The sequence below is a fragment of the Streptomyces roseofulvus genome, from assembly GCF_039534915.1.
Taxonomy (GTDB): Bacteria; Actinomycetota; Actinomycetes; order Streptomycetales; family Streptomycetaceae; genus Streptomyces; species Streptomyces roseofulvus.
In genome coordinates this window covers 3,223,374-3,338,716 of record NZ_BAAAWE010000001.1, presented here as the reverse complement: position 1 = coordinate 3,338,716, position 115,343 = coordinate 3,223,374, and the positions used below count along the sequence as shown (strand labels likewise).

The window sequence follows — 115,343 nt, the reverse complement described above, 5'->3', positions numbered from 1 at the left end:
CCGTGATCCAAAGGGCGAGTATGCCTGCCGGGGAGGGGTTCGGGCCGGTACCGTCCTGTCCTGGCAGTACTCAGGGGGATGACCGGGGGGTCGGCTAGGTGAGTGCTTGGCGTGTGCGGAGCGTGCGGCCGGGGGAGCTGGGCGAGCGCGAGATCGAGGCGTGGCGGGAACTGAGGGCCAAGTCGGGCGCCCCCGCCAACCCCTTCATGGAACCGGAGTTCACCCTCGCCGTCGGCGCCGTACGGCCCCGCGCGCGGGTCGCGGTGTGGTGGGAGGACGGCGAACCCGTCGGGTTCTTCCCGTACGAGAAGGGCCCGCTGGGCCGCGGCACCGCCATCGGGTTCGGCGTCTCCGACAGCCAGGGCGGCGTCTTCCGCCCCGGACTCCGGCCCGCCGCCCGGGCCGTGCTCCGCGCCTGCGGCCTCGTCGTCTGGGAGTACGACAACCTGGAGGCCGGCCAGCCCGTCTTCGAGGGCGCCGCCCACGAGTCCTTCGCCTCGCCGGTCATCGACGTCGGCGAGGGGTACGCGGCGTACGAGGCGCTGCTGCGCGCCCAGTCGCCGAAGTTCCTCAGGACCACCCTCGCCAAGGAGCGGAAGCTGGGCCGGCAGGCCGACGGCGAGGTCCGGTTCGTCTTCGACGAGCGCGACCCGGCCGCCCTGCGCACCCTCATGGCGTGGAAGTCCGCCCAGTACCGCAGGACCGGCCGCGGCGACCGCTTCGCCCAGGAGTGGATCAGCACCCTGGTCCGCCGCCTCCACGAGCAGCGCACGCCCGGCTGCTCCGGCGTCCTGTCCGTGCTGTACGCCGGCGACCGCCCGATCGCCGCCCACTTCGGCCTCCGGTCGGCGACCGTCCTGTCCTGCTGGTTCCCCGCCTACGACCCCGCGTACGCCAAGTACTCGCCGGGCCTCGTCCTGCACCTCCGGATGGCCGAGGGCGCGGCGGCGGCCGGCATCGGGACGCTCGACCTCGGGCGGGGCGCCGCCGAGTACAAGGACTCCCTGAAGACCGGGGACGTCACCGTGTACGAGGGCGCCGTCGCCCGCCCCGACCCGCGCACCGCCCTGCACTGGCTGCGCCGCGAGCCCGTCCGCGCGGCCCACGCCTACGTCCGCGACCGCCCGGCCCTGGCCGCCCGCGCCCGCGAAGCCCTGAACACCGTCGCCCGCCTGCGCGGAGACCGCTAGCGCGTGGTGGTCGTGGGCAGGTCCCGCAAGGCGGGACGGGCGGGCGCAACCGCCCGCCGGCCCGCACCCGGACACGAACCGTACGTCCCTGGGGGACCCCGTTGAACCAGAAGCAACCCGCGATCTCGGTGGCCGAGCTGGACCTCGGCGGGCCCGCCCCGACGCTCCGTCCCGCGCCCGGCGCGGAGCAGCCCGTCCCCGGCGACGTCTACGCCCTCGTCCGCGTGGACGGCCGCCCCGCGGCCACGGTCCTCGGCCGCTACGAGCCGGGCGAGGACCCGGCCGAGGTCCTGGCCGCCCTCGCGGCGAAGCGGCTGACGGACACCGGCCCTGGCACCGCCGCGGAGCGACTCGCGGCGGCGGAACGGACACCCGCACCCTCCCGGACGCCCCCCGCCTCCGTCGTCGTCGCCACCCGCGAGCGGCCCGCCTCCCTCGCCCGCGCGCTCGACTCGCTGCTCGCCCAGGACCACCCGGACCACGAGCTGATCGTCGTCGACAACGCGCCCCGCACCTCCGCCACCCACGACCTGGTCACGGAGCGGTACGCGGGCCGCGTCCGGTACGTGCGCGAGGACCGGCCCGGGCTCGCCACCGCGCACAACGCCGGGGTCGCCGCCGCCCGCGGCGAGATCCTGGCCTTCACCGACGACGACGTGATCGCCGACCCGCGCTGGCTGAGCGCGCTCGCGGCGCCCTTCGCCGCCGACCCGGGCCTCGGCTGCGTCACCGGCCTCATCCTGCCCGCCCGGCTCACCACCCCCGCCCAGATCCTCCTGGAGTCCCACGGCGGCTTCGCCAAGGGCTTCGCGCCCCGCCTGTACGACCCGGCGCGGCCGCCCGCCGACGAGCCGCTGTTCCCGTTCACGGCGGGCAGCTTCGGCTCCGGCGCCAACATGGCCTTCCGGGCCTCCGCGCTCCGCCGCGCGGGCGGCTTCGACCCGGCCACCGGCACCGGGACCCCGGCGAAGGGCGGCGACGACCTGTACGCCTTCGTCGCCGTCCTCGCCGCCGGACACCGGCTCCGCTACACGCCGGACGCCCTCGTCTGGCACCACCACCGCGAGACCTGGCAGGACCTGCGGAACCAGGCGTACGGCTACGGCGCCGGCCTCACCGCGTACCTCACCGCCACCCTGGTCCGCCGCCCCGCCCTGCTGCCCGCCCTCCTCGCCCGGGTGCCGCGCGGCCTCGCGCACGCCCGGGCCATGACCGCCGAGCGCGGCGGGGGAGACCAGCAGGGGCACGCCCCCGGTCAGCACGGCACCCACAGCCACCCCTGGCCGGCCTCCCTCTCCCGCCTGGAGCGGCGCGGCATGCTCTACGGCCCGCTGGGCTACCTCAAGGCGCGGATGAACGGAGCCTTCCGATGAGCGGCGCGCCCCCCGCCACCCGCATCCCGGTCCTCCTCTACCACCCGGTGATGGACGACCCGCCCGGCTGGATCGCGGAATTCACCGTCACCCCCCGCCAGTTCGCCGCGCACCTCGACGCGATCACCGGCAGCGGCCGCACCCCGCTGACCGTCGGCGCGCTCGTCGGGCACCTCGCCGCCGGCACCCCGTTGCCGCCCCGGCCCGTCGTCCTCACCTTCGACGACGGCTTCGCCGACCTCGCCGGCCCGACCGCCGAGGCACTCGCCCGCCGGTCGCTGCCCGCCACCGCGTACCTGACCACGGGCGCGCTCGCCCCCGGCCGGCCCTGCCTGCTGCCGCCCGCGCCGATGATGACCCTGGCGCAGGCCCCCCGCCTGGAGGAGTACGGGATGGAGGTCGGCGGCCACACGGTCAGCCACCCCCAGCTCGACACCCTCCGCCCGGCCGCGCTCCGGAGCGAACTGCGCGACTCCAAGGCGGAGCTGGAGGACGTCCTCGGCCACGAGGTGCGCCACCTCGCCTATCCGCACGGCTACAACAGCCCCGCCGTCCGCCGGGCCGCGCAGGCCGCCGGATACGCCTCGGCCGTCGCCGTCCGGCACGCGCTCAGCTCCGAGACCGACGAGCTGTTCCGGATCGCCCGGCTCATCGTCCGCCGGGACCACACCGCCGCCGACGTGGAGGCGTGGATGGAGGGCACGGGCGCCCGGTCCGCCCCCTACCCCGACTCGCTGCCCACCGTCGGCTGGCGGCTCTACCGCAGGGCCAGAGCCCTGGTGAAGGGGCCGGAGTTCGCCGGCTGAACGAACCCGACAAGATCGACAAAGCCCGTACACGAGACGGGAGTTGTGTACCAGGACAGAACCGCAGTACGTTCCCTTGCTTCGTCCGAGGGACCGTGGGGGGAGAACGCGACGTGCGACAGCACCACCAGGAGCCGGCACCGGTGGGCGAGGGGGCCGTGCCCGGCCGACCCGCCGCCCCCGACCGGGAGACCGGACCCCGGGCCGAAAGGGCCGACGGGACCGGCGGGGCGCCCGTGCCCCGCCCCCGCCGTGCCCCCGCCGCCTCCGCCCTCACCTGGCTGACCCCGGCCCTGCTGGTCGTCGGCCTCGGCCTGTGGGGGGTGTCGCTGCCCCTGGTCGACTTCCGCTCCATGGACGACTTCGGGCTCCTCGACCGGCTGCCCGTGCCCTTCTACGCCTCGCTCGTCGTCCTCACCGCCGGGTTCCTGGTGGCGCTGCGCCGCGCCGGCACCTCGCCGGGCTGGCCGCTCGTCTACTGCGTCGCCCTCCTCGTCGCCCTCAAGGCGGCGCCCGCCGTCCTCTACGACTCGGTGCGCTACCCGTGGGCGTCCAAGCACGACGCCGTCGTCAACACGATCCTCGGCGCGGGCGAACTCCGCCCGGGCGCCGCCCTGTCCGGCAACATGTCGGCCTACGACCAGTGGCCCGGCTTCTTCACCCTCAACGCGGCGCTCGTCCGCGCCTTCGGCGTCGAGTCCACCGCCGTCTACCTCAACTGGGCGCCCATCGTCCTCGGCCTGATCCTCCTCCCGGTGCTGGTGCTGCTCTACCGCACCTTCACCGAGGACTGGCGGCTCGTCTGGACCGCCGTCTGGATCTTCCAGCTCGCCAACTGGGTCGGCCAGGACTACCTCGCCCCGCAGGGCCTCGCCTACGTCCTCCACCTGACCGTGCTCACCGTCGTCCTGCGCCACTTCGTCCGGCCCGGCAGCGCCGGACGGCTGCGCGACCGGACGGCGCTCGACCCGGCCGCGGCCTCCGTGCCGCCGGCCACGACCACCCGGCAGCGGGCCGTCGGCGTGCTGATCCTGTCCCCGCTGATCCTGGCGGTGAACGCGGTCCACCAGCTCACGCCGGTGATGCTCTGCGTGGTCCTGGCCGCCCTCTGCCTCACCCGCCGCTACCGCAACCTCGGCCTGCTCGCCGTCGCCGGCCTGATCATGCTCGCCTGGGACCTCACCATGGGCCGCCCGCTCTTCATGGAGACCCTGGGCACCCTCAAGGAGTCCCTCGGCCGGCTCACCCAGAACTCCCGCGCCGGATACACCGGACAGCTCACCGGACCCGGGCCCGAGCTCGCCGGCAAGGCCGGCATCGCCATGGCCCTCGCCGTCGTCCTGTGCGCCGGGATCGCCGTCCTCGCCCGCCGCCGGCTCACCCGCGGCGCGCTCCCGCTGCTGCTCGCCTCGGCCGCCCCCGTTCCGCTCTTCGCGGTCAACGACTACGGCGGCGAGATGCTCTTCCGGGTCTACCTCTTCGGACTGCCCGGGGCCGCGTTCTTCGCCGCCGCCGCGCTGGTGCCCGCCGCCGGCGGCGCCCGCCGCAGCAGAGGGGCGGTCGTCCGCCGCCGGGCCGCCGCCGTCGCCCTGCCGGCCGTCCTGCTCGCCCTGACCGCCGGCTTCCTGCCCGCGTACTACGGCAAGGACGCCATGTACTACACCCCGCCCGCCGAGTCCGCGCTGGTCACCCGTGCCATCGACCGGCTGCCCGAGGGCGGGCTGCTCCTCGCCACCTCCGGCTCCTTCCCGCAGGCGCTGCACCGGTACGACGAGGTCGAGCACTGGTTCTTCGCCGAGCAGGAACTCCCGGAGAACGAACGGATGCTCGCCGACCCGGCCCGCTACCTCGCCGACCGCATCCCGCCCGGAACCACCGCGCACGTCGTCCTCACCCGCACCCAGGACATCTACACCGCCGGCGAGGGGCTGCTGCCGCCCGGCGGCTTCACCGCACTCCGCGACCGGCTCAAGGAGTCCCCGCTGTTCAGGACCGTCGAGGAGCACCCGTACGGGATCGTCCTCGCCTACACCCCGTCGACCACCACCCCGGGCGGTGCCTCATGACCACGCCCTCGCACCGGGCCCGGGCCGCCGTCGCCTCCTCCGGCTGGGTCGCCCTCGCGGCGACCCTGCTCCCCGACGGCTCCGTGCTCCGCTGGCCGCCCGTCCTCCTCTTCGTCTGCCTCGGGCCCGGCCTGGCCCTGCTCCACCCCCAGCCGCGCGGACTGCGGCCCGGCGCCCGCCTGGAGGCGTTCGCCCTCGCGGCCCCGCTCAGCCTCGCGCTCGCCGCGCTCACCGCCACCGTCCTCTTCCTGATCGGAGGTTTCTCCGTGCCCGCCTTCCTCGTCCCGCTCGCCGTCCTCACCACGGCCGCCGCCCTCCTCCCCGGCCTGCCGCTGCCCGCCGCCACCAGAGGCGCCGTCGAACCCGACGGCGCCGAATCCTTCCTGTCCCGTGAGCGAGGGCCCGGTGGGGGCCGGTGACCGGCCGGCACGCCCGCGGCTCGGCCGCCGGACGGCTCGCCGTCGCCCTCGCCGCCGTCGGCGCGCTGACCGCCGGGATAGGGGTGTGGGCCACGGTCGCCGAGGGCGGCGACCGCTGCGCCGCCGACTCCCGGCTCGTCTCCCCCTGCGGGGCCTGGTGGGGCGCGTACCTCCCCTACGACCAGGACGGTTCGCTCACCCGGCCGGTGTACGCCTTCGAGCGCAAGATCGGCCGCAGGCTCGACCTCGTGTACACGTACCACGACATGTCGGGCAACGAACTCGACGGCACCCTCCTCACCGACGACGAACGCGAACTCGGCCGCGACCGGCTGCTGATGCTCGCCTGGGAGTCCACCGTCTGGAAGGAACCCCACCACGCCGGCTGGACCGAGACCCAGCTCGGCTGGAAGAACATCGCCTCCGGCCGCTACGACGCCGAGATCGTCGACCCGCAGATCCGCCGCATCAAGGCGTACGGCAAACGGGTCTTCCTCTCCTTCGACCAGGAGGTCGACGCCCGGATCAAGGAGGGCGCCGGCACCCCCGCCGAGTACGTCGCCGCCTACCGGCACCTCCACGACCGCTTCCGGCTGCTGGGCGCCGACAACGTCGTCTGGGTGTGGACCGTCTCCGGCTACCTCGGCATGGCCGACGAGATGAAGCGGCTCTACCCCGGCGACCGGTACGTCGACTGGATCGGCATGGACCAGTACAACTACTACCGCTGCCACGGCACCGACACCTGGCGCGACTTCGACGCCAGCCAGCGCCCCACCTACGACTGGCTCCGTGCGAACATCTCCGGCCGGAAGCCCGTCATGCTGGCCGAGTTCGCCACCGCGCCCGACCCGGAGCGCCCCGACCGCCAGCGCGACTGGTACGCGCGGATCCCCGAGGTCGCCCCCACGCTCCCGGAGGCGAAGGCGTACGTCCACTGGAACCGGGCCGTGCCCGGCCCCGGCTGCGACCTGACCGTCGACGCGGGCCCGGGACTCCAGGGGTACCGGACCGCCGGCCAGGACCCGTACTTCCGGCAGCCCCTGCCGCGACGGTGACCGCCGTCAGGAGCGCAGACCCCGGATCGCGTACGCCGCCATCGTGATCCCGGCCAGGCCGAGCAGCAGCGGCAGCGGGGCGGCGGCGACGGACTGCTGCCCCGCCCAGCCCGCCCAGACCAGCACCCACACCACCCCGGCGGTGGTCCGCCCGCCGGCCCCCAGCACCCGCAGCAGCGCCGCCGCCAGCAGCAGGCACAGGACCTGTGCCGCCACCGGCGCCACCCAGCCGGCCGCGCCCGGGCCCAGCAGCTCGGCGCCCGGCCCCGCGGCCACCGGCGGCAGCAGGCCGAGCAGCGGCGGCGCGGTGTGCAGGGCGAGGAAGGTGGCCGCGACGACGGCGCCGGCGAAGCCGGCACGGAACGCGCGCAGGCCGACCGCCGTGCCCTGGAGCGCGACCAGCGCGCCGGCCGCCGCCAGGGTCGGCGCCGGCAGCGCGGACAGCAGCCCGGTGCCGGACAGCCGGGCCACGTCCAGCGGCTCGGCGACGGCCAGCGGCAGCCAGAACGCCACCGCCGCCGCCCCGAGCAGCGCCCACAGGACCGGCCGCCACCGGTCCCGGCCCGGAGCCGGCGGCGGTTCCCGGCGTACCGGGGCGGGCTCGGGCGCGCGCGGCCGGGGCACGTACACCGGGATGCCGAACGCGGGCGTCACCGTGTCGTGCGCGGCCGTGGTGCGCAGATAGGCGTTCTGCCGCGCCCAGCTGGTGCCTCCTCCGAGGTCTTCGACCAGGGGGGACCCCCAGTCCTCCGGCGCGGGGGAGCTCTCCGGCGCGGCCGGCTCCGGCTCGCGCTCCGGCGCCCGGCCCCGGAGGACCGCCCGCAGCCCCGGGGCGCAGGCGACGGCCATCACGGTCATCCCGCCGAGCACCGCCATCCCGGCCCCGCTGATGCCGTACGGGCCGAGGAGGACGGCCGCGCTGCCCAGGACGAGCACGCACATGCCGCCCTGGACGGCGGCGAGCATCCCGGTGCGGCCCTGGACGCGGAGCACCCCGATGTACAGCTCGACCGCGACGCGGGGGAGCGCCCCGGCGGCGAGCAGCCGCAGCACCGTCGAGCCGTTGTCGGTGTAGCCCTGGCCGAAGGGGGCGAGGATCAGCGGGGCGAAGAGGACCAGGACGAGGACGACCGGGACGAGCAGCAGCACCATCCGGCGCAGCGCGCCGCGGACGCCCTCGGCGAGGGACTCGGGGCTGTGGGAGGCGTGCGCGGTGAGCGAGGAGGCCATGTTGATGGCCATGAACTCCATGGTGCCGCCGACGGTGTAGGCCGTGTAGAAGAAGGCGTTGTGGGCGGCGTCGAAGCGGACGGCGACCATCACCGGCAGCAGGCTGATCATGAGCAGGCTGAAGAAGGCGCCGACGGCGTCCCCGGCGACGAAGCGGCCGATCTCGCGGTACGTGGGCGGCTCGCGGTCCCGGTCGGCGCGGGCCTGCTCCGGGATGAGCCGGCGGAAGACCAGCCAGGCCAGCGGGATCGTGGAGAGCGCGATCGCCGCCGCCCAGGAGACGAAGACGCCGAGGACGGGCAGGGCGGCGGCGAGGGCGACCAGCAGGACGAGCTTGCCGGCGGAGAAGACGGTGTTGCCGACCGGCACCCAGAAGGCCTTGCGCAGTCCGGTGAGGACGCCGTCCTGGAGGGTGAGCAGCGCCCAGCCGACGGAGGACAGGGTGAAGAAGATCCCGGCGGAGAGGGTGCCGAGCGGGGCGTACGAGGGTCCCCACCAGTCCAGGGTGAGCAGGAAGATCCCGGAGGCGGCGGCCACCACCACCGTGCTGAGCAGGTAGAGGCGGGCGACGAGCGGGCCGGTGGCGCGGCCGGCCCGGGGGACGTAGCGGACGACGGCACCGGAGAGGGTGGTGGCGGTGATGGAGGCGAGCATCCGCTGGGCGGCGATGGCGGCCGAGCCCTGGCCGACCGCGTCCTCCGTGTAGTAGCGGGCGGCGACCAGCCAGAAGCCGAGACCGAGGGCGGCGGAGACGCCGGTGGAGAGCATGAGGGCGTAGGCGTTGCGGAAGAGCGAGTCGTCGCCGGAGTCCTTGCCGCCCTTGGCCTCGGAGGCCCCGGCGCCGGACGTCCCGGGGGCGTCCGGGTCGGCGCCCCGCGCCCGTACGGTCTCGGTCACCGGGCGCCGCCGAGGGCGGGTGAGGGCACGGCGGGCCGGGCGCCGGAGGCACGCAGCGCGGCGAGCGCCTCGTCGGCGCGGCGGGGGTCGACGGGCAGGGCGTGCCGGGCGAACCAGGCGGCGGCGGCCGGGGCGGGGGAGGGGTCGGTGAAGGCGTCCCCGGCGTAGGTGTCGAGGGGCGGGTCGTACAGGTAGCCGACGGTGATGCGGCGGCGGGCGAGGGCGGCGACGGCGGCGTCGCGGTCCTCGACCAGGAGCGGTACCCGGAAGAGCGGCGGGACGGCGCCGTCGGCGGGGAGGCCCTGGCCGGAGTACTCGCTGGCGAGGAGGCGGGCGGTGCCGGCGCGGTGGGCGTCGAGGACGGTGTCGAGTGCGGCGAACCTGCGGCGGGTGCGGTGCAGGCGGCCGGCGCCGGGGCGGAGCCGGTAGTCGTGCATGTCGACCCGGACCCAGGAGTGGAAGGGGTCGAGGGCGGGGGCGGCGTCGAGGGCGCGGGCCAGTTCGGCGGGGCGCAACGGCATCCGGATCCCGGGCCGCTCGTGCAGGCCGAGGGCGCGGAGGGCGGCGTGCGCGGGGCGGGCGAGGCGCAGCCCGCGGGCGGTGGCCTCGGCGTACGGGCGGGCCAGGTAGGCGAGTTCCTTGCCGAGCCGGGCCGGCCGGAGCAGGGCGTCGCGGGCGGCGGCGAGTCCGTCGCGGAGCGCGGGGTCGGCGACGCTGAGGAAACCGCCGGTCTTGGCCCCGGTGTGCTTGGAGAGGCTGAAGACGGAGGCGTCGCCCCAGGCGCCGGCCGGGCGGCCGCCGACGGCGGAGCCGATGGCGTGGGCGGCGTCCTCCAGGAGCGGGATGCCGAGCCGGTCGCAGCGGGCGCGCAGCTCGGGTGCCGGGTCGGGGTTGCCGTACAGGTTGGTGGTGAGGACGGCGGAGAGCCCGGACCAGACGGAGTCGGGGACGGCCGCCGGGTCGAGGGAGCCGTCGCGCGGGTCGAGCGGTGCCTGGACGGGCCGGAGTCCTGCGGCGAGCACCACGAAGAAGATGACGTCGTCGTTGACGGGCGACATGAGCACCCGGCCGCCGGGGGCGCACCAGTGGCGCAGCGCGAGGTAGAGGCCGAGGCGGCACGACGGCACGTAGAGGCACTCCCGGCCCCCCAGCCGTGCGCGCATGCCCTCTTCCAGTTCCGCGTACGCAGAAACCATGACAGATTCCCCCCTGAATCCCCGGGCTCAATGTGGCCCATTCCGGACGGGTCGTCAACAACGCCCCGCCCGGGACCCGCTGTGGTCGCGCGGAAGGGCCCGTCCGGGTCGGTCGACCGTGAACGGGCCCTTTCCGTCGCCATCTTGGCGGTTCGCGGGGGTCTTCGGAGGTGATTCCGCCGGAGAGGTGTCATTCCTCCAGGGTCAGCCCGCGGCGCAGCCGCGCGAGGGTGCGGGAGAGCAGCCGGGAGACGTGCATCTGGGAGATGCCGAGTTCGGCGCCGATCTCCGACTGGGTGAGTCCGGTGACGAACCGGAGGGAGAGGATCAGCCGTTCGCGTTCGGGGAGCGAGGCGATCATCGGCTTGAGGGAGGCCACGTACTCGATGCCGGTGAGGCCGTGGTCCTCGTAGCCGAGCCGGTCGGCGAGGGTGGTCTCGTTCTGGCCGTGGTCGTCGTCCTCGGTCTGGGCGTCGAGGGAGGCGGCCGTGTAGGCGTTGCTGGCGGCCATGCCCTCGACGACCTCGTCCTCGGTGAGGTGGAGTTCGGCGGCGAGTTCGGCGACGGTCGGGGCCCGGTCGAGGCGCTGGGAGAGGGCGTCGCCGGCCCGCGCCAGGTCGAGGCGGAGTTCCTGGAGCCGGCGGGGGACGTGCACGGACCAGGAGGTGTCGCGGAAGAAGCGCTTGATCTCGCCGATGATGGTCGGCATCGCGAAGGTGGGGAATTCGACGCCGCGGGCGAGTTCGAAGCGGTCGATGGCCTTGATGAGGCCGATCGTGCCGACCTGGACGATGTCCTCCATGGGTTCGCTGCGGGTGCCGAAGCGGGCGGCGGCGAAGCGGACCAGGGCCAGGTTGAGTTCGACGAGGGTGTTGCGGACGTACGCGTGCTCGTGGGTGCCCTCCTCCAGCTCGGCGAGCCGGGCGAAGAGGTCCTTCGAGAGGGCGCGGGCGTCGGCGGGGGCGACCCGGTCGAGCGGGCCGTCGAGCGCCGGGTGCGGCGCGGGTGTGGGGTGGTGGGGGTGGGGAAGGGCTGGTGTCGACGGCGCGGTGGGGGTGCGCGGGGCGTCGAGCCGGGGTGACATGGGTCTCCTCCTGGATGGGTGTCCGGGTGCGGTGTGCGGCGCCTCCAAAGCCGGCTGGATCGGGTGTTGCTTACTAGCCCTACCTGCTCCGCGGCGATCGTTGCAAGTGGCGAATGTCTGGTTTGGGTGGTATGTGGGGGGCTCGTGTGCACCGGAAGGCGCCCCGCTAGTAGGGTTTCCCGGAGTCGATCGAGGAGGGGGACGGCCATGGACCACCAGCACATCGGCAGCGCGCGGCTGCGGGTCGAGGCCAGGGCCGTGGACGGCGGCGCCGAGCTCCTCGTACCGGTGGGTGAGCTCGATCACCACACCGCCGAGCTGCTCCGCGCCCCGCTCGACGCGGCCCTCGACGCCGGCCGCGTCCGGCTCGTCGTGGACTGCGCGGGGCTCGGCTTCTGCGACTCGACCGGGCTCAACGTGCTCCTCGGGGCGCGACTGCGGGCCGAGGCGGGCGGCGGCGGGGTCCATCTGGTGGCCATGCGGCCCGCGGTGGCCCGGGTCTTCCGGATCACCGGCGCGGAGGCGGTCTTCACCGTGCACGACACCCTCGCCACCGCACTGCCCGGCTCCGGCTGACCCCGGAGGCCCCTCGCACCGCCCCTCTTGCTCGTCCCTGCCCCTGCTGTCTCGTCGACCGGTGAGGTGAAGCGCTGATGGACCAGGCTTCCGACGTCCGTACGCTCGCGCTCGCCGAGACCAGCGGCACCGTCCCGCTCGCCCGCGACTTCACCCGTACGGCGCTGACCGAGTGGGGCTGGCTGCCCGCCGCCACCGCCGACCGCCGGGCCGCCGCCGACGACGTCCTGCTCGTCGTCTCCGAACTCGTCACCAACGCCTGTCTGCACGCCGAGGGCCCCGAACGGCTCCGGGTGGTCCGCCTCAGCCGCACCGTCCGGCTGGAGGTCACCGACCGGGGCGCCGGGCAGCCCGCGCCGCGCACCCCGCACCGGGCCGGACGGCCGGGCGGGCACGGCATGTTCATCGTGCAGCGGCTCTGCCTGGACTGGGGCATCCAGCGCGTCCCGGGCGCCCCCGGCAAGACGGTCTGGGCCGAACTGGCCTCGCCCGCCTGACGGTTGCGGGCCGGCCCCGCGACCGCCGCAGGACTTTCACCGTCACCCTTCTTCCCTCCGTACGGCCCCAGGCGTACCTTGACGCCCAATCTGATGGCACGTCAGGAAAATGCGGTGAGGGGTCGCGGGTGGACAGGAAGCCGAACCGGAGGAGGGCGGCCGCCGTGCTCACGGCCGCCGTCGCGGTCTGGACGCCGGCCGGTCTGGCCGCCGCGCCCGCCGCCCACGCCGAGGTCGTCGACGTGAAGTACGCCTGCGAGACCAAGATCGGCGACCGCACCGCCGTCTCGCCCGTGGACATCACGGCCGAGCGGAAGGGCGACGCCTACGCGATCACCATGACCTTCGACAAGGGCGTCTCCGACAGCCCCGTCGAACTCCCCAAGGGCGTCATGACCCCCCGCGCCGACCTCGTCCTCGGCGGTGACGACCAGGGCACCGTCACGGTCCGGGGCACCCCCAACGCCGCCGCGATCCCCGCCTTCACCCCCATCCGGATCGGCACCCTCACCGGCACCTACACGCCGAAGGCCGACGGCACCGTCACCTTCACCGCCGGAGTGCTCACCGTCCACGCCCTCGGCATGGACGCCGCCGTCTGCACGCCCGCGAACAAGCCCGGCCCGTCCCTCACCCTCACCGTCGCCGGCCTCCCCGGGGACGAGCCCGCGCCGGCGCCCGAAGCCGCCCTGCCCGGCGGCGAACTGCCCAGGACCGGCGGCCTCTCCACCACCACCGCCCTCGCCACCCTCGGCGGCACCGTCGTCCTCGGCGGCGTCGGCGCGCTCCTCTGGCTCACCCGCCGCCCCCGCCCGGCCCGCCCATGACCAGGACCCGGTACGCGCTCCTCGCCGCCGGCGCCGTCCTCGCCACCCTCGCCGCCGCGCCCCCCGCCACCCCCGCCTGGACCGCCGCGCCCGCCGCCGGACGCCCCTACGCCTACCTCGAAGGCCCCGCCGGCAGTGTCCTGGAGGACACCCTCTCCGTCACCAACCCCGGCCCCCGCCCGCTCACCGTCACCCTCACGGGCGACGGCCCGGCCGCCGTCGCCTTCGCCGCCCGCACCGTCACCGTGCCCGCCCGCACCCGCGCCGACGTGCCCTTCGCCGTCACCGTCTCCGCCGCCACCCCGCCCGGCGAACACCGCGGCACCGTACGGGCCTCGGCCGGCGGCCGGCGGACCGCCGTCGACCTGCGGCTGAAGGTCAGCGGCCCCCGGCTCGCCGCCCTCACCGTCGAGGACGCCCGCGTCGACCGGGCCACCGGCACCCTCCACTACACCCTCGTCAACCGCGGCAGCACCGTCCTCGACCGGCCCCGCCTCGCCGTCCGCGCCGACGGCCTCCTCGGCACCGTCCTCGACCGCCCGGCACGCGCCCTGCCGCTCACCCTCCGCCCCGGCGAACGCGCCGCCCGCACCGAACCCTGGCCCGACCCGCCCGCCCTCGACTCCGTCACCGTCCGGCTCACCGCCACCGCCCCCGGAGCCACCCCCGCCACCGCCGCCACCGACACCGTCTTCGCCACCGGACCCGCCCTCGCCGGCACCGCGGCCCTGCTGCTCACGGCCGCCGGCGGAGCCGCGTACACGGTCCGCCGCCGCGGCCCGGCCCGTACGAAGGGAGCCACCGCATGAGACCGGCCGCCCGCGCCCGTACGGCCCTGGCCGCGCTGCTCATCGCCGTCGTCCTCGCCCTGCTCCCGGCCCTCCCCGCGTCCGCCGCGCCCGCCGCCGACCCCGCCGCCCCGGCCGTCGTCGTCTCGCGGGACCAGGCCGCCAAGGGCGGCGAGATCACCGTCAGCGGCACCGGCTGGAAGGCGGGCGCGCTGCTGATGGTGCTGCTCTGCGGCCAGGGCACCCCCGAGAAGGGCGTCGTCGGCGGCACCAACTCCTGCGCCAACACCGACGGCCGGGCCGCCACCGTCGACGGACGCGGCGCCTTCAGCGTCAAACTGCCGGTCGCCGCCCCGCCGCGGCCCTGCCCCTGCGTCGTCCACGTCTCCGGCGTCACCGGCACCCAGGACGTCGTCGACGCCGCCTTCACCGTCGCCGGACACCCCACCGCGCCTCTCCCCGACGCCGCCGGCGCCGGCCGCCTCGCCGTCCTCACCGCCGCCCGCCTCGACGGCTCCGGCGGGATCCTGACCTGGTTCGGCGCGCCGCCGTCCCGCACCCTCGTCCTCACCGTCGGCAACCTCGGCACCGCGTCCGTCCGCGACCCCGTCTTCCTCGTCGGCACCGCCCGCGGCGTCCTCGCCCCGCGCGACGAGGAGCACCAGTGGCGGGGCACCATCAAGCCCGGGCAGAAGGCCCAGATCGAGCTGGACGTCGAGCTCTCCGCCGGCGCCCACGGCGACTACCGGGTCTCCGTCTCCTACGGCGGGAAGCTGCTGGCCGAACAGCCCTGGACCGTGGGCCGCCCCTGGGGCGTGGTCCTCTTCTGGGCCCTGCTCGCCGTGGTCGTGCCCGCCGCCCTCTTCCGGATCGGCATGGTCCTCGTCGACCGGGCCGGAGGCCGGAACCGCCACTCCGTCCCCGTCCCCGTACCGGCGGACGCGGACGGCCCCGGGACGGCCGCGGTCCTGCCGTGGTTCCTCCCCGACTCCGCACCGTCCGAGAACAGTCCGACGACGAAGGGACATTCGTGAGCACGCAACGGAGGACGATCGCGGCCGGGATCGCGCTGATCCTCGGCGGCGCGGGGATCCTGCTGTCCGCCGGCCCCGCCCAGGCCGCCCAGATCTCGTTCAAGACGGAGTGCGTCCCGCCGTCGATCTCCGGCCTCCCGCCGGTCCAGGGCACCACCACGGTGCTGGTCACCGCGCCCGCCGCCGCCAAGGTCGGCGACACCGTCGAGGTCGTCTGGAAGACCGTGAAGCCGGCGTCCAAGAACCCCGACGTGATGGACCTGGAGGCGAACACCGTCAAGCCGACCGGCACCATGAAGGTCGGCGGGGCGCAGAGCGGCACCCTCGCCATGGAGGGCCCCCGGCAGAACCCGCCGATCCCCAAGAACACCGACATGGTCCTGCCCGAGATGAAGGGCAGCCTGAAGCTGACGAAGGCGGGCGACGTCACCCTGACGCCCGACGCGTACACGATCAACGTGTCGAAGCCGCTGTCCACGGACACCAGGTGCAAGCCGAAGGAGCAGGTCCCCGTCGGCGCCACGATCAAGGTGACCGACGGCGGAGGCTCCGGCGGCGGATCGGACAGCGGGGGAGGCTCGGACACCGGCGGCACCGCGAGCGGCGGCACCGACAGCGGGGGCGGTTCGGACGGCGGCGGCTCGGGCGGCGGCCAGACCGACTTCCCGGGCAAGGAGGTCTCCGTGGCCTTCACCTGTACGTCCCCCGGACCCCCCGCGATCAACTCCAAGGTCACCATCGACGCGAAGAAGAACGGCGGCGCGTACGACCTCACGGTCAAGACGGCCAAGGGCGTCATGAACAGCCCGGCGCCGCTGCCCGCGAAGGCCCTCACGCCCACCATGGACATCAAGATCGGCGGGGACGACAGCGGCACCGTCAAGGTCACCGGCGCGCCCAACCCCACCGCGCTCAAGATGAACGACCCGGTGAGCCTCACCGACATGAAGGGCACCTACAAGCCCGGCGCCACCGGCAAGGCCACCCTCTCGCCGGGCGCGCTCACCATCAGCGTGGTCCTCGCCCCGGGCGCCGACCCGATCAAGATCCCCTGCCAGGTGAAGGGCGCCGTCCAGGCCTCCCTCACCCTGGACACCGCCAAGCAGTCCGGCGGGGCCTCCGGCTCCGGGGACAACGGCGGCGCGGGCAACGGCGGCTCCGACGGCGGCGGCTCGGACGGCAACGGCAACGGCAACGGCTCCGGCGGCGGCTCCGGCGGCGGGAACCTCGCCGAGACCGGCGCCGCGCAGGACGGCGCCCTGCGCGCCCTCGGCCTGGTCGCCGGCACCGTGATCCTCCTCGGCGGCGCGGTCTTCACCTTCACCCCGTGGCGGCGGCTGGCCCGCCGCACCCGCTGACGCCCCGTAGCTCAGATGTCCCTCAAGACACACCGTCACGCCTTGTGTCGCCCCCGGTGCACATGGTTGTGTGTTGATCGTTCGCTTCGGCGAATGACCAACATGCACTGCCTGTCTGACCCACAGGTGAACGACGTGTCGACCCCTGCCATGGGTGTCGGCACATGGAAAGGAACGCATATGAGCTGGGGGAAGAGGCTCGCCTCGGGAGCACTCACCGTGACGCTGGGCGTGGCGGGGACGGGACTGCTGGCCGCGACGCCGGCCCAGGCGGCGGGGAAGTACACCTGCAAGGCGTACGCGAGCATGGACAAGCTGGGCCGCCCCACGGCGTACTCGACCTGCAAGGCGGGCAGCGGCAAGGCGGTCAAGCAGCACAGGGTCGTCATCAAGTGCGACCAGGTGCAGGGAGCCCGTGAGCACGTGATGACGTGGACGCTCTACGGCCCTTGGGTCGGACCGGGCAAGAAGTCCGATGTCCGGTGCGGCACGAAGAACTTCCTCCGCGGCTTCAGCGTGCAGACGAAGTAGCGAAGCGGTACCGCGTCGACGTGACGCGTGTACGACGGAAGGGGTCTGCCCCGGCACACGGTCCGTGTGCCGGGGCAGACCCCTTGTCCGCTAGGGAGAGGCGTCAGCGCACGTTGCCCATGAGGGCGCGGATCTTCTTGCCCGCCACCATGAAGACGAGGCCCGCCGCGACGGCGATGATCGCCCACATCGTGTAGTAGAAGGCGTCACCCATCGGGGCGTTGAGCTTGACGACCCATCCGTTCAGGGCGTTGCCGGTGGCGGTGGCGAGGAACCACAGACCCATGATCTGGCCGACGAACAGCTTCGGGGCCAGCTTGGTCGACAGCGACAGGCCCACCGGCGACAGGCACATCTCGCCCAGGGTCTGGACCAGGTAGACGCTCAGCAGCCAGAAGACGGTGACCTTGCCGGTCTCGCTGTTCGCGGCGGCGGCGCCCGCCAGCCCCATGATGGCGAAGGAGCCACCGATGAGCAGCATCGCCAGGGCGAACTTCATCGGGGTGCTGGGCTCGCGGTTGCGCTGGGCGAGCTTGACCCAGAGGGCGGCAAAGACCGGAGCCAGGACGATGACCATCATCGGGTTGACCGACTGGTACCAGGAGGCCGGGAACTCCCAGCCGCCGATCACGCGGTCCGTCTTGTTGTCGGCGAAGATCGTCAGCAGCGAGCCCGACTGGTCGTAGATCATCCAGAAGAGCACCGCGGTGGCGAAGAACCAGATGAACGCCTTGATCTTCGGGCGGTCCTCGCTCTTGAGCGCCGGGTTCCGGAAGATCGCGAGGAAGTACACGATCGGGACGACGATGCCGAGGATGGCCAGCACGTTGACGATGTGCTCCATGTCGAACGTGCCGAGCGCGACGTCCGCGAGGAGTGCAGCGACGGCGACACCGGCCCACAGACCGGCCTTGCGGAGCACCGAGCGCTTCTCCTCCGGCGTGGCCGGGGTGCTGGGCTCCTTGCCGACCTCACCGAGGTAGCGGCCGCCGAGGACGTACTGGACGACGGCGAGGGTCATACCGACACCGGCGACACCGAAGCCGAGGTGCCAGTTGACGTTCTCACCGAGGTAGCCGACGACGAGCGGGGCGATCATGGCGCCCACGTTGATCGCCATGTAGAAGAGCGTGAAGCCGGCGTCACGGCGGGCGCCGGACTTCCCCTCGTACAGACCGCCGACCATCGCGGAGATGTTCGGCTTCAGCAGGCCGGTGCCGACCGCGATCAGACCGAGACCGCAGAAGAAGGCGATGTCGCTCGGGACCGCCAGCGTGAAGTGGCCCAGCGCGATGATGATGCCGCCGACGAGGACGGCCTTGCGCGCGCCCCAGAGACGGTCGGCGACCCAGCCGCCGGGCATGGCGGCCATGTAGACGACCGCGTTGTAGACGCCGTAGATCGAGGCGGCGAGGGCCTCACGGTCCTCCAGCGGGCCGTCGAGCACTGCGGCCACCAGGTAGAGCACGAGAATGGCGCGCATTCCGTACCAGGAGAAGCGTTCCCACAGCTCCGTCATGAAAAGCGTGGCCATACCGCGGGGGTGGCCGAAGAAGGTCTTCTCGGCATCAGGAGTGCTGGCCGAATCCTTCGTCAGGCTGGACGCCATGTCGATCCTTGCTCTGTCGGGACGCGGCGCCTCGTGAGCGAGTCGCGCCCGGTGGGGGGTGGCCGGCACCGGCCGGGACGTCTGCGCCCCGTCCGGGATCCACGCCCCGCCGCGCGTCTCAGCGCCGCGGGACCCGGCCCACAGGTCGTTCACCGTCTCAGGGCCGGCCGGGCCGACCCTGCGCAGAAAAGAGGACCCTGGCTGACGAAGCAGGCCAAAGGTCCCCGATTACCGCTACTGACGTCTCGCCACCATACGACACGACAGTGCCGGATATGGAAGGACTTGAGAGATGGATCACAGGTGACGAAGGAACCAACGGGCCCTTTTCCAAGGTGATTGCAAGGTTACGCGCCCTGCTTCGGAGGCGGTCGCGGGCGCCTGGTGATCCCGCCCCGGCCCGGCACCCGTGCGGACTACCATCACCCCATGACCCGTGTACTGCTCGCCGAGGACGACGCATCCATCTCGGAGCCGCTGGCCCGCGCCCTGCGGAGAGAGGGGTACGAGGTCGAGGTCCGCGAGGACGGGCCGACCGCGCTCGACACCGGACTCCAGGGCGGCGTCGACCTCGTCGTGCTCGACCTGGGCCTGCCCGGCATGGACGGCCTGGAGGTCGCCCGGCGGCTGCGCGCCGACGGCCACACGGTCCCGATCCTGGTCCTCACCGCCCGCGCGGACGAGGTCGACACCGTCGTCGGGCTCGACGCGGGCGCCGACGACTACGTCACCAAGCCGTTCCGCCTCGCCGAGCTCCTCGCCCGGGTCCGGGCCCTCCTCCGGCGCGGCGCCACCGAGCCCGCCCCCGCGCCCGCCACCCACGGCGTCCGCATCGACGTCGAGTCGCACCGTGCCTGGATGGGCGACGAGGAGCTCCAGCTCACGGCGAAGGAGTTCGACCTCCTCCGCGTCCTGGTCCGCGACGCGGGCCGGGTCGTCACCCGCGACCAGCTGATGCGCGAGGTCTGGGACACCACCTGGTGGTCCTCCACGAAGACCCTCGACATGCACATCTCCTGGCTCCGCAAGAAGCTCGGCGACGACGCGGCCAACCCCCGCTACATCGCCACGGTCAGGGGCGTCGGCTTCCGCTTCGAGAAGAGCTGACGGCTTCGCGGGCCCGCGCGCCCCCGCCGGGGAGGCTCAGGTCGTGTCGCCGCCGCCGGGCCGTCGGGGGTCGCTCGCGCAGTTCCCCGCGCCCCTTTCCGGTGCGCCACCCCTGGTCATTGTCGAGCCGCTCCGGGAGAGCACGTGCGCCGCCGCCTCATCACCAGCACCCTCGCCGTCGTCCTCGTCGTCATCGCCGTCTTCGGCGTCTCGCTCGTCCTCGTCGAGACGAGGACGATCACCAGCAGCGCCCAGGAGAGCGTCGACGCCGAGGCCCTCCGCATCGTCTCGATCGTCGACAGCCGCCTGATCGGCGGCGAGCCGGTCAACCCGGACATCCTCGCGGAGCAGAGCGGCGCCAAGCGGTACGCCCTGGTCACCATCCCCGGCCGGCCCCCCATCGAGATCGGCGCCCGCCCCACCGGCAGCGTCATCCGCGGCTACGCGGAGGGCGAGCGCGGCGAGACGGCGGTCGTCGAGGAGTCCCGCTCCGCCGTCACCTCCGAGGTCGGCAGCACGGCCCTGATCATCGGCGCCGTCGCCGGGCTCGCCGTGATCGCCGCGGTCCTCCTCGCCGTACGCCAGGCGAACCGGCTCGCGTCCCCGCTCACCGACCTCGCCGAGACCGCCGAACGGCTCGGCTCCGGCGACCCACGGCCCCGGCACAAGCGGTACGGGGTCCCCGAGCTGGACCGGGTCGCGGACGTGCTCGACGCCTCCGCCGAGCGGATCGCCCGGATGCTCACCGCCGAGCGCCGGCTCGCCGCCGACGCCTCCCACCAGCTCCGCACCCCGCTGACCGCGCTCTCCATGCGTCTGGAGGAGGTCGCCCTCGCCGACGACCTGGACACGGTCAAGGAGGAGGCGACGATCGCGCTCACCCAGGTCGAGCGGCTCACCGACGTCGTCGAACGGCTGCTCACCAACTCCCGCGACCCCCGCTCCGGCTCCGCCGTCGCCTTCGACATCGACGAGGTCGTCAAGCAGCAGATCGAGGAGTGGCGTCCCGCCTACCGCAGCGCCGGCCGCGCGATCGTCCGCTCCGGCAAACAGGGCATGCGGGCCATCGGCACCCCCGGCGCGGTCGCCCAGGTCCTCGCCGCGCTCATCGAGAACTCGCTCATGCACGGCGGCGGCACCGTCGCCCTGCGCACCCGGGTCATCGGCAACCAGTCGGTGATCGAGGTCACCGACGAGGGCCCCGGCGTCCCCGCCGACCTCGGCGCGCGGATCTTCGAGCGGGCGGTCAGCGGCCGCAGCTCCACCGGGATCGGCCTGGCCGTCGCCCGGGACCTCGCCGAGGCCGACGGCGGCCGCCTGGAGCTGCTCCAGCAGCAGCCGCCGGTCTTCGCGCTCTTCCTCAGCCGGGAGGCCCGCAGCGTCACCAGGGACGCCGGGGAGCGCCCCGTACGGTGAGGAGCGGCCCGCGGCCGCCGTGTCGTCAGACCCGGTCGGGCTGGCGGCGGCGGGCCTGCCGCGGCGCCACCGGCTCGGCCTGCTCCAGCAGGTCCGCCTCGAGGAAGGACTCCGCCGTCTGCACGGCCTCCTTCGCCGGCAGCGCCCGGAACACCCACGTGCGGTACGACCAGAAGCGGAACAGGGTCGCCACGCCGATGCCGAAGAACTTGAAGAAGTTGCTGGCCAGCGGCGAGTTCCAGCCCAGGCCGTAGGTCGCCGCGTAGAGGATCCCGTTCTCGATGACCAGCCCGACCAGGCTGAACAGCAGGAAGAGGGTCATCTCCTTGGTGCGGCCCGACTTGTCGCGGTCGCGGTACGTGAAGTAACGGAACCCCACGTAGTTGAAGGCGATGGCCACCACGGTGGCGATCAGGCTGGCCCGCACCACCGGAAGCTCCGTGGTGTGCCGCACCAGGTTGAAGACGGCCAGGTTGACCAGGACACCGAGTCCGCCGACCACGCCGAACTTGGCGACTTCGCGGCCGAGCAGGGCGAGTCGCATGCGCAGTGCGCCGGGTTCGCTCATGGTGGGGTCGGTCCGTCCGTCGGGTGACGTCCGGGTGACGTCAACCCACTCATGCTAACCAGCCTCCCCTGTCACCCGCCCGGGTAGCCGGGAAACCTGTGGAAAACCGGGCGGCGCGCCCTCACGCCTTGTGTCAATCCACAGCCGGAAACGTGTTCACGGATGGTGCGGATACCCTAAGAGGGTGACGTTCCCGGTAGTAGGCATGGTCGGCGGCGGGCAGCTCGCCCGTATGACCCACGAGGAGGGCATCCCCCTCGGCATCAAGTTCAAGCTCCTCAGTGACACCCCGCAGGACTCGGCGGCGCAGGTGGCCGGCGAGGTCGTCATCGGCGACTACCGGGACCTGGAGACGCTCCGCGCCTTCGCGCGCGGCTGCGATGTGATCACCTTCGATCACGAGCACGTCCCCACCGAGCACCTGCGCGCCCTGGAGGCCGACGGCATCCCCGTCCGCCCCGGTCCCGACGCGCTCGTGCACGCGCAGGACAAGGGGGTGATGCGGGCGAAGCTGGACGAGATCGGCGCGCCCAGCCCCCGCCACCGGATCGTGGCCGACCCCGCGGACGCGGTCGCGTTCGCCGAGGAGGTCGGCGGCTTCCCGGTGATCCTCAAGACCGTGCGCGGCGGCTACGACGGCAAGGGCGTCTGGTTCGTCCGCACCGCCGAGGACGCCCGTGACGCGTTCCTCGCCGGCGTGCCCGTGCTCGCCGAGGAGAAGGTCGACTTCGTCCGCGAGCTGGCGGCGAACATCGTCCGCTCCCCGCACGGCCAGGCCGTCGCCTACCCGGTGGTCGAGTCCCGCCAGGTCGACGGCGTCTGCGACACGGTGATCGCGCCCGCCCCCGACCTGGACGACGAGCTGGCCGGGCAGGCCCAGGAGCTCGCCCTGCGGATCGCGAAGGAGCTCGGTGTCGTCGGCCACCTGGCCGTCGAGCTCTTCCAGACCACCGACGGGCGGATCCTCGTCAACGAGCTGGCGATGCGCCCGCACAACTCCGGCCACTGGACCCAGGACGGGGCGATCACCAGCCAGTTCGCCAACCACGTCCGGGCCGTCCTCGACCTGCCGCTCGGCGACCCCCGCCCGCGCGCCCCGTGGACCGTGATGTGCAACGTCCTCGGCGGCGACTACCCCGACATGTACCAGGGCTACCTGCACTGCATGGCCCGGGACCCGCAGCTCAAGATCCACATGTACGGCAAGGACGTGAAGCCCGGGCGTAAGGTCGGTCACGTCAACACCTACGGCGACGACCTGGACGAGGTGCTGGAGCGCGCCCGCCACGCCGCCGACTACCTGCGAGGGACGATCGTTGAGTAACCAGGCGAGCAACCCGCTCATCGGCATCGTGATGGGGTCCGACTCCGACTGGCCCGTCATGGAGGCCGCCGCCCAGGCGCTCGACGAGTTCGAGATCCCGTACGAGGTCGACGTCGTCTCCGCGCACCGGATGCCGCGCGAGATGATCGCGTACGGCGAGGAGGCCGCCGGCCGCGGCCTCAAGGCGATCATCGCGGGCGCCGGCGGCGCCGCCCACCTGCCGGGCATGCTCGCCTCCGTCACCCCGCTCCCGGTCATCGGCGTCCCCGTGCCGCTGAAGTACCTCGACGGCATGGACTCGCTGCTCTCGATCGTCCAGATGCCCGCCGGCATCCCGGTCGCCACCGTCTCCGTCGCCGGCGCGCGCAACGCGGGCCTGCTCGCCGTCCGCATGCTCGCCTCGGCCGACCCCGACCTCCAGACCCGGATGGGCGACTTCCTCCAGGACCTCAACGGCCAGGCCACCGAGAAGGGCAAGCGGCTGCGCGCCAAGGTCGCCGGCGCCGACTCCTTCGGGTTCGGCAAGTGAGCGCGGCCGAGCGGCTCGCCGAGGCCCGGGCCCTCCTCGCGGAGGCCCCCGTCGTCGACGGGCACAACGACCTCCCGTGGGCGCTGCGCGAGCAGTGCGGCTACGACCTCGACAAGCTCGACATCGCGGGCGACCGCTCGGCCACCCTCCACACCGACCTCGCCCGGCTCCGCGCCGGCGGGGTCGGCGCCCAGTTCTGGTCCGTCTACGTGCCGGGCCGGCTCGCCGGCGACCACGCGGTGAGCGCCACCCTGGAGCAGATCGACGCCGTCGACCGGCTCGTCGAGCGGTACGCCGCCGACCTGGCGCCCGCCCGGACCGCCGACGACATCGCCAAGGCCCGCGCCGAGGGGCGGATCGCCTCCCTCAAGGGCGCCGAGGGCGGCCACTCGATCGACAACTCCCTTGCCACCCTGCGTGCCCTGTACGCCCTCGGCGTGCGGTATATGACGCTCACGCACAACGAGAACAACGACTGGGCCGACTCCGCCACCGACGAGCCCCGGCACGGCGGCCTCACCGCCTTCGGCCGCGCCGTCGTCCGCGAGATGAACCGCTGCGGCATGCTCGTCGACCTCTCGCACGTGGCCGCCACCACCATGCGGGACGCCCTCGACGAGAGCGCCGCGCCGGTGATCTTCTCCCACTCCTCCGCGCGCGCGGTCTGCGACCACCCGCGCAACATCCCGGACGACGTCCTGGAGCGGCTGCCCGCCAACGGCGGCGTGGCGATGGCGACCTTCGTCCCGAAGTTCATCCTCCCCGCGGCCGTCGAGTGGACCCTGCGCGCCGACGCGAACCTGCGCGCCCACGGCCTGCACCACCTCGACACCACCCCCCGGGCCAAGGAGCTGCACGCCGCCTTCGAGGCGGAGCACCCGCGCCCGATCGCCACCGCCGCCACCGTCGCCGACCACCTCGACCACATGCGCGAGGCCGCCGGCATCGACCACATCGGCATCGGCGGCGACTACGACGGCACCGCCTTCACCCCGGCCGGCCTCGACGACGTCGCCGGCTACCCCAACCTGATCGCGGAGCTCCTGGACCGCGGCTGGTCCCGCGCCGACCTCACCAAGCTGACCTGGTCGAACGCGCTCCGCGTGCTGGGCGACGCCGAGTCCGTCGCCCGCGACCTGTCGGCCCGCACCCCCGCCTCGCACGCCACGATCGCGCAGCTCGACGGCGCCTGACCGGGCCTCACCCGAACGGCGCAGCCCGACGGGCCCCCACAGGGCCCCGGTGGCACGGTGGACCGTACTGCCCCGCCCCTTCGGCGGGGTAGTACTGCATCACCGAGTTTCGGAGTAGTGAGTAGTGCCATGGCAGACCTAGACGACCATCCCCCCTTCTCTGCCGCCTCCGGCGCCGTCGGCGCGCTGGAACCCCCGGAGTCGCCACCCCCGCTCGACGAGACCGCCCGGGCCCGGGCGATCCTCGCCGCCCAGCCCGTCCTCGAAGGCCACACCGAACTGCCCGCGCTCCTCGACCCCGAGGACCTGCCGCCCGTCCGGGCCCGGGAGGCCGGCGCGCAGTTCTGGTCGCTGCACGGCGACTCCGACGACGGCGCCCTCGGCACCCTGCGCCGCATCGACACCATCCGCGCGCTCGTCGCCGCCTGCCCCGAGGACCTGCGGCTGGCCCACACCACCTCGGAGATGGTCCACGCACGCAACTGCGGGCGGGTCGCCGCGCTCCTCGGGCCGGTGGACTGGACGGCCCTCGGCGGCTCCGCCGCCACCCTGCGGGCCTACCACGCCCTCGGGGTCCGGGCCGTGAACCTCACCCGCTTCGACCGCTTCGCCCGCGAGGCGGTCCGCGAGATGAACCGCATCGGCCTCGCCGTGGACCTCAGCGGCGCGGACCAGGACACCGTCCGCAAGGTCCTCGCCGTCACCCGGGCCCCGGCCCTGCTCACCCGGGCCGAGCCGGACGCCCTCCCGGACGACGTGCTGCGGCTCCTCGGCGAGAACGGCGCGGTCTGCATGGTCGCCGTCGGGGACGACCCCGCCGCCACCGCCGACCTCCTCGACCGGGTGCGCGACGGGGCCGGCCCCGCGTCCACGGGCCTCTCCCGGCTCGCGGACCCGGCGGTCGGCTACGTCCCGCTCTTCGCGGAGCTGCTGCGGCGCGGCTGGCCGGCCGGGGACCTGGTGGGCCTGGCCCACGGCAACGCCACCCGGGCCCTGCGCGACACCGAGTTCCTGTCCCGTACGAACCGGATCAGGCCCGTCGCCGCCTGACCCGTACCCGTACGCCCATGAGGAAGGGCCGCACCGGATCCGTCCGGTGCGGCCCTTCCTCCGTGTCGCTAGGCGCGCGGGCGGCCCATCGCCCGGTACGTCCAGCCGGCCGCCCGCCACCGCTCGCCGTCCAGGGCGTTGCGCCCGTCGAGGACGACCGGCGAGGAGACGACGGCGGCCAGCTCGGCCGGGTCGAGCTCGCGGAACTCGCGCCACTCGGTCAGGTGCAGGACCACGTCCGCGCCGCGGACGGCCTCCAGGGCCGAGTCCGCGTAGCCGAGGGTCGGGAAGACCTTGCGGGCGTTGTCCATGCCCTTGGGGTCGTAGACGGTCACCTGGCCGCCCTGGAGGTGTATCTGGCCGGCCACGTTGAGCGCGGGGGAGTCGCGGACGTCGTCCGAGTCGGGCTTGAAGGTGGCGCCGAGGACCGCGACCCGGCGGCCCAGGAAGGAGTTCCCGCCGAGCGTCTCGCGGGCCATCTCGACCATCTGGCCGCGCCGCCGCATGTTGATGGAGTCGATCTCGCGGAGGAAGGTCAGCGCCTGGTCGGCGCCGAGCTCGCCCGCCCGGGCCATGAAGGCCCGGATGTCCTTGGGCAGGCAGCCGCCGCCGAAGCCGATGCCGGCCCGCAGGAACTTGCTGCCGATCCGCTCGTCGTGGCCGATGGCCTCGGCGAGCCTGGCGACGTCGCCGCCGGCCGCCTCGCAGACCTCGGCCATCGCGTTGATGAAGGAGATCTTGGTGGCGAGGAAGGAGTTCGCGGCCGTCTTCACCAGCTCGGCGGTGGGGAAGTCGGTGACGACGAAGGGCGAGCCCTCGGCGACCGGGACGGCGTACACCTCGCGGAGCGTCTTCTCGGCCCGCGCGGCGCCGTCGCCGGAGACGCCGACGACGATCCGGTCCGGGCGCAGGGTGTCCTGGACGGCGAAGCCCTCGCGGAGGAACTCGGGGTTCCAGGCCAGCTCGACGCCCTGCGGCAGCACCGCGGCCAGCCGCTCGGCCGAGCCGACCGGCACGGTCGACTTGCCGACGACCAGGGAGCCCTCGCGGGCGACGGCGGCGAGGGAGCCGAAGGCGGCGTCGACGTAGCTCATGTCGCAGCCGTACTCGCCGTGCTTCTGCGGGGTGTTCACACAGACGAAGTGGACGTCGCCGAAGGCGCCGACCTCCTCCCAGGAGGTGGTGAAGCGCAGCCGGCCGGTGGAGCCCTCGATGCCGGCGACGTGCCGGGCGAGCAGTTCCTCCAGGCCGGGCTCGTACATCGGGACGCGGCCGGAGGCCAGCAGCTCGACCTTCTCCGGCACGACGTCGAGCCCGAGGACCTCGAAGCCCATCTCCGCCATGGCCGCGGCATGGGTGGCGCCGAGGTATCCGGTGCCGATCACAGTGATCTTCAGGGCCATGCGGGACTCCAGGGACGTCGGGCGAAACTGCCTGCCCGAGCATAGTCGGGCGCTGACAAGGTCCCCGCTCACGGCCTACCCTTTGGGTTACTTAACGGTAGTTAGCAAGCCAGGGAGCTCAAGACCATGGGCAAGGACTTCGACCTGTACCGGACCTCCGAGGAGCACGAGATGCTCCGGGAGTCGGTGCGCGCGCTGGCGGACGCGAAGATCGCCCCGTTCGCGGCGGCGGTGGACGAGGAGGGGCGTTTCCCGCAGGAGGCCCTGGACGCGCTGGTCGCCAACGACCTGCACGCGGTGCACGTGCCGGAGACCTACGGCGGCGCGGGCGCGGACGCGCTGGCGACGGTGATCGTGATCGAGGAGGTCGCCCGCGCCTGCGGTTCGTCCTCGCTGATCCCGGCGGTGAACAAGCTCGGCTCGCTCCCGGTGATCCTGTCCGGCTCGGAGGAGCTGAAGCACAAGTACCTCGCGCCGCTCGCGGCGGGCGAGGCGATGTTCTCCTACTGCCTGTCGGAGCCGGACGCCGGCTCCGACGCGGCCGGCATGAAGACCCGCGCGGTGCGCGACGGCGACTTCTGGGTCCTGAACGGCGTGAAGCGGTGGATCACCAACGCCGGCGTCTCGGAGTACTACACCGTGATGGCCGTCACCGACCCGGAGAAGCGGTCGAAGGGCATCTCGGCGTTCGTGGTGGAGAAGGGCGACGAGGGCGTGTCCTTCGGCGCGCCGGAGAAGAAGCTCGGCATCAAGGGCTCCCCGACCCGCGAGGTCTACTTCGACAACGTCCGCATCCCCGCCGACCGCATGATCGGCGACGAGGGCACCGGCTTCGCCACCGCGATGAAGACCCTCGACCACACCCGCATCACCATCGCCGCCCAGGCCCTCGGCATCGCCCAGGGCGCCCTCGACTACGCCAAGGGCTACGTCAAGGAGCGCAAGCAGTTCGGCAAGCCGATCGCCGACTTCCAGGGCGTGCAGTTCATGCTCGCCGACATGGCCATGAAGCTCGAGGCCGCCCGCCAGCTCACCTACGCCGCCGCGGCGAAGTCCGAGCGCGTCGACGGCGACCTCACCTTCTTCGGCGCCGCCGCCAAGTGCTTCGCCTCCGACGTCGCCATGGAGGTCACCACCGACGCCGTCCAGCTCCTCGGCGGCTACGGCTACACCCGCGACTACCCCGTCGAGCGCATGATGCGCGACGCCAAGATCACCCAGATCTACGAAGGCACCAACCAGGTCCAGCGCATCGTCATGGCCCGCAACCTCCCCTAGGGAGCGGCCGGACACGACCGCGGCCCCCGGCGGGAAGCCGGGGGCCGCGGTGCCGTGCGGGCGAGTCGGCGTCCGACCGCGCGGCACGGACGTCACCGGTTCGATTCGACGGTGACCTTCTGGTCGTTCTTGATCTGCTCGACGAGCTGCTTCACCTTCGGCATGTCCCACTTCAGCGAGCCCTGCGGCGCGCTGCCGGCGATCGGCATGTTCATGGACTTGCCGTCGCCGCCGCTGATGCCCTTCATCGCGAAGAACATCTGGCCCAGGTCCCACAGGGACATGTCCTTGTCGACGATCAGGGTGTCCAGGCCGGCGCCGAGCGTCGGGTACAGCTCGAACGGGTTGAGGATCGTGCCCGGCGTCGCCGCCTGGTTGGCCAGCGCGGACAGGAACTTCTGCTGGTTCTTGGTCCGCGCCAGGTCCGACTCGGCGAAGGCGTACCGGGTCCGCACGAAGGCGAGGGCCTGCTCGCCGTTGAGGGTCTGCTCGCCGGCCTGGAAGTCGGCGCCCGACTTCTTGTCCTTGAAGCCCTTCTCGATGTTCAGCTCGACGCCGCCGAGCGCGTCCACGATGTTCGCGAAGCCGGCGAAGCCGATCTCCGCGTAGTGGTCGATCCGCAGCCCGGTGTTGAACTCGACCGTACGGACCAGCAGCTCGGGGCCGTCCATCGCGTAGGCCGCGTTCAGCTTGGAGCCGCCGCGCGCCGGGTACGCCTTGCCGGACTCGGAGCCGACGAAGTTCGGGATCGTCACCCAGGAGTCACGGGGCAGCGAGATCATCGTGTTCCCGCTGGAGCAGGCCGCGAGGATCATCATCGAGTCGGTCCGCTTGCCCTCCGCGGAACCGGTGTGCAGCTTCTTCTTGTCCTCGGCCGTCATGCCCTCGCGGCTGTCCGAGCCGACGATCAGGTACGTCGTGCAGTCGCCCTCGGCCGGCCGCTCGATGACCTTGGAGAGGTCCACCTCGTTGCGCATCTGCGAGCTGGCCCAGGCGTAGGTGCCGACACCCCACGCGAGGACGCCGACGACCAGCACGATCGACCCGATCTTGATCCGCTTGCGCCAGTCCGGCGCGGGACCGGTGGCCCGGCCGCCCGGACCGCCGGGGCCGGCGGGTCCCCCCGGACCGCCGTGCCCGGGGCCCTGCGGAGAGCCGTAGACCTGCCCGGTGCTGTACCCGGAGTCGTACCCCGTGGCCTGCGCCTGAGTGAAGTTCGGGTTGTACGCCTGCCCCTGGTCGTACCCCTGCTGGTACTGCGGGGACTGCTGTCCCTGCGGGCGTCTCTGCACGTGCCGCATGGGGCGGGCGCCCTCGGGCTGCTCGGGCCACTCATTCATGCGGACCAGTGTGCCGGGCTCCGCGTTCGGGGCGACAGGCCGGGTGGAATATAGGACCGGTGCTGTTGCCAAGCTGATGCAAAGCGGACAACGCCGATACCCGGCATAAGGTGGAGGACATGACAGAACAGGGTCACCTCCCGGGCAAGCCCACCTCGGCCTCCCGCACCACCCTCAGCCACATCATGACCAGCCACGACACCAACCTCCTCGGGACGGTGCACGGTGGAGTGATCATGAAGCTGGTGGACGACGCGGCGGGCGCCGTCGCGGGCCGCCACTCCGGCGGCCCGGCCGTGACCGCCTCCATGGACGAGATGGCCTTCCTGGAGCCCGTCCGCGTCGGCGACCTCCTCCACGTGAAGGCCCAGGTGAACTGGACCGGACGCTCCTCCATGGAGGTCGGCGTCCGCGTCATGGCCGAGCGCTGGAACGACACCACCCCCGCGACCCAGGTCGGCTCCGCGTACCTCGTCTTCGCCGCGGTCGACGGCGACGGCAGGCCCCGCACGGTCCCGCCGGTCATCCCCGAGACCGAGCAGGACAAGCGCCGCTACCAGGAGGCCCAGATCCGCCGCACCCACCGCCTGGCCCGCCGCCAGGCGATCAGGGAGCTCCGCGAACGCCGGGCGGCCGAGGGCTACACCGACTAGACCCACCCGGCGTCACGGACAGACCACCTGGTCCCCGGTCACCGCCTCGAACGGCCCCCGCGCCGGCGCCGCCTCGGTCTGCACCGCCGTGACGCCCTTGAAGTCCCGTCCCGCCGTCACCCGCAAGGTCCCGCCCCGCCCGGGCGCGGCCTTCAGCTCCGCCCCCGGCAGGGCCGCGGCCAGCGTCCTGGCCGACCGGTCCCACCGGGGGTCGTACTCGATCAGCGTCCGCGCCCGCTCCGGCCCCGCCCCGGTCACCGGCGCCCGTGTCGTGTCGAAGCCCACACCCCGCAGCGCGTCGTCCACCTTCCGTCCCAGCCCGTCGATCCGGGTCCCGTTGTGGACCTGCACCCGGATCGACTTCGGCGCGACGTCCACCACGACGGCCTTCGGCTTCCGCGCGGCGGCCCCCGCCTCCGGCCGCGCCGCCAGCGGCCGGTCCTCCCGCACCGCGGCGAACAGCTTCTGCGCCTTGTCCGCGTCCCACTTCACCGTCGACCCGATGCCCTTCACCGGGAAGTCCACGTCCCCGATCGGCACCGACACGAACTCCGACGACGCCGGCGTGAACCCCCGCATCGCCTTGGCGAGCGCCAGCAGCTGGTCCGTGCCGAAGTCCTCGTCGGCCCGCACCGAGCCGAGCAGCGTCGTCGACACCTCCCGGAACCGCACCGGGTTGAACAGCACCCCGCCGCTGGTCAGCCGGTCCACCAGCGCCGCCAGGAACTTCTGCTGCCGCTGCATCCGCCCGAGGTCCGCGGCCCCGTCGATGTGCCGGGAGCGCACGTACTGGAGCGCCTGCCCGCCGTCCAGCTCGTGCGTGCCGGCCGCCAGCTCGAGCCCCGTGTACGCGTCCTTCACCGGCTTCGTCGTGCAGATCTGCACCCCGCCGACCGCGTCCACCGTCCGCATGAAGCTGGTGAAGTCGACCTCCAGATAGTGGTCGATCTTGACCCGGGTCATCGCCTCCACCGTCCGCACGGTCAGCGCGGGCCCGCCCTCCGCGTAGGCGGCGTTCAGCTTCACCGGGTGCGCCCGGTGCTTCTCGCCGCTGTTCTGGTCGGTGTGCTCGGGCAGCTCGGCGTACGAGTCCCGGGGCAGCGAGACGACGCTGGCGCGCTCCCGGTCCTCCGAGATGTGCACCAGCAGCACGGTGTCCGTGCAGTGGCAGGGCGCCCCGCCCAGCCGGTACTTCCGCTTCTCCTCGGGCGTGATCCGGTCGCGCCCGTCGGTGCCGACGACGAGCACGTTCATCCCGGTGCCCGCCTGGGGGCGGTTCTTCATGTCCTTGAAGGGGTCCACCCGGGTGATCCCGGTGTCGAGCCCGGTGACCACCGCGTGCCCGATCCCGCCGGCCGCCAGCACCACCACGGACAGCGCGGTCGCCATCCGCATCCCCCAGCGGGGTCGCCGCCGGGGCCGCCGCACCGGGGCGGGACCGCCCCGCCGGGGGGCCGGCGGACGGCCGGCCGTGCCGGGCGTGCGGGGCGGACGGGGCGTGCGGGGCGGTGTGGGCACGGACGGACACCTCCGCGGGTGGGACAGGGGGACCGTGAGCACCGTAGGCCCATACGATCAGCCGGTAGGGTCACCGGCCCCGGCGGCGCGCGCCGGTGTCCCCCATTCGCGGTAACGTGGCCCGTTGATGAACGCCACGCCCCCCGTATCCGTGATCATGCCGGTCCTCAATGAGGAGCGGCATCTGCGTAACTCGGTCCGTCACATCCTGGAGCAGGAGTACGACGGCGAGATGGAGGTGGTGATCGCGCTCGGCCCGTCCACGGACCGCACCGACGAGATCGCCGCCGAGCTGGTCCGGGAGGACCCCCGGGTCCACACCGTGCCCAACCCCACCGGCCGCACCCCCGCCGCGCTCAACGCGGCGATCCAGGCGTCCCGTCACCCGATCGTGGTGCGCGTGGACGGCCACGGGATGCTGTCGCCGAACTACATCGCCACCGCCGTCCGGCTCCTGGAGGAGACCGGCGCGCAGAACGTCGGCGGCATCATGCACGCCGAGGGCGAGAACGCCTGGGAGGACGCGGTCGCCGCCGCGATGACCTCCAAGATCGGCGTCGGCAACGCGGCCTTCCACACCGGCGGCGCGGCCGGCCCGGCCGAGACGGTCTACCTCGGCGTCTTCCGCCGCGAGGCCCTGGAGCAGCAGGGCGGGTACAACGTGGAGTTCATCCGCGCCCAGGACTGGGAGCTGAACTTCCGGATCCGCGAGGCCGGCGGCCTGATCTGGTTCTCGCCGGAGCTGCGTGTCCAGTACCGCCCGCGCCCCTCGGTGAGGGCGCTGGCGAAGCAGTACAAGGACTACGGCCGCTGGCGCCACGTGGTGGCCCGCTACCACGCCGGCTCCATCAACCTCCGCTACCTCGCCCCGCCGGTCGCCGTCTGCGCGATCGCCGCGGGTCTGGTGGTCGGCGCCACCCTCTCCCCGCTGGGCTTCGTGATCCCGGCCGGCTACCTGGCCGCGATCGTCGCGGGGTCGGTCCCGGCGGGCCGGGGCCTGTCCCTGAAGGCCCGCCTGCAGATCCCGGTGGCCCTGGCCACCATGCACATGTCCTGGGGCTTCGGCTTCCTGACCAGCCCCAAGGCGCTGGCGCGGAAGGTCATCGCGAGCCGCCGCCCGGCGGTGAAGCGGGGCGAGACCGAGACGGTCTGACCCTTCGGCGCACGCACGCACGCACGCACACACGACGGCGGCCGGGTCCCTCATTCTGAGGAGCCCGGCCGCCGTCGTCCGTCACGCGGGGGAGCGGGTCAGCTCTTCCCGTCCCACCGGTAGACCGAGTAGACGTCCATGCACTCGGCCTTGTCGTCGGCTCCCTCGGGCAGGTCGCCGGCGGTGGCCGTCGGCCGCTTGTAGGTGTCGCCCTCGCGCCAGTCGGCGCCCACGACGAGGGTGATCCCCTCGGCCGAGGCGTCCGCGCGGACGGTGGAGAGCGGCAGGCCGAGGGCCTTCGCGACGGACTCGGCGTCCGCCCGGCCCTGGTCGCCGGCGGCCTTCGGGTAGGCGACGACGGTGCCCTTGCTGGGCTTGCCCTCCTTCGCGGAGTCGGCCTGGGTGAAGCCCTTGCCCTGGAGGGCGGTGGCGATCTTCTTGGCCCGGCCCTCGACGGCCGGCTCGTCGTTGCCGTCGGTGCCGTTGACGACCGTGACGGCGAGCGTGGCCGGGGCGGCGGCGGTCGGCTTCGGCTTCGCGGAGGCCGAGGCCGACGCGGACGGCTTCGGCTTGGCCGGCGACTTGTCGCCGTTCTTGTCGAGGGCGACGTCGTCCCGGAGCATGCCCCAGATCTTCTCGGCCGCGGCGGCCCTCGGCTGGAGCCACGCGTCCGGGTTCGGCGGGTAGGGGTCGGTCGGGATGGTGACGGTGGACAGCCGGTCGACCCGGACGTTCTTGAGCTGCATGCCGAGGTCGAAGAGCTTGGCCACGGTGTCGAGGCCGTCGGAGACCTTCAGCGCCTTGGTGCCGGTCTCCGCGAGGCCCATCAGCCGGCCGGTGTCCGTCCAGGCGTTCTGCTGCTGGAGCTTCTTCATCATGCCGTTGAGGTACATGTGCTGGGCCTTGGCCCGGTTCTGGTCGCTGCCGAAGGCGTGCCGGGTCCGCAGCCACTGGAGGGCCTGCTCGCCCTTGACCTCGTGGGTGCCCTCGGGCAGCTTCAGCCCGGAGCCGCCCTTGACCTTGGCGGTCGACTTGTCGTGCACACCGGTCTTGACGCAGACGGGGACGCCGCCGACCTCGTCGGCCATCGACACCACACCCGCGAAGTCGACCATGATCCAGTGGTCGACGTAGACGCCCGTGAGGGTCTCCCAGGTGGTCAGCGTGCAGCCGGCGCCGCCGCGGGTGAGCGTCTCGTTGATGGGCCGGTCGGTGGTGGCCGGGTAGACGGTGCCGTCCTCGCCCTTGCACTCGGGGATCTTCACGACGGTGTCGCGGGGTATGGAGATCAGCGAGGCGTTCTGCCGGTCGGCGGAGACGTGCAGCAGCATCTGCACGTCGGCGAGCGGCGGCCGGTCCTTGTCCTTGCGGCTGCCGCCCAGCGCGATGTTCGCCTCGGAGGACCGGTCGTCCGAGCCGATCAGCAGGATGTTCAGCGGGGTGTCGCCCAGCGCGTTCGGCGCGGCCTTCTGCACGCCGCTGCTGCCGCCGGCCCGGCCGCCGCTGCGGATGTTGCTGTTGAGGTGCTCGTAGTACGCGTATCCGGCGCCGGCCGTCCCGAGGACCAGGACCGCGACGCCGATCGCCGTCCAGCGCAGCACCTTCCGCTTGCCGGCCTTCTTGGCCTGCTTGCGGGCCGCCGCCCGGCCGCCCGCCGTCGCCGGGGCCGTACCGGAGTCGTCGGCGCCCGGCGTCCCGCGGCGCCGCGCGGCCCGGCCGCCCGGCACCGGGGCCGGCTCCGGCCCCCCGGCCGGCTCCGGCGTGCCGCCGCCCGCCCCGGTCGCCTCGCCGGCGCCGTGCAGGTCGTCGTCCCAGCCACGGTCTCGGGCGTGCGGAACGCCTGACTGCGTCCCCTCCCGTCGCACGCTGTTCTGTCCCACCCCAGGTCCCCTCATCGTCAAGGGCGCGCCGGGACCCGCTGTTCTCGGGTCACTGGGCGCACACCTTCTTGTCTGCTTCCACCTGACCGACGTCCGGCGCCTTCGTCGGACCGGTCATGGGCACCCCCGCGCCCTTGAAATCGGCGCCGAGGACGAGCGTCATGGGCTCGCGCTCCGCGGCGTCCGTGGTGCCCTGCTTGAGGGCGGTGGCCGGCAGACCCATCATCGCGGCGAGCGCGCGGGCCTGGTCGGCCTGGTTCGGTGCGTAGCTGAGGTTCGTCTTCGCCGCCTTCTCGGGGGCGTTGCTCTTGTTGGTCGAGCGAAGGACGCCCTGCTCGTTCTGCAGCCAGTTGATGGTCGCCTGGGCGGCGCCCTGGATGCCGCTGCCGTTGTAGACGTCGACGCGGACCTCGGCGGCGGGGGCCTTCGGGCCCTCCAGGAGCTTCGCCTGGGCCTTGGCCTTCGCCTTCTTGGCGTCGGCCTCCTTCTTCTTGACCTCGGTGAAGGAGACGTCGTTCTCGATCATGCTGAAGACCTGGGGGGCCTTCACGGGGTCGAGGACGACGGTCGCGCGCCGGGTCGGCGGCTCGTCGGGGTTGTCGATGACCGGCACGGTCAGGAAGGTGATGTTCTTCAGGTCCACCTTGGCGATCTCCTTCGCCAGGGTGGTGAGCTTCGCCGCGCTGCCGATGCCCTTGTCGACGGTGAGCGACTCGGTCGCCGCGGTGGCGACGTCGTACAGCTTCGTCGGGCTGTCGAGGGTGTCCTCCTTGAGCTGGCGCATCATCGAGGCGAGGAACTGCTGCTGCTGCTTGATGCGGTCGAGGTCGCTCTCGTTGCCGAGGCCGTGCCGGTTCCGGAGGAAGGCCAGCGCCTGCTCGCCCTGGACGCGGTGCTCGCCCGCGGGGAGGTTGAGCTTGGAGTAGTTCTTGTCGTGGATCGGCTTGGCGAGGCAGACCTTGACGCCTCCGACGGCCGTGGACAGCTTCTTGACGGCGTTGAAGTCGACCATCATGAAGTGGTTGATCGGCAGCCCGGACATCTGGGTGATGGTCCGCATGGTGCAGCCGGGGTCGCGGCCGTCGACGCCGAAGGACTCGTTGAACTTGGTCTTGCCGACGGAGCCCGGGATCACCTTGGTGGTCTCGCCGACCTTCGTCGGGCACTCCGGGATCTCGATCTTGAGGTCGCGCGGGATGCTCATCGCCGTCGCGTTGGTGCGGTCCTCGGCGATGTGGATGAGGAAGGTCGTGTCGGCGTGGCCGGTGACGTTGTCCTTGTTGCCGTAGGACTCGTTGCCCTCGCCGGTGCGGACGTCGTTGCCGATGACGAGGATGTTCAGCGGCCCGTCCATCGACTCCGTCTGCACGGCGGCGTCGCCGACGTCGACGACGCCGATGTTGCCGTTGAGCTTGCTGTAGATCGCGTACGCGCCGACCGCGCCGCCCACCAGGACGAAGGCCATCGTGCCGCCGGTCCACAGCAGGACCTTCTTCTTCTTGCTCGCGCCCTGCTTGCGCTTGCGGCGGCGCTGCGGCGGAACGCGTCCGCCGCCGCCCGTGCCGCGCTCGGTCTCCGGGGCGTCCGGCTCGGCCGGGCGGCGCCGCCGCTGGCCGGGAACGGGGGCCTCCGCCGGGGCGGTTGAGCGGGAGGCGGAGCGGGTACCGGAACCGGTGACGCCGGAACCGGCGACACCCGACGGGGAACCACCGACCGGCGACTGCCCAGCGGAGTGGTCCAGTCGCAGTTCGTAGTTGCCGGTCTGCGGGTTGAGCACCCACTGGTCGGCGGGGTCGATCTCGTCCGCCCGTCCACGGCTGTGCGCGTCCACGGTTCCTGTCCTCCGTCGGTGCCACGCGGGGCGCCTCCCCCTGTGGGCGCCACTCGGTCGTTCGATCCTTGGCTGAGTGCGACCACGCGGTCCTGGTGCACCGGATCGCGTCACACTATCCGCCCAGTTCAGCGCGGGGCGACGTCAGTGACAAATTCCACGCCGCTTACAACCGGGCAATCCGCCCAAACCACAACTCCCCCTGACTCTCCCTTGGCTCCCGCTTTACCCAACGGCCCCACCGGCCGCTAGGAGCACACCCCTTCCGCCGCGTTCCGGCCCGGGAAGGTCGGCGTCGCGGTCGGCGCGGGCGACTCCGCGTCGTCCGGCTTCCCGTCGGAGGATGCGCCGGAGCCCTCCTCCGGTTCCGGCTTCGTCACCAGGACCGGTCTGTCCTCGCGGAGTTGCCGGAAGAGCTCGCTCGCAGCGGGTTGCACCAGTTCGTCACGATTCGCGTTGTACGTGTACGGGCGGCGCGGCACCGTCAGGAACTGGACCTTCTCCGTCGGGATGGCCCGCATGGTCCGCGCCAGGTCGTACAGGTCCCGCAACGAGTCGAGCCCCGGGTCCGTGGTGATGGACTTGGTCGCCGCGTCGAGCACCGGGTACAGCTTCGTCGGGTTCAGCAGCACCCCGTCGCTCTGCACCTTGTTGACGAGCGCGCCCAGGAACATCTGCTGCCGGTCCATCCGTTCGGTGTCGCTGCCGTTCCCCAGCGACTTGCGGGCCCGGACGAAGCCCAGCGCCTGCTCCCCGTTCAGCGTCTGCCGGCCCGCCGGCAGCTTCAGCTTGGCGTCGCTGTCGTCCACCGGCTCCTTGAGGCAGACCTCGACGCCGTCCACCGCGTCCACCATCTTCTTGAAGCCCCGGAAGTCGATCACCATGTGGTGGTCGACCCGGATCCCGGTCAGCTTCTCGACGGTACGGATCGTGCACGCCGTCCCGCCCCACTCGAAGGCCCAGTTGAACTGCGCCAGCCGCTCCCGGGTCCGGCCCCCTGCGGTCCTGGCGCAGCTCGGGATCGTCACCATGAGGTCGCGGGGGATCGACACGGCCGTGGCGCTCGACTCGTCGGCGGCCAGGTGGAGCAGGATCACGGTGTCCGAGCGCTGGGTGCCCTTGTCCCGGCCGTACTTGCGGTTCTCCTCGCCGGAGCGGGTGTCCGAGCCGATGAGGAGGATGTTCCGGGCCGCCGCCACGACGCTCGTCGGGCGCTCCCTCTCGTACCGGCGCAGCTCGTCGGCGGCGGTGGTGTCCGTGGTGATGTTGTCGTCGAGCTTCCGGTAGAACCACCAGCCGGTCCCGGCCGCGCCGAGCAGCACGACCGAGACGCCGAGGCAGCCCCAGCGCAGCCAGTGCCGGCGCCGGGCCGCGGCCGTCCCGGAGGCCCCGTCCCCGGAGTCCGCGGCGGCCGGGGACTCCCCCTCCTGCTCCTGCTCCTGCTCCCGCTCCTGCTCCGGTTCCGGGTCCGGTTCGGCGGGCGTGCCAGCGCGGTCCGTCACGTCGTCAGTCCGTCCTTCGGGGCGTCTCGGGCGCGTCGGGCGCCCGGCGTTCGCACAAGGGAGACGGCCGAACCCGACACGGGGTTGTACGGAGGAGACGACTCCCCCCGGGGCCGATCATGTACCGGACTCGCCGCGCGGTCGCGGGTACGCGGCGCGTCGATCGGCCGAACGGGTGCATCGGACGCACCGGGGGCGGGAACGCCCCGCGGCGCCCGCCCTCAGAGCGCCGTGGCCGTGACCCGCTCGCTCCCGATGCGCTGCTCCAGCGCCTCGGGCGCCAGCTCGCCCAGGTTCCGGCACAGCACCACGGAGCCGCCCGCGGCCAGCGGCGCGTACAGCCCGGCCGAGAGCCCCTCCCAGCCGTCGTACGGCAGCCCGGACAGCAGCCGCGAGCCGGGCCCGAGCCCGAGGCGCACGGCATCCAGCCGGGCCTGTTCGACGAGCTGTACGCCGCTGCGTTCCGTACCGTCGACGACGAGGGCGGGCGCGTCCGCGTCGACCGGTACGAACGGGACGAAGCGGTCGCCCTGGCCCGGCACCTCGACCGCGTAGTCCGCGTACCCGGTGGGCGCGGCCGGGAAGCGGCGTCCCAGCGGCGCCAGGGACAGCGCGATCCGCTCCCCGGAACAGGCCAGACCCGCCTCCAGCGTGTCCGGCCCGGCCACCACCAGGTCGGCGTCCGCCGGATCGCCGCCCAGCTCGGCCGTCACTCCGACGGAGGAGCAGGCGAGCAGCCAGACGGCCGTCTGCCAGTGTGCGGGCAGCAGCAGCGCGAGCCGGTCGCCGGGTTCGGCGGACAGCTCGCCCTGGAGCAGATTGGCCGTCTTCGCCACCCAATTGGCGAAGGTGGCGACGGACAATTCCACCCGTTCACCGGTGGCGTCGTCGTAGTAGGTGACCAGAGGGCGGCCGGGGTCCGCGGCGAGCGCGGATCGCAGCAGGTCGGCGGGGGTGCGGTCGCTGGCGTTCACGCCGCACAGGGTACGCGGGCCGGCGCGCCGCCCTGGGCCGTACCGGTGACGGGGTCCTCCGGTCGGCCGGACGCGCCCTCCGTCTCCCGGCGCGCGCCCCGCCCGGGCGCTGCCCACGATCGGGCCATGCGTGCCTCACTCGCCTCCTCGATCGCCGTCGCCTGCGCGGCCGCGCTCGCCCTGCCGGTCACCCTCGCCGCCCCCGCGACGGCCACCGCGCGCCCGGCGGCGGCCGCCTTGCCACCGGCGCAGGATGAGCTGCCGGGCTCCACCCAGTCGCTGCCGCTCCGTCCGCTGGGCTCCGCCCTCCGCTCCTTCGGCACCGAGCCGGGCGCCGCGGCCGAGCAGGGCCTGACCCGGCGGGACGTCAGACCCTTCTCGCTCGTCGGCGTGGTCTGGGACGACCCGTCGGCCGTGCTGCACGGCACGGTCCAGGTCCGCACCCGGGCCGCCGCCGACGGCGTCTGGTCGGAGTGGCAGGACGTCGAGACCCACAACGAGGAGCACGGCGCCGACCCGGCGACGGCCGAGGGCGCCGCCGGAACCCTCCGCGGCTCCACCGCCCCCCTGTGGGTGGGCGACTCGGACGGCGTCGAGATCCGCGTACGGGCCGGACAGGCGCACGGGGACCACGGGGACCACGCGGCCGGGGACCCCTCGGACCGCGCCGGCGCGACCGCGCCGCTCCCGGCCGGCCTCCGCCTCGAACTCGTCGACCCGGGCGAGGACCCCGCCGCCCCGGCGCCCGGCACCCGGGCGATGGCCCCGCCGGCCGCCCTCACCGCCGCGGAGGCCGCCGCGACCGGCGTCAACAGCCAACTCGCCCCGTACGGCGCCACGGCGATCCCCGCCACCGCGGCGGAGGAGACCCAGGGCACCCCCGTCCACCAGGGCACCCCCGTCCAGCAGGCCGCGCCCGGCCAGGAGACGGCGAAGAAGAAGCCGTACATCGGCCCCCGCCCCAAGATCATCACCCGCAAGGGCTGGGGCGCCGACGAGTCGATCCGCGAGAAGGGCTTCGTCTACACCAAGACGATCAAGGCGGCCTTCGTCCACCACAGCGCCACCGGCAACAACTACACCTGCGGCCAGGCCCCCTCCGTCCTGCGCAGTATCTACCGCTACCACGTGAAGAGCAGCGGCTGGCGTGACTTCGGCTACAACTTCACCGTCGACAAGTGCGGAAACATCTACGAAGGCCGGGCCGGCGGAGTGGCGAAACCGGTCCTCGGCGCGCACACCCTCGGCTTCAACACCAACAGCATGGGCATCGCCGTCCTCGGCACCTTCACCAGCACCAACCCGCCGGCCGCCGTCGTGACCGCGGTGGCCCGCCTGACGGCCTGGAAACTCGGGCTCCACGGCATCAACCCGAAGGGCACCCAGACCCTCGTCTCCGGCGGTGGGGGCCTCTACAAGAAGGGCCGGAAAGTCACCTTCCACACCATCGCCGGACACCGTGACGGATTCGCCACGGAGTGTCCCGGCGGACGTCTCTACGGCAAGCTCGGAACCGCCCGGGCCTCCTCGGCGAAATACCAGGGGCGAAGCTGATGGGGGCGCCGAGGCAACCATCTGCATAAACTGACCGGTCATATCGCACGGACGACCGAGACGGGCGCGCTGACCGGCCCCGAACAGGAAGCAGAGACGACAGGTGACAGAAGCGATCCTCCTGGTCGGTGGCAAGGGCACACGGCTGCGACCGCTCACGGTCAACACGCCCAAGCCCATGGTCCCGGCGGCGGGCGTCCCCTTCCTGACGCACCAGCTGGCCCGGGCCAAGGCCGCCGGCGTCGAGCACATCGTGCTCGCCACCTCCTACCTCGCCGAGGTCTTCGAGCCGCACTTCGGGGACGGCTCCGACCTCGGCCTGAGCCTGGAGTACGTGACGGAGGAGGAACCGCTCGGCACCGGCGGCGCGATACGCAACGTCGCCTCCCGGCTGCACTCCGGCCCCGACGAACCCGTCCTGATCTTCAACGGGGACATCCTCACCGGCCTCGACATCCGCGCCCTGGTGGCCACCCACGCCGACTCGGGCGCGGACGTCTCCCTCCACCTCACCCGCGTCGAGGACCCCCGCGCCTTCGGCCTGGTCCCCACGGACGAGACGGGCAGGGTCACCGCCTTCCTGGAGAAGCCGCAGACCCCCGAGGAGATCGTCACCGACCAGATCAACGCCGGCGCGTACGTCTTCCGCCGCTCGGTGATCGACTCGATCCCCGCCGGCCGCCCGGTCTCCGTCGAGCGCGAGACCTTCCCCGAGCTGCTCGCCTCCGGCGCCCACCTCCAGGGCATGGTCGACTCCACGTACTGGCTGGACCTCGGCACCCCGCAGGCGTTCGTCCGCGGCTCCGCCGACCTGGTCCTCGGCCGCGCGCCCTCCCCGGCGGTCCCCGGCCGCTGCGGCGACCGCCTGGTCCTCCCCTCCGCCCGGGTCGCCCCCGACGCCAAGCTGACCGGCGGCACGGTGGTCGGCGCGGACGCGACGGTCGGCGAGGGCGCCCGTGTGACGGGTTCCACCCTCCTGGCCGGCGCGGTGGTCGAACCCGGCGCGGTCATCACCGACTCCCTCATAGGCGCGGGCGCCCGCATCGGCGCCCGCTCGGTCCTGACGGGCGCGGTCATCGGCGACGGGGCCCACGTGGGCCCCGACAACGAACTCCGCGACGGCATCCGCATCTGGTGCGACGCCACCCTCCCCGCGGGCACGGTCCGCTTCAGCTCGGACCAGTAGGCCGGTCGGCGGCCGGCGGGGTCCGTCCCCGCCGCCCGACCCGCCGCCCGGCCCCCGTACGTCCACCCCGGGACCCCACCCGGGCCCGCACCACCCCGCTAGGCTCGAACCATGTCCGGCCGCTTCGCCCCGAAACCCGCCCCCACCCGCACCACCACCCGCGGCGGCGACCTCGACGTACCGTCGGAGCGACCGGACCTCGGCCTCACCCTCGGCCCCCTCCGCAGAGGCCCCCACGACCCCACCTTCCGCGTCACGCCCACCGGCGAGATCTGGCGCGCCAGCCGCACCCCGGACGGCCCCGGCACGGTCCGGGTCCGGGCGCACGGGGGCGAGGTCACCGCCGACACCTGGGGCCCCGGCGCCGCCTGGCTGGACGACCACCTCCCCGCCCTCCTCGGCGCGGAGGACGACCCCACCGCCTTCGTCCCCCGCCACAAGCTCGTCCTGGCGACCCACCGCCGCCGCCCCGGCCTCCGCCTCACCCGCACCGGCCTGGTCCTGGAGTCGCTGATCCCGTCCGTGCTGGAGCAGAAGGTCACCACGACGGAGGCGTACGGCTCCTGGCGCACCCTGGTCCGCCAGTACGGAGAACCGGCCCCGGGCCCGGCCCCCGAGGGGCTCTACGTGATGCCGGACGCCCGCACCTGGGCACGCATCCCGTCCTGGGAGTGGCACCGGGCGAACGTCGACGGCAAGCGCGCGGCCACGATCGTCCGCGCCGCGCGCGTGGCGCCCCGCCTGGAGGAGGCGGCGCTCATGGAACCGGCGGAGGCCCGCCGACGGCTGGAGCTGATCCCCGGCATCGGCCCCTGGACCTCCGCGGAGACGATCCAGCGCAGCAACGGCGCGCCCGACGAGGTCACCACCGGCGACCTCCATCTGCCCGGCATCGTCGGCTGGGCCCTGGCGGGCGACCGCACGGCCGACGACGCGGCGATGCTGGAGCTGCTGGCCCCCTACGCGGGCCAGCGCCACCGCGCCGCCCGCCTGATCCTCCTCAGCGGCCGCACCCCGCCCCGCCGCGCCCCCCGTTTCGCGCCGAACGACATCAGGGCCCTGTAGGGCTCACTCGGACTCCGGGTGCATCTGCACCCACGTCCCTCCGACGGACTTCATCTCGACCCCGTAGTACGGCTGGGGCCGCGAGCTCCGTGCCCCGGGAGCGGGCGGCTTCCTCGCGAGCCCGGCCGCCTTCTTGTCGGCCGCGGCCTTCTTGGCCGGCGCGGCCTTCTTCCGGGCGTCCCGCCGTCTCAACTCGTCGATGCGGCGCAGCATTTCGGCCCGGCTCATCGGCTTGGCGGGTTTCGGGGCGGCGGCCGCGGCCGCCGCGGCCCGGGCGGCGGCGAGCCGCACCGGGACCCCGGTGACCGGCCGGCAGGCACGGTGCGCCGGCCGGCCGTCCCGGACGAGGACGAGCTTCTTCGGGCTGACCGGGTTCCCGCAGACGACGCACCGCCTGAAGTCCGAACCCGTCGGCTTGAACGTGGACATGGCCCCCCAGGTCTCACTGCACGGAAGCCGCAGGATAGTTCGGCCCTCCGCGCCGCGACAGGGGTAAGCCCCGCCCCGTCAGCGCACCTCGATGAACTCCGAGGCGAGCCGGCCCGGGCGGTCCTTCGGCGGGGCCGCCGGGCGGCCGATGGCCACCGCTCCCAGCGGGTCCCAGCTGTCGGGCAGCGCGAGCACCTCCCGTACGACGTCCCGGCAGAACATCGTCGAGGAGACCCAGGCCGAGCCGAGCCGTTCCCCGGCCAGCGCGACCAGGAAGTTCTGCACGCCGGCGCCGGCGGCGACGACGAACATCTCGCGTTCGGCGGCGTCCCGGCGCGGGTCGCCGTAGTGGTGGGAGCCGTCCATGACGAGGCAGGGCACGGCGAGGTAGGGCGCGTTGCGCAGCACGTCCCCGCGCCGGACCCGCTTCGCGATGGACTCCTCGGACTTCCCGTCCCGCCGCAGGTCCGCGATCCAGGCGTCCCGCATCGCGTCGAGCAGCCGCAGCCGCGACTCCGGGGACTCCAGGAGGACGAACCGCCACGGGGTGGTGTGGTGCGGGGCGGGCGCCGTCACGGCGGCGGCGACCGCGCGCCGTACCGCCCCGGGGTCGACGGGGTCGTCGGTGAACTCCCGTACGGTCCGGCGCTGCGTCACCGCCTCCCGCACGGCCTCCGAGGTGCCGAGCCGGAACATGTCGTCGGCGGCGGACCGCACCAGCGCCCGCGCGCCCGGCTCCTCGTCCCCGCCGACCAGGTGCGGCAGCCCGCGCACGACGGCTACGGGCATGCCGGTGGCCTTGCCCTTCACCAGGTCGCCGGCGGCGGCGAGTTCGTCGGCGGTGGCGACGACGGTGACGTTCAGCTCGTTGCCGTGGGTGTCGGGGACGCCCCGCAGGTCGTCCAGGACCCGCACGCCGGCCGCGCCGATCGCCACGTCGGTGAGCCCCGAGCGCCAGGGCCGCCCGAAGGTGTCGGTGACGACGACGCCGACGTCCACACCCAGCGCCTCGCGCAGCCCGGTCCGGATCCGGCGGGCCGACGCGTCCGGGTCCTCGGGCAGCAACAGCACGGTCCCGGCGGGGGTGTTGGAGGCGTCGACGCCGGCGGCGGCCATCACGAGCCCCTGCCGGTTCTCGACGATCCGCAGGGTGCCGCGCCGCGCCACCACCCGTACCGTCTCGGCGTCGATGGCCTCCTCGCGGTCGTCGGCGGCGACGATCCGCCCCTCCGCCTTGCTCACGATCTTGGAGGTGACCAGCAGGACGTCGCCGTCCTCCAGACCGGGGGAGACGGAGGCGATCAGCTTGGCCAGATCGTCGCCGGGCGCCACCTCGGGCAGCCCGGTGAGCCCCCACACCCGGTACGAGGCGGCCGCCGTCACCGGCGTACCTCCTCGGCCAGCGCGAGCGCGGCCCGCGCCATCTCGGCGGTGGCGTCCACGTCGGTCATCATCAGCGGCACGGCCCGGCAGGCGATGCCCGCGGCCTCGACGTCGGCGACGGAGCCGGCGTCCACGGTGTCCACCAGCCAGCCGTCGACGAGGTCGGAGCCGTAGTGACGGGCCACGGCCGCCGCCGTCGACTCGACGCCGACCGCGGCCAGGACCTTGTCGGCCATGCCGCGCACGGGGGCGTCCCCGACGATGGGGGAGAGGCCGACGACCGGCGCGGCGGCGGCGGCGACCGCCTCGCGGATGCCGGGCACGGCGAGGATGGTGCCGACGCTGACGACGGGGTTGGACGGCGGGAGGAGGATGACGTCCGCCTCGGCGACGGCCTCCAGGACGCCGGGCGCGGGCTTGGCGGCCTCCGCGCCGACGGGCACGACGGCCTTGGCGTCGACGGAAGCGCGGAGCTTCACCCAGTACTCCTGGAAGTGCACGGCCCGCTGCTCGCCGTCGGCCTCGATGGCGACGTGCGTCTCGACCCGGTCGTCGGACATCGGGAGAAGCCGTACGCCGGGCTGCCAGCGGGCGCACAGCGCCTCGGTGACGGCGCTCAGCGGGTAGCCGGCGCCGAGCATCTGCGTCCGGACGATGTGGGTGGCGAAGTCCCGGTCGCCGAGGCCGAACCACTCGGGTCCGACCCCGTACGCGGCGAGCTCCTCCTTGACGGCGAAGGTCTCGCCGTCGCGACCCCAGCCCTGTTCCTCGTGGATGCCACCGCCGAGGGTGTACATCACCGTGTCCAGATCGGGGCAGACCTTCAGCCCGAAGAGATGGATGTCGTCACCGGTGTTGCCGACGACCGTGATCTCCGCGTCCGGGACGGCCTGCTTGAGACCGCGAAGGAAACGGGCACCACCGATGCCACCGGCCAGAACCACAATGCGCATGCACAGCAGTCTGTCAGGCGGGCAGGGACTCCCTTGACGCCAGGGAGGCGCACTGGCCCTGAAGGGACTCGTGCATGGGCATGTCGGTCAGTCCGGGGAAGTAGACGTGCAGGCTGACGACGGGCTCCAGGGAGTCGTTGACGACCTCGTGGACGTATCCGGGCGCGAAGATCCGCTGGGTGCCGGGGCGCAGGGTCCGCACCCCCCGGTCCGTACGCTCCGTCAACTCGCCCTGGAGGACGGTGAGGACGCCGGAGGAGCGGCCGTGGTCGTGGAGGCCGCTGCCCTGGCCGGGCACCCAGGAGAGCAGCCACACCTCGTAGCCGGGCCCGGTGCGCAGGCGGTGGTACCAGCGGCTGGTGGCGTCGTACTCGATGTGCGGGGCCCAGCGGTCGGGGTCGGCGGCGATCTCGCGGGCGAGGCCGGCGAACTCGGCCACGGTGACGGGGTGCTCGCGCTCGGGCTGGAGCAGGTGCGGGACCTCCATGAGGTCGCCGGCGATCTGAAGGTCGCTGTCCATGTTCATGGGCGGGGTGGTTCCTCAGCAGAAACGAAGGGGTGACGCTGGGGGCGGAGAAGGCACAGAGGGTGAAGCGGGAGGCGAAGCCAGAGAAAGCTGGAGCCCTACGGCATCAACAGCTGGAACAGCAACAGCAACAGCGCGCCTGGACAGCGCGGCGGAACCCACGGGCGTGGGTCGCGGAGGGCGCTGCGGTCGCTGGCATGCCACCAAAGTGGCTGGAGGGGTACCCGACTGTCAACTCAATGCCCGATTTGGGGGTAATGTTTCACCTCATCCGGTTGCAGTGCCCGGAGAAAGGTTTGTTCATGCCCGGACCAGGCAACATGGCGCAGCAGTCGTGGCCGTGGACATGGCGGCGACGGATCGCGTCCGTGACCGGACTGTGATCCGGATCGCTTCCATGGCTGGATCGCAACAAGATCCAAGCCTCGTACGTCCTTCTGGGTGGAGGTACGACACGGCGGGATCGGCCAGCGGCATGTGTCACGTTTTTTGGTGATTTGAACACTTTTCGCATACGCTTGGTTCCGCAGAGTGAATACGGGGCCCAATAGCAGATCTCGGCTTGACTCGCACAGAGCACGAACTTGTAATTTCACTCGTGTCGTTCGGCCGTTTCGATCACGGCCACACCACGGGACGCACAGACGGACGAGGGGCGCAGATGACCGAGTTGTTCCAGGAACTGCTGGTCGAGGACGCGGACGAGGAGATCGGCTGGCAGGAGCGCGCACTGTGCGCCCAGACCGACCCCGAGTCCTTCTTCCCCGAGAAGGGCGGCTCGACCCGAGAGGCCAAGAAGGTCTGCCTCGCCTGCGAGGTCCGCTCCGAATGCCTGGAGTACGCCCTCCAGAACGACGAGCGCTTCGGCATCTGGGGCGGCCTCTCCGAACGCGAACGCCGCCGCCTCAAGAAGGCCGCCGTCTGACCCGTACCTGTAACCACTTCACGGTCCGCACCTGTGCCCGGCACGGAGGCGGACCGTTCCGCGTCGCGGGCCGCGGCCGACCCGTGTGGGGGCAGGCGTTCCGCAAGGGCTGGGGGTCCCCCCGGACGGAGTCTGGGGAAGGGTGGGCACAAACCCCGCCGGGCGGCGCCCGCCCTCCGCAACGCCGACCCCCGGCGCCCCGCACCGGCCCGGTCCCGCGCCCCCGAGCCGCCCGCACCGACCGGCCCTCTCACCCGCAGCCACTAGTGTGGGCCTCCGTCCAAGCCGCTCCCACGCCCCGCCAAGGGGCGACCCCGGCCGGAGGGCCCGCAGCTCGATGTCCTCAACTCCTGAGTTCCCCAGGCACGTCGTCACCGCCGTGCTCGTCACCCACGACGGAGCCCGCTGGCTGCCCGACGCGCTCTCCGGGCTGCTCGCCCAGGAGCGCCCGGTGCAGAGCGTGATCGCCGCCGACACCGGCAGCGCCGACGACTCCGCGCAGCTCGTCGCCGACGCCGTCGGAGCCGACCGCGTCCTGCACCTCGCACGCCGCACCGGCTTCGGCGCCGCCGTCGACGAGGCCGTCCGCACCGCGCCCGTGCTCGGTCCCGAGGACCTGCCCTATCTGAAGCGCCCCAGCGGCTGGGACCCGGTCAGCCGCACCTGGAACGACGACGCGTACGACCTCCCCGAACTGCCGCACGGCGAGCCGGTCCAGTGGCTCTGGCTGCTGCACGACGACTGCGCCCCCGAGCCCGGCGCCCTCGCCGAACTCCTCCGCGTCGCCGACGCGGACGCCGACGCCGCCGTCATCGGCCCCAAGCTGCGCGGCTGGTACGACCGGAAGCAGCTCCTCGAAGCCGGCGTCACCATCGCCCGCAGCGGCCGCCGCTGGACCGGCCTCGACCGCCGCGAACAGGACCAGGGCCAGCACGACCAGATCCGCTCGGTCCTCTCCGTCTCCACCGCCGGCATGCTCGTCCGCCGCGACGTCTTCGAGGAGCTCGGCGGCTTCGACCGCCGGCTGCCCCTGATGCGCGACGACGTCGACCTCTGCTGGCGCGCCCACTCCGCCGGCCACCGCGTCCTCGTCGCCCCCGACGCCGTCCTCCGGCACGCCGAGGCGTCCGCCCGCGAGCGCCGCACCGTCGACTGCGCCGGCCGCACCGCCGCCAGCCCGCACCGCGTCGACAAGGCCGCCGCCGTCTACACGCTGCTCGCCAACAGCCCCGGCCGCGCCCTCCCGTACGTCTTCCTCCGGCTCGTCGTCGGCACCCTGCTGCGCACCCTCGGCCTTCTCGTCGGCAAGGCCCCCGGCCAGGCCGTGGACGAGATCACCGGCCTCCTCACCACCGTGCTGCGCCCCGAGCGGATCCTCGCCGCGCGCAAACGGCGCAAGAACCCGGCCGTGCCGCTCGGCGACTTCCGCCCCCTCTTCCCGCCGCCCGGCGCCACCGTCCGCGCCGCCGCCGAACAGCTCGTCTCCCACTTCGGCGCGGACGAGTCCGACTCCGGCTCCCGCCACGGCGCCGTCGAGTCCGGCCCCGGCGGCGACGACGCCGACTTCCTGGAGATCGAGCAGTTCGCCCGGCTGAAGAAGATCGCCCGCAAGCCCGGCCCGGTCCTCTTCGCCCTCCTCCTCGTCGTCTCCCTCGTCGCCTGCCGCAACCTCTTCGCCGGCGGCTCCCTCGCCGGCGGGGTCCTGCTGCCCGCCCCCGACACGGTCTCCGAGCTGTGGAACCGGTACGCGGACGCCTGGCACACCCTCGGCACCGGCGGCACCCAGAGCGCCCCGCCCTACCTCGGCATCCTCGCCGCGCTCTCCGCCCTCTTCCTCGGCTCCACCTCGACCGCGCTCACCGTGCTGCTCGTCTGCTCGGTGCCGCTCGCCGGCTTCACCGCCTACTTCGCCGGCCGCGGCCTCGTCGGCTCCCGCCTCCTGCTCGCCTGGGGCGCCATCGCGTACGCCTTCCTGCCCGCCGCCACCGGCGCCCTCGCCACCGGCAGGCTCGGCACCGCGATCCTCGCGATCCTGCTGCCGCTGACCGCCCGCGCGGCCGTCGCCGCGCACGGCTTCAACCGCCCCGACCGCGGCAGCTGGCGCGCCACCTGGGCGTACGCGCTGCTGCTCACCGTCACCACCGCGTTCACCCCGATCGTGTGGCCGCTCGCGGTCCTCCTCGGCCTCGGCGTCCTCGCCGTCCGCCGCGACGACATCACCGCGTACGGGCTCCGCTTCCTCGCCGCCGTCGGCGTCCCCGTGCTCGCCCTGGCCCCCTGGTCGCTCTCCCTGCTGACCAGCCCCTCCGGCTTCCTCCACGAGGCCGGCCTCGACCTGCGCACCGGCACCGCCACCGCCCTCGACCTGCTCGCGAGCAGCCCCGGCGGCCCCGGCACCACCGGCGGCGTCCTCCTCCTCGGCCTGGTCCTCGCCGCGCTCGCCGCCCTCCTCCGCGAGGAGCGCCGGTTCGCCGTCCTGACCGCCTGGGCCGCCGCCCTCACCGGCCTGCTCTTCGCCGCCCTGGCCAACGGCGCCGACGGCACCGGCTGGGCCGGCCCCGCCACCCTCGTCTACGGCGCCGCCCTCATCGCCGCCGGCATGCTCGGCGCCGAGGGCGGCCGCACCCGCGTCGCCGCCCACGGCTTCGGCTGGCGCCAGCCCGTCGCCGCGCTGATCGCCCTCGCCTGCGCCCTCGGCCCCGCCGTCGCCGCCGCCGGCTGGATGATCGGCGGCGCCGACGGCCCGCTGACCCGCCGCGACCCCGTCCAGGTCCCCGCCTTCGTCGCCGAGGAGAGCGGCCAGGAGGACCAGCCGCGCACCCTGGTGCTCTCCGGCAGCTCGCCCGGCGCGGTCGACTACACCCTGGTCCGCGGCTCCGGCGCCCGCCTCGGCGACGCCGAACTGACCGCGACCGCCGAGCCCGACCCCCGCCTCGACTCCGTCGTCGCCAAGCTCGTCGCCGGCTCCGGCGCCGACCAGACGCAGGAACTGAGCGCCTTCGCCATCCGGTACGTGCTCGTGAAGGACGGCTCGCCGCGCCAGATGAGCCGCGTCCTCGACACCACCCCCGGCCTCTCCCGGCTCAGCCAGCTCGACGGCGCCGCGCTCTGGCGCGTCGACCGCGAGATCGCCCGCGTGATGATCGTCCCGCCCGCCGCCAAGACCGGCGCCGCGACCGACACCGAGGCCGCCAAGGCCGTCCTGGTCCCGGCCGGCCCCGTCGAGGCCCACGCCGACATCCCCGCGGGCCCCGCCGGCCGGATCCTGCGCGTCGCCGACCGCGCCGACGAGGGCTGGACCGCCACCCTCGACGGCACGGCGCTCACCCCGACCACCGTCGACGGCTGGGCGCAGGGCTTCCAGCTCCCCGCGAACGGCGGCCGCCTCGCCCTCACCTACGACGAGCCGTTCGCGCACACCGTCTGGATCTGGACCCAGCTCGGCCTCGCCGTCGTCCTCGTCGTCATGGCCCTGCCCGGCCGCCGCCGCGAGATCGACGACGACCTGCCCGAGGAGGAGACGGCCATCCCGGCCCAGGCCACCGACGGCGACGGCCGCCGCGCCCGCCGCCTGCGCGCCGCCGCCGAGGCCGAGACCGCCGCCGCTGCCGCCGAGGCGCCCGAGGCATGGCACGACGCCCCCGACGCCGGCCACCCCGCCGAGCCCGCCGCCATCCCCGGCCAGCAGACCGCCGCACCGGACGAGTGGGACGGCGCCGCCCAGGACCCGGCCTACGCCCAGCAGCAGTACGCCGCGTACGACCAGCAGGGCTACGCCCAGGAGTACGCCGCCGACCCGTACCAGCAGCAGGCGTACGCGTACCCCCGGCAGGGCTACGACCAGGACCAGGGCTACGACCCGCAGGGCGGCTACCCGGCCACCCAGGGCTACGACCAGGGCCAGGGCTACGACCAGGGCCAGAGCCAGGGCTACGACCAGGGCCAGGGCTACGAGGGTTACGACCAGACCCAGGCGTACGACCCCCAGCAGGTGCCCCAGGGCTACGACCCCCAGGCGTACGCCCCCCACGAGGGGTACGCCCCCGGCTACGACTACGGGTACCCCCAGGGCCACGAGACCGAGCAGCGTCCCGACGGGAGCAGCAACCAGTGAACCGCACCACCGTCTCCCTGATCGCGGTCGCCACCGCCCTCGCCGGCGTCACCGGCTTCGCCGCGCTGACCGCCCCCGGCGAGCCCGCCGCCGCGACCGCCGCCGCACCCCAGGCGGCCCGCCTCCCCGTCGAGCGCACCAGCCTGCTCTGCCCCGCCCCCAGCGGCTCGGAGATCGCCGAGACGCTCATCACCTCGTACACCCCGCCCGGCACCGCGGCCCCGGCCGCCGGCGCCGGCACGGCACCGAAGCCCACCGCCGTCCTCGGCGTCGCCAAGAACCCGAACGCGGCCGGCAAGAAGGGCAAGGCGCCGAAGGCCCCCGCCTCCGTCACCACCCCCGGCAAGCCGGTCTCCGCCGACGCGGACGGCGCCGTCACCCACGGCCTCACCGGCACCGCCACCGGCACCCTCGCCCCCGGCTGGACCGTCCAGCAGACGACGCTCGTCACGGCCGGCGCCGCCCGCGGCCTCCTCGGCCTGAACTGCGCCGCCCCGGACACCGACTTCTGGTTCCCGGCCGCCTCCACCGCCAAGGGCCGCGCCGACTACATCCACCTCACCAACCCGGACGACACCCTCGCCGTCGCCGACATCGAGCTGTACGGCCCCGAGGGCGAGCTGAAGACCACCATCCCCGAGGGCGTGCAGGTCCCGCCGCACGCCACCGTCCCCGTCCTCCTCGGCCCCCTCCTCACCGAAGGCGCCATGGAGAACCTGACGGCCCACGTCACCACCCGCAGCGGCCGGGTCGGCGCCGCCCTCGGCTCCGCCGCCGACGGCGTGGGCAGCGACTGGCTCGCCGCCTCCGCCGACCCGGCGGCCCGCGTCGTGCTCCCCGGCATCCCGGCCGACGCCACCGGCGTCCGGCTCGTCGCCTTCGCCCCGGGCGAGTCCGACGCCGACCTGAAGATCCAGCTGGTCACCGCGAACGGCACGATCGTCCCCGCCGCCGCCGAGTCCGTACACGTCAAGGCCGGCATGACCGCCTCCGTGGAGCTGCCCGACCTCACCCGCGGCTCCGCCGCCGCCCTGATGCTCACCCCGACCGACCCGAAGAAGCAGATCCCGGTCGTGGCCGCGCTCCGGGTGGTCCGCGGCAAGGGCTCCGACCAGGAGATGGCGTTCATCTCCGGCGCCGCCCCCGTCACCGCCCGCGCCACCGTCGCCGACAACCGCGCCAAGGGCACCGCCCTCGCGCTCACCGCCCCCGAGGCCGCCGCCCAGGTGAAGGTCACCGCCTCGGCCGGCACCGAGGGCGGCAGCCCCGCCACCCGGACGGTCTCCCTCAAGGCGGGCACCACGACGGTCCTCACCGACCTCGCCCCCAAGGGCGTCAAGGGCTCCTACGCCGTCACCGTCGAACCGGTCGCCGGCGGCGGCCCCGTGTACGCGGCGCGCACGCTCACCGTCACCGAGGACGGCATCCCGATGTTCACCGTCCAGACCCTGGTCGACGACCGCGGCACGGTCCAGGTCCCGACCGCCCGCCAGGACCTCACGGTCCTCGACGACTGACGGGCACCCCCGGTGCGGGCTCAGTCCTGCCCGTACCGGGGATCGACCGACTCGGGGGAGAGGCCGAGCAGCTCGGCGACCTGCTCGACCACGACCTCGTGGACCAGCAGCGCCCGCTCGTCGCGGGTCTTGGACCGGATCTCGACCGGCCGGCGGTAGACGACCACCCGCGCCGGCTCCCGCTTCGCCGCCGGGACGGAACCGCCCAACGGCACCGTCGTGTCCCCGGACACCGGCGGCGGGACCTCCATGATCATGAACTCGACGTCCTGGAGCTGCGGCCACCGCCGCTCCAGGCGCTCCACCGAGTCCAGCACCAGATCGCGGAAGGTGTCCGCGCGGCTCATCGAGAGCGGGACCTGCGGCGGCGCGACCGGCCCCCGCATCCCGCGGCCGTGCCGGTCGCGGCGGCGGACCCGCGGCTCGGCCGGCGGTTCCCCGGAGCTCTGCGGGGAGTGCGGCGGCCCGGGCGGCACAGGAGTGTCCATCACTGACGCAGCGTAACTCTCCTGGGTCACTCCGCACCGTGGCGTGGGTGCGCCGATCGGCGCGCCCCACCCCCTCCCCGCCCCCTCCGGCTGTCCAAATCTGAACGTTCCGGCCGCTCCAGGGAACGTTTCGGCACCCGCTCGCGATCGGCCGTCCGGCGGCCCCTGACCGGATTCCTCCCCCTCCCTGTCCGGATCGCCCCCCACGCAACCCCCCGTGCGCCCCCTCCATCGCAGGTCAGAACGGCCGCCACTCGAAAGGGGGTGGCGGACGTCACACCGCGACACGGTGGAGTGACCTGGGGCAGAGTCGTCGCGGCCCGCTCAAGAGTGCGGTACCGTCCAACGTCGTGAGCCCTGTACGTCGCTGTTCGCGCACCGCGTGCGGCCGCCCTGCCGTCGCGACACTGACGTACGTCTATGCCGACTCGACCGCGGTCCTCGGCCCGCTCGCCACCTACGCCGAGCCCCACTGCTACGACCTGTGCGCCGAGCACAGCGAGCGCCTCACCGCCCCGCGCGGCTGGGAGGTCGTGCGGCTCCACGACGCCACCACCCCCACCCGCCCCAGCGGCGACGACCTCGAAGCCCTGGCCAACGCGGTCCGGGAAGCGGCCCGTCCCCAGGAGCGCGCCGCCGAGGCCGGCAAGCCCGGCGGGCGCGGCGGCGACCCCATGGAGGTCGGGCGCCGAGGCCACCTCCGGGTGCTCCGTTCCCCCGACAACTGAGCCCCGGGCCCACCGCCCGGCGTCCACAACCGGCCACCGCCCGAGTGCCCCACCCCCCGTCCCGGGTAGTTTGGACGTTCCGCACACGCGCCGCACACGCGTGCCGAGAACTCAGGAGGGTGGATCCGTGACTGCCGATCTGTCGCAGATCGTGAAGGCGTACGACGTCCGCGGGGTGGTCCCGGACCAGTGGGACGAGGAGCTCGCCGCACTCTTCGGCGCCGCCTTCGTCCGCGTGACGGATGCCGACGCCATCGTCGTCGGCCACGACATGCGCCCCTCCTCGCCCGGCCTCGCCGACGCCTTCGCGCGCGGCGCGGCCCGCCTCGGCGCCGACGTCACCCTCATCGGGCTCTGCTCCACCGACCAGCTGTACTTCGCCTCCGGCAGCCTGGGCCTGCCCGGCGCGATGTTCACCGCCTCGCACAACCCGGCCCAGTACAACGGCATCAAGATGTGCCGCGCCGGCGCCGCCCCGGTCGGCCAGGACACCGGCCTCGCCGACATCCGCGCGCTCGCCGAGCGCTGGCTGGAGGAGGGCGCCCCCGAGGCCGCCGCCACCCCCGGCACCGTCACCGAGCGGGACACCCTCGCCGACTACGCCGCCCACCTGAAGGCGCTGGTCGACCTCACCGCGATCCGCCCGCTCAAGGTCGTCGTCGACGCCGGCAACGGCATGGGCGGCCACACCGTCCCCACCGTCTTCGACGGCCTCCCGCTCGACACCGTCCCGATGTACTTCGAGCTCGACGGCACCTTCCCGAACCACGAGGCCAACCCGCTCGACCCGAAGAACATCGTCGACCTGCAGGCCCGCGTGGTCGCCGAGGGCGCCGACCTCGGCCTCGCCTTCGACGGCGACGCCGACCGCTGCTTCGTCGTCGACGAGCGCGGCGAGCCGGTCTCCCCGTCCGCGATCACCGCCCTCGTCGCGGCCCGCGAACTCGCCAAGACCCCCGGCGGAACGATCATCCACAACCTGATCACCTCCTGGTCCGTCCCCGAGGTCGTCCGCGAGAACGGCGGCACCCCCGTCCGCACCCGCGTCGGCCACTCCTTCATCAAGGAGGAGATGGCGAAGTCCGGCGCGATCTTCGGCGGCGAGCACTCGGCGCACTACTACTTCAAGGACTTCTGGAACGCCGACACCGGCATGCTCGCCGCCCTCCACGTCCTCGCCGCCCTCGGCGGCCAGGAGGGCACCCTGTCCGACCTGGTCTCCGCCTACGACCGCTACACGGGCTCCGGCGAGATCAACTCCACCGTCGCCGACCAGGCCGCCAAGACGGCCGAGATCCGGGCCGTGTACGCGGACCGGGACGGCATCACCCTCGACGAGCTCGACGGCCTCACCGTCTCCGCCGCCGACTGGTGGTTCAACCTCCGCCCGTCCAACACCGAGCCGCTGCTCCGCCTCAACGTCGAGGCCCGCGACGAGGCCACCATGGCCAAGATCCGCGACGAGGTCCTCGCCCTCGTCCGCGCCTGACAGCCCGCCGGGGGAGGGGAGCCGCCGCTCGCCGAGCCGCGACTCCCCGCCCCCGGCGGTAGGCTGACCAGCACCATTCACTTGGTACGAAGGGACACCTCATGCCGCTCGAAGCCGGCCTCCTGGAGATCCTGGCCTGCCCGGCCTGCCACGCTCCGCTGAACGACCGCACGGCGGACGAGACCCCCGAGCTGGTCTGCACCTCCGCCGACTGCGGCCTGGCCTACCCGGTCCGCGACGCCATCCCGGTCCTCCTGGTGGACGAAGCCCGCCGCCCGGCATAACCGGTTCACGGGCCGGCGTTCCGCCGGACCGGTTCGCGGGCAGGCGCTCCGCCGGGCCGGTTCGCGGGCAGGCGCTCCGCCGGGCCGGTTTGTGGGCAGGCGTTCCGCAAGGGCGGAACGGGTGGGCACAAACCCCCCAGGGCGGCGCCCGCCCCCGTAACGCCCACCCCGAGCGCCCGCACCGGACCCGCGCCCGCACCGGACCCGCGCCCACACGGCCCCGCACCCGCACGGCCCGGCACCCGCCCCGCGCCCCCGCCGCGCCCGCACCACGGCGCCCCGCCCCGCACCCGGAGGCCCCGCCCATGCTGGACGAGACCCTGCTCGACGCACCGGACGCCCTCGCCCTGGCCGACCGCCGCGGCCTCCTCCGCGGCGCCGCCGAGGCCGGCGCCCGCGTCAGGACCGCCACCCGCCACGCCGCCGAGGCCGGCATCGCCGACCTCCGCCCCGAGGGCCGCCCCCGCGCCGTCCTCGTCGCCGGACCCGGCACCGCCGCCGCCGGCGTCGCCGACCTGATCGGCGCCCTCGCCGGCGCCTCCGCCCCCGTCGTACGGCTCGCGCCCACCGGCGTCGCCCCCGCCGCCGGCGCCCTCCGCTGGGCCCTGCCCGGCTGGGCCGGCTCCGTGGACCTGCTCCTGCTGCCCACGACCGACGGCTCCGAACCCGGCCTCGCGCTCCTCGCCGAGCAGGCGTACCGCCGCGGCATCACCGTCGTCGCCGTCGCCCCCAAGGGCTCCCCGCTCTCCGAGGCGGTCAGCGGCTCCCGCGGCCTCTTCGTCCCCCTGGCGATGGCCCCCCACGAGGAGCCCGACGAGTACGGCGAGAACCTCGCCGCCAGCCCCGGCGCCCTGTGGGCCCTCTTCACCCCGCTGCTCGCCCTCCTCGACCGCGTCGGCCTCCTCGAAGCCCCGCCCGAGGCGCTCGAACGGGTCGCCGACCGGCTCGACCGCACCGCAGAGCGCTGCGGCCCGGCCATCGCCACGTACTCCAACCCGGCCAAGACGCTCGCCGCCGAACTCACCGAGTCGCTGCCCCTCATCTGGACCGAGGGCGACGCCGCCGGCCCGGCGGGACGCCGCTTCGCCGCCGTCCTCGCCGAACTCGCCGGCCTCCCCGCCCTCGCCGCCGAACTCCCCGAGGCGCTCCCCGCCCACGGCGTCCTCCTGGCCGGCGCCTACGCCGCCGCGGCCGACCCCGACGACTTCTTCCGCGACCGCGTCGAGGAACCGCAGGCCCTGCGCGCCCGCGTCGTCCTGCTCCGCGACCGACCGGCCGGCGGCCTCAGCGCCGCCCCCGCCGCCCGCGAACTCGCCCTCGGCCACGAAACCGCGATCAGCGAACTCGAACCCGAGGAGGGCGACGCCCTGGAGACCCTCGCGGAACTCCTCGCCGTCACCGACTTCGCCGCCGTCTACCTCGCCCTGGCGACCTCGGGCCACACGACCTGACACCGCGGGGCGACACCGGCGGACGGCCTGGCGGCCACCCACCCGTCACCCGCGTGTCACCCACCCCCTGTCATCTGTCGTCTGACACCGTCACCGCCCCGAGGAACTGGAAGCCACCATGGAACGCCTCGTCAACACCGTCCGCCCCTACGCCTGGGGATCCACGACGGCCATCCCGGAGCTGCTCGGCACCGCCCCCACGGGCGAGCCGCAGGCCGAGATGTGGATGGGCGCCCACCCCGGGGCCCCCTCGCTCACCGCCCGCGGGCCGCTGAACGACGTCATCGAGGCCGACCCGGTACGCGAACTGGGCGCGGCCGCCGCCGACCGGTTCGGCCCCCGCCTGCCCTTCCTCCTCAAGCTGCTCGCCGCCGGCGCCCCGCTCTCCCTCCAGGTCCACCCCGACCTGGAGCAGGCCCGCGCCGGGTACGCCGCCGAGGAGGCCGCCGGCATCCCGCTGGACGCGCCCCACCGCACGTACAAGGACGCCAACCACAAGCCCGAGATGATCTGCGCCCTCACCCCCTTCGAGGGGTTCTGCGGCTTCCGGCCCCCCGCCGAGGCCGCCGACACCCTCGCGGCCCTGGGCGTCGACTCCCTCAAGCCGTACGCGGACCTCCTCCTCGCCCATCCCGAGGAGGCCGCGCTCCGCGAGGTCCTCACGGCCCTGCTCACCGCCGACCCGGACGAGATGGCGCACACCGTCACCGAGGCCGCCGCGGCCGCCGACCGGCTCGGCGGCGCCTTCGCCCCGTACGCCGTCCTCGCCCACCACTTCCCGGGCGACCCCGGCGTCATCGCCGCGATGCTCCTCCACCACGTCCGCCTCCAGCCGGGCGAGGCCCTCTACCTGGGCGCCGGCGTCCCGCACGCGTACGTCTCCGGCCTCGGCGTCGAGATCATGGCCAACAGCGACAACGTCCTGCGCTGCGGCCTCACCCCCAAGCACGTCGACGTCCCCGAACTCCTCCGGATCGTCCGCTTCGAGCCCGGCGACCCCGGCGTCCTGCGCCCCGAGGCGTCCCCGTCCGGCGAGGAGGTCTACGAGACCCCCATCGACGAGTTCCGGCTCTCCCGGTTCGTCCGCCCCGAAGGCGCCGCCCCCACCGACCTCACCGCCGGCACGCCGCAGATCCTGCTCGCCACCGCCGGACACCCGAAAACCGGTGAAATCACCCTCTCCCCGGGCGAATCGGTCTTCGTGCCGGCCGGCGAGCCCGTCGAACTCTCCGGAGCGGGCACCGTGTTCCGCGCCACCGTCGTGGCCTGATGCAACAATGACCGGCCGTACCACGGCCACGGTCAGCGAACCCGTCACCGGGCCGGAGCATCGACGAAGGGAACAGACAGACCCATGAGCGCGTCAGGCGGAACCAAGGCGATCGTGGCGGCCCTCGCCGCCAACCTCGCGATCGCCGCAGCCAAGTTCGTGGCGTTCCTCTTCAGTGGCTCGTCCTCGATGCTCGCCGAGAGCGTCCACTCCCTCGCCGACTCCGGCAACCAGGGCCTGCTGCTGCTCGGCGGCAAGAAGGCCCAGCGCGAGGCCACCCCGCAGCACCCCTTCGGCTACGGCCGCGAGCGGTACATCTACGCCTTCCTCGTCTCCATCGTGCTCTTCTCCGTCGGTGGCATGTTCGCCATCTACGAGGGCTACGAGAAGATCAAGCACCCCCACGAGATCGAGGCCTGGTACTGGCCGGTCGGCGTCCTGGTCTTCGCGATCATCGCCGAGACCTTCTCCTTCCGCACCGCCATCAAGGAGTCCAACCCGCTCCGCGGCGACCTCTCCTGGAAGGAGTTCGTCCGCCGCGCCAAGGCCCCCGAGCTGCCCGTCGTCCTCCTGGAGGACCTCGGCGCCCTCGTCGGCCTCATCCTGGCCCTCGGCGGCGTCGGCCTCGCCCTCCTCACCGGCAACGGCGTCTGGGACGGCATCGGCACCCTCTGCATCGGCGTCCTGCTCATCCTCATCGCGCTCGTCCTCGCCGCCGAGACCAAGTCGCTCCTCCTCGGCGAGGCCGCCGGCCTCGACGACGTGAAGAAGATCGAGGACGCGATCGTCGACGGCGACACCGTCACCCGCCTCATCCACATGCGCACCCTGCACCTCGGCCCGGAGGAGCTGCTCGTCGCCGCCAAGGTCGCGGTCGCCCACGACGACACGGCCGCCGACGTGGCGCGCGCCATCGACGCCGCCGAGGAGCGGATCCGCGCCGCCGTCCCGATCGCCCGCGTGATCTACCTGGAGCCGGACGTCTACAGCGAGACCGCCGCCGCGGCCGGCGCCGACCCGGCCGCCACCCCCGGCGGCAGCGGTCACTGACCCCGCAGCACCCCCCGAACACCCTGACGAGGCCCCCGGAGCGCACCGCGCCGCCCCGGGGGCCTCGCCCATGCGGCCTGCGGATCGTGGGCCGATCGGTGTAGATTCGTGACCAGCCAGACGTCGCTGCTGATGGCGGTCGGGCGGCCCCCTGGGGACCGGCCGAGGGAGAGAGGGCCTCCGACGACTGCACCGCGAACCACCCGGGCATCCGTATGCCCGCAGGTGCCTCGGCCGCGGTGTCAGGCGCCACCACCGACCCTCGCCACTCGATCCCACGAGGAGCAGCACCCGTCATGACGACTGCCGCACAGCAGGACTTCAAGGTCGCCGACCTGTCCCTGGCCGCGTTCGGCCGCAAGGAGATCACCCTCGCCGAGCACGAGATGCCCGGCCTGATGTCGATCCGCCGCGAGTACGCCGAGCAGCAGCCGCTGGCCGGCGCCCGGATCACCGGTTCCCTCCACATGACGGTGCAGACCGCCGTCCTCATCGAGACCCTCGTCGCCCTCGGCGCCGAGGTCCGCTGGGCCTCCTGCAACATCTTCTCCACCCAGGACCACGCGGCCGCGGCCATCGCCGTCGGCCCGAACGGCACCCCGGAGAACCCGCAGGGCGTCCCGGTCTTCGCCTGGAAGGGCGAGACGCTGGAGGAGTACTGGTGGTGCACCGAGCAGGCGCTGACCTGGCCGAACACCCCGACCGGCGGCCCGAACATGATCCTCGACGACGGTGGTGACGCCACCCTCCTCGTCCACAAGGGCGTCGAGTTCGAGAAGGCCGGCTCCGCCCCGGACCCGGCCACCGCGGACAGCGAGGAGTACGGCTACATCCTCCGCCTCCTCAACCGCACCCTCGCCGAGTCCCCGCAGAAGTGGACGCAGCTCGCGTCCGAGATCCGCGGCGTCACGGAGGAGACCACCACCGGCGTCCACCGTCTCTACGAGATGATGCAGGCGGGCACGCTCCTCTTCCCGGCGATCAACGTGAACGACGCCGTGACGAAGTCGAAGTTCGACAACAAGTACGGCTGCCGCCACTCCCTGATCGACGGCATCAACCGGGCCACCGACGTCCTCATCGGCGGCAAGACGGCGGTGGTGTGCGGTTACGGCGACGTCGGCAAGGGCTGCGCGGAGTCCCTCCGGGGCCAGGGCGCGCGTGTGATCGTCACGGAGATCGACCCGATCTGCGCGCTGCAGGCGGCGATGGACGGCTACCAGGTGACGACCCTCGACGAGGTCGTCGAGACGGCGGACATCTTCATCACCACGACGGGCAACAAGGACATCATCATGGCGTCCGACATCGCCCGGATGAAGCACCAGGCGATCGTGGGCAACATCGGCCACTTCGACAACGAGATCGACATGGCCGGCCTGGCGAAGATCCCGGGCATCGTGAAGGACGAGGTCAAGCCGCAGGTCCACACGTGGACCTTCCCCGACGGCAAGGTCGTCATCGTCCTGTCCGAGGGTCGCCTCCTCAACCTGGGCAATGCGACGGGCCACCCGTCCTTCGTGATGTCGAACTCCTTCGCGGACCAGACGCTGGCCCAGATCGAGCTGTTCACGAAGCCGGAGCAGTACCCGACCGACGTGTACACGCTGCCCAAGCACCTGGACGAGAAGGTCGCCCGCCTCCACCTCGACGCCCTCGGCGTCAAGCTGACGACCCTCCGCCCGGAGCAGGCCGCGTACATCGGCGTCAAGGTCGAGGGCCCGTACAAGCCGGACCACTACCGCTACTGATCCGTCCCCCGGCACCCGCCCGGGCGACGCGACGACCCAGCAGGCCCCCGGCACCCCGTGCCGGGGGCCTGCCCCGTCCCCCACCACCCGAGGACCACGCGATGCCCCGCGGCCGCTACTCGCTCCACGACCCCCACGACCACACCCCCCTCGGCGAGGAGCACTTCCACTGCGCCCCCGGCCCCTCCGGCTGGCGCTACGTCTCCCAGCTCACCACCCCGGCCGGTGACCACCGTGGCTCCGTCGACCTGGCCGTCGACGAACTCGGCCGCCCCATCCGCCTGGAGCTCCACGCGCAGAGCTGGCAGGTCCGCGGCGCCGCCCTCGACGGCGTCACCTGGGTCCGCACCGACCCGACCGGCACCCATGCCACCGAGGGCAACGTCCGCGCCCACGCCTTCACCGGTACGTCCCCGGCGTTCCTGATCGCCCTGACCCGGCTGCTGCGCCTCACCCCCGGCGCCCCCGAGACCCGCGTCCGCCTGGTCGCCTTCACCGACCCGGTCCTCGCCCCCCTCACCGTCGACCAGTCGTGGGCCCTGCTGGGGAGCGAGACGCACCCCTCCGACGAGGGCGGCCTGATCGTGGACGAGTACCAGGTCAGCACCCTGGACACCGGGGAGCGCCACACCGTCCACATCGCCGGCGACGTGGTCCTCGCCGCCCCCGGCATCGAGCTGGAGGACCTCGACACCCCACCCTCCGTCTTCCCCGCCTGAGCACCCCCTCGCGCCGATGTGCGTCCGGCCCCGCGGAGCTGGTACTGTCCTCCGGTGCCCGAAAAAACCGTTGACACGGTGGACGCGGGGAGGTAGATTCAGATGGTTGCCTGGAGCTGGACAGCTCGGCAGCAATCAACTAGAGTCTGACTCACTCCCGATTCTTTATCGCGAATCACGAAAAGCCGCCGATTAGGTAGCTCGAAATGATTCTGATAAAGTCGGAAAGCGCCGGAAGGCCCCGAGAAAAACAAATCGGGACCGGAAAGCACCGAGGAAATCGGATCGGAAAGATCTGATAGAGTCGGAAACGAAGGAAGCGCCCGGAGGGCCTGGAAACAGGAACGAAGGAAGCGTCCGCACCTTGAGAACTCAACAGCGTGCCAAAAATCAACGCCAGATTAGTTGATACCCCGTCCAGCCGGTTTCGGTTGGTCGAGGTTCCTTTGAAACAAAACACAGCGAGGACGCTGTGGACGGTCGGTCTTATTCCGACCTGACCGTCCCGCTCAACGCGAGTGTTGAACCCGATCACGGGTACACATTCACGGAGAGTTTGATCCTGGCTCAGGACGAACGCTGGCGGCGTGCTTAACACATGCAAGTCGAACGATGAAGCCCTTCGGGGTGGATTAGTGGCGAACGGGTGAGTAACACGTGGGCAATCTGCCCTTCACTCTGGGACAAGCCCTGGAAACGGGGTCTAATACCGGATACGAGACGGGGAGGCATCTCCTCGTCTGGAAAGCTCCGGCGGTGAAGGATGAGCCCGCGGCCTATCAGCTTGTTGGTGGGGTAATGGCCTACCAAGGCGACGACGGGTAGCCGGCCTGAGAGGGCGACCGGCCACACTGGGACTGAGACACGGCCCAGACTCCTACGGGAGGCAGCAGTGGGGAATATTGCACAATGGGCGAAAGCCTGATGCAGCGACGCCGCGTGAGGGATGACGGCCTTCGGGTTGTAAACCTCTTTCAGCAGGGAAGAAGCGAAAGTGACGGTACCTGCAGAAGAAGCGCCGGCTAACTACGTGCCAGCAGCCGCGGTAATACGTAGGGCGCAAGCGTTGTCCGGAATTATTGGGCGTAAAGAGCTCGTAGGCGGCTTGTCACGTCGGGTGTGAAAGCCCGGGGCTTAACCCCGGGTCTGCATCCGATACGGGCAGGCTAGAGTGTGGTAGGGGAGATCGGAATTCCTGGTGTAGCGGTGAAATGCGCAGATATCAGGAGGAACACCGGTGGCGAAGGCGGATCTCTGGGCCATTACTGACGCTGAGGAGCGAAAGCGTGGGGAGCGAACAGGATTAGATACCCTGGTAGTCCACGCCGTAAACGTTGGGAACTAGGTGTTGGCGACATTCCACGTCGTCGGTGCCGCAGCTAACGCATTAAGTTCCCCGCCTGGGGAGTACGGCCGCAAGGCTAAAACTCAAAGGAATTGACGGGGGCCCGCACAAGCAGCGGAGCATGTGGCTTAATTCGACGCAACGCGAAGAACCTTACCAAGGCTTGACATATACCGGAAACATCCAGAGATGGGTGCCCCCTTGTGGTCGGTATACAGGTGGTGCATGGCTGTCGTCAGCTCGTGTCGTGAGATGTTGGGTTAAGTCCCGCAACGAGCGCAACCCTTGTCCTGTGTTGCCAGCATGCCCTTCGGGGTGATGGGGACTCACAGGAGACCGCCGGGGTCAACTCGGAGGAAGGTGGGGACGACGTCAAGTCATCATGCCCCTTATGTCTTGGGCTGCACACGTGCTACAATGGCCGGTACAAAGAGCTGCGATGCCGTGAGGCGGAGCGAATCTCAAAAAGCCGGTCTCAGTTCGGATTGGGGTCTGCAACTCGACCCCATGAAGTCGGAGTTGCTAGTAATCGCAGATCAGCATTGCTGCGGTGAATACGTTCCCGGGCCTTGTACACACCGCCCGTCACGTCACGAAAGTCGGTAACACCCGAAGCCGGTGGCCCAACCCCTTGTGGGAGGGAGCTGTCGAAGGTGGGACCAGCGATTGGGACGAAGTCGTAACAAGGTAGCCGTACCGGAAGGTGCGGCTGGATCACCTCCTTTCTAAGGAGCACAGTACCGATTGCAGGCAAACGTTCTGCACGGTCAGCTCATGGGTGGAACGTTGATTATTGGATGCGAGTGACCTGAAGGTCTCCAAGTACTGCTTCGGCGTGGAACGGATGACACGGACGGCGCTCGCATCTGGCACGTTGTTGGGTATCTGAGGGTACGGCCGCAAGGTTGTATCTTCGCGATGCCGGCCCCAGTAAAGCTCTGCTTCGGCAGGGTCTGATGGGTGGCTGGTCGTTGCTTGAGAACTACACAGTGGACGCGAGCATCTGTGGCCAAGTTTTTAAGGGCGCACGGTGGATGCCTTGGCACCAGGAACCGATGAAGGACGTGGGAGGCCGCGATAGTCCCCGGGGAGTCGTCAACCAGGCTTTGATCCGGGGGTTTCCGAATGGGGAAACCCGGCAGTCGTCATGGGCTGTCACCCACTGCTGAACACATAGGCAGTGTGGAGGGAACGAGGGGAAGTGAAACATCTCAGTACCCTCAGGAAGAGAAAACAACCGTGATTCCGGGAGTAGTGGCGAGCGAAACCGGATGAGGCCAAACCGTATGCGTGTGATACCCGGCAGGGGTTGCGCATGCGGGGTTGTGGGATCTCTCTTCTGTCGTCTGCCGGCGACAGGACGAGTCAAAAACCGTTGATGTAGTCGAAGGACATGCGAAAGGTCCGGCGTAGAGGGTAAGACCCCCGTAGACGAAACGTCAGCGGCTCGTTTGAGAGACACCCAAGTAGCACGGGGCCCGAGAAATCCCGTGTGAATCTGGCGGGACCACCCGCTAAGCCTAAATATTCCCTGGTGACCGATAGCGGATAGTACCGTGAGGGAATGGTGAAAAGTACCGCGGGAGCGGAGTGAAATAGTACCTGAAACCGTGTGCCTACAAGCCGTGGGAGCGTCGGACACAAGCTTGCTTGTGTCTCGTGACTGCGTGCCTTTTGAAGAATGAGCCTGCGAGTTTGCGGTGTGTTGCGAGGTTAACCCGTGTGGGGAAGCCGTAGCGAAAGCGAGTCCGAACAGGGCGTTTCAGTAGCACGCTCAAGACCCGAAGCGGAGTGATCTAGCCATGGGCAGGTTGAAGCGGAGGTAAGACTTCGTGGAGGACCGAACCCACCAGGGTTGAAAACCTGGGGGATGACCTGTGGTTAGGGGTGAAAGGCCAATCAAACTCCGTGATAGCTGGTTCTCCCCGAAATGCATTTAGGTGCAGCGTCGTGTGTTTCTTGCCGGAGGTAGAGCACTGGATAGGCGATGGGCCCTACCGGGTTACTGACCTTAGCCAAACTCCGAATGCCGGTAAGTGAGAGCACGGCAGTGAGACTGTGGGGGATAAGCTCCATGGTCGAGAGGGAAACAGCCCAGAGCATCGACTAAGGCCCCTAAGCGTACGCTAAGTGGGAAAGGATGTGGAGTCGCAGAGACAACCAGGAGGTTGGCTTAGAAGCAGCCACCCTTGAAAGAGTGCGTAATAGCTCACTGGTCAAGTGATTCCGCGCCGACAATGTAGCGGGGCTCAAGCGTACCGCCGAAGTCGTGTCATTGCAGCATGAGGGCCAACGCCCGCTGTGATGGGTAGGGGAGCGTCGTGTGCCGGGTGAAGCAGCCGCGGAAGCGAGTTGTGGACGGTTCACGAGTGAGAATGCAGGCATGAGTAGCGATACACACGTGAGAAACGTGTGCGCCGATTGACTAAGGGTTCCTGGGTCAAGCTGATCTGCCCAGGGTAAGTCGGGACCTAAGGCGAGGCCGACAGGCGTAGTCGATGGACAACCGGTTGATATTCCGGTACCCGCTTTGAAACGCCCAATATCGAGCCCATTAATGCTAAGCCCGTGAAGCCGTTCCGGACCCTTCGGGGAAAGGAAAGTGGTGGAGCCGGCGAACCAAGGTGGTAGTAGGTAAGCGATGGGGTGACGCAGGAAGGTAGTCCAGCCCGGGCGGTGGTTGTCCCGGGGTAAGGGTGTAGGGCGTGTGATAGGCAAATCCGTCACACATTAAGCCTGAGACCTGATGCCGAGCCGATTGTGGTGAAGTGGATGATCCTATGCTGTCGAGAAAAGCCTCTAGCGAGTTTCATGGCGGCCCGTACCCTAAACCGACTCAGGTGGTCAGGTAGAGAATACCGAGGCGTTCGGGTGAACTATGGTTAAGGAACTCGGCAAAATGCCCCCGTAACTTCGGGAGAAGGGGGGCCACGCCTGGTGATGAGTCTTGCACTCTGAGCTGGGGGTGGCCGCAGAGACCAGCGAGAAGCGACTGTTTACTAAAAACACAGGTCCGTGCGAAGCCGTAAGGCGATGTATACGGACTGACGCCTGCCCGGTGCTGGAACGTTAAGGGGACCGGTTAGTGACCTTTCGGGGTTGCGAAGCTGAGAACTTAAGCGCCAGTAAACGGCGGTGGTAACTATAACCATCCTAAGGTAGCGAAATTCCTTGTCGGGTAAGTTCCGACCTGCACGAATGGCGTAACGACTTCTCGACTGTCTCAACCATAGGCCCGGTGAAATTGCACTACGAGTAAAGATGCTCGTTTCGCGCAGCAGGACGGAAAGACCCCGGGACCTTTACTACAGTTTGATATTGGTGTTCGGTTCGGCTTGTGTAGGATAGGTGGGAGACTTTGAAGCAGCCACGCCAGTGGTTGTGGAGTCGCCGTTGAAATACCACTCTGGTCGTGCTGGATGTCTAACCTGGGTCCGTGATCCGGATCAGGGACAGTGTCTGATGGGTAGTTTAACTGGGGCGGTTGCCTCCCAAAGGGTAACGGAGGCGCCCAAAGGTTCCCTCAGCCTGGTTGGCAATCAGGTGTTGAGTGTAAGTGCACAAGGGAGCTTGACTGTGAGACCGACGGGTCGAGCAGGGACGAAAGTCGGGACTAGTGATCCGGCGGTGGCTTGTGGAAGCGCCGTCGCTCAACGGATAAAAGGTACCCCGGGGATAACAGGCTGATCTTCCCCAAGAGTCCATATCGACGGGATGGTTTGGCACCTCGATGTCGGCTCGTCGCATCCTGGGGCTGGAGTCGGTCCCAAGGGTTGGGCTGTTCGCCCATTAAAGCGGTACGCGAGCTGGGTTTAGAACGTCGTGAGACAGTTCGGTCCCTATCCGCTGTGCGCGTAGGAATATTGAGAAGGGCTGTCCCTAGTACGAGAGGACCGGGACGGACGAACCTCTGGTGTGCCAGTTGTCCTGCCAAGGGCATGGCTGGTTGGCTACGTTCGGGAGGGATAACCGCTGAAAGCATCTAAGCGGGAAGCCTGCTTCGAGATGAGTATTCCCACCTCCTTGAGAGGGTAAGGCTCCCAGTAGACGACTGGGTTGATAGGCCGGATGTGGAAGCCCAGTAATGGGTGGAGCTGACCGGTACTAATAGGCCGAGGGCTTGTCCTCAGTTGCTCGCGTCCACTGTGTTAGTTCTGAAGTAACGAACTCCCATGCCGGTTGAGTTCAACTTCATAGTGTTTCGGTGGTCATAGCGTTAGGGAAACGCCCGGTTACATTCCGAACCCGGAAGCTAAGCCTTTCAGCGCCGATGGTACTGCAGGGGGGACCCTGTGGGAGAGTAGGACGCCGCCGAACAATCATTGTGGGAAAGCCCCGCACCTTCTGGTGCGGGGCTTTTCTGCGTTCCAGGGATTTCCAGGGGAGGGGTGCGGCCCGGCCGGTAAGGCCCTGGGCGGGCTTCAGCGCCTGTGTCGGGTCCCGGCGGGGTTGCCCATCAGAGGCGTACTCGCGGGGGCGTACGCGGGCGGCAACGGCCTTTCCTGTGCCTGCCTGCTTGAGGGCTTGGACCGGGGGGAAAGAGAACAGCTCCCGTCCCCCCTCGCGTGGGGGACGGGAGCCGGGGGAAGAGGCCGGCTGTCAGTCGGTCTGGGCGGCCTTGATGAGTTCCAGGTCCAGGGCCTCGCGGCGGATGCGCTGATCCACGTAGAGGAGGACCGTGACGGCGGCCGCGACGGGGTACGTCAGGGCGCTGCTGGCGATGCCGCCGACGGCCATGACGATGAGGTACGTCCAGCTGAGGTCGGAGCCCGAGGGGGCGGCGTCGAGAGTGAAGGCGATTGCGGTGAACGGGATCGTCAGGACCATCGTGAAGATCATGATGAGGAGCTGGGTCAGCAGCGTGATGCCGAAGACCCGCCACCAGACGCCGTTGACCAGCTTCGCGGAGCGCTTCAGTGCCGGGACGATGCCCTGCCGCTCCAGCATCAGGGCCGGAGAGGCCAGGCTGAAGCGGATCAGCAGCCAGATGATGGCGACGAACGCGGCCGTGCCGCCCAGGAAGGCGAGCGTCGCACCGCCGGCGCCGCCCAGCAGCAGGCCGGGGAGCATCGCCACGAAGGCGAGGGCGCCCGCGCCCAGCGGCACGGCCAGGGAGAGGAGCAGGAGCTGGGGGAGTCGGGGGCTCGCCTCGCGCCACGCCTCCGAGAGCGTCACCGGCCGGCCCAGGACGGCGCGGCTGACGACGACCGTGAGCAGCGCGCTGATGAAGACCGAGGCGCCCACGGAGACCAGCATCGTCGGGGCCAGCTCGCTGAGGGAGGCCCGGAGGTACGCGGAGAGCGCCTCCAGTTGTTCCGCCGGGGTGGCGTCCGTGTGGAGGGTGGGCGGCTTCGTGGCGAGGTAGCGCTGGACGAAGACGAGGGCGGTCTGGGTGACCACGGCCACGGGGACCGTGACGGCCAGCACCGTCCGCCAGTAGCGGCGGAGGATCGCCACCGAGGCCTCGAGGATCTCGCCGACGCCCAGCGGGCGGAGCGGGATCACGCCCGGCTTCGGGGCCGGCGGGGCTCCGTGGCCGCGGTGCGGCGGCGTACCCCAGGCCCGGCCGGGGGCCGGCGGCCGGGGGCGCCCCGGGGTCGGGGTGGTCCACTGGCCGGCGGGCGGCTGCTCCTTCGACCACTGGGGAGCGGATGCGGTCTGCTCCGGCGGGGCGGACGGCCCGGGGATCGCGGGGCCGTCCTGGCCGTCGGAGGGGGCGGATCCGGGCGGGTTCCAGCCCGGAGAGTCGTTCACGGTCGTCCACCTCGGCGGATTGGGTCGCGGTGCCGGTCGGCGAACCGGCTCGGTCACGGCGGCCGTCCAGGGGAGGGCGGCGGGCCGGTTGTCATCGTGTCATGAGGGGCCCCGCCGTGGACCGGGCCGGAACTGCTTCTCGTACAGGAGGACGAAGGTTGTTCCGGAACGTGGGCGTTCGGCCCCGCGCGGGGTACGGTTCTGGGCGACCGCGGGGGCACGGGGGTGACAGTCGTTACTGGCGGCGGGGCGCGCGGACACACGGAGTCAGGGGGCTCCTCCGAGGCGTCTTCGCAGGTCAGTGAGGTATCTCACCAGCCGCCTTGAGACTGATACGGAAATGGGATGATGTCGATATGAAGGGACGCGTTCTCGTCGTCGACGACGACACCGCACTGGCCGAGATGCTCGGGATCGTGCTCAAGGGTGAAGGGTTCGAGCCGTCGTTCGTCGCGGACGGCGACAAGGCTCTCGCCGCATTCCGGGAGGCCAAGCCGGACCTGGTGCTGCTGGACCTCATGCTGCCCGGACGGGACGGCATCGAGGTGTGCCGGCTCATCAGGGCCGAGTCGGGCGTGCCGATCGTGATGCTGACGGCCAAGAGCGACACCGTCGACGTCGTCGTGGGGCTGGAGTCCGGCGCCGACGACTACATCGTCAAGCCGTTCAAGCCGAAGGAGCTCGTCGCCCGCATCCGGGCGCGGCTGCGGCGCTCCGAGGAGCCCGCGCCGGAGCAGCTGACCATCGGTGACCTCGTCATAGACGTGGCCGGGCACTCCGTGAAGCGGGACGGGCAGTCGATCGCGCTGACGCCGCTGGAGTTCGACCTCCTCGTGGCGCTGGCCCGCAAGCCGTGGCAGGTGTTCACCCGCGAGGTGCTCCTGGAGCAGGTCTGGGGCTACCGGCACGCGGCCGACACCCGGCTGGTGAACGTGCACGTCCAGCGGCTGCGCTCGAAGGTCGAGAAGGACCCGGAGCGCCCCGAGATCGTGGTGACCGTCCGCGGTGTCGGCTACAAGGCGGGACCGAGCTGATATGAGCGAGGGCAGTGCTGCTCCGGAGTCCCGGGACCCCGGGGGTCGTACGGGGCGGGCTGCCGGACCGGGGCGGGGGGGCTCGCGTTCCGGCCGCCTGACGCGCGGTGAACGGCTCCTCCAGGACGGGACGCCGGGGGGCAGGGTCTTCCGGATCGTCGCCCGGCTGGTGCGTCGGCCGCTGCTTCCGGCCGTACGGCTGTGGCGGCGGAACATCCAGCTGCGGGTCGTCGCGGGCACCCTCCTGATGTCCCTCGGCGTGGTGCTGCTGCTGGGCCTGGTCGTCATCGGGCAGGTCCGCAACGGTCTGCTCGACACCAAGGAGAAGGCCGCCCAGATCCAGGCCGCCGGCGGGTTCTCCGCCGCGCAGGACCGGGCGGCGACCACGCCGCCCGCGCCCGGCCAGGACGGCGTGCGGGCCGGTTCCTCGGTGAACTGGCGCTCCACGCTCGTGGAGCAGCTGGCCAGCGGTGGCCAGAACGCGTTCAACGTGGTGGCGCTGTCGCTGGACTCCAGCGACACGGCGAGCCGCGGCGCCCGCGCCTCCGGAGAGGTCGACCCGGCGCGGTCCGTTCCCGGCGATCTGCGGCACTCGGTGGCGCAGGGCAACACGCCGTTCCAGAAGTTCGGGCGGATCCACTACACCAGCGACAAGCCGTCCGAGCCGGGGCTCGTGATCGGCAAGCGGCTCAACGACGCCGAGGGCAAGCAGTACGAGCTCTATTACCTCTTCCCGCTCACCCAGGAAGAGGACTCCCTCGACCTGGTGAAGACCACCCTGGCGACCGCCGGGCTGTTCGTGGTGGTGCTGCTCGGGGCGATCGCCTGGTTCGTGGTGCGGCAGGTCGTCACGCCGGTGCGGATGGCGGCCGGGATCGCCGAGCGGCTCTCCGCCGGGCGGCTCCAGGAGCGGATGAAGGTCACCGGCGAGGACGACATCGCGCGGCTCGGCGAGGCCTTCAACAAGATGGCGTCCAACCTCCAGCTCAAGATCCAGCAGCTGGAGGAGCTGTCGCGGATGCAGCGGCGGTTCGTCTCCGACGTCTCGCACGAGCTGCGGACGCCGCTGACGACCGTGCGGATGGCGGCCGACGTCATCCACGAGGCCCGGGTCGACTTCGACCCGGTGACCGCGCGCTCCGCGGAACTCCTCGGCGACCAGCTCGACCGCTTCGAGTCGCTGCTCTCCGATCTGCTGGAGATCAGTCGCTTCGACGCGGGTGCCGCCGCCCTGGAGGCCGAGCCGATCGATCTGCGGCAGGTGGTGCGCCGGGTCATCGGCGGGGCCGAGCCGCTGGCCGAGCGGAAGGGCACGCGGATCGTCGTCGTCGGCGACGAGCAGCCCGTGGTGGCCGAGGCGGACGCCCGCCGGGTCGAGCGGGTGCTGCGGAACCTGGTCGTCAACGCCGTGGAGCACGGCGAGGGCCGGGACGTCGTGGTGAAGCTGGCCGCGGCCGGCGGGGCCGTCGCCGTCGCCGTACGCGACTACGGCGTCGGTCTGAAGCCGGGTGAGGCCACGCGGGTCTTCAACCGGTTCTGGCGGGCCGACCCGGCACGCGCGCGTACCACCGGCGGTACGGGTCTCGGCCTGTCGATCGCCGTCGAGGACGCGCGGCTGCACGGCGGCTGGCTGCAGGCCTGGGGCGAGCCGGGTGGCGGCTCGCAGTTCCGGCTGACCCTGCCGCGGACGGCGGACGAGCCGCTGCGGGGGTCGCCGATACCGCTGGAGCCCGAAGACTCGCGGCGCAACCGGGAGCAGGCCGCCGCGGGGCGGGCGCAGGAGAACGGCCGGACCGCGTCCGTGCCGGCCCAGCCGGGCGGGGAGCGGCCTCCGCTGCCCGTGCCGCCGCGGATCCCGGCGCCGCCGACGGCGGTGGACCCGGCGGCGCTGCCCGGCAGCGGTGCGCGGGTGGTCGCCCGGACGGCGGCGGACACGGAGCACGGGCACGGCAGGGGCACGGCGGGGAACGCGGAGCGGGAGGACGGCACACGTGAGCGCTGACGCGCGACGGCGGGCGGGGCGGGGACGGAGCGGACGGACGCTGGTGCTCGCCGCCTGCGGCGGGCTCCTGGCGACGGGCTGCGCCACCATGCCGGACAGCGGTGAGGTCCAGCCGGTGCGGGGGGCGAACCCGGGGGACTCGCAGGTGCGGGTCTACGCGGTGGCGCCCCGGGAGAACGCGAACCCGGACGACATCGTCGACGGCTTCCTGGAGGCCATGACCAGTGACGACCCCGGTTTCTCGACCGCCCGCAAGTACCTGACCGCGCGGGCCGCCAAGAGCTGGAAGCCGGAGCAGAGCATCACCGTGCTCTCGACCGCGCCCGACCGGGAGCCCGCCGACCGCGGCGCGGACCCCGAGATCCAGGGCCGCGCCTATCCGATCTCCGGCCGGATGATCGCGACCGTGGACGCCCGGCACGCGTACCGGGCGAACAGCCCGGTGGAGTACGCGCAGGCCATCCACGTCGTGGAGGAGACCGCCCCCAACGGCAAGGACAAGGAGTGGCGGATCGACAGCCTGCCGCCCGGTCTCGTCCTGGGCGAGGCCGACTTCCTGCGGAACTACCGCTCGGTGAACAAGTACTACTTCGCGTCCGGCGAGGACTGGCTGGTCGCGGACCCCGTCTACATCCGGCAGCGGCAGGATCCGGTCACCCGGATGGACCCGGTGACGCAGACCGTGAAGGCGCTCCTGGAGGGGCCGACGCACTGGCTGCGGCCGGCTGTCGACTCGCCCTTCCCGTCCGGCACGGAGCTGCGGAAGGGCGTCACGACGCTGACCACGGACGACCAGTCCACGCTCAAGGTGCCGCTCAACGTGAAGGCCGACCGGTTCGGCGGCGAGGTGTGCCGGCGGCTGGCGGCGCAGCTGCTCGTGACGCTCGGGGACCTGCCCTCCGTACGGGTCGACCAGGTGGAGCTCCAGGACGTCACCGGGGGCGCCGTGTGCCGGCTCGGGAAGGGGCAGGCGGCCGACTTCGAGGTGGTCAGGGACACCGAGCAGGACGAGACGCCGTACTTCGTCGACGACGACGGGCGGATGATGGCGCTCGACCCCGGTGGCAAGGACGTGGTGCCGCCCGAGGCGGTGCCGGGGCCGCTGGGCAGGGGCGTGGTGCGGCTCGGCTCGGTCGCCGTGGCCCGGGACGGGGCGCGGGCGGCCGGAGTGTCCAAGGACGGCGCCTCGCTCCACGTCGCGTCGATCGCCGCCGACCAGGAACAGCTTCCGGCGGTGTTCAGGAGTTCGGCCGCGGCGGGCGCGGCGCACGAGGACCGGCTGTCGCAGCCCAGCTGGGACGGGCGGGGCGACCTGTGGGTCGCCGACCGGGCCAAGGGCCACCAGCGGCTGGTGGTCGTGCCCGACGGCACCGGCAAGTGGATCGAGGTCCGCACGCCGTGGCTGACGGAGGACACCCGGGTGGAGTCGCTGCGGGTGTCGGCGGACGGGGTGCGGATCGCGCTCCTCATCACCCGGGAGGGGCGGACCACCCTCCAGATCGGCCGGATCGAGCGGGAGAACGGCGCGGACGAGCAGGTCGTGTCCGTGGAGGACCTCCAGGCGGCCGCGCCGCGCATGGAGTCGGTGTCGTCCGTCTCGTGGGCCGGGCCGAGCCGGCTCGTCGTGGTGGGCCGGGAGGCCGGCGGCGTGCAGCAGATCCGCTACCTCCAGACCGACGGCTCGACCTCGGCGAGCTCGGTGCTGCCGGGGCTCAACGGGGTGCTGGGCGTGGCCGCGCCGTACAAGGAGACGGAGCCGCTGATCGCCGCCTCCGGCAACGACGGGATCGTGCGGCTGATGCCGGGGGCCAACTGGCAGCCGGTGGTGAAGTCGGGGACGGGGCCGGTCTACCCGGGGTAGGGCTGCCGGTCGGGGTCTCGGAGGGGCATCCGGGCGGGCTGCGTGGCGTTCCTCCGGGCGGGCTGCCTGGCCGGGCCTCCGGGTGGGCTCTCGGCGGGTCTTCCGCGGGCTCATGGGCGGGCTTACGGCCGGGCTCATGGGCGGGCTTATGGATCGGCTTGTGGCCGGGCACATGGGCGGGCTTGCGGCCGGGCTCATGGGCGGGCTCACGGGTTGTCCACAGGGTGTTGTCCACAGGGGTGGCGGGCGGTGCCGGGGGTGGTCACAGTGGAGTCATGCGGGGCTGGTGGCGCGAGATCTCCGGGCTGGTGCTGCCCGGTGCCTGCGAGGGCTGCGGGGTGCCTCGTACCGGGCTGTGCGCGGGGTGCGCGGGCGCGCTGGCCGGGGGAGGGGGCCGGGTGCGTCCCGTGCCGGAGCCGGCGGGGCTGCCGGTGGTGCACGCCGCCGTGCCGTACGAGGGGGCGGTACGCGAGCTGCTGATCGCCCACAAGGAGCGCGGCGCGCTGGGGCTCGCCGGGGCGCTGGGCAGGGCCCTCGCGCGGGCCGTGGAGGCCGCCGTGGGCGGCGCGCGGGAGCGACCGCTGCTGCTGGTGCCGGTGCCGTCCTCGCGGCGCTCGGTGCGGGCGCGGGGGCACGATCCGACGCGGCGGGTGGCGCTGGCCGCGGCCGGGCGGCTGCGGCGGGCGGGGGCGTCCGCGCGGGTGGTACCGGTGCTGCGGCAGCGGCGGGCCGTGGCGGACCAGGCGGGTCTCGGGGCGCGCGGCCGGTGGGCGAACGTGGCCGGGGCGCTGGAGGTGGTGCCGGGCGGCGGGAGGCTCCTGGCGGCCGGTCGGGTGGTCCTCGTGGACGACCTGATGACGACGGGCGCGACGCTCGCGGAGGCGGCGCGGGCCCTCGGGGCCGTACACCGTCCGTTCACTTCGGGAGCGGCGGGAAGATCCCCCCGGGATTCCACGCAGCACGAATTCGAACAGCGGGTGGCGGCTGTGATCGCATCATCTCCCGCTTCGTTCGAAATAAACCGGAACTCCTCAGAAACTTGGATCGTTGCAGGTGGTGAGAGGTGAAAGCCACCGAATGGAGGTAAGTCGCGGTAGCGGGTGCCGACACCCGTCCGAAGGGGCTATGTTCGGTTGTGAGGAAGGGCGAATGCCCGGACTCGTCGCATACATGGTTGCGCCTACAGGACAGGAGTTCAGGGCGAATTAACCTCTCGTCGATGGGGTGGCGATCTTGTCGGCTGGGGAGGAGGAGGTCGAAGTCGCCAAGTCCGAGCTCCGGTGAAACCGCCGGGGCTGGTGCAAAGGGAGATGCCCGTCGGCCTAGGAGCCGGGCGGGCGATCCGGGAACGGAGTTCTGCGTGGACATCGTCGTCAAGGGCCGCAAGACAGAGGTGCCCGAGCGGTTCCGCAAGCACGTGGCCGAGAAGCTGAAGCTGGAGAAGATCCAGAAGCTCGACGGCAAGGTGATCAGCCTCGACGTCGAGGTGTCCAAGGAGCCCAACCCGCGGCAGGCCGACCGGTCCGACCGCGTGGAGATCACCCTCCACTCCCGAGGCCCGGTCATCCGGGCGGAAGCGTCGGCCGGCGACCCGTACGCGGCCCTCGACCTGGCCAGCGACAAGCTGGAGGCCAGGCTTCGCAAGCAGCACGACAAGCGTTACACCCGCCGGGGCAGCGGGCGGCTCTCCGCGGCGGAGGTCGCCGACGTCGTCCCCGGCGTCGCCCAGCTGAACGGGCAGGGCGAGCTCGTCGCCGACGAGACCGGCGGCGAGGTTCCCACCACGATGATGGGTTCGATCGAGGTCCGGGGCGAGGGCCCGCTGGTGGTCCGCGAGAAGACCCACAAGGCCGCCGCGATGGGGCTCGACCAGGCCCTCTACGAGATGGAGCTGGTCGGGCACGACTTCTACCTCTTCGTCGACGCCGAGACCAAGCAGCCCAGCGTCGTCTACCGGCGCCACGCCTACGACTACGGCGTCATCCATCTGGAGAACGACCCGCTCGCCGAGAACAGCGGCGGAGCGGGCGGCGCGCTCGGCGGCTGACCCGTCGAACGGTCGACCGACCGGCCCTTCCGGTGCCCCTGGAGCGCTTCGCGCGCCCCCCAGGGGCACCCCTGTGCGCCCGGGGGGACACCCCGGGAGGGCCGGGGCATGAAATCATGGCGAGCACGCCAACCGGTGCTTCCCGGGCAGTGGTTGGAGGACCGGAAACGAATTCAGGCCACGGCCTTCAGGGGGAGGAACGATGGCAGACAGCTTCGGCCCGGTGCTGAGCGGGCACGAGCGCGGCGCGCTCGCCCATGAGGGTGCTCCGGAAGGATCGGAATCGGCCAACGAGGTCTATCGCAAGGAGCCGATCCGGGTCCTCGTCGTGGACGACCACGCGCTTTTCCGGCGCGGGCTGGAGATCGTCCTCGCGCAGGAGGAGGACATCCAGGTCGTCGGAGAGGCGGGCGACGGGGCCGAGGCGGTCGACAAGGCGGCGGACCTGCTGCCCGACATCGTCCTGATGGACGTGCGGATGCCGCGGCGCGGCGGCATCGAGGCGTGCACCTCCATCAAGGAGGTCGCCCCCAGCGCGAAGATCATCATGCTGACGATCAGCGACGAGGAGGCGGACCTCTACGACGCGATCAAGGCGGGGGCCACCGGCTACCTGCTCAAGGAGATCTCCACCGACGAGGTCGCGACCGCGATCCGCGCGGTGGCGGACGGGCAGTCGCAGATCAGCCCGTCGATGGCGTCGAAGCTCCTCACCGAGTTCAAGTCGATGATCCAGCGCACCGACGAGCGCCGCCTGGTCCCCGCGCCCCGGCTCACCGACCGCGAGCTGGAAGTTCTCAAACTCGTCGCGACCGGCATGAACAACCGGGACATCGCCAAGGAGCTCTTCATCTCCGAGAACACGGTGAAGAACCATGTGCGGAACATCCTGGAGAAGCTCCAGCTCCACTCCCGCATGGAGGCCGTGGTGTACGCCATGCGGGAGAAGATCCTGGAGATCCGCTGAGGCTCCGCCGCGGGACGCCCCTGCTGGGGGTCCGGGGGTCGTCCCCCGGGAGGTGCGGCGCCATGCGGGAGAAGATCCTGGAGATCCGCTGAGGCGCTAGGCGTCCAGGGCCTTGACCAGCTGCGGGGTCAGCTCCGGGGGGTCCAGGCGTTCGACGCGGACCGTGTCGCAGCCGACCCAGGCGCTGGCCTCGCGGAGGGCCTGGGCGACCGCGGGGACCACCTTCGGGCCGTCCAGGGAGACCTGCTTGGCGACCAGGGTGCGGCCCTCGCGCGCCGGGTCCACGCGGCCGACCAGCCGGCCGCCGGAGAGCACCGGCATCGCGAAGTAGCCGTGCACCCGCTTCGGCTTCGGGACGTACGCCTCCAGCCGGTGCGTGAAGCCGAAGATCCGCTCGGTGCGCGCCCGCTCCCAGATCAGCGAGTCGAACGGGGAGAGCAGCGTCGTGCGGTGCCGGCCGCGCGGCTCCGTGGCCAGCGCCGCCGGGTCCGCCCAGGCGGGCTTCCCCCAGCCCTCCACCGTCACCGGCACCAGTCCCGAGTCCGCCACCACCGCGTCGAACTGCTCCGCCTTCAGCCGGTGGTAGTCGGCGATGTCCGCGCGCGTGCCGACGCCCAGCGCCTCGCCCGCCTGCCGGACCAGGCGCCGCACGCACTCCGTGTCGTCCAGGTCGTCGTGGCGCAGCTGCTCCGGGATGGCGCGCTCCGCCAGGTCGTACACCCGCTTCCAGCCGCGCCGCTCGGTGACGACGACCTCGCCGTACATCAGCGCCCGCTCGACCGCGATCTTGGTGTCGGACCAGTCCCACCACTCGCCCTTGTTCTTGGCGCCGCCGAGCTCCGTCGCCGTCCGCGGGCCCTCCGCCCGCAGCTGGTCGATCACCTTGGCGTAGGAGCCGTCGGACAGCTCGTGGTGCCACTGCGGGCGGTCGCGGTAGGCGCGGCGGCGGAAGGCGAAGAGCGGCCACTCCTCGACCGGCAGGATGCAGGCGGCGTGCGACCAGTACTCGAAGGCGTGCCCTTCCGACCAGTACGCCTCCTCCACCGCGGTCCGGCCGACGGCGCCGAGCCGGGCGTACGGGATCAGTTCGTGCGAGCGGGCCAGCACGGAGATGGTGTCCAGCTGGACCTGGCCGAGGTGACGGAGTACGCCCCGGACCCCGCCCCGGCGGTCCGGGGCCCCGAGGAAGCCCTGGGCGCGCAGGGCGATCCGGCGGGCCTCGGTGGCGGAGAGCGCGGCGACGGGCTGGGGAGCGGGCTGCGGGGCGGTCTTCGGCACGGTCGTCATGCGGAAACCCTAGGCCCCCGGACCGACAGTGCCGGAGTCCCCGGGGAGGGCCGACGCACGGGGGTCCACGGCGGGCGGGGCCTCGCGCGGCGGCAGGTACGGGACGGGGCTGGGCAGGCCGAAGTCGGAGGGGAGCAGCGAGCCGACCCAGGCGTCCCGGAGGGTGCCCTTGTGCAGCAGGCCGGCCCGCTGGACGCCCTCCACGGTGAAGCCGACCCGCTCGGCCACCGCGCGCGAGCCGGTGTTGCCGATCTCCGCGCGCCAGATCAGCCGGACGCAGCCGAGGCCGGTGAAGGCCCAGTGGGCGACGGTCCGCACCGCCTCCGCCATGTAGCCCTGGCCGCGCCGCTCGGGCGCCAGCCAGAAGCCGACCTCCCAGACGCCGCCGCCGCGGGCGTGCAGGCCGATGGCGGCGAAAAGGGGGCCGCCGTCCCGCGGCTCGACGGCGAAGGCGTAGTCGGAGTCGTCGCGCCAGCCGTCCGGGACCAGCCGGTTCAGGAAGAAGACGGCGTCCTCGCGGGTGTACGGGTCCGGGACGGTCGTCCAGCGGCGGATGGCGGGGTCCTGGCAGTGGGCGTGGACGATGTCCTCGTCCTCGGGGACGAAGGCGCGCAGCCGGAGGCGGTCGCTGGTGAGCGTGATGGGATCCATGCCCGGATTGTGGGGACCCGGCCGGGCGGAAGCGAACACTTTTCGGATGGGGCGGCACCTTCCGACCGCCTCGGGCGTTCTCTTTGCGGGCGGACGTGCGGCGGCGGCCCTGCGGGCCTCCCTCCGTGAGGGTGGTCTCGCTTACGATGGCCGTTGCGGTGGGGACCACCTGCCGTGCCCGCGCTCGCGTCCGTGACAAGACCCAGTGCCAGGCCCGACCGGCAAGGAGACCAGCCTCAGTGTCCGTCTTCAACAAGCTCATGCGTGCAGGCGAAGGCAAGATCCTGCGCAAACTGCACCGCATCGCGGACCAGGTCAACTCCATCGAAGAGGACTTCGTCAACCTCTCCGACGCCGACCTGCGGGCCCTCACCGAGGAGTACAAGCAGCGGTACGCCGACGGCGAGAGCCTCGACGACCTGCTGCCCGAGGCGTTCGCCACCGTCCGCGAGGCGGCCAAGCGCGTCCTCGGCCAGCGTCACTACGACGTCCAGATCATGGGCGGCGCCGCGCTGCACCTCGGCTACGTCGCCGAGATGAAGACCGGTGAGGGCAAGACCCTCGTCGGCACGCTCCCGGCGTACCTGAACGCGCTGTCCGGCAAGGGCGTGCACCTGATCACGGTCAACGACTACCTGGCCGAGCGCGACTCCGAGCTGATGGGCCGGGTCCACAAGTTCCTCGGCCTGACCGTCGGCTGCATCCTCGCCAACATGACGCCGGCGCAGCGCCGTGAGCAGTACGCCTGCGACATCACGTACGGCACGAACAACGAGTTCGGCTTCGACTACCTGCGCGACAACATGGCGTGGTCGAAGGACGAGCTGGTCCAGCGCGGCCACAACTACGCGTGCGTGGACGAGGTCGACTCGATCCTCGTCGACGAGGCCCGTACGCCGCTGATCATCTCCGGCCCGGCCGACCAGGCCACCAAGTGGTACGGCGACTTCGCGAAGCTGGTCACCCGCCTCACCAAGGGCGAGCCCGGCAACCCGCTGAAGGGCATCGAGGAGACCGGCGACTACGAGGTCGACGAGAAGAAGCGCACGGTCGGCATCCACGAGGCCGGTGTCGCCAAGGTCGAGGACTGGCTCGGCATCGACAACCTCTACGAGTCGGTCAACACCCCGCTCGTCGGCTACCTGAACAACGCCATCAAGGCGAAGGAACTGTTCAAGAAGGACAAGGACTACGTCGTCATCGACGGCGAGGTCATGATCGTCGACGAGCACACCGGCCGTATCCTCGCCGGCCGCCGTTACAACGAGGGCATGCACCAGGCCATCGAGGCCAAGGAGGGCGTGCAGATCAAGGACGAGAACCAGACGCTCGCCACGATCACCCTCCAGAACTTCTTCCGCCTCTACGACAAGCTGTCCGGCATGACCGGTACGGCGATGACCGAGGCGGCCGAGTTCCACCAGATCTACAAGCTCGGTGTCGTCCCGATCCCGACGAACAAGCCGATGCAGCGCAAGGACCAGTCCGACCTGATCTACCGGACCGAGGTCGCCAAGTTCGCCGCCGTCGTCGACGACATCGTCGAGAAGCACGAGAAGGGCCAGCCGGTCCTCGTCGGCACCACGTCCGTCGAGAAGTCCGAGTACCTCTCGCAGCAGCTCTCCAAGCGCGGTGTGCCGCACGAGGTGCTGAACGCCAAGCACCACGAGCGCGAGGCCAGCATCGTCGCCCAGGCCGGCCGCCGCGGCGCCGTCACCGTCGCCACCAACATGGCCGGCCGCGGTACCGACATCAAGCTCGGCGGCAACCCGGACGACCTCGCCGAGGCCGAGCTGCGGCAGGCGGGTCTGGACCCGGTCGAGCACGTCGAGGAGTGGGCCGCGGCCCTCCCCGCCGCCATGGAGCGCGCCGAGAAGGCCGTGAAGGCGGAGTTCGAGGAGGTCAAGGAGCTGGGCGGGCTGTACGTGCTCGGCACCGAGCGCCACGAGTCGCGGCGTATCGACAACCAGCTGCGCGGTCGTTCCGGCCGTCAGGGCGACCCGGGCGAGTCCCGCTTCTACCTGTCGCTCGGCGACGACCTGATGCGGCTGTTCAAGGCGCAGATGGTCGAGCGCGTGATGGCCATGGCCAACGTGCCGGACGACGTGCCGATCGAGAACAAGATGGTCACCCGGGCCATCGCCTCCGCCCAGTCGCAGGTGGAGACGCAGAACTTCGAGACGCGCAAGAACGTCCTGAAGTACGACGAGGTCCTCAACCGGCAGCGCGAGGTCATCTACGGCGAGCGCCGCCGCGTCCTGGAGGGCGAGGACCTGCACGAGCAGATCCGCCACTTCATGGACGACACCATCGACGACTACATCCGCCAGGAGACCGCCGAGGGCTTCGCGGAGGAGTGGGACCTGGACCGGCTGTGGGGCGCCTTCAAGCAGCTCTACCCGGTGAAGGTCACCATCGAGGAGCTGGAGGACGCGGCGGGCGACCGCGCGGGCATCACCGCGGAGTTCATCGCCGAGTCCATCAAGGACGACATCCACGCCCAGTACGAGGCGCGCGAGGCGCAGCTCGGCTCCGAGATCATGCGCGAGCTGGAGCGCCGGGTCGTCCTCTCGGTCCTCGACCGCAAGTGGCGCGAGCACCTCTACGAGATGGACTACCTCCAGGAGGGCATCGGCCTGCGCGCGATGGCGCAGAAGGACCCGCTGGTCGAGTACCAGCGCGAGGGCTTCGACATGTTCACCGCGATGATGGAGGGCATCAAGGAGGAGTCCGTCGGCTACCTGTTCAACCTGGAGGTCCAGGTCGAGCAGCAGGTCGAGGAGGTCCCGGTGCAGGCCGGAGCGCCGTCCCTGGACAAGGGCGAGGCCGTCCCGGCGGGCGGGCGCCCGGAGATCCGCGCGAAGGGGCTCGACGCCCCGCAGCGGCCGGACCGGCTGCACTTCTCCGCGCCGTCGGTGGACGGCGACGGCGGTGTCGTCGAGGGCGACTTCGCCTCGGACGACCTGGACGCGGGCGACGGAATGACGCGGGCGGAGCGCCGCAAGGCGCAGAAGAACGCGGGCGGGCGTCGCCGCAAGAAGTGACGGCCTGAGCTGGTGAAGGGCCCTGCCGGAGTTGTCCGGCGGGGCCCTTCGTCATGGCTGGGGGCCGCCGCCGACCAGTCGGCCGAGGCCGTCCAGCTCGACGGCGGCGCACCGCCAGCGGTGGTCGGGGCCGCGCTCCAGGCGGAAGGCGAGGGCGCGGACGCGGTGCCCCGCGGCCAGGGAGGCGAAGACCTCCAGGACGGTGTCCCCGGAGTGCGGCTGCGCGGCGCAGCGGCGCAGCACGGGCCGGGGCCCCGGGCCCCGGGACGGTGCCCGGGGCGCGAGCCGCACCAGCTGCTCGTACGCCTCCCCGACGGTCAGCCCCAGCATCGAGTGCACCGGCCGCTCCCCGCTGAGCACCGCGACCAGCCGCTCGGCGAAGGCCGTGTGCACGGGGAGCGTGCGGCGGGCGGCTCCGCCCGGGCGTCCGTGCCGGGCGCGGGCGACGGCGGTGCGAGCGGCGCCCGCGCGGGCCTGGGCGGGGACGGTGGGCCGGGGCCTGCTCGTCGTCGTCCCGGCGGGCGCGGGGCGCCCGCAGCCGCCGGCCGGGTCCGGCGCGGACACCGAGGCGCGGGGGACGCCGGTGGGGCCGTGCGGGCCGTCCGGGGCGGCCGCCGGGGCCGGGGCGGGCGCGGGGTGCTGAGGCATGGGGATCCCTTCGGAGGCCGGTGCGTACCGGTCGGTAACTTCTTGTCGGGGATCTTGTATCGAGGCGCCCTGCGGGCGTGCAAGAGCACAGCGTGCCGTGGTGTGTACGCAGGGTGATTCGCCTATCCGGGTGATGAGGGTCCACGGGTGGACATCCCGGGGCGGCGGGGCCGGACGTATCCTGAGGGCGTTTCCGACTACGAAAGCGGCCAGCCATGCGCGTGTACGTTCCTCTGACCCTTCCCGGTCTCGCACAGGCGCACAAGGCGGGCGAGCTCGGGCCCGGCCCGCTGACCGCCTACGCCGTCACGCCCGCGCTGCGCGAGTGGTACGTCTCCGACGACATCGAGGAGCTGGAGTACGCGGCGCTCAGCCGCGCCGCCGCCGCCTCGCTGCGGCTCGTCGCGGGCGACCCCGAGGCGCCGCGGCGCCGGGTGGTCGTCGCCGTCGACATCGCCGACCGGGACGCCACCGTCGACCCGGACCGCGGGCTCGACGCCGGCGCGATCGGCGAGGTGCGGATCGCCGGCGCCGTGGCCCTCGCCAAGGCCGCCGCCGTGCACGCCGACGCGGACGACGCCGAGGCCGACGTCACCGCCGCGGCCGCCGCGCTCGGCGCCGCCGACCAGGGCGACGACGACGCCCAGTTCGTCGTGGACGGGGCCGAGGACCACGAGCTGCTCTGGTTCGGGGTGCAGGAGATCCCCTCCCTGCTCGGCTGAGGCCGCGGCCTGTACCGTCGCTCCATGGGGAAGCACTTGGGGAAGCACCGCACGGGCAAGCACCTGGTCTGGGACTGGAACGGCACCCTGCTCGACGACATCGCCGCCGTCATCGGCGCCACCAACGCGGCCTTCGCGGAGCTGGGCCTCGAACCGATCACGCTGGAGCGGTACCGCGAGCTGTACACCGTCCCGGTGCCGAAGTTCTACGAGCGGCTGATGGGCCGGCTGCCCACCGACGCCGAATGGCTCCTGATGGACGGGACCTTCCACCGCCACTACTGGGAGCGGGCGGAGGGCTGCGGGCTGACCGCGGGCGCCGCCGAGCTGCTCGCCGACCGGCAGGCCGCCGGGGGCACCCAGTCGCTGCTCTCGCTCGCGCCGCACGCCGAGCTGCTGCCGCTGGTGCGGCGGCACGGGATCGCGGAGCGGTTCGTCCGGGTCGACGGGCGCCCCGACCGCTCCACGGACGGCAAGTCCGGGCACATGGTGCGCCACCTGGAGGCCCTCGCCGTGCCCGCCGAGCGGATCGTCGTCATCGGCGACGCCGCGGACGACGCGGTGGCCGCCGCGCACGTCGGTGCGAAGGCCGTGCTCTTCACCGGCGGCTCGCACAGCCGGACCTCGCTGGAGCGGGTCGGGGTGCCGGTCGTGGACTCCCTGGAGGAGGCCGTCGCCGTCGCGGAGGAGCTGGCCTAGCGCGAGGTGTACGGGGGCGGACCGCCGGACCGCCCCCGCCGGGCTCAGCCCTTCGCGCGCAGCACCTTCAGGAACTCGCGCATCCACGTCGGGTGGTCCGGCCAGGCGCGTGAGGAGACGAGCAGCCCGTCGACGACCGCGGCCGAGTCCTGGAAGTCGGCGCCCGCCGCCTGCATGTCCAGTTCCAGGGCCGGGTACGCGGTGACCCGGCGGCCCTCCAGACCGCCGACCGCCGCCGTCAGCAGCGGGCCGTGGCAGATCTGCGCCACCGGCTTGTCCGCGTCGAAGAAGGACTTCAGGATCTTGCGCAGCTCCGGGTCGTTGCGCAGGTACTCAGGGGCGCGCCCGCCCGGGATCACCACGGCCGCGTACTCGCCCGGGTCGACCTCGGAGAAGGCGAGGTCGGCGGGCCAGGTGTAGCCCGGCTTCTCCGTGTACGTGTCGTAGCCGGGCTCGAAGTCGTGGACCACGAACCGCAGCTGTTTGCGCGCCGGAGCGGCGATGTCGACCTCGTACCCCTCTTCGAGCAGCCGCTGGTACGGGTACAACACCTCCAGGGACTCGGCCGCGTCCCCTGTCACGATCAAGATCTTCGCCATGGCTCTCCCGGTCTGGGCGATGGGCATCCGTCGTCGTGCTCGCGTCCACGCTGCACCGTTCCGCGCGATCCGCCAAGAGTGCATGTGTCGCTGTCCAGAACGTCAAACTTCCACCCCCGCTTTTGTACACATACGGCTCATGACGGGGCAGGGGGCTTGAGCGATAGGCTTTTCCCGTGATCAGCGCGATACGCCGCGGGGGCAGTGCGGCCCCCGGCTGCCGCCCGGTCCGCTCACGCGGCCGGGCCGCCCGTGCGTTCGCCGATCCCCTCCGTCCGGAATCGCCGCTCACCGTGGCCGGTTTCCATCCGGATATCTCCCACCCGGGCATAACGTCTCCCTCGACCGGAATCACCGCGTCGTGGCGTTCTGCCCTACCCACCGACGTCACGCAACGGCGCGCGACAGGAGTCAGAGGACATGCAGACCAAGCTGGACGAAGCAAAGGCCGAGCTGCTCGAGAGGGCCGCCCGCGTAGCTGAGCACAGCCCGGTCGGGGGGCGACTTCCGACGGGCCCGGAGGGCGAGCGCCCGGACCGGGACACCGTGCTCGACTACCTCCAGCGCTACTACCTGCACACCGCCCCCGAGGACCTCACCGACCGCGACCCGGACGACGTCTTCGGCGCCGCGCTGTCCCACTACCGGCTCGCGGAGAACCGCCCCCAGGGCACCGCGAACGTCCGCGTGCACACCCCGACGGTCGAGGAGAACGGCTGGACCAGCAGCCACTCCGTCGTCGAGGTCGTCACCGACGACATGCCGTTCCTCGTGGACTCCGTCACCAACGAGCTCTCCCGCCAGGGCCGCGGCATCCACGTCGTGATCCACCCGCAGGTCCTCGTCCGCCGCGACATCACCGGCAAGCTCATCGAGGTCCTCTCCACCCAGATCCACGGCGAGCTGCCGCACGACGCGCTCCCCGAGTCCTGGATCCACGTCGAGATCGACCGCGAGACCGACCGCGCCGACCTCAAGCAGATCACCTCGGACCTCCTCCGCGTCCTCTCCGACGTCCGCGAGACCGTCGAGGACTGGGAGAAGATGCGCGACGCCGCGCTGCGCATCGCCGACGGCCTGCCCGCCGAGCCCACCGCCTCCGACCTGCGGCCCACCGAGGTCGAGGAGGCCCAGGAGCTGCTGCGCTGGCTCGCCGACGACCACTTCACCTTCCTCGGCTACCGCGAGTACGAGCTCGTCGACGGCGACGCGCTCGCCGCCGTGCCCGGCACCGGCCTCGGCATCCTGCGCTCCGACCCGCACCACACCGACGGCGAGTCCGGCCACCACGCCCACCCCGTCTCCCCGTCCTTCAGCCGGCTGCCCGCCGACGCCCGCGCCAAGGCCCGCGAGCACAAGCTGCTCATCCTGACCAAGGCCAACAGCCGCGCGACCGTCCACCGCCCCTCGTACCTCGACTACGTCGGCGTGAAGAAGTTCGACGCCGACGGCAACGTCATCGGCGAGCGCCGCTTCCTCGGCCTCTTCTCGTCCGCCGCGTACACCGAGTCGGTGCGCCGCGTCCCCGTCGTCAAGCGCAAGGTCCAGGAGGTGCTGGCCGGCGCCGGCTTCTCCCCGAACAGCCACGACGGCCGCGACCTGCTCCAGATCCTGGAGACCTACCCGCGCGACGAGCTGTTCCAGACCCCGGTCGACCAGCTCCGCTCCATCGTCACCAGCGTCCTGTACCTCCAGGAGCGGCGCCGGCTGCGGCTCTACCTGCGCCAGGACGAGTACGGCCGCTACTACTCGGCCCTCGTCTACCTGCCGCGCGACCGCTACACCACCCGCGTCCGGCTGCGGATCATCGACATCCTCAAGGAGGAGCTGAACGGCACCTCCGTCGACTTCACGGCCTGGAACACCGAGTCGATCCTCTCCCGCCTCCACTTCGTCATCCGCGTCGAGCCCGGCACCGTCCTCGCCGCCCTCACCGACGCCGACGTGGACCGCATCGAGGCCCGGCTCGTCGAGGCCGCCCGCTCCTGGGCCGACGGCTTCGGCGAGGCCCTCAACGCCGAGTTCGGCGAGGAGCGCGCCGCCGAGCTGCTGCGCCGCTACGGCAACGCCTTCTCCGAGGGCTACAAGGCCGACCACTCGCCGCGCGCCGCCGTCGCCGACCTGGTCCGCATGGAGGCCCTCGCCGCCAGCGGCAAGGACTTCGCGCTCTCCCTGTACGAGCCCGTCGCCGCCGGCCCCGGCGAGCGCCGCTTCAAGATCTACAAGACCGGCGACCAGATCTCCCTCTCCGCCGTCCTCCCGGTCCTCAACCGGCTCGGCGTCGAGGTCACCGACGAGCGTCCGTACGAGCTCCGCTGCGCCGACCGCACCCACGCCTGGATCTACGACTTCGGCCTGCGGATGCCCGCGCCCACCGGCAACGGCGGCGACTACGTCGGCGACGACGCCCGCGAGCGCTTCCAGGACGCCTTCGCGGCCACCTGGACCGGCGAGGCCGAGAACGACAACTTCAACTCCCTCGTCCTCTCCGCCGGGCTCACCTGGCGCGAGGCGATGGTGCTGCGCGCCTACGCCAAGTACCTGCGCCAGGCCGGCTCCACCTTCAGCCAGGACTACATGGAGGACACCCTCCGCAATAACGTCCACACCACGCGGCTGCTGGTCTCCCTCTTCGAGGCCCGGATGGCCCCGGGCCGGCAGCGCGCCGGCACCGAGCTCATCGACGGCATCCTGGAGGAGCTGGACGGCGCCCTCGACCAGGTCGCGAGCCTGGACGAGGACCGGATCCTGCGGTCCTTCCTCACCGTCATCAAGGCGACCCTGCGGACCAACTTCTTCCAGAAGTCGAGCGACGGCCGACAGCACTCCTACGTGTCGATGAAGTTCGACCCGCAGGCCATCCCCGACCTGCCGGCCCCGCGCCCCGCCTTCGAGATCTGGGTGTACTCGCCCCGCGTCGAGGGCGTCCACCTGCGCTTCGGCAAGGTCGCCCGAGGCGGTCTGCGCTGGTCCGACCGGCGCGAGGACTTCCGTACCGAGATCCTCGGCCTGGTCAAGGCGCAGATGGTGAAGAACACCGTCATCGTGCCCGTCGGCGCCAAGGGCGGCTTCGTCGCCAAGCAGCTCCCGGACCCCGCCGTGGACCGGGACGCCTGGCTGGCCGAGGGCATCGCCTCGTACAAGACCTTCATCTCGGCCCTGCTCGACATCACCGACAACATGGTCGCCGGCGAGGTCGTGCCCCCGGTCGACGTGGTCCGCCACGACGAGGACGACACTTACCTCGTCGTCGCCGCCGACAAGGGCACCGCCACCTTCTCCGACATCGCCAACGGCGTCGCGGAGGAGTACGGCTTCTGGCTCGGCGACGCCTTCGCCTCCGGCGGCTCCGCCGGCTACGACCACAAGGGCATGGGCATCACCGCCCGCGGCGCCTGGGAGTCCGTCAAGCGGCACTTCCGCGAGCTGGGCCACGACACCCAGACCGAGGACTTCACCGTCGTCGGCGTCGGCGACATGTCCGGCGACGTCTTCGGCAACGGCATGCTGCTCTCCGAGCACATCCGCCTCGTGGCCGCCTTCGACCACCGCCACATCTTCATCGACCCGAACCCGGACGCGGCCACCTCGTACGCCGAGCGCCGCCGCCTCTTCGACCTGCCCCGCTCCTCCTGGGCGGACTACGACACCTCGCTGCTCTCCGCGGGCGGCGGCGTCCACCCCCGTACCGCCAAGTCGATCCCGGTCAACGCCCACATGCGGGCCGCGCTCGGCATCGACGAGGGCGTCACCAAGCTGACGCCGGCCGAGCTGATGAAGGCCGTCCTCCAGGCCCCCGTGGACCTGCTGTGGAACGGCGGCATCGGCACCTACGTGAAGTCGTCCGTCGAGTCCAACGCCGAGGTCGGCGACAAGGCCAACGACGCCATCCGCGTCGACGGCCAGGACGTCCGCGCCAAGGTCGTGGGCGAGGGCGGCAACCTCGGCGCCACCCAGCTCGGCCGCATCGAGTTCGCCCGCGCCGGCGGCCCCGACCGCACCGGCGGCAAGATCAACACCGACGCCATCGACAACAGTGCCGGCGTCGACACCTCCGACCACGAGGTCAACATCAAGATCCTGCTCAACGGGCTCGTCGCCGAGGGCGACATGACCGTCAAGCAGCGCAACAAGATCCTCGCCGAGATGACCGACGAGGTCGGCCGGCTCGTGCTGCGCAACAACTACGCGCAGAACACCGCCCTCGCCAACGCCGTCGACCAGTCGCCGTCCCTGCTCCACGCCCACCAGCGCTTCATGCGCCGCCTGGGCCGCGACGGGGCGCTCGACCGCCAGCTGGAGTTCCTGCCCAACGACCGGCAGATCCGCGAGCTGCTCAACAACGAGAAGGGCCTCAGCCAGCCCGAGCTCGCCGTCCTCCTCGCGTACACCAAGATCACGGTGGCCGACGAGCTGATCGGCACGGAGCTGCCCGACGACCCGTACCTGGCGGGCCTGCTCCACGCCTACTTCCCGACGCTGCTGCGCGAGAAGTTCGGCGAGGCCGTCGACGGGCACGCGCTGCGCCGCGAGATCATCACCACCGTCCTGGTCAACGACACCGTCAACACCGGCGGCTCGACCTTCCTGCACCGCCTCCGCGAGGAGACCGGCGCGTCGCTGGAGGAGATCGTGCGGGCGCAGACCGCGGCCCGGGCCATCTTCCGGCTCGGCGACGTCTGGGACGCCGTCGAGGCCCTGGACAACAAGGTCCCGGCCGAGGTCCAGACCCGGATGCGGCTGCACTCCCGCCGGCTCGTCGAGCGCGGCACCCGCTGGCTGCTCAACAACCGGCCGCAGCCGCTCGCGATCGGCGAGACCATCGACTTCTTCGCGGAGCGGGTCGAGCAGGTCTGGGAGCGCCTGCCGGAGCTGCTGCGCGGCGCGGACCAGGAGTGGTACCGCTCGATCCTCGACGAGCTGACCGGCTTCGGCGTCCCGGAGGAGCTGGCCGTGCGCGTCGCGGGCTTCTCGTCCGCCTTCCCGACGCTCGACATCGTCGCGATCGCCGACCGCATCGAGAAGGACCCGCTGGCCGTCGCCGAGGTCTACTACGACCTGGCCGACCGGCTGAAGATCACCAGCCTGATGGACCGGATCATCGAGCTGCCGCGGGCCGACCGCTGGCAGTCCATGGCCCGCGCCTCCATCCGCGAGGACCTCTTCGCCGCCCACGCGGCGCTGACCTCGGACGTCCTGGTCGCCGGCAACGGCACCTCCACGCCGGAGGAGCGCTTCAAGGCGTGGGAGGAGAAGAACGCCGCGATCCTGGGCCGCGCCCGGACGACCCTGGACGAGATCCAGGGCTCGGACACCTTCGACCTGGCGAACCTGTCGGTCGCCATGCGGACGATGCGGACGCTGCTGCGCACGCACAGCTAGTCGCCCCGTGCGGTGAGGAAGCCCCGTCGGACTGCCCGTCCGGCGGGGCTTCGGCTATTCCCGTACGGGGGTGACCGTGGCCCGCCACAGGCGGAGGGCGGCGACGGCGGCCGCGGCGAGGAGGAGGCCGTTGCGCAGCACCATGACCGTCACGCCGAGCGGGGTGCCGGCGACGACGTCGGCGTAGAGGACCGGGTACGCGAGGGAGCTGAGCGCCGCCGCGGGGAGCAGGAGCAGGGCGACCGGCCGCATCACCGTACGGCGGGAGGTCAGGCAGACGGCGGCGAGGCCGAGCAGCCAGACCAGGTACTGGGGGCTGATCACCCGGCTCGTCACGGTGAGGAGCAGCACGGCGGCGAGGGCCGCGTCGAGCGGGGTGGCCTCGGTCCAGCGGGTGGCGCGGAGCCGCCAGAACACCAGCGAGAGGACGGCGGCGACGGTCAGCAGCAGGAAGAGGTGGCCGAGGGTGGAGACGTACGGGCCCACGTACTCGTAGGCCCCGTAGCGGATCTCCGCCGACCCGGGCCACAGTCCGGCCGCGCGGGCGGCGGCCAGCGCGGTGCCGCCCACGGACTCGACCTGGATGCCCCGGGCGCCCTGCCCGCGCAGGAAGCCGAGCGGGCCGGAGAAGCCGAGCGCGAGCACCGCGAGCAGGGCGCCGGTGGTGACGGCGGCGGCCGTCCACGCCTCGCGGGTGGTACGGCCCCGGGGCGTGCCGATCAGCGCGAGCGCCGGCCACACCTTCACCAGCGCGCCGAGCCCGGCGAGCGCGCCGCCGAGCCGGTGGCCGGCGGGGGAGCGGCCCTTGAGGAACAGCAGCGCGAGGACGGCGAGGGCGGTGGCCTGCACGTCGTACCGGGCGAGCGGCAGGTGGAGGAGGAGCGGCAGGGCGCAGACCCAGTACCAGGCGCCGTGGGTGAGCCGGGAGCGGTCGGCGACGGCGAGCCCGAGGGTGACGGCGGCGTCGGCGAGCAGGGTCAGGACGACGAACGCCTGGGTGTAGCCGAGCCAGGGCATCAGCAGCCCCGGTGCCGTGATCGCGAGGGCGGCGCCCGGCGGGTACTGCCAGGCGGGGTCGGCGGGCGGGAAGGTGCCGTCGGCGAAGAGGCCGTACCAGTGGCGGTAGAGGAGCTGGACCTCGTGGCCGACCCCGCCGACGCCGAGGCCGTCGCTCGCGAGCAGCGCCAGCATGCCCAGGCGCGTGACCAGCCAGACGGCGGCCAGCGCGAGGACCGGGCCGCTCCCGACGGTGACGAAGGTGGCGGACGTGAAGGTGTCCGACTCGAAGGGCGAGCGGGTGAGGGAGGGGGGTGCGGGGGCGGTCGGGCCGGAGGCGCGGGAGCGAGGGCGGTCTGGCGTCGTCACGCTCCGACCGTAGGGCGATAGATGGGTGTTTGCCCTGTTTTATCGGCTGGATGGAGCCGGTCGGCGGTCGCTTCCGGGCGTCAGGTGCGGGGGCCGGCGGGGGTTTCCGTGCGGGTGGACTCCTCGTACGCCGTCACCACCTCGTCCGCCGGGCCGTCCAGCCGCAGCGTCCCCGCCTCCAGCCAGAGGGCGCGGTCGCAGGTCTGCCGGATGGCCGTGGCGGAGTGGGCGACGAGGAAGACCGTGCCGGCCGCGGCCCGCAGTTCGTCGATCCGGCGGCGGCTGCGGCGCCGGAAGTCGGCGTCGCCGGTGGCGAGGGCCTCGTCGATGAGGAGCACGTCGTGGCCGCGGGTGGCCGCGGAGATGGCGAAGCGGAGGCGGGCGCCCATGCCGGAGGAGTAGGTGCGCATGGGACGGGAGAGCGGGTCGTCGTCCTCGCGGCCGGGTCGCCTCAGTCCCGAGAAGTCGACGATCTCGTCGTACCGGGACGCGACCTCCCTACGGCTCATGCCCAGGGCGAGGCCGCCCAGGACCACGTTCCGCTCGCCGGAGAGGTCGTTCATGAGGGCCGCGTCGACGCCGAGGAGGGCGGGGCGGCCGCGGGTGTAGAGAGTGCCGCTCTCTGTCGCCTGAAGGCCGGCGATGGCCTTCAGGAGGGTGGACTTCCCCGATCCGTTCGAACCGATCAGGCCGATGGCCTCGCCGCGCCGGGCGACGAAGGACACGCCCTTCACGGCGTGCACCCGGCGGCTGCCGCCGGGGCCGGTCGGCACGGTGTACGCGATGTGGACGCGGTCGGCGATGACGGTGGGGTCGCCCGGCGCCTTCGCGGCGTGGGTCGTTCGCTCGTCAGCCACGGCCGTACGTCTCCTCCGCCTTCCAGAACCACACGAAGCCGCCGACGAAGGCGAGCGCCGCCCAGCCGGCGGCCAGCGCCCACACGTGGGGCGGCAGGTTGTCCGCGGTGAAGCTGCCGACGAGGGCGAAGCGGACGAGGTCGATGTAGACCGCCGCCGGATTGCACTGGAGGGCGAGGACCAGCCAGTCCGGGAAGCGGCCGCTCGACGCCATGGAGCCGATCGACCACATGACGCCGGAGACGTACATCCAGGTGCGCAGCACGAACGGCATCAGCTGGCTGATGTCCGGGGTGCGGGCGGCGAGCCGGGCGAGCGCGAGCGAGACGCCGGCGCTGAAGAGGGCCTGGAGTGCGATCGCCGGCACCGCGAGCAGCCAGCTCCAGGTGGGGAACTCGCCGAAGCAGAGCAGGATCACGACGAGCGCGGCGAGCGACAGCAGCAGTTGCTGGAGCTGGAGCAGCGCGAGGGAGAGCGGCAGGCTCGCGCGGGGGAAGTGCAGGGCGCGGACCAGGCCGAGGTTGCCGCTGACGGCGCGGGTGCCGGCGGTCAGCGTGTTGGCGGTGAAGGTCCACACGAACACGCCGGTCAGGAGGAAGGGGAGGTAGTCCGGGACGCCGTGCTGGACGTTCATCAGGACGCCGAACATCAGGTAGTACACGGCCGCGTTGAGCAGCGGGGTCATCAGCTGCCACAGCTGGCCGAGCCGGGCCTGGCTGTACTGCGCGGTCAGCCGGGCGGTCGCGAAGGCGGCGATGAAGTCACGCCGGGCCCAGAGCTGCCGGACGTAGGCGGGGAGCGGCGGCCGGGCGCCGCTGACGGAGAGTCCGTGCCGGCGGGCGAGGGCCTGGAGGTCCTCGTCGGGGGCCTGTCGCGGGGGCTGGGTGGTGGCGGTGGCGGTCGGCGGCGGGGGCAGTGTCAGGGTCACGTGCGGGCGCTTTCGACGGAGGGCGGGGCGCGGGGTGTGAGGGTCCGGGCGCGGGGGTTTCCGTACGGGGGCGATCCGGTGCGGCGAGACGCGTGCGTTGCGTCGGGACGGAACCGTATCGTCGTGGAAGCGAGACTAGGCCGCGGTGACGTCGGAACGCAACCGTATCGTCGTGACGTCGCCGTTGGTTAGGATGCGGGGATGAGCACTCCCACCCCGCGTCGCGCTCCCGCCGGAGCCGCCGTGCTCCGCGAGGACGTCACCGAGGCCATCCGCGCCGCCGTCTTCGAGGAACTGGCCGCCGTCGGCTTCGCCCGGATGTCCATCGAGGGCATCGCGCGCCGCGCCGGGGTCGGGAAGACCGCCGTCTACCGGCGCTGGAAGTCCAAGCTCGCCCTCGTCCTCGACCTGGTCGGCGCCGTCGCGGCACAGGGCCTGCCGGCGCCCGCCACCGGCTCCCTGGAGGAGGACGTACGGGCGCTGCTCACCGTCGCCTCGCACGCGCTGCGCCACCCGATCGCCTCGCAGGTCATCCCCGAGCTCCTCGTCGAGGCCGCGCGGCACCCCGAGATCGCCGAACCGGTCCGCACGGCGCTCCTGGACGGGCAGGAGGGCGTCGTCGCGCAGATCGTCCGCGAGGCGGTGGCCCGCGGCGAACTCCCGGAGGGCACCGACCCCGCCCGCGCCCTCGACCTCGTCGTGGGCCCGCTCTACTGGCGCCTCGTCGTCGTCCGCACGGACCTCCCGAAGGGGTACGTGGACGAACTCACCCGCGCGGCCGTGGCCGGGCTGCGGACGCTGGCGCCCGGGGCGTGAGCCGGGCCTGACGCCGCTCGGGCCGGGCCCGGGTCAGGCGTGGGTGAGCGGCGGGACCGGGGCGGCCTCCACCGAGCGGGCCGCGCGGTCGAGCGCGCTCGCGAGCAGCGCCAGGTCCGTCGGGCCGTTGCCCAGCTCGCGGACCGGGCGACGGGCGGGCGGGTCGCCCATCCGCTCCCACTCCAGCGGGACGACGGTCGGCCGCAGCGTCGCCGTCCGGGGGATCCGGCCGGTGATGCGTCCCGCCTGGAACGGCGTCACCCGCCCGTCCGGATGCCCCAGCCGGCCCCGGCCCGGCGCCGGCACGTCGGGTCCCGGCGCGCTCGCCGGCGCGTCCAGGACCACGCGGAGCCGGGCGCCGTGCGCCAGGTCGGTGTCGACGGTCCGGTCCGGCCGCGCCGAGGTCGCGATCAGATGCACCCCGAGCCGCTCGCCGTGCCGCGCGACCGCCTCCAGGGCCCGGACGACGGACCCGGCGGCGGGCCGCCCCGGCGCGCCGAGGGCGGGGGCCACCAGGGCGTCGAAGTCGTCCACCAGCACGACGAGCCGCGGCAGCGGCACCCGCCCGGCGGCCGCCCGCGGAAGGTGGTCCTCCTCGCTCGCCGGCCGCGGCACGCGCGCGGCGCCCCGCTCGCCGTCCCCGGAGCCCGGGTACGGCGTACGCCCGCTGCCGGCGCCGTGGACATCCCCGGAACCCGGGTACGGAGTCCTGGCGCTCGGCGTCCGCGAGAGGTCGGAGCTGCCCGGGTGCGCGGTCCGGCCGCTCGCCGCGCCCTGGACGTCGCCCGCGCCGGAGGCCGTCCCCGCGCGCGGGGACGCCGTACGGGCGCTCGTGGCGCCCTGGACGTCGCCCGCGCCGGGGTACGCCGTGCGGGCGCTGGGGGTCCGGGAGAGGTCGGAAGCGCCGGGGTACGGGGTGCGGCTGCTCGATGTGCCGGTCACGTCCTCGGTGCCGGGGTAGGCCGTGCGGCCGCTCGCGGCCGCCTGGACGTCCGACGCGCGCGGATGGGCCGTGCGGTGGCTCGTGGCGCCCTGGACGTCGCCGGAGCCGGGGCGGGCCGTCCGGGCGCTCGTGGCGCCCCGCACGTCGCCCGCGCCCGGGTGGGCCGTGCGGGAGCTCGGGGTGGCCCGGAGGTCCTCGGGGGCGGGGAGGGGGTCGTCGGTGCGCAGCGTGCGCCCGCTGCGGCGGGTGGGGAGGTCCGCGGCGCCGCCGCCCAGCCGGCCGTTGAAGGTGGCCGGGAGGTCGCCCACGTGCGCGCGGCCGCCGAGGCGGTCGCTGGGGGTCGACGGCAGCTCGTTTGAGGCGCCGGCCGGGCGGGGGACCCGGCCCGACGGGCGGTCGGCGAGGTCGTCCGCGCCCTGGTACGGCGTGCGGACCCCCGGAGGGCTGTCGCCCACCGCGCCCGCGCCCGTGCGCAGGGTGCGGCCGCTCGGGCGGTCGCCCAGGTCCGACGCGTCGGGGAGCCGGAGGCCCGCGCGGACGCCCTGCGGCACCGCCTCGGCGGGGCTCGCGCCGCGCTGGCCGATCACCGCGCGCGTGCTCCGCCGGTCGGCGAAGTCCGCGTCCCCCAGCAGCTCCGCCCGGCGCTTCAGCTCCGCGCCCAGCGCCTGGGCGAACTCCCGCATCCTGACCGGGTCCGACGCCACCAGGTGCTCGGTGACGTGCGGCAGCTCCGTACAGGCCGCGAGGCCCTCGCCGCGCTCGCCGCCGGCGCCGTCCACCAGGAGCAGCCCGAGCCGGTCCGGGCGGCCGCCGGCCGCGAGGGAGGCGGCGACGGCCCGCAGCAGCTCCGTACGGCCGCTGCCCGCCGGGCCCTCGATCAGCAGGTGCGGGCCCTCCGCCGTGAGGTCCACGGAGAGCGGGCCGCAGGGACCCGCGCCGAGGACGGCCGTGCCCTCCCCGGCGGACGCCCAGCGGGCCATCAGGGACGCGGGCGTGGCCCGGGCCAGGCCCAGCTCGTCCAGGAGCCTGGCCGACGGCGGCAGCGCGGCGGCCCGCCCGGGGGCGGCCGCCGCCGAGTCCGTGCGCAGCGGGGCCAGCGCCCGCCCGAAGCGCTCCGCCCAGGCGACCGAGACCGCGTCCACGATCCCGACGGTGCCGTGGCCCGCGGCCCGGCCGCCGGACGTCCGCAGCAGCCGCAGCGCGGTGGCCACGTCCCCGCTGAGCAGGGCCGCCGCCCCGCACTCGCGGAAGGCGAGGGAGGCCGCGCAGGCCGCCTCGTAGGTGGCGGCGACCGGCGAGGCGGGGGAGGCGGAGGGCGCCTCGGCGAGGCAGATCAGATGGATGCCGGCCGCCGCGCCGGCCCCGGCGAGCCGGGCCACCGTCTCGCGCAGCGCCGCCGTGCCCGGGTCGCCGTCCACGACGACGACCGTCGCCGGGCCCGCGTACCGCGCGGCGGCCTCCGCGACCGCGGACCGGTCCGCGCTGGCCCAGCCGGGCCCGAGCGGCCCGTCGTCGAGGCGCCGGGTCAGCTCGGCCGTACGCGCCTGGGCCTGCTCGCGGTCGTACGCGAGGAGCAGCCGGCAGTCCTGGCCGTGCGCGGGCCGCACGTGCGGGAGCCAGCCGAGCCAGCCCCAGGCCCGCCGCCGCTCCTCCAGGGAACGGTTCCGGTCGGCGCTGACGAGGACGATCTCCAGGTCGGCGGGGGAGTGCAGGGCGGCCAGCTGGGCCACCACGGCCCGCGCCAGCCCGGTCAGCCGCTCCGCCGGCCCGGCCAGGCCGAGCGACCCGGCCTCGCGCAGCCCGACGGTGACGGGGACCCCGGACAGCTCCGCGCGGTCGGCGGTGCCGAGCCGCACCACCAGGGCCTCGGGATGGTCGGCGGCCCGCTCCCACAGGCGCGGGCCGGGGCCGAGCGCGGTCAGCAGGACGGCCGCCGGATCCGGCCAGGTGTCGGGCGCGGCGGCCGGGCCGGGCGCCTCGGACCGGGCCGCGTCGGGGGCGGCCGGGTCCGCCGGGGCGCCGGGCGCGGCCTCCGCCTCGCGGCCGCCCGCGAGGCGCCGCGCCCAGGCGCCGAGCCCGCGCCGACCGGTCCTGCGGGTCATCGGGTCGGCGCTCCCGGGGCTGGTACGGACGCGGCTGTGCGGTTCGCCGCCGTCACCGCCCTCGGGCTCGCGCGCCCGCGCGTGCCCGGCGTCCGGCCACGCGTCGGCCAGGGGCACGCCCTGCGCCGAGCCGTGCGTCTCGGGCCCCTGCCCGGTCCAGGAGGACGACGGGCCGGGCGTGCGGGCCGGAGCCGCGGCGTCCGCGTCCGGCCCGGGGGAGTGGCCGGGCCACGCGTCGGCGTCCGCCTCCGCGGGCGGGGCGGCCTCCGGCAGGGGCACCCGGAGGTGGCCCTCGCCGTCGGGGGCCGTGGGCAGCGTCCCGGGATCCGCCGCGGCTCCGTCGGGGACGGTGAGCCGCAGGGTGGACTCGCCGAGCCGGAGCAGCGCCCCGGGGCGCAGCCGGACCGGGCGCTCGCCGACGGGTGCGCCGTCGAGGATGGTGCCGTTGGTGGAGCCGAGGTCGGCCACGGTGACCCGGCCGTCCGCGGCGACGGTCACCGTGCAGTGCGAGCGGGAGACGTCCGGGTCGTCCAGCGGCACGTCCGCCTCCACGGACCGGCCGACGCGGATCGCCCCGCCGTGCAGCAGGTGCACCCCGCCCGCGTCCGGACCCGCGACCACGTGCAGCCGGGCGGCGGAGGAGGCGGTGGCGGCGAGATCGGCCCGGTCGTCGGGGTCGGGGGCGTTCAGCGCCAGGACCGCGCCGTCGACCAGCGGCGGCTCGCCCAGCACGCAGCGGCGGGCGTCCAGCCGCTCCGCGCCCGCGTACAGCACCGGCGTGCCGGTGCCGGTCGCGTCGGGGCCGGTGACGGCGGTGGCGAGATTCGAGGCCACGGCGGACAGCGCGGTGCCCGCGGGGGCCGTGACGAGCACGTCGCAGGCGCGGCCGGCGCCGTGGCCGGCGTGCGGCGCGAGGACGGTCAGCCGGATCTGCATCGCCGTCAGCGGTCCCTTCTGCGCGACATGCCCGGCAGGGGACCGCCCCGTGTCTCCCCCCACCCGGCACGGACGCGTCGCCCGGTACAGGTCGGCACGGCGCGGGGGCTCCCGGCCCCACCGATGCGACGTGCTGGGGGCATCCTCGCACCTGCGGCCGACAGCCCGCCGCCGGGTCGCCCCGAAGTGATCTTGAACGGTCGTCCGGAGCCGCCGGGTGTGACGCGAAAACGCCAGGTCGTTCCCGGCCTCGGGGCCGGTGCGGCAACCATCCCGGCCGGAGGAGCGTCTTCTTCCGGACAAGTTGGGACGGAATCCGGGTGGGGTTCCGGCCGTGATCACCGGCGGGGCGGACGGCCGCCCCGGACCCCGGCGGCTTCGAACGCCCCAGCGGAAATCGGCCTGTGGACGACCGGGCTGCGACCCGTTCGGCGGCACTAGAGTGGGTCGGACACCCGGACGGGTCACAACAGAGAACAAGAGGACCTCCGGGGCCCCGGCTCGGCTCGCACCGGGCGAGGACCGGCCACCCAGGACCACGATCAGCAGGGAGCGCGTGACGTGCGGCCAATCGGCAGCAAGTACCTGCTCGAGGAGCCGCTCGGCCGCGGCGCCACGGGCACCGTCTGGCGAGCCCGCCAGAGGGAGACGGCGGGCGCCGAGGCGGCCGTGCCGGGCCAGCCCGGCGAGACCGTCGCGATCAAGGTCCTCAAGGAGGAGCTGGCCAACGACGCGGACATCGTGATGCGCTTCCTGCGCGAGCGGTCCGTCCTCCTCCGGCTCACCCACCCGAACATCGTGCGCACCCGCGACCTGGTCGTCGAGGGCGACGTGCTGGCCCTGGTGATGGACCTCGTCGAGGGCCCCGACCTGCACCGCTACCTGCGGGAGAACGGCCCGCTCACCCCGGTCGCCGCCGCCCTGCTCACCGCGCAGATCGCCGACGCGCTCGCCGCCAGCCACGCCGACGGGGTCGTCCACCGCGACCTCAAGCCGGCCAACGTGCTGGTGGCCGAGCGGGACGGCGCCATGCACCCGATGCTGACCGACTTCGGCATCGCGCGCCTCGCCGACTCCCCGGGCCTCACCCGCACCCACGAGTTCGTCGGCACGCCCGCGTACGTGGCGCCGGAGTCCGCCGAGGGCCGCCCGCAGACCTCCGCCGTCGACATCTACGGCGCCGGCATCCTCCTGTACGAGCTGGTCACCGGCCGCCCGCCGTTCGCCGGCGGCACCGCCCTCGAAGTCCTCCACATGCACCTCAGCGAGGAGCCCCGGCGGCCCTCCACCGTGCCCGCGCCCCTGTGGACGGTCATCGAGCGCTGCCTCAGCAAGGACCCGGGTCGACGGCCCAGCGCCGTCAACCTGGCGCGCGGCCTGCGCACGGTCGCCGCCGGCATCGGCGTCCACTCCTCGCCCGCCCAGATCGAGGCCGCCGAGGGCGTCGGCGCCCTGCTCGCCCCGGACCCCGACCCGGCGCAGGTCCCCGGCACCCCCGGCGCCGCCGACCCCACCCAGGTGCTGCCCGCCGGCTCCGGCGCGCAGTTCGACCCGGCCGCCGCCACCAGCGTCCTGCCCACCGGCGGACCGGCCGGCTCCGCCGACCCCACCACCGTGCTGCCGGCCGGCGGCCCCGCCGGCGCGGCGGACCCGACCGCCGTCATGCCCGCCATGCCGGCGAACCCGCCGGCCGAGGACCCGCACCCCTGGCAGAGCCAGCTCGCCGCCGCCCGGGACCGCAACGAGCAGACCCAGGTGCAGTACCTGGACCCCAGCGAGGACCCGCTGCGCCGCCGCCCCGCGCGCCGCCCGCAGCAGCCGCCGCAGGCCCCGCCGTACCAGCAGGGCCCGCCGCAGCAGTACGGGCAGCAGCCCCCGCCGTACCAGCAGGGCCCGCCGCAGCAGCCGTACCAGCAGCAGCGCCCCGCGCCGCAGCAGCAGTACCGGCAGCCGCAGCCGCCCGCCCCGCAGCCGTACGCGCCCCCGCAGCCGCCGCAGCAGCAGTACGCCCCGCCGCAGCAGCCCCAGCAGCCGCAGCCGCAGCCGCCCGCCCCGCGCGAGCCGCGCCGGCGCAGCGCCAACCCGGTGCGGATCCCCGGCCTCGGTTGCCTCAAGGGCTGCCTGGTCATGATCGTCCTCTTCGTGGTGGCCGGGTGGCTGGTCTGGGAGCTCACTCCGCTCCAGGACTGGATCGCCCAGGGCAAGGGTTACTGGGAGGCCATCGGCGACGGCATCGCCACCGTCAGCGACTGGATCTCCACCATCGGGGACGCCACCGGATCCAGCGGATCGGGCGGCACCGGCCAGTAGCCGCCGCCCCTTCCCGGGAGCGGCCCACCGGGCAGTACGACCGCCGGAACGCGGTCGTACTGCCGATTTATCGACTTCCGAGGGGTGATTTCGCTCCGGAAGTGACGTCCGGCGGCCCGGGACGCGTAACTTTGACGCGAACCGCAGCCGCTGAGGGAGCAGTCTTGGCACGGAACATCGGCAGCCGCTACACCGCCCACCAGATCCTCGGGCGGGGCAGCGCCGGAACGGTGTGGCTCGGCGAGGGGCCCGAAGGCCCCGTCGCCGTCAAACTGCTGCGCGAGGACCTGGCCTCCGACCAGGAACTCGTCGGCCGCTTCGTGCAGGAGCGGACCGCCCTGCTCGGACTCGACCACCCGCGCGTGGTCAAGGTCCGCGACCTCGTCGTCGACGGCAACGACCTCGCCCTCGTGATGGACCTGGTCCGCGGCACCGACCTGCGCACCCGCCTCGACCGCGAGCGCCGGCTCGCCCCCGAGGCCGCCGTCGCGATCATCCGCGACGTCGCCGAGGGCCTGGCCGCCGCCCACGCGGCCGGCGTCGTCCACCGGGACGTCAAGCCGGAGAACATCCTCCTCGACATGGAGGGCCCGCTCGGCCCCGGCGGCGCCCACCCCGCCCTCCTCACCGACTTCGGCGTCGCCAAGCTCATCGACACCCCCGGCCGCACCAAGGCCACCCGGATCATCGGCACCCCCGACTACCTCGCCCCCGAGATCGTCGAGGGCCTGCCGCCGCGCGCCGCCGTCGACATCTACGCCCTCGCGACGGTCCTGTACGAGCTGCTGGCCGGCTTCACCCCGTTCGGCGGCGGCCACCCCGGCGCGGTCCTGCGCCGGCACGTCACCGAGACCGTCGTCCCCCTCCCCGGCATCCCCGAGGAGCTGTGGCAGCTGCTCGTCCAGTGCCTCGCCAAGGCCCCCGCCTCCCGGCTGCGCGCCTCCGAGCTGGCCGCCCGCCTCGCCGACGTCCTGCCGCTGCTCAAGGGCATCCCGCCGCTGGACGTGGACGAGCCCGACGCCGAACCGGCGGCGGCCCCGGAGCCGTACGAGGACCCGGCCCACGCCACCTCCACCGGGACCGACACCGGCCGCCGCCGCGCCGCCGTCCCGCTGGTGCCCGGCGCCTCCGCCGACTCCCACCGCGACACCCACACCTCCATGCGCGTGCCCGGCCCCGAGGAGCTGTCCGGCGGCCCGCACGGCACCGCCCGCGCCCCGCGCCCGGCCGGTGCCCGCCGGCCCGGCTCGGCCCGCAACCGGGCCGGGGCCGTCCGCAAGCGCCGGATCGCCCTCGGCATCGCGGCCGCCGTGGCCGCGGGCGCGCTCGGCGTCGGCGGCTATCTGGCGCTCGCCGGGGACGACGGGACCGCGCCCCAGGACTCCCGGCCGTCCTCCCAGCCGGCGCAGCCGTAGCACCGGTTGTCCACAGGCCGGACGGCCGTAGGTTCGGCTCCGGGCCCGGAGCCGTTACGCTGGACGCGTGGCAGTCGTCGATGTATCCGAAGAGCTGAAGTCCCTCTCCTCGACCATGGGGTCGATCGAGGCCGTCCTGGACCTCGACAAGCTGAGGGCAGACATCGCCGTGCTCGAAGAGCAGGCCGCGGCCCCGTCCCTGTGGGACGACCCGGAGGCGGCGCAGAAGATCACGAGCAAGCTTTCCCACCTCCAGGCCGAGGTCCGCAAGGCCGAGGCGCTGCGCGGCCGCATCGACGACCTCGGTGTGCTCTTCGACCTCGCCGAGGAGATGGACGACGCGGACACCCGCGCCGAGGCCGAGGCCGAGCTCACCGCCGTGCGCAAGGCGCTCGACGAGATGGAGGTCCGCACCCTCCTCTCCGGCGAGTACGACGAGCGCGAGGCGCTGGTCAACATCCGCGCCGAGGCCGGCGGCGTCGACGCCTCCGACTTCGCCGAGCGGCTCCAGCGCATGTACCTGCGCTGGGCCGAGCGCCACGGCTACTCGACCGAGATCTACGAGACCTCGTACGCGGAAGAGGCCGGCATCAAGTCGACCACCTTCGTCGTCAAGGCGCCGTACGCCTACGGCACCCTCTCCGTCGAGCAGGGCACCCACCGCCTGGTGCGCATCTCGCCCTTCGACAACCAGGGCCGCCGCCAGACCTCCTTCGCGGGCGTCGAGATCCTCCCCGTCGTCGAGTCCTCGGACCACGTCGAGATCGAGGAGTCGGACCTCCGTGTCGACGTGTACCGCGCCTCCGGCCCCGGCGGCCAGGGCGTCAACACGACCGACTCGGCCGTGCGCATCACGCACATCCCGACCGGCATCGTGGTCTCCTGCCAGAACGAGCGCTCGCAGATCCAGAACAAGGCGAGCGCGATGAACGTCCTCCAGGCCAAGCTCCTGGAGCGCCAGCGCCAGGAGGAGCGCGCCAAGATGGACGCGCTCAAGGACAGCGGCAGCTCCTGGGGCAACCAGATGCGCTCCTACGTCCTCCACCCGTACCAGATGGTCAAGGACCTGCGGACGGAGTTCGAGGTCGGCAACCCGCAGTCGGTCCTGGACGGCGAGATCGACGGCTTCCTGGAGGCCGGCATCCGCTGGCGCAAGCAGCAGGAGCAGACGAAGTAACCCCCGCAGCGTTCCCGTCCGGGCCCCGCACCTCTCGGTGCGGGGCCCGGCGCGTTCACCGGACGTTCGCCGGTGCAAGCGGTTCGCGGGCGAACGGGGAGCTTTGTCGACAAGGGAACTGCCGCCGCGAACCCCGTAGTTCCGGGTTTACGTCACAGTTGCATCGTCACATGCCGTCCAACTGGTGATCTTTCGGGCATCGCACGCGCAACGGCCTTGACGCTGCATCGGAAACTCGGAAGGGTGGCTGGATGGCATGCGCATATCTGGGGCGCGTGTGAACGGGGGCAGGTCCAGTAACCATGACGCTTCCCGTGCCCGGGGCCCCTGGCGCTGCCCCATGACGAGATGAAGCTACTGGGGGTAGCAACCAGATGACCAACAAGACGCGAGTCCGCCTGGCGCGAGTCGCGGCCGGTGCCGTGATCATCGCCGGTGCGTCCCTGACCGCGGCGGGTGCCGCGCAGGCTGTCGGCGGGAACGACTCCGGGGCCACCCTGGAGGTGACCGTCGGCGCGCTCGGCGACAGCGACGGCAACACCAGCATCGGTGACATCGAGGGCGGTGACAACGGCGGCGCCTCGACCGACGGTGGCGCGTCCACGGACGGTGGCGCTTCGACCGACGGTGGCGCGTCCACGGACGGTGGCGCTTCGACCGACGGCGGTGCCTCGACCGACGGTGGCGCGTCCACCGACGGTGGCGCCAGCACGGACGGTGGCGCGTCCACCGATGGTGGCGCGTCCACGGACGGCGGCGCTTCGACCGACGGCGGCGCGTCCACGGACGGTGGCGCTTCGACCGACGGTGGCGCGTCCACGGACGGTGGCGCGTCCACCGATGGTGGTGCCTCGACCGATGGCGGCGCGTCCACGGACGGTGGCGCGTCCACCGACGGTGGCGCGTCCACCGACGGTGGCGCGTCCACCGATGGTGGTGCCTCGACCGACGGCGGCGCGTCCACCGACGGTGGTGCCTCGACCGACGGCGGCGCGTCCACCGACGGTGGCGCTTCGACCGACGGCGGCAGCTCGTCCAGCGGTTCCAGCGGCAACGGCGGCAACGGCAACGGCGGCAACGGCAACGGCGGTTCCGGCAACGGTGGCTCCTCCGCCACCGGTGGTTCCTCCACCTCGGGCGGCTCCTCCACCGACGGTGGTTCCTCCACCACCGGCGGTTCGTCGACCACCGGTGGCTCCTCCGCCGACGGCGGCGCCGGCACCTGCACCGTCGAGCTCGACGGCGTCGAGTGCGTCGCGGACGGTTCGACCGGCTCCACCGGTTCGACCGGCTCCAACAACAACACCGACACCCAGCAGGCCGGCTCGCAGCCGGTGCAGCAGGGTGAGGCCAAGGAGGAGCTCGCCGAGACCGGTGCGGCCGAGACCTCGTTCCTCATCATCGGTGCCGCCACCATGATTGCCGGTGGCATCGGCTTCCGCTTCCTCCCGCGCCTGGTCGCGGGCGGGCGCGGCGCCGCCGCCTGAGCGACGCCCTAGCGGTACGCGAAAGGGCCGGGGAGGCTGTCCTCCCCGGCCCTTTCGCCGTTCCGGCTCGTGTACGGGGTGTAGGCCCCGGGGGCCTACACCGTGCGGACGGCCGCCAGCAGGGCCAGCGTCGCCAGCAGCGCGATCACCAGCGTCAGGACCATCGCGGGGGACAGGCCCTGGGGTGCCAGGCGGTCGCGGTTGGCCCGGCAGACGGGACAGCGACCCTCGGCGACCGGGGCCGCGCAGTTGGCGCACACCAGTCGGTCGTAGGTCATACGCTCTCCTCCTCCCGCACGGGGCTCACACCAGGACAACGCCCGGCACGATCCGGACGTTCCCCCTACCACTGTGCCAGCTCCGCGAGGTTCCGGCGCGCCCCGCCCGTAAACGCCTCCGCACCGCCCCGGGCGGCCAAAAAGGATAAAGGGTGCAAGCCAGGAGCGCGACTGCGCGGGGCTTCCCGGTTCGCGTAAGGTCACGCACACCTACTCCCGGCCGACCGTGGTGCATCCGTGATCCGATTCGACAACGTCTCCAAGTCCTATCCGAAGCAGAACCGCCCCGCGCTCCGGGAAGTCTCCCTGGAGATCGAGAAGGGGGAGTTCGTCTTCCTCGTCGGTTCGTCCGGCTCCGGAAAGTCGACCTTCCTGCGGCTGATCCTGCGGGAGGAGCGCGCCAGCACCGGCCAGGTGCACGTGCTCGGCAAGGACCTCGCCCGCCTGTCCAACTGGAAGGTGCCGCACATGCGGCGCCAGCTCGGCACCGTCTTCCAGGACTTCCGCCTGCTGCCGAACAAGACGGTCGCGCAGAACGTGGCCTTCGCGCAGGAGGTCATCGGCAAGCCGCGCGGCGAGATCCGCAAGGCCGTGCCCCAGGTGCTCGACCTGGTCGGCCTGGGCGGCAAGGAGGACCGCATGCCGGGCGAGCTGTCCGGTGGTGAGCAGCAGCGCGTCGCCATCGCCCGCGCGTTCGTCAACCGCCCGATGCTGCTGATCGCCGACGAGCCGACCGGCAACCTCGACCCGCAGACCTCCGTCGGCATCATGAAGCTGCTCGACCGCATCAACAGGACAGGGACCACCGTCGTCATGGCGACCCACGACCAGAACATCGTCGACCAGATGCGCAAGCGCGTCATCGAGCTGGAGAAGGGCCGCCTCGTCCGCGACCAGGCGCGCGGCGTCTACGGCTACCAGCACTGACGGCGGGGGAACCAGAACACCATGCGCGCTCAGTTCGTGCTCTCCGAGATCGGCGTCGGTCTCCGGCGCAACCTGACGATGACCTTCGCGGTGATCGTCTCCGTGGCCCTGTCGCTGGCCCTCTTCGGCGGTGCCCTGCTCATGCGCGAGCAGGTCTCCACGATGAAGGACTACTGGTACGACAAGGTCAACGTCTCCATCTTCCTCTGCAACAAGACGGACGCCGCCTCCTCGCCCAAGTGCGCCAAGGGCGCCGTCACCAAGCAGCAGCGCGAGCAGATCACGGCCGACCTCAAGAAGATGGACATCGTGGAGAACGTCATCCACGAGACGGCCGAGGAAGCCTTCAAGCACTACAAGGAGCAGTACGGCGACACCGCCATCGCCTCCGTCATCACCCCGGACCAGATGCAGGAGTCGATCCGGGTGAAGCTGAAGGACCCGGAGAAGTACAAGGTGGTCGCGACCGCCTTCGCCGGCCGGGACGGTATCGAGTCCGTCCAGGACCAGCGGTCCATCCTGGAGACGCTGTTCAACATGATGCGCAGCGTGAACTACGCGGCCGTCGCGCTGATGCTCCTCATGCTGGTGATCGCCCTGATGCTGATCATCAACACGGTCCGCGTCTCGGCCTTCAGCCGCCGCCGCGAGACCGGCATCATGCGGCTGGTCGGCGCCTCCAGCTTCTACATCCAGATGCCGTTCATCATGGAGGCCGCGTTCTCCGGCCTGATCGGCGGCGCCTTCGCCTGTGTGCTGCTGGTCGCCGGCCGGTACTTCCTCGTCGACCACGGTCTCAACCTGGCCGAGCAGATGCCCCTGGTGAACTTCATCGGCTGGGACGTGGTCCTCGCCCAGCTGCCGCTGGTGATCGTCATCGGCCTGCTGATGCCGTCCGTGGCGGCGTTCATCGCGCTGCGCAAGTACCTGAAGGTGTGAGAAGAGACCACCGTCGGCGGTTGGCGTCCTGGGGACAAAGCTCCTGGGGCGCCATCGCCTTGTCCTAGAGTGGGCGCCATGCCGGCCGGCCCCGCGCCCCTCTGTCTCCGGCCCCGCGGTGTCGCCCGCGGGGCCGTTCTCACGCTCGTCTTCGCCGGAGTCCTCGCCACCGCCGCCGCGACCGGCGTGCTGCCGCGGGAGGACGAGGCCGCCCGCGAGCCCCGTACCGGCGCCGGGGACCGTGCCGTCTTCGACCGCGCCGCCCTCCACCGCGCGGCCGCCGAGGCCGCCGCCGACGGCAAGTCCGGCAAGCAGGCCGCGGAGGAGTTCGTCAGCCGCAGCGGCGACCGCTGGGGCGCGGTCTACGACCGGCGGGAGTACGCCGAGTTCGAGCGGTCCCTCGACGGCGCCTACACCGGCGTCGGCCTCTCCGCGACCCGTACCTCCCCGGGGGGCGGCGTCGAGGTCGCCCGGGTGCGTGAGGGCGGGCCCGCCGAGCGGGCCGGGGTGCGGCCCGGCGACCGGCTGCTCGCGGTCGGCGGGCGCGAGACCGCCGGTCTCTCCGTCTCCGAGGTCGTCTCCCTGCTGCGCGGCGACGGCGTGCCCGGCTCCACCGTGGCCCTGAGGATCCGCCGGGCCGGGATGACCTGGACCCAGACCCTGCGCCGGGAGCGGCTCTCGACCGACCCCGTCACCGTCAGCCGCCCCGACCCGCGGACCGTCGTCATCCGGGTCGCCGCCTTCAGCAAGGGCGCCGGCGACCGGGTGCGGGAGGCGGTGCGCGAGGCCCCGCCCGGCGCGGGCGTCCTCCTGGACCTGCGCGGGAACGCCGGCGGACTGGTCGACGAGGCCGCCGTCGCCGCCTCCGCCTTCCTCGACGGCGGCCTGGTCGCCACGTACGACGTCGAGGGCGAGCAGCGGTCCGTGTACGCGGAGCGGGGCGGCGACACCGGCCGGCCGCTGGTCGCGCTGGTCGACGGCGGCACCATGAGCGCGGCGGAGCTGCTCACCGGCGCGCTCCAGGACCGGGGCCGGGCGGTCACCGTCGGCTCCAAGACCTTCGGCAAGGGTTCCGTGCAGATGCCGAGCACCCTGCCCGACGGCTCGGTCGCGGAGCTCACCGTGGGCCACTACCGCACCCCCGCCGGGCACGACGTGGACGGGCGGGGCATCGCCCCCGACGTGCCGGCCCAGGACGGGGCGGAGGAGCGGGCCCGCACGGTATTGAGTGGCCTCGGAGGGGGCTCGTAGTGCGAAAATGACCGCACTATGGCTAAGGGACTCGTCAACGTGCAGGGCAAGCCTGCCAAGAAGGCCCAGGACAAGGGGCCGGAGCGCAAGCTCATCGCGCAGAACAAGAAGGCGCGCCACGACTACCTCATCCTCGACACGTACGAGGCGGGCGTGGCGCTCATGGGCACGGAGGTGAAGTCGCTCCGGATGGGGCGGGCCTCGCTGGTGGACGGCTTCGTCCAGATCGAGGGCCACGAGGCGTGGCTGTACAACATCCACGTGCCCGAGTACATGCAGGGCAGCTGGACCAACCACTCGGCGAAGCGGAAGCGGAAGCTGCTGCTGCACCGGGCGGAGATCGACAAGCTGGAGCAGAAGGCGTCGGAGACCGGTCACACGATCGTGCCCCTCGCGCTGTACTTCCTGGGCGGCCGGGTGAAGTGCGAGATCGCGCTCGCCAAGGGCAAGAAGGAGTACGACAAGCGGCAGACGCTCCGGGAGAAGCAGGACACCCGCGAGACCGCGCGGGCGATCGCGGCGGCCAAGCGGCGCCAGCGCGCACAGGAGCGTTAATCCGCTGGCAACCGTGCCCACGGTTCACGTACCATGGGCAACGCACCTCACCGAGGGTGCGCGATTTGAAAAATCAACATGGGGATGATCGGTTTCGACAGCGGATGTCGAAGCAGGGGAAGCGTGTCGAGGAAGCGGCAATGATCTCGTAAACCACGCGCCGAAACCAATAATCGCCAACACCAAGCGCGATTCCTTCGCCCTCGCTGCCTAAGTAGCGACTTGCGAAGTGTCAGCCCGGGGCTGTTCCCGACCCGGATCCTGGCATCAGCTAGGGAACTAAACCTTGATCCCGGTCACGGGGTGAAGAGGGAAATCAAACAGTGACTGAGCCCGTTCCGGACTTGTCTGGGTGATCCGGAGGGCTGAGAAACTCGTACCAGACTGCACACGGAGAAGCCCTGGTTCCGCACCGTTGGACGCGGGTTCGATTCCCGCCATCTCCACTCATCCCATGTGGGCAGAGGCCCGGTGGTCGCGCGAGCGACCACCGGGCCTCTGTCATGCCCGGGGTCCCGAGGGCTTGCCGACTTGGTCTGTACCTGCCACTCTGCCGGAGCCGCCCCCCAGGACACGGCAACCCCGGAGGTACGTATGCGTCACAGACCGCTCGCGGTCCTGCTCATGCTCCTCGCCCTCCTCGTCCCCACGACCCCGGCCCACGCGGCCGCCCCTGTCCAGGTCTACGGCGCCTGGCACTGCGGGGACGACTACTGCACCTGGTCCACCGAGCGCGACCTCGCCGAGTTCGACGCCAAGAACCACTGGCTGATCGACCGCGGCGACGGACGGCCCTCCGTCAACCTCGTCGTGCTCAGCTTCGTCGAGCCGCTGAAACTGCTCCGCCGCACCACCGACGCCGGCACCGTCGACGGCGTCCCCGCCGGCATGACCAGGGAGATCGTCCAGTACTTCACCTCCCGGGGCGTCCGCGTCATGCTCTCCATCGGCGGGATCACCTACACCGACGCATGGGACGCGGCCCTCGCCGAGAACCCCACCCAGCTGGGGCTCAACGCGGCCGCCGTCGCCGCCGACCTCGGCGTCGGCATCGAGATCGACTACGAGCAGAACACCGACCCGGACCTCGTCGGGCTCCAGTCCTTCATCGACGCCTACCGGTCCGTCCACCCCTACGACGCCACCGGCAGCCGGCCCGCCGCCCGCCTCACCATCGACACCGCCGCCGGCGACCGCTGGCTGATCGACATCAACCGCAAGGCGACCGCCGACTGGCTCCGTACCGACGCGCCCGTCCTCGACTACGCCAACGCCATGGTGACCGCCCGCCCCTCCTCGGCGAGCACCCACATCGCCCACTGGCAGGAGCACATCGACGGCAAGTCCCAGTTCGCGCCGCCGGTCCCGCCGCTCGCCCCCGCCAAGTTCACGGCGGGCCTGTACGTCGCCTACGGGCGCAGCCCGCTGCCCGAGTGCACCGACTTCGCCACCTCGCTGCAGAAGGCCACCGGCGACTGGGTGCGCAACGCGGCCCCCCACGGGGCCGGGACCACCGCCGGGCTGCTCGGCTACATGTTCTGGGCCGCCGAGAAGCCGTCCACCCGCGGCCTCGGCACCCAGGAGCCCGACGGCTGCGAGGGCGGGATCGGTGCCGGGGCCACCGCCTACGGGGTCCAGGTGCCGATGCCGCCGCTCCGGCAGAGCTGAGAGAGGTCTCTCAGCCCCGTGCGCGGCGGCCGACGCCGGTCGCCGCGCACAGGGCCAGCGCCAGCGCCGCCGCCGTCACCGGCAGGACGAAGCCGACGACGGGGTTCGGGGCGTGGTCGGCGGTCCAGCCCGCCGTGGCCGAACCGGCCGCGATGCCCCCCAGGAGCGCGGTCACGGCCAGCGTCATGCCCTCGTTCAGCTGGGAGGACGGCACGAGCCGCTGGACCAGCCCCATCCCCGTCACCATCGTCGGGGCCGTCGCCATGCCCGCCACCAGCAGACCGGCGGCCAGGGCGAGCAGGGAACCCGTCCCCGCCGCCAGCAGCGGCGCCGCCATCAGGACCGTCATCGCCGCCAGGCAGCCGCGCAGGCCCGCGCCCCGGCGGGCCCGCCCGTAGAGCAGGCCCGCCGCGCACGAACCCGCGGCCTGGAGCGCCAGGACCGGGCCGGCGAGCGGACCGTCCACGTAGGCCAGGGCGGTCACCTCCATCGCGCCGAAGACCGCCCCCGTGGCGACGAAGACCGCCAGCAGCGGCGGCATCCCCGGCACCCGCAGCGGCGAGCCCGCCGAGGAGCGCGGGGCGACCGGCGGCTCGGTCGAGCGCTGGGCCGCGAACAGCAGGACGCCGGTCAGCAGCAGGACGGCCGCCACCAGCGTGCCCGCCTCCGGGAACAGCGCCGAGCAGGCCACCGCCGCCAGCAGCGGACCCAGCATGAAACACAGCTCGTCGGCGGCCTGCTCGAACGAGTTCGCCGTGTGCAGCGCCGCCGCGTCACCGCGCAGCAGGTGCGCCCAGCGGGCCCGGGACATGCCGCCCGTGTTCGGTGCGGTCGCGGTCAGGACGACCGCGCAGAACAGCGCCCACACGGGCGCGTGCCCCCGGACGCACAGCAGCAGCGCCAGCTGCCCCAGGGCGGCCAGCAGCGCCGCCGGGACGGCGACCCGGCCCTGCCCGTGCCGGTCCACCAGCCGGGCGACCCACGGCGCCGCCACCGCGCCCGCCACCAGGCCGGTCGCGCCGACCGCGCCGGCCAGCGCGTAGGAGTCGTACGCCGCCGAGATCATGAGCACCGCGCTGATGCCGAACATCCCCGAGGGCAGCCGGGCGATCAGGTTCCCGGCGGTGAACGCGCGCGTGCCGGGCAGGGCGAAGAGCCGGAGGTACGGGTTGCGGGGGAGCGCGGCGGGGCGCTCGCGGTAGCGGGGAGCCAGGCCCGGGCCGGCGGGAGTGGGGACGAGGTGCTGCTGGGGCATGACGCAAGGCTCCGGCCGCGGGGCCCGGACCGTCCAACACCTGTACGGTCGCCATTCACGCACCTGTGTTGTTGAATGCGGCGGGTGGCCACACCGTACGACATCGAACCCCGGCTGCTCCGCGCCTTCACCGCCGTCGCCGAGGAGCTGCACTTCACCCGCGCCGCCGGCCGGCTCTTCGTCGCCCAGCAGGCGCTCAGCCGGGACATCCGGCGCCTGGAGCGCGAGGTCGGCGTCCCGCTCTTCGTACGGACCACCCGGCAGGTCGCCCTCACCCCGGACGGCGAACGGCTCCTCCCGTACGCCCGCCGGGTCCTCGACGCCCACGACGCGCTCCGCGACGCCTTCCGGGCCGAGGCCCGGCCGCTCCTCGTCGACCTCAACACGCCCGGCCTCGTCCAGGACCGGATCCTGCGCCGCGCCCGCGAACTCGCCCCCGAGCACGAGCTGATGGCCCGCTTCGAGTCCGGTCTCACCGGCGCCGCGCGCGAGATCCTGGCCGGCCGGCTCGACGCCTCCTTCGGACGGTACGGCGGCCTCCCGCCCGCCCTGCGGGCCCGGCTCGACGCGTGTTTCGTCCGGTACGAGCCGATGGCGGTGCTGCTGCCCGAGGACCACGAGCTCGCCGCCCTGCCCGAGGTGCCGCTCGCCCGGCTCGCCGGCGAACACCTCTACGCCGGCGCCGGGAACGACCGCACCCCCGAGTGGACCGACCTCGCCGCCCGGCTCTTCGCCGGCCGCGGCATCCACCTCGCGCCGCCCGCGCCGCTCGCCGTCGGCAAGGAGGAGTTCCAGCGGATCATGGCCAAGCACCGGCGCCCGGTCCTGGCCGGCACCGGCTTCCCGCCCATGCCCGGCTGCGTCCTGCGGCCCCTCGTCGACCCCGTCCCCCTCTCGCCCGTGAGCCTCGTCTGGCGCAAGGGCCTGCGCCACCCCGCCCTCGACGCCCTCCGCACCGCCGCCGCCGAACTGGGCGCCCGCGAGGGCTGGCTGGAACGTCCGCCCGGCTCCTGGCTCCCGGACGGCGAACCGGGGCTGCCGGGCGTCCCACTCACAGGGGCCGCGGGGCCCGGGTGAGAGCAAGGTTCCGCCGACGTCACCTCGCGGCACCGTCCTGAAACGCCGCCCTCCTAGCGTCGGGGTCACCAGGATCCGGGACCGGATCCGACACCGTGGAGGTGCTGAGATGGGCGGGCGCTGGATCGACGTCTGGGAGCCGGAGGACGAGACCTTCTGGCGGGAGAAGGGCGAGCGGATCGCCCGACGGAACCTCGCCTTCTCGGTCTTCTCCGAGCACATCGGCTTCTCCATCTGGAGCCTGTGGTCCGTGATGGTCCTCTTCATGGGGCCGCAGTACGGCATCGACCCCGCCGGGAAGTTCTTCCTCATCGCCACCGCGACCTTCGTCGGCGCGCTGATCCGCATCCCGTACACCTTCGCCGTCGCCCGCTTCGGCGGCCGCAACTGGACGATCTTCAGCGCCCTGCTGCTCCTGCTGCCGACCGGCTTCGCCTACGCCGTCATGGAACCCGGCACTTCCTATTCCACCTTCGTCCTGGTGGCGGCCCTCACCGGCGTCGGCGGCGGCAACTTCGCCTCCTCCATGACCAACATCAACGCCTTCTTCCCGCTCCGGAAGAAGGGCTGGGCGCTCGGTCTCAACGCCGGCGGCGGCAACATCGGCGTCCCCGTCGTCCAGCTCGTCGGCCTCCTCGTCATCGGCACCGCCGGCGCCCTGCACCCCAGGATCGTCCTCGGCGTCTACCTGCCGCTGATCATCGCCGCCGCCGTCTGCTCCGCCCTCTTCATGGACAACCTCACGCCCGTGAAGAACGACACCGGGGCCGTCCGCGAGGCCCTCGGGGCCCGCCACACCTGGATCATGGCCTTCCTCTACGTGGGGACCTTCGGCTCCTTCATCGGCTACAGCTTCGCCTTCGGCCTCGTCCTCCAGACCCAGTTCGGCCGCACCCCGCTCCAGGCCGCCTCGCTCACCTTCATCGGCCCCCTGCTCGGCTCCCTCATCCGCCCGCTCGGCGGCTCCCTCGCCGACAAGCACGGCGGCGCCCGCATCACCCTCGGCACCTTCGCCGCCATGGCCGCCGCCACCGGCGTGGTCATCTACGCCTCGCTGGCCGAGTCCCTCGCCGTCTTCCTCGTCGGCTTCATCGCCCTCTTCGTCCTCAGCGGCCTCGGCAACGGCTCCACCTACAAGATGATCCCGGCGATCTTCCTCGCCCAGGGCCACCGCAAGGGCCTGAGCGGCGACACCGCCGAGGCGTACGGGCGGCGCCTCTCCGGCGCCTCCATGGGTCTCATCGGGGCCGTCGGCGCCCTCGGCGGCCTCGGCATCAACCTCGCCTTCCGGCAGTCCTTCCAGACCGTCGGCAGCGGCACCGGCGCCTTCGTCGCCTTCCTCGCCTTCTACGCCGCCTGCATGGCCGTCACCTGGGCGGTATACCTTCGGCGCCCGCCCGTCGTGCCCGACACCGCCGAGTCCGCCGAGGAGCCGGAGAACCGGCCCGGATACGCGAAGGTGTGAGCCGGGGTGCCGGGCGCGTACCGTAACGGGCAGGAAATACGCGTGAACCCCGACCGTCACGCGTCCGCGCCACTCTCGATGCCCATGGACCAGCACGAACACGGACCCCTGGCCGGCTTCACCGTCGGCGTCACCGCGGCCCGGCGCGCGGACGAACTCATCGCCCTGCTGCGTCGGCGCGGCGCGGCCGTCGTGCACGGCCCCGCCCTGCGGATCGTGCCCCTCGCCGACGACGCCGAACTCCTCGCCGCCACCAAGGAGATCATCGGCGACACCCCGGACGTCGTCGTCGCCACCACCGCGATCGGCTTCCGCGGCTGGGTCGAGGCGGCGGAGGGCTGGGGGTACGGCTCCGAGCTCCTCGACGCGCTGCGCGGGGTCGAACTCCTCGCCCGCGGGCCCAAGGTCAAGGGCGCGGTGCGGGCCGCCGGGCTCACCGAGTCCTGGTCGCCCTCGTCCGAGTCGATGGCCGAGGTCCTCGACCGGCTCCTCGCCGAAGGCGTCGCCGGGCGTCGGATCGCCCTCCAGCTCCACGGCGAACCGCTCCCCGGCTTCGTCGAGGCGCTCACCGCCGCAGGGGCGAGCGTCCTCGGCGTCCCCGTCTACCGGTGGATGCCGCCGGAGGACCTCGGGCCGCTCGACCGGCTGATCGACACGGTCCTCGCCGGCTCCGTCGACGCGGTCGCCTTCACCAGCGCGCCCGCCGCGGCGTCGCTCTTCGCCCGGGCCGCCGAGCGGGGGATACGGGACCGGGTCGTCGAGGCGCTGCGGCACGAGGTGCTCGCGGTGTGCGTGGGGCCGGTGACGGCGCTGCCGCTGCAGGCCGAGGGCATCCCGACGCACCAGCCCGAACGCTTCCGGCTCGGGCCGCTCGTGCAGCTCCTCTGCACCGAACTGCCCGCGCGGGCGCGGGTGCTGCCCGTCGCCGGGCACCGCGTCGAGATCCGGGGCCACGCGGTGCTCGTCGACGGGGAGCTCCGGCCCGTGCCGCCGGCCGGCATGGCGCTCCTCGGCCTCCTGGCCCGCCGGCCGGGCTGGGTCGTCTCCCGGGCGGACCTGCTGCGGGCGCTGCCGGGGGCGGGGCGGGACGAGCACGCGGTGGAGACGGCGATGGCGCGGCTCCGTGCGGCGCTGGGGACCCCCAAGCTGATCCAGACGGTCGTCAAACGCGGCTACCGCCTCTCCCTGGACCCCCTGGCCGAAGACCCCACGCCCGCGTAGGCGTCCGCCCTTCCGGCTCCCGCGCCGGGCGCGGCTTCTGGGCGGCGCCCGCTGGCCGGGCCTCCGTGTGGGCAGGCGTTCCGCAAGGGGCGGAACGATTGCCCACAACGGACGGCGCGGGCGCCGCGTGCAGCCCACAACGGACGCGCAGGCGCCGGGTGTGCGGGGCCGGGTACCGTGCGGGTATGG

Annotated in this window: 87 protein-coding genes, 3 rRNA genes, 1 other RNA gene and 1 pseudogene (1 of these 92 only partly in view); 64 read left to right on the top strand and 28 right to left on the bottom strand. The window is 72.7% G+C overall.

The annotated features are described in order from the left end of the window. Positions 1-98: 98 nt before the first annotated feature. The 6 genes from ABFY03_RS15285 to ABFY03_RS15260 all read left to right on the top strand — a co-directional run bounded on the left by ABFY03_RS15285 (position 99) and on the right by ABFY03_RS15260 (position 6,912). A complete protein-coding gene (locus ABFY03_RS15285; protein ID WP_346170125.1) occupies positions 99-1,190 on the top strand; it encodes a GNAT family N-acetyltransferase in 1,092 nt (363 codons plus the stop codon). A gap of 122 nt (positions 1,191-1,312) precedes the next feature. Next, positions 1,313-2,563, top strand: coding sequence for a glycosyltransferase family 2 protein (locus ABFY03_RS15280; RefSeq protein WP_386723816.1), 1,251 nt, complete (start codon positions 1,313-1,315; stop codon positions 2,561-2,563). Next, positions 2,560-3,369, top strand: coding sequence for a polysaccharide deacetylase family protein (locus tag ABFY03_RS15275; protein ID WP_319007679.1), 810 nt, complete (start codon positions 2,560-2,562; stop codon positions 3,367-3,369). Before ABFY03_RS15280 ends, ABFY03_RS15275 begins: the two co-directional genes overlap by 4 nt. A gap of 113 nt (positions 3,370-3,482) precedes the next feature. Next, positions 3,483-5,435, top strand: coding sequence for a hypothetical protein (locus ABFY03_RS15270; protein WP_346170124.1), 1,953 nt, complete (start codon positions 3,483-3,485; stop codon positions 5,433-5,435). Continuing rightward, a complete protein-coding gene (locus tag ABFY03_RS15265) occupies positions 5,432-5,854 on the top strand; it encodes a hypothetical protein (protein ID WP_319007681.1) in 423 nt (140 codons plus the stop codon). The genes ABFY03_RS15270 and ABFY03_RS15265 overlap by 4 nt, the downstream gene beginning before the upstream one ends. Beyond that, a complete protein-coding gene (locus ABFY03_RS15260; protein ID WP_319007682.1) occupies positions 5,851-6,912 on the top strand; it encodes a glycoside hydrolase family 26 protein in 1,062 nt (353 codons plus the stop codon). The genes ABFY03_RS15265 and ABFY03_RS15260 overlap by 4 nt, the downstream gene beginning before the upstream one ends. A 6-nt stretch (positions 6,913-6,918) precedes the next feature. Here ABFY03_RS15260 and ABFY03_RS15255 read toward each other — a convergent pair whose 3' ends face one another. The 3 genes from ABFY03_RS15255 to ABFY03_RS15245 form a co-directional block, all read right to left on the bottom strand. Then, positions 6,919-9,039 carry a lipopolysaccharide biosynthesis protein gene (locus ABFY03_RS15255; protein WP_386723810.1) on the bottom strand — a complete coding sequence of 707 codons (2,121 nt, stop codon included), beginning with the start codon at positions 9,037-9,039 and terminating at the stop codon, positions 6,919-6,921. After that, complete coding sequence (locus tag ABFY03_RS15250; protein WP_319007683.1) at positions 9,036-10,235, bottom strand: DegT/DnrJ/EryC1/StrS family aminotransferase; 1,200 nt, start codon at positions 10,233-10,235, stop codon at positions 9,036-9,038. The genes ABFY03_RS15255 and ABFY03_RS15250 overlap by 4 nt, the downstream gene beginning before the upstream one ends. Positions 10,236-10,425: 190 nt before the next feature. Further along, on the bottom strand, positions 10,426-11,319 hold the full coding sequence (locus ABFY03_RS15245; protein WP_319007684.1) for an RNA polymerase sigma factor SigF: 894 nt from the start codon (positions 11,317-11,319) through the stop codon (positions 10,426-10,428). 207 nt (positions 11,320-11,526) lie between these two features. Here ABFY03_RS15245 and ABFY03_RS15240 point away from each other — a divergent pair, with 207 nt between their 5' ends. From ABFY03_RS15240 to ABFY03_RS15210, 7 genes are all read left to right on the top strand, one after another. Beyond that, positions 11,527-11,895, top strand: coding sequence for an STAS domain-containing protein (locus ABFY03_RS15240; protein ID WP_319007685.1), 369 nt, complete (start codon positions 11,527-11,529; stop codon positions 11,893-11,895). Between the two features lie 77 nt (positions 11,896-11,972). Further along, positions 11,973-12,392 carry an ATP-binding protein gene (locus tag ABFY03_RS15235; protein ID WP_319007686.1) on the top strand — a complete coding sequence of 140 codons (420 nt, stop codon included), beginning with the start codon at positions 11,973-11,975 and terminating at the stop codon, positions 12,390-12,392. A gap of 164 nt (positions 12,393-12,556) precedes the next feature. Continuing rightward, positions 12,557-13,219 (top strand): peptidase, encoded by a 663-nt coding sequence (locus ABFY03_RS15230; RefSeq protein WP_319007687.1) that lies wholly within the window; start codon positions 12,557-12,559, stop codon positions 13,217-13,219. Then, complete coding sequence (locus ABFY03_RS15225) at positions 13,216-14,028, top strand: COG1470 family protein (protein ID WP_319007688.1); 813 nt, start codon at positions 13,216-13,218, stop codon at positions 14,026-14,028. The genes ABFY03_RS15230 and ABFY03_RS15225 overlap by 4 nt, the downstream gene beginning before the upstream one ends. Further along, on the top strand, positions 14,025-15,041 hold the full coding sequence (locus tag ABFY03_RS15220; RefSeq protein WP_346170123.1) for a hypothetical protein: 1,017 nt from the start codon (positions 14,025-14,027) through the stop codon (positions 15,039-15,041). Before ABFY03_RS15225 ends, ABFY03_RS15220 begins: the two co-directional genes overlap by 4 nt. Then, complete coding sequence (locus ABFY03_RS15215) at positions 15,038-16,399, top strand: hypothetical protein (protein ID WP_346170122.1); 1,362 nt, start codon at positions 15,038-15,040, stop codon at positions 16,397-16,399. The genes ABFY03_RS15220 and ABFY03_RS15215 overlap by 4 nt, the downstream gene beginning before the upstream one ends. A gap of 180 nt (positions 16,400-16,579) precedes the next feature. After that, positions 16,580-16,930, top strand: a complete 351-nt coding sequence (locus tag ABFY03_RS15210) for a hypothetical protein (protein ID WP_346170121.1) — start codon at positions 16,580-16,582, stop codon at positions 16,928-16,930. 103 nt (positions 16,931-17,033) lie between these two features. On the opposite strand, the gene ABFY03_RS15205 is transcribed toward ABFY03_RS15210, so the two are convergent. Next, positions 17,034-18,539: a peptide MFS transporter gene (locus ABFY03_RS15205; protein WP_346170120.1), complete on the bottom strand. Its 1,506-nt coding sequence runs from the start codon at positions 18,537-18,539 to the stop codon at positions 17,034-17,036. A gap of 429 nt (positions 18,540-18,968) precedes the next feature. On the opposite strand from ABFY03_RS15205, the gene ABFY03_RS15200 reads away from it, so the two are divergent. Continuing rightward, positions 18,969-19,646, top strand: coding sequence for a response regulator transcription factor (locus tag ABFY03_RS15200; RefSeq protein WP_030754842.1), 678 nt, complete (start codon positions 18,969-18,971; stop codon positions 19,644-19,646). Positions 19,647-19,790: 144 nt separating this feature from the next. Continuing rightward, positions 19,791-21,062, top strand: coding sequence for an ATP-binding protein (locus ABFY03_RS15195; RefSeq protein WP_346170119.1), 1,272 nt, complete (start codon positions 19,791-19,793; stop codon positions 21,060-21,062). A 25-nt stretch (positions 21,063-21,087) separates the two neighbouring features. Here ABFY03_RS15195 and ABFY03_RS15190 read toward each other — a convergent pair whose 3' ends face one another. Further along, positions 21,088-21,630 carry a GtrA family protein gene (locus tag ABFY03_RS15190; RefSeq protein ID WP_319007694.1) on the bottom strand — a complete coding sequence of 181 codons (543 nt, stop codon included), beginning with the start codon at positions 21,628-21,630 and terminating at the stop codon, positions 21,088-21,090. Positions 21,631-21,814: 184 nt separating this feature from the next. Here ABFY03_RS15190 and ABFY03_RS15185 point away from each other — a divergent pair, with 184 nt between their 5' ends. From ABFY03_RS15185 to ABFY03_RS15170, 4 genes are all read left to right on the top strand, one after another. Next, positions 21,815-22,954: a 5-(carboxyamino)imidazole ribonucleotide synthase gene (locus ABFY03_RS15185; RefSeq protein WP_346170118.1), complete on the top strand. Its 1,140-nt coding sequence runs from the start codon at positions 21,815-21,817 to the stop codon at positions 22,952-22,954. A gap of 31 nt (positions 22,955-22,985) precedes the next feature. Continuing rightward, positions 22,986-23,483, top strand: a complete 498-nt coding sequence (gene purE / locus ABFY03_RS15180) for a 5-(carboxyamino)imidazole ribonucleotide mutase (protein ID WP_319007703.1) — start codon at positions 22,986-22,988, stop codon at positions 23,481-23,483. Then, complete coding sequence (locus tag ABFY03_RS15175; protein WP_346170117.1) at positions 23,480-24,676, top strand: dipeptidase; 1,197 nt, start codon at positions 23,480-23,482, stop codon at positions 24,674-24,676. The genes purE and ABFY03_RS15175 overlap by 4 nt, the downstream gene beginning before the upstream one ends. Before the next feature lie 129 nt (positions 24,677-24,805). Further along, positions 24,806-25,726 carry a membrane dipeptidase gene (locus ABFY03_RS15170; protein ID WP_319007697.1) on the top strand — a complete coding sequence of 307 codons (921 nt, stop codon included), beginning with the start codon at positions 24,806-24,808 and terminating at the stop codon, positions 25,724-25,726. Between the two features lie 68 nt (positions 25,727-25,794). On the opposite strand, the gene ABFY03_RS15165 is transcribed toward ABFY03_RS15170, so the two are convergent. Then, entirely contained in the window at positions 25,795-27,129 is a 1,335-nt protein-coding gene (locus ABFY03_RS15165) for a UDP-glucose dehydrogenase family protein (RefSeq protein ID WP_346170116.1), read from the bottom strand. Positions 27,130-27,255: 126 nt separating this feature from the next. Between ABFY03_RS15165 and ABFY03_RS15160 the strand changes: the two genes are divergently transcribed. Further along, complete coding sequence (locus ABFY03_RS15160) at positions 27,256-28,407, top strand: acyl-CoA dehydrogenase (RefSeq protein ID WP_319007277.1); 1,152 nt, start codon at positions 27,256-27,258, stop codon at positions 28,405-28,407. 92 nt (positions 28,408-28,499) lie between these two features. On the opposite strand, the gene ABFY03_RS15155 is transcribed toward ABFY03_RS15160, so the two are convergent. Next, on the bottom strand, positions 28,500-29,747 hold the full coding sequence (locus ABFY03_RS15155) for an LCP family protein (RefSeq protein WP_346170115.1): 1,248 nt from the start codon (positions 29,745-29,747) through the stop codon (positions 28,500-28,502). Positions 29,748-29,866: 119 nt separating this feature from the next. Here ABFY03_RS15155 and ABFY03_RS15150 point away from each other — a divergent pair, with 119 nt between their 5' ends. Beyond that, a complete protein-coding gene (locus tag ABFY03_RS15150; protein WP_319010977.1) occupies positions 29,867-30,400 on the top strand; it encodes an acyl-CoA thioesterase in 534 nt (177 codons plus the stop codon). Between the two features lie 12 nt (positions 30,401-30,412). On the opposite strand, the gene ABFY03_RS15145 is transcribed toward ABFY03_RS15150, so the two are convergent. Then, positions 30,413-31,918 carry an LCP family protein gene (locus ABFY03_RS15145; RefSeq protein ID WP_446697017.1) on the bottom strand — a complete coding sequence of 502 codons (1,506 nt, stop codon included), beginning with the start codon at positions 31,916-31,918 and terminating at the stop codon, positions 30,413-30,415. Between the two features lie 127 nt (positions 31,919-32,045). On the opposite strand from ABFY03_RS15145, the gene ABFY03_RS15140 reads away from it, so the two are divergent. After that, entirely contained in the window at positions 32,046-33,071 is a 1,026-nt protein-coding gene (locus tag ABFY03_RS15140) for a glycosyltransferase family 2 protein (protein WP_319010978.1), read from the top strand. Between the two features lie 98 nt (positions 33,072-33,169). On the opposite strand, the gene ABFY03_RS15135 is transcribed toward ABFY03_RS15140, so the two are convergent. The 4 genes from ABFY03_RS15135 to ABFY03_RS15120 all read right to left on the bottom strand — a co-directional run bounded on the left by ABFY03_RS15135 (position 33,170) and on the right by ABFY03_RS15120 (position 39,258). Then, complete coding sequence (locus ABFY03_RS15135; RefSeq protein ID WP_346170114.1) at positions 33,170-34,951, bottom strand: LCP family protein; 1,782 nt, start codon at positions 34,949-34,951, stop codon at positions 33,170-33,172. Positions 34,952-35,000: 49 nt separating this feature from the next. Further along, a complete protein-coding gene (locus tag ABFY03_RS15130) occupies positions 35,001-36,782 on the bottom strand; it encodes an LCP family protein (RefSeq protein WP_319010980.1) in 1,782 nt (593 codons plus the stop codon). A gap of 248 nt (positions 36,783-37,030) precedes the next feature. Continuing rightward, a complete protein-coding gene (locus ABFY03_RS15125) occupies positions 37,031-38,284 on the bottom strand; it encodes an LCP family protein (protein ID WP_319010981.1) in 1,254 nt (417 codons plus the stop codon). 221 nt (positions 38,285-38,505) lie between these two features. After that, positions 38,506-39,258: a TIGR03089 family protein gene (locus ABFY03_RS15120; protein ID WP_346170113.1), complete on the bottom strand. Its 753-nt coding sequence runs from the start codon at positions 39,256-39,258 to the stop codon at positions 38,506-38,508. A gap of 126 nt (positions 39,259-39,384) precedes the next feature. Between ABFY03_RS15120 and ABFY03_RS15115 the strand changes: the two genes are divergently transcribed. The 3 genes from ABFY03_RS15115 to ABFY03_RS15105 all read left to right on the top strand — a co-directional run bounded on the left by ABFY03_RS15115 (position 39,385) and on the right by ABFY03_RS15105 (position 43,063). Then, on the top strand, positions 39,385-40,812 hold the full coding sequence (locus ABFY03_RS15115) for an N-acetylmuramoyl-L-alanine amidase (RefSeq protein ID WP_319010983.1): 1,428 nt from the start codon (positions 39,385-39,387) through the stop codon (positions 40,810-40,812). A 103-nt stretch (positions 40,813-40,915) separates the two neighbouring features. Then, complete coding sequence (gene manB / locus ABFY03_RS15110) at positions 40,916-41,998, top strand: mannose-1-phosphate guanylyltransferase (RefSeq protein WP_319010984.1); 1,083 nt, start codon at positions 40,916-40,918, stop codon at positions 41,996-41,998. Positions 41,999-42,109: 111 nt separating this feature from the next. Beyond that, positions 42,110-43,063, top strand: coding sequence for a DNA-3-methyladenine glycosylase family protein (locus ABFY03_RS15105; protein ID WP_319010985.1), 954 nt, complete (start codon positions 42,110-42,112; stop codon positions 43,061-43,063). A 3-nt stretch (positions 43,064-43,066) separates the two neighbouring features. Here the strand turns inward: ABFY03_RS15105 and ABFY03_RS15100 are convergent, their stop codons facing one another. From ABFY03_RS15100 to ABFY03_RS15085, 4 genes are all read right to left on the bottom strand, one after another. Beyond that, positions 43,067-43,492, bottom strand: coding sequence for a hypothetical protein (locus ABFY03_RS15100; RefSeq protein WP_346170112.1), 426 nt, complete (start codon positions 43,490-43,492; stop codon positions 43,067-43,069). A 78-nt stretch (positions 43,493-43,570) separates the two neighbouring features. Further along, on the bottom strand, positions 43,571-44,875 hold the full coding sequence (locus tag ABFY03_RS15095) for a coenzyme F420-0:L-glutamate ligase (protein WP_346170111.1): 1,305 nt from the start codon (positions 44,873-44,875) through the stop codon (positions 43,571-43,573). Continuing rightward, positions 44,872-45,828 carry a 2-phospho-L-lactate transferase gene (cofD, locus tag ABFY03_RS15090; protein ID WP_346170110.1) on the bottom strand — a complete coding sequence of 319 codons (957 nt, stop codon included), beginning with the start codon at positions 45,826-45,828 and terminating at the stop codon, positions 44,872-44,874. The genes ABFY03_RS15095 and cofD overlap by 4 nt, the downstream gene beginning before the upstream one ends. Before the next feature lie 13 nt (positions 45,829-45,841). Continuing rightward, entirely contained in the window at positions 45,842-46,354 is a 513-nt protein-coding gene (locus tag ABFY03_RS15085) for a cysteine dioxygenase (RefSeq protein ID WP_346170109.1), read from the bottom strand. A gap of 661 nt (positions 46,355-47,015) precedes the next feature. On the opposite strand from ABFY03_RS15085, the gene ABFY03_RS15080 reads away from it, so the two are divergent. The 3 genes from ABFY03_RS15080 (at position 47,016) to ABFY03_RS15070 (ending at position 52,910) form a co-directional block, all read left to right on the top strand. Then, positions 47,016-47,279 (top strand): WhiB family transcriptional regulator, encoded by a 264-nt coding sequence (locus ABFY03_RS15080; protein WP_031014374.1) that lies wholly within the window; start codon positions 47,016-47,018, stop codon positions 47,277-47,279. A 337-nt stretch (positions 47,280-47,616) separates the two neighbouring features. After that, positions 47,617-51,393, top strand: coding sequence for a glycosyltransferase (locus ABFY03_RS15075; protein ID WP_346170108.1), 3,777 nt, complete (start codon positions 47,617-47,619; stop codon positions 51,391-51,393). Further along, a complete protein-coding gene (locus tag ABFY03_RS15070) occupies positions 51,390-52,910 on the top strand; it encodes a DUF5719 family protein (RefSeq protein WP_319010991.1) in 1,521 nt (506 codons plus the stop codon). The genes ABFY03_RS15075 and ABFY03_RS15070 overlap by 4 nt, the downstream gene beginning before the upstream one ends. 20 nt (positions 52,911-52,930) lie before the next feature. On the opposite strand, the gene ABFY03_RS15065 is transcribed toward ABFY03_RS15070, so the two are convergent. Continuing rightward, positions 52,931-53,398, bottom strand: coding sequence for a metallopeptidase family protein (locus ABFY03_RS15065; protein ID WP_319010999.1), 468 nt, complete (start codon positions 53,396-53,398; stop codon positions 52,931-52,933). Between the two features lie 299 nt (positions 53,399-53,697). Here ABFY03_RS15065 and ABFY03_RS15060 point away from each other — a divergent pair, with 299 nt between their 5' ends. The 11 genes from ABFY03_RS15060 (at position 53,698) to rrf (ending at position 67,802) form a co-directional block, all read left to right on the top strand. Next, positions 53,698-54,126, top strand: a complete 429-nt coding sequence (locus ABFY03_RS15060; RefSeq protein WP_078868455.1) for a DUF3499 domain-containing protein — start codon at positions 53,698-53,700, stop codon at positions 54,124-54,126. A 127-nt stretch (positions 54,127-54,253) separates the two neighbouring features. After that, positions 54,254-55,615, top strand: a complete 1,362-nt coding sequence (locus ABFY03_RS15055) for a phosphomannomutase/phosphoglucomutase (protein ID WP_319010992.1) — start codon at positions 54,254-54,256, stop codon at positions 55,613-55,615. 101 nt (positions 55,616-55,716) lie between these two features. Next, positions 55,717-55,899 (top strand): Trm112 family protein, encoded by a 183-nt coding sequence (locus ABFY03_RS15050; RefSeq protein WP_319010993.1) that lies wholly within the window; start codon positions 55,717-55,719, stop codon positions 55,897-55,899. 305 nt (positions 55,900-56,204) lie between these two features. Next, the gene (locus ABFY03_RS15045; protein ID WP_346170107.1) at positions 56,205-57,350 is read left to right on the top strand and encodes an SIS domain-containing protein; all 1,146 of its coding nucleotides are present in this window, start codon (positions 56,205-56,207) and stop codon (positions 57,348-57,350) included. A 118-nt stretch (positions 57,351-57,468) separates the two neighbouring features. Then, the gene (manA, locus tag ABFY03_RS15040; RefSeq protein WP_319010995.1) at positions 57,469-58,620 is read left to right on the top strand and encodes a mannose-6-phosphate isomerase, class I; all 1,152 of its coding nucleotides are present in this window, start codon (positions 57,469-57,471) and stop codon (positions 58,618-58,620) included. Between the two features lie 84 nt (positions 58,621-58,704). Further along, entirely contained in the window at positions 58,705-59,670 is a 966-nt protein-coding gene (locus ABFY03_RS15035) for a cation diffusion facilitator family transporter (RefSeq protein WP_319010996.1), read from the top strand. Between the two features lie 296 nt (positions 59,671-59,966). Then, a complete protein-coding gene (ahcY, locus tag ABFY03_RS15030; protein WP_346170106.1) occupies positions 59,967-61,421 on the top strand; it encodes an adenosylhomocysteinase in 1,455 nt (484 codons plus the stop codon). Between the two features lie 101 nt (positions 61,422-61,522). Then, positions 61,523-62,140 (top strand): hypothetical protein, encoded by a 618-nt coding sequence (locus tag ABFY03_RS15025; protein WP_319007334.1) that lies wholly within the window; start codon positions 61,523-61,525, stop codon positions 62,138-62,140. A 544-nt stretch (positions 62,141-62,684) separates the two neighbouring features. Continuing rightward, a 16S ribosomal RNA gene (locus ABFY03_RS15020) occupies positions 62,685-64,210 on the top strand. Positions 64,211-64,492: 282 nt separating this feature from the next. Next, positions 64,493-67,613, top strand: a 23S ribosomal RNA gene (locus ABFY03_RS15015). 72 nt (positions 67,614-67,685) lie between these two features. Next, positions 67,686-67,802, top strand: a 5S ribosomal RNA gene (gene rrf / locus ABFY03_RS15010). The 16S, 23S and 5S rRNA genes sit together here, the layout of an rRNA operon. Positions 67,803-68,084: 282 nt before the next feature. Here rrf and ABFY03_RS15005 read toward each other — a convergent pair. Then, positions 68,085-69,239: a DUF7847 domain-containing protein gene (locus ABFY03_RS15005; RefSeq protein ID WP_319009414.1), complete on the bottom strand. Its 1,155-nt coding sequence runs from the start codon at positions 69,237-69,239 to the stop codon at positions 68,085-68,087. A 356-nt stretch (positions 69,240-69,595) separates the two neighbouring features. Here ABFY03_RS15005 and mtrA point away from each other — a divergent pair, with 356 nt between their 5' ends. From mtrA to ABFY03_RS14975, 6 genes and pseudogenes are all read left to right on the top strand, one after another. Continuing rightward, entirely contained in the window at positions 69,596-70,273 is a 678-nt protein-coding gene (gene mtrA / locus ABFY03_RS15000; RefSeq protein ID WP_030498730.1) for a two-component system response regulator MtrA, read from the top strand. A gap of 1 nt (position 70,274) precedes the next feature. Continuing rightward, a complete protein-coding gene (gene mtrB, locus ABFY03_RS14995; RefSeq protein ID WP_319009413.1) occupies positions 70,275-72,275 on the top strand; it encodes an MtrAB system histidine kinase MtrB in 2,001 nt (666 codons plus the stop codon). Beyond that, on the top strand, positions 72,265-74,136 hold the full coding sequence (locus tag ABFY03_RS14990) for an LpqB family beta-propeller domain-containing protein (RefSeq protein ID WP_386723708.1): 1,872 nt from the start codon (positions 72,265-72,267) through the stop codon (positions 74,134-74,136). Before mtrB ends, ABFY03_RS14990 begins: the two co-directional genes overlap by 11 nt. 275 nt (positions 74,137-74,411) lie before the next feature. Further along, positions 74,412-75,203, top strand: coding sequence for a ComF family protein (locus ABFY03_RS14985; protein ID WP_346170105.1), 792 nt, complete (start codon positions 74,412-74,414; stop codon positions 75,201-75,203). A gap of 293 nt (positions 75,204-75,496) precedes the next feature. Further along, positions 75,497-76,183, top strand: a complete 687-nt coding sequence (hpf, locus tag ABFY03_RS14980) for a ribosome hibernation-promoting factor, HPF/YfiA family (protein ID WP_031008345.1) — start codon at positions 75,497-75,499, stop codon at positions 76,181-76,183. 301 nt (positions 76,184-76,484) lie between these two features. Continuing rightward, a pseudogene (locus ABFY03_RS14975) lies at positions 76,485-77,150 on the top strand (response regulator); the annotation flags it as partial. Positions 77,151-77,246: 96 nt separating this feature from the next. Here the strand turns inward: ABFY03_RS14975 and ABFY03_RS14970 are convergent. Then, positions 77,247-78,437 (bottom strand): winged helix-turn-helix domain-containing protein, encoded by a 1,191-nt coding sequence (locus ABFY03_RS14970; RefSeq protein ID WP_346170104.1) that lies wholly within the window; start codon positions 78,435-78,437, stop codon positions 77,247-77,249. A gap of 9 nt (positions 78,438-78,446) precedes the next feature. Next, positions 78,447-79,088 (bottom strand): GNAT family N-acetyltransferase, encoded by a 642-nt coding sequence (locus ABFY03_RS14965; RefSeq protein WP_319009409.1) that lies wholly within the window; start codon positions 79,086-79,088, stop codon positions 78,447-78,449. Between the two features lie 239 nt (positions 79,089-79,327). Here ABFY03_RS14965 and secA point away from each other — a divergent pair, with 239 nt between their 5' ends. Next, positions 79,328-82,132 carry a preprotein translocase subunit SecA gene (gene secA / locus ABFY03_RS14960; protein ID WP_319009408.1) on the top strand — a complete coding sequence of 935 codons (2,805 nt, stop codon included), beginning with the start codon at positions 79,328-79,330 and terminating at the stop codon, positions 82,130-82,132. Positions 82,133-82,183: 51 nt separating this feature from the next. Here secA and ABFY03_RS14955 read toward each other — a convergent pair whose 3' ends face one another. Next, a complete protein-coding gene (locus ABFY03_RS14955; protein WP_346170103.1) occupies positions 82,184-82,780 on the bottom strand; it encodes an Rv3235 family protein in 597 nt (198 codons plus the stop codon). A 215-nt stretch (positions 82,781-82,995) separates the two neighbouring features. On the opposite strand from ABFY03_RS14955, the gene ABFY03_RS14950 reads away from it, so the two are divergent. Continuing rightward, complete coding sequence (locus tag ABFY03_RS14950) at positions 82,996-83,502, top strand: DUF6912 family protein (RefSeq protein ID WP_319009406.1); 507 nt, start codon at positions 82,996-82,998, stop codon at positions 83,500-83,502. A 24-nt stretch (positions 83,503-83,526) separates the two neighbouring features. Further along, positions 83,527-84,201: an HAD family hydrolase gene (locus tag ABFY03_RS14945; RefSeq protein WP_319009405.1), complete on the top strand. Its 675-nt coding sequence runs from the start codon at positions 83,527-83,529 to the stop codon at positions 84,199-84,201. 44 nt (positions 84,202-84,245) lie between these two features. Here ABFY03_RS14945 and ABFY03_RS14940 read toward each other — a convergent pair whose 3' ends face one another. Continuing rightward, positions 84,246-84,800, bottom strand: a complete 555-nt coding sequence (locus tag ABFY03_RS14940; RefSeq protein ID WP_319009404.1) for a DJ-1/PfpI family protein — start codon at positions 84,798-84,800, stop codon at positions 84,246-84,248. 420 nt (positions 84,801-85,220) lie between these two features. On the opposite strand from ABFY03_RS14940, the gene ABFY03_RS14935 reads away from it, so the two are divergent. After that, positions 85,221-90,182 carry an NAD-glutamate dehydrogenase gene (locus ABFY03_RS14935; RefSeq protein ID WP_346170102.1) on the top strand — a complete coding sequence of 1,654 codons (4,962 nt, stop codon included), beginning with the start codon at positions 85,221-85,223 and terminating at the stop codon, positions 90,180-90,182. Positions 90,183-90,236: 54 nt separating this feature from the next. On the opposite strand, the gene ABFY03_RS14930 is transcribed toward ABFY03_RS14935, so the two are convergent. The 3 genes from ABFY03_RS14930 to ABFY03_RS14920 form a co-directional block, all read right to left on the bottom strand. Further along, complete coding sequence (locus tag ABFY03_RS14930) at positions 90,237-91,547, bottom strand: glycosyltransferase 87 family protein (RefSeq protein WP_386723707.1); 1,311 nt, start codon at positions 91,545-91,547, stop codon at positions 90,237-90,239. Between the two features lie 80 nt (positions 91,548-91,627). Then, positions 91,628-92,404: an ABC transporter ATP-binding protein gene (locus tag ABFY03_RS14925; RefSeq protein WP_346170101.1), complete on the bottom strand. Its 777-nt coding sequence runs from the start codon at positions 92,402-92,404 to the stop codon at positions 91,628-91,630. Then, positions 92,397-93,332 (bottom strand): ABC transporter permease, encoded by a 936-nt coding sequence (locus ABFY03_RS14920; protein ID WP_386723706.1) that lies wholly within the window; start codon positions 93,330-93,332, stop codon positions 92,397-92,399. Before ABFY03_RS14920 ends, ABFY03_RS14925 begins: the two co-directional genes overlap by 8 nt. Before the next feature lie 201 nt (positions 93,333-93,533). Here ABFY03_RS14920 and ABFY03_RS14915 point away from each other — a divergent pair, with 201 nt between their 5' ends. Continuing rightward, on the top strand, positions 93,534-94,148 hold the full coding sequence (locus tag ABFY03_RS14915; protein ID WP_319009401.1) for a TetR/AcrR family transcriptional regulator: 615 nt from the start codon (positions 93,534-93,536) through the stop codon (positions 94,146-94,148). A gap of 33 nt (positions 94,149-94,181) precedes the next feature. Here the strand turns inward: ABFY03_RS14915 and ABFY03_RS14910 are convergent, their stop codons facing one another. Continuing rightward, on the bottom strand, positions 94,182-98,129 hold the full coding sequence (locus tag ABFY03_RS14910; protein WP_346170100.1) for an FHA domain-containing protein: 3,948 nt from the start codon (positions 98,127-98,129) through the stop codon (positions 94,182-94,184). A 561-nt stretch (positions 98,130-98,690) separates the two neighbouring features. Between ABFY03_RS14910 and ABFY03_RS14905 the strand changes: the two genes are divergently transcribed. The 4 genes from ABFY03_RS14905 (at position 98,691) to ABFY03_RS14890 (ending at position 104,518) form a co-directional block, all read left to right on the top strand. Further along, positions 98,691-100,439 (top strand): serine/threonine-protein kinase, encoded by a 1,749-nt coding sequence (locus tag ABFY03_RS14905; RefSeq protein ID WP_346170099.1) that lies wholly within the window; start codon positions 98,691-98,693, stop codon positions 100,437-100,439. Positions 100,440-100,603: 164 nt separating this feature from the next. After that, positions 100,604-101,854, top strand: coding sequence for a serine/threonine-protein kinase (locus ABFY03_RS14900; RefSeq protein ID WP_319009398.1), 1,251 nt, complete (start codon positions 100,604-100,606; stop codon positions 101,852-101,854). Between the two features lie 67 nt (positions 101,855-101,921). Beyond that, a complete protein-coding gene (gene prfB, locus ABFY03_RS14895; RefSeq protein ID WP_319009397.1) occupies positions 101,922-103,031 on the top strand; it encodes a peptide chain release factor 2 in 1,110 nt (369 codons plus the stop codon). Between the two features lie 374 nt (positions 103,032-103,405). Next, on the top strand, positions 103,406-104,518 hold the full coding sequence (locus tag ABFY03_RS14890) for a hypothetical protein (protein WP_346170098.1): 1,113 nt from the start codon (positions 103,406-103,408) through the stop codon (positions 104,516-104,518). A gap of 95 nt (positions 104,519-104,613) precedes the next feature. Here ABFY03_RS14890 and ABFY03_RS14885 read toward each other — a convergent pair whose 3' ends face one another. Continuing rightward, on the bottom strand, positions 104,614-104,796 hold the full coding sequence (locus ABFY03_RS14885) for a hypothetical protein (protein ID WP_319009395.1): 183 nt from the start codon (positions 104,794-104,796) through the stop codon (positions 104,614-104,616). Between the two features lie 237 nt (positions 104,797-105,033). Here ABFY03_RS14885 and ftsE point away from each other — a divergent pair, with 237 nt between their 5' ends. The 6 genes from ftsE to ABFY03_RS14855 all read left to right on the top strand — a co-directional run bounded on the left by ftsE (position 105,034) and on the right by ABFY03_RS14855 (position 110,136). Then, positions 105,034-105,723, top strand: a complete 690-nt coding sequence (gene ftsE / locus ABFY03_RS14880) for a cell division ATP-binding protein FtsE (RefSeq protein ID WP_031008389.1) — start codon at positions 105,034-105,036, stop codon at positions 105,721-105,723. A gap of 21 nt (positions 105,724-105,744) precedes the next feature. Next, positions 105,745-106,662 (top strand): permease-like cell division protein FtsX, encoded by a 918-nt coding sequence (ftsX, locus tag ABFY03_RS14875; protein WP_319009394.1) that lies wholly within the window; start codon positions 105,745-105,747, stop codon positions 106,660-106,662. A 78-nt stretch (positions 106,663-106,740) separates the two neighbouring features. Beyond that, positions 106,741-107,913: a S41 family peptidase gene (locus ABFY03_RS14870; RefSeq protein WP_319009393.1), complete on the top strand. Its 1,173-nt coding sequence runs from the start codon at positions 106,741-106,743 to the stop codon at positions 107,911-107,913. Positions 107,914-107,931: 18 nt separating this feature from the next. Further along, entirely contained in the window at positions 107,932-108,468 is a 537-nt protein-coding gene (gene smpB / locus ABFY03_RS14865) for an SsrA-binding protein SmpB (protein ID WP_051716858.1), read from the top strand. Between the two features lie 80 nt (positions 108,469-108,548). Continuing rightward, positions 108,549-108,917: a transfer-messenger RNA gene (ssrA, locus tag ABFY03_RS14860) on the top strand. 145 nt (positions 108,918-109,062) lie between these two features. Then, entirely contained in the window at positions 109,063-110,136 is a 1,074-nt protein-coding gene (locus ABFY03_RS14855) for a glycoside hydrolase family 18 protein (protein ID WP_319009392.1), read from the top strand. 10 nt (positions 110,137-110,146) lie between these two features. On the opposite strand, the gene ABFY03_RS14850 is transcribed toward ABFY03_RS14855, so the two are convergent. Continuing rightward, positions 110,147-111,391, bottom strand: coding sequence for an MFS transporter (locus tag ABFY03_RS14850; protein ID WP_319009391.1), 1,245 nt, complete (start codon positions 111,389-111,391; stop codon positions 110,147-110,149). A gap of 84 nt (positions 111,392-111,475) precedes the next feature. Between ABFY03_RS14850 and ABFY03_RS14845 the strand changes: the two genes are divergently transcribed. The 4 genes from ABFY03_RS14845 to ABFY03_RS14830 form a co-directional block, all read left to right on the top strand. Next, a complete protein-coding gene (locus tag ABFY03_RS14845) occupies positions 111,476-112,468 on the top strand; it encodes a LysR family transcriptional regulator (protein ID WP_346170097.1) in 993 nt (330 codons plus the stop codon). 109 nt (positions 112,469-112,577) lie between these two features. Further along, positions 112,578-113,933, top strand: a complete 1,356-nt coding sequence (locus ABFY03_RS14840) for a nitrate/nitrite transporter (RefSeq protein WP_319009389.1) — start codon at positions 112,578-112,580, stop codon at positions 113,931-113,933. An 84-nt stretch (positions 113,934-114,017) separates the two neighbouring features. Then, positions 114,018-115,154: a uroporphyrinogen-III synthase gene (locus ABFY03_RS14835; RefSeq protein ID WP_346170096.1), complete on the top strand. Its 1,137-nt coding sequence runs from the start codon at positions 114,018-114,020 to the stop codon at positions 115,152-115,154. A 185-nt stretch (positions 115,155-115,339) separates the two neighbouring features. After that, a protein-coding gene (locus ABFY03_RS14830) for a GNAT family N-acetyltransferase (protein ID WP_319009387.1) crosses the window boundary here: on the top strand, positions 115,340-115,343 show its 5' portion. 512 nt of this gene lie beyond the right edge of the window; the window shows 4 of its 516 coding nt (coding positions 1-4); the start codon lies at positions 115,340-115,342; its stop codon lies off the right edge, out of view.

Excerpts from the sequence above, each read along its gene's own strand:
- ABFY03_RS15085 (WP_346170109.1), bottom strand. The coding sequence starts at position 46,354 with ATGAACATGGACAGCGACCTTCAGATCGCCGGCGACCTCATGGAGGTC.
- ABFY03_RS14870 (WP_319009393.1), top strand. The coding sequence starts at position 106,741 with ATGCCGGCCGGCCCCGCGCCCCTCTGTCTCCGGCCCCGCGGTGTCGCC.
- ABFY03_RS14890 (WP_346170098.1), top strand. The coding sequence starts at position 103,406 with ATGACCAACAAGACGCGAGTCCGCCTGGCGCGAGTCGCGGCCGGTGCC.
- ABFY03_RS15075 (WP_346170108.1), top strand. The coding sequence starts at position 47,617 with ATGTCCTCAACTCCTGAGTTCCCCAGGCACGTCGTCACCGCCGTGCTC.
- cofD (WP_346170110.1), bottom strand. The coding sequence starts at position 45,828 with ATGCGCATTGTGGTTCTGGCCGGTGGCATCGGTGGTGCCCGTTTCCTT.
- mtrA (WP_030498730.1), top strand. The coding sequence starts at position 69,596 with ATGAAGGGACGCGTTCTCGTCGTCGACGACGACACCGCACTGGCCGAG.
- ABFY03_RS15150 (WP_319010977.1), top strand. The coding sequence starts at position 29,867 with ATGACAGAACAGGGTCACCTCCCGGGCAAGCCCACCTCGGCCTCCCGC.
- ABFY03_RS14850 (WP_319009391.1), bottom strand. The coding sequence starts at position 111,391 with ATGCCCCAGCAGCACCTCGTCCCCACTCCCGCCGGCCCGGGCCTGGCT.
- ABFY03_RS15240 (WP_319007685.1), top strand. The coding sequence starts at position 11,527 with ATGGACCACCAGCACATCGGCAGCGCGCGGCTGCGGGTCGAGGCCAGG.
- ABFY03_RS15065 (WP_319010999.1), bottom strand. The coding sequence starts at position 53,398 with ATGGACACTCCTGTGCCGCCCGGGCCGCCGCACTCCCCGCAGAGCTCC.
- ABFY03_RS14970 (WP_346170104.1), bottom strand. The coding sequence starts at position 78,437 with ATGACGACCGTGCCGAAGACCGCCCCGCAGCCCGCTCCCCAGCCCGTC.
- ABFY03_RS14935 (WP_346170102.1), top strand. The coding sequence starts at position 85,221 with ATGCAGACCAAGCTGGACGAAGCAAAGGCCGAGCTGCTCGAGAGGGCC.
- ABFY03_RS14955 (WP_346170103.1), bottom strand. The coding sequence starts at position 82,780 with ATGCCTCAGCACCCCGCGCCCGCCCCGGCCCCGGCGGCCGCCCCGGAC.
- ABFY03_RS15275 (WP_319007679.1), top strand. The coding sequence starts at position 2,560 with ATGAGCGGCGCGCCCCCCGCCACCCGCATCCCGGTCCTCCTCTACCAC.
- ABFY03_RS15160 (WP_319007277.1), top strand. The coding sequence starts at position 27,256 with ATGGGCAAGGACTTCGACCTGTACCGGACCTCCGAGGAGCACGAGATG.
- ABFY03_RS15140 (WP_319010978.1), top strand. The coding sequence starts at position 32,046 with ATGAACGCCACGCCCCCCGTATCCGTGATCATGCCGGTCCTCAATGAG.
- ABFY03_RS14885 (WP_319009395.1), bottom strand. The coding sequence starts at position 104,796 with ATGACCTACGACCGACTGGTGTGCGCCAACTGCGCGGCCCCGGTCGCC.
- ABFY03_RS15165 (WP_346170116.1), bottom strand. The coding sequence starts at position 27,129 with ATGGCCCTGAAGATCACTGTGATCGGCACCGGATACCTCGGCGCCACC.
- ABFY03_RS15220 (WP_346170123.1), top strand. The coding sequence starts at position 14,025 with ATGAGACCGGCCGCCCGCGCCCGTACGGCCCTGGCCGCGCTGCTCATC.
- purE (WP_319007703.1), top strand. The coding sequence starts at position 22,986 with ATGGGGTCCGACTCCGACTGGCCCGTCATGGAGGCCGCCGCCCAGGCG.
- mtrB (WP_319009413.1), top strand. The coding sequence starts at position 70,275 with ATGAGCGAGGGCAGTGCTGCTCCGGAGTCCCGGGACCCCGGGGGTCGT.
- ABFY03_RS14940 (WP_319009404.1), bottom strand. The coding sequence starts at position 84,800 with ATGGCGAAGATCTTGATCGTGACAGGGGACGCGGCCGAGTCCCTGGAG.
- ABFY03_RS15265 (WP_319007681.1), top strand. The coding sequence starts at position 5,432 with ATGACCACGCCCTCGCACCGGGCCCGGGCCGCCGTCGCCTCCTCCGGC.
- ABFY03_RS14945 (WP_319009405.1), top strand. The coding sequence starts at position 83,527 with ATGGGGAAGCACTTGGGGAAGCACCGCACGGGCAAGCACCTGGTCTGG.
- ABFY03_RS14985 (WP_346170105.1), top strand. The coding sequence starts at position 74,412 with ATGCGGGGCTGGTGGCGCGAGATCTCCGGGCTGGTGCTGCCCGGTGCC.
- ABFY03_RS15250 (WP_319007683.1), bottom strand. The coding sequence starts at position 10,235 with ATGGTTTCTGCGTACGCGGAACTGGAAGAGGGCATGCGCGCACGGCTG.
- manA (WP_319010995.1), top strand. The coding sequence starts at position 57,469 with ATGGAACGCCTCGTCAACACCGTCCGCCCCTACGCCTGGGGATCCACG.
- ahcY (WP_346170106.1), top strand. The coding sequence starts at position 59,967 with ATGACGACTGCCGCACAGCAGGACTTCAAGGTCGCCGACCTGTCCCTG.
- ABFY03_RS14840 (WP_319009389.1), top strand. The coding sequence starts at position 112,578 with ATGGGCGGGCGCTGGATCGACGTCTGGGAGCCGGAGGACGAGACCTTC.
- ABFY03_RS14950 (WP_319009406.1), top strand. The coding sequence starts at position 82,996 with ATGCGCGTGTACGTTCCTCTGACCCTTCCCGGTCTCGCACAGGCGCAC.
- ABFY03_RS14835 (WP_346170096.1), top strand. The coding sequence starts at position 114,018 with ATGGACCAGCACGAACACGGACCCCTGGCCGGCTTCACCGTCGGCGTC.
- ABFY03_RS14855 (WP_319009392.1), top strand. The coding sequence starts at position 109,063 with ATGCGTCACAGACCGCTCGCGGTCCTGCTCATGCTCCTCGCCCTCCTC.
- ABFY03_RS15225 (WP_319007688.1), top strand. The coding sequence starts at position 13,216 with ATGACCAGGACCCGGTACGCGCTCCTCGCCGCCGGCGCCGTCCTCGCC.
- ABFY03_RS15245 (WP_319007684.1), bottom strand. The coding sequence starts at position 11,319 with ATGTCACCCCGGCTCGACGCCCCGCGCACCCCCACCGCGCCGTCGACA.
- ABFY03_RS14965 (WP_319009409.1), bottom strand. The coding sequence starts at position 79,088 with ATGGATCCCATCACGCTCACCAGCGACCGCCTCCGGCTGCGCGCCTTC.
- ABFY03_RS15190 (WP_319007694.1), bottom strand. The coding sequence starts at position 21,630 with ATGAGCGAACCCGGCGCACTGCGCATGCGACTCGCCCTGCTCGGCCGC.
- ABFY03_RS15200 (WP_030754842.1), top strand. The coding sequence starts at position 18,969 with ATGACCCGTGTACTGCTCGCCGAGGACGACGCATCCATCTCGGAGCCG.
- ABFY03_RS14915 (WP_319009401.1), top strand. The coding sequence starts at position 93,534 with ATGAGCACTCCCACCCCGCGTCGCGCTCCCGCCGGAGCCGCCGTGCTC.
- ABFY03_RS15080 (WP_031014374.1), top strand. The coding sequence starts at position 47,016 with ATGACCGAGTTGTTCCAGGAACTGCTGGTCGAGGACGCGGACGAGGAG.
- ABFY03_RS15155 (WP_346170115.1), bottom strand. The coding sequence starts at position 29,747 with ATGAATGAGTGGCCCGAGCAGCCCGAGGGCGCCCGCCCCATGCGGCAC.
- ftsX (WP_319009394.1), top strand. The coding sequence starts at position 105,745 with ATGCGCGCTCAGTTCGTGCTCTCCGAGATCGGCGTCGGTCTCCGGCGC.
- ABFY03_RS15105 (WP_319010985.1), top strand. The coding sequence starts at position 42,110 with ATGTCCGGCCGCTTCGCCCCGAAACCCGCCCCCACCCGCACCACCACC.
- ABFY03_RS15170 (WP_319007697.1), top strand. The coding sequence starts at position 24,806 with ATGGCAGACCTAGACGACCATCCCCCCTTCTCTGCCGCCTCCGGCGCC.
- ABFY03_RS15210 (WP_346170121.1), top strand. The coding sequence starts at position 16,580 with ATGAGCTGGGGGAAGAGGCTCGCCTCGGGAGCACTCACCGTGACGCTG.
- ABFY03_RS15035 (WP_319010996.1), top strand. The coding sequence starts at position 58,705 with ATGAGCGCGTCAGGCGGAACCAAGGCGATCGTGGCGGCCCTCGCCGCC.
- ABFY03_RS15050 (WP_319010993.1), top strand. The coding sequence starts at position 55,717 with ATGCCGCTCGAAGCCGGCCTCCTGGAGATCCTGGCCTGCCCGGCCTGC.
- ABFY03_RS14910 (WP_346170100.1), bottom strand. The coding sequence starts at position 98,129 with ATGCAGATCCGGCTGACCGTCCTCGCGCCGCACGCCGGCCACGGCGCC.
- ABFY03_RS15025 (WP_319007334.1), top strand. The coding sequence starts at position 61,523 with ATGCCCCGCGGCCGCTACTCGCTCCACGACCCCCACGACCACACCCCC.
- ABFY03_RS15235 (WP_319007686.1), top strand. The coding sequence starts at position 11,973 with ATGGACCAGGCTTCCGACGTCCGTACGCTCGCGCTCGCCGAGACCAGC.
- ABFY03_RS15100 (WP_346170112.1), bottom strand. The coding sequence starts at position 43,492 with ATGTCCACGTTCAAGCCGACGGGTTCGGACTTCAGGCGGTGCGTCGTC.
- smpB (WP_051716858.1), top strand. The coding sequence starts at position 107,932 with ATGGCTAAGGGACTCGTCAACGTGCAGGGCAAGCCTGCCAAGAAGGCC.
- ABFY03_RS15115 (WP_319010983.1), top strand. The coding sequence starts at position 39,385 with ATGCGTGCCTCACTCGCCTCCTCGATCGCCGTCGCCTGCGCGGCCGCG.
- ABFY03_RS15205 (WP_346170120.1), bottom strand. The coding sequence starts at position 18,539 with ATGGCGTCCAGCCTGACGAAGGATTCGGCCAGCACTCCTGATGCCGAG.
- ABFY03_RS15045 (WP_346170107.1), top strand. The coding sequence starts at position 56,205 with ATGCTGGACGAGACCCTGCTCGACGCACCGGACGCCCTCGCCCTGGCC.